This window comes from Pseudarthrobacter sp. LT1, from assembly GCF_035621795.1.
Lineage (GTDB): Bacteria > Actinomycetota > Actinomycetes > Actinomycetales > Micrococcaceae > Arthrobacter.
Genome location: NZ_CP141830.1, coordinates 1,183,244 through 1,296,452 on the forward strand (window position 1 = coordinate 1,183,244; position 113,209 = coordinate 1,296,452).

Consider the following 113,209-nt stretch of genomic DNA (forward strand, 5'->3'; position numbering starts at 1 on the left):
ACGCCCAACAACCCCACCGGCGTGCCGATCAGCCACGACCGCCTCGAGGCCTTCCTGCAGTCCGTCCGCTCCGACGTCCTGGTGGTGATCGACGAGGCCTACGTGGAGTACGCCGACGCCGGCAGCGGCCCCGATTCCCTGGCGCTCTACCGCCGGTACCCGAACGTCTGCATCCTGCGTACCTTCTCCAAGGCCTACGGGCTCGCCGGACTGCGGGTCGGGTATGCCATTGCGACGGCGGCGATCGCCGAAGGCTTGCGCCGCACCGCCCTGCCGTTTGCCGTAAGCGCGCTGGCGCAGAAGGCAGCTATCGCGTCTCTGGACGCGGGGGAGGAGATGGCAGCCCGGGTCTCCTTGGTGAAGCAGGAACGCATCCGGATGGCCGCGGAGCTGGAGGCCCAGGGCTGGAAGCTGCAGCCGACCCAGGGCAACTTCCTGTGGGTCCGTGCCGATGCCCCGCTTCTGGCCTTGCTGGTGGACGCGTTCAACGCCGCGGGCATCCTGGTCCGGGCCTACCAGGGCGACGGCGTGCGGATCACCGTTGCCGACCCCGTCTCCAACAACCGCGTGCTTCGGCTCCTCGCAGACTACGCATCCCTTACCACTTCCTGATCCTTTTCTCCTTCCGTTCGACCGACAAGTAAGAGGAATCCCCATGGAACAACAGACAAAGACGTCTGCCCGCCCACTCGGCGCAGCCCTCAAACCCCGCCAGCTCACGATGATGGGCCTGGGAAGCGCCATCGGCGCCGGCCTGTTCATCGGCTCCGGCGCCGGTATCCAGGCCGCCGGTCCGGCCGTGCTGATCTCCTACCTCGTGGCCGGCACCCTGATCATCCTGGTGATGTGGGCGCTGGGCGAGATGGCTGCCGCCAACCCGGATAGCGGCGCCTTCTCCGTCTACACAGCCAAGGCCTACGGGCCGGTGGCCGGCGCCACGGTGGGCTGGCTCTGGTGGATCCAGCTGGTGGTGGTCATCGCCGCCGAAGCGCTCGGCGCCGCAGGCCTGCTGGCCACCATCTTCCCGGCGCTGCCGGTGTGGCTGATGGCCTTGGTGTTCATCGTGGTGCTCACCGCCGTGAACCTGACCAGCGTGAAGAACTTCGGCGAGTTCGAGTTCTCGTTCGCGCTGCTCAAGGTGGCGGCGATCGTGGCGTTCCTGCTGGTGGGCTTTGCCTTGCTGTTCGGCCTAATTCCGGGCGTACAGTCGCCGGGCCTGCGTAACTTCATGGGGGAGGGCTTCGCGCCCAGTGGCTTCGGCGGGATTGCGACGGCGCTGTTCGTGGTGGCGTTCGCGTTCGGCGGCACCGAGATCGTGTCCGTGGCGGCAGCCGAGACTGCGGAGCCGGCCCGCAGCGTGAAGAAGGCAGTCCGCACGGTGCTGTGGCGCATCCTAGTGTTCTACATCGGCGCCATCTTCGTGATCGCTGCGGTGGTTCCCGTGGGTTCTGCAGGGCTGAAGAGCCCGTTCGCCGCTGTACTCGACGCTGCCGGCATGCCCGGTGCGGCGACCGCCATCACCCTAGTGGCCGTCGCGGCTCTGCTCTCCGCGTTGAACGCCAACCTCTACGGCGCCTCGCGGATGGCGTTCTCCCTCGCCGAGCGTGGTGAGGCGCCCCGGTGGCTCGCTTCGGTGTCCAAGGCCCGGGTTCCGGTTGCTGCCGTGCTGGCCAGTGTGGCCTTCGGCATTGTCACGGTGGTACTGGAGCTGGCCTTCCCCGAAATGGTCCTCGGCGTCCTGCTCAACATCGTGGGTTCGACCTGCCTGCTGGTGTGGACATCCGCACTGCTCGCCCAGTTGGCGCTGCGCCTCCGCGCCGACCGTGAAGGAACAACGCTTCCCCTCCGGATGCCCGGCTTCCCGTGGCTGACGGCCGTGGGTCTTGTCATCCTGGCGGCGATCTTTACGGTGGGCTTCATCGGTGAGGAGTCCCGCCCGCAGCTCCTGAGCACGTTTGCGCTTGTGGCGGTTCTTGCGGTTGGGTGCTGGATGAATCACCGGAAACGGGACGCTCACCCCAGTGTGGAATCGTCGGACGGTGAAAAGCAACCTGTGCGCGTCGACTGAAATCAGCGGCCTTGACTCACGGCGTTTGGCTCAAGGCACAGAAAGGGCGCGTCCGGCTTTGGCCAGGCGCGCCTTCGCCTTGCAAACCATGTTGGTCGACCACGGTTGGTAACGGGGCGTTTCCTCAATCTAGGAAACTCCACTGTGGTCGACGAGGAGCCGAGGACCGCACGCAGTAGCACGAAGGGTCTAACACTAGGATTGCAGGATGCAGAGAATCTTCTTGTCTCACCAGAGCGACGATAAGGCAATTGTCCGCCAGGTGCAGGGCGAACTGATGTTGATGGGTGCAGAACCCTTTTTCGACGAATTGAGCATACTCAATGGCGAGGTGATACCCGGACGAATCGAAGCGGCACTCGAGACAATTGACGTGTTCGTTCTTTTTTGGTCTTCAACCGCAGCTAAGTCCGACTGGGTGACAGCAGAAAGGCAAGCCGCGTGGGGTAAATTTCGGGTTGATGAGGAGTGCTTTCTCATCGTTGTCCTAGATGACACTCCATTGCCCACCACTCTCGCCTACAAGAAATACATCGATGGCCGGACTGAGCCCGCGCGAGAGATGATCGCTCGGGAAATTCTCGGGCTGGAGCACGGTGCACGGTTGATCAAAGCGGTGCAGAGTACCTTGGACACTTGGGGTATCGACATTGCTTTCATGGAAGGCTATGGTCCGTACGCGGGTTGCCCCGAATGTGGTGCTGGCATCGGTGATATGGAAAAGTTTGCAGTACCTGATCCCAGACGCGAGACCGGCTATGGTTATCTGCGCTGCACCAAGTGCGAGTGGACTGGTGGTGGAGGAGAAGTGCAGTTCTACTGAGCGATCTGGACGACTTGCCGTTTAAAGTCTGCAGCGATGCCGGCAAATTAGATGCGCGTCATCTTCCACGCCTAGTACACCTTCCACGAACTCAGCCGGCTAGGTATTCCTAAACGGAGTTAGGTCTGCTCAGGTGTCATCTTGCCGAGAGCATTTACCGCCAGTCCCATAAACATCGTGTTGCGCAGGATGTCCTCGTGCTTCCAATCAGGGGCGACGCAGCAGCGGCGCTCCTGATTCGAGCCCCACCCTATATTGGGTGCAGCAGTGTTGAAGCGCCCTCGGCGACGCTGCACCTAGTGTTCCGAGATAAGAGGATTCTCTCGCTGCGCTTCACTCGCCACTTTCGGTCCAGCCCTGAAGACTCGACATCTCCCGGACTCCAAGGTTCTAGCTTGAGGTCAGATGACTCGACGGAGAAGCCGAATCGGCTCCTCCAGCATCTGCCCATCGACGTCTCGCTCATCGACTGTGGGTCCACTGCGGTCCCACCCTGTAAACCTGATAATTCTCGTCCTGGCGCCTTCAGATCTAGGCGCCAGCTTTCGTTCAAGCAGCCCAGATAACCGCCGCTCATGAGTAGACACAATTAGCTGTCGCCGCAGCCTGAGGTGCCTACACAAGTCAGCGAAACCGAGCACATTTACGTCGTCCATCGACTGGACTGGGTCATCCAGCAGTAGGAAGGGTAGTCCGCTATCGTCCATCGACAGGCTCATCGCGATGAAATAGGACAAAGCAACGATGTTGGCCTGCGACGTCGAGAAGATCAGGAGCGGGTCGGCTGCTATGCCCGCCACCTGATCAATCACCAAGGGGCTCGTAGTCCCCCTTCGATAGTAGGTATCCAGTTCGAACTCGACAGTCTTGAAGGCGGGATGCGGGTCCAGTCGGTGGAAGATGTCGGCTACCAATGGTTGAATGGACCGCAGCCGCTTCTCAGTGACTTCAACCCGGGCCTCAAGGGTCTTGTCAGAGAGCACCCGGAGCTTCTCGGAACGGGCAGCTTGGGTTGCCAAGTGTGCCTCTGCGTCAGCGAGAGCCCCCTCGAGAGTTGTGTATTCCGCAACGTCTCGCTCTATCGCGTTTTGGTCGTTTTGCCTGTCGAAAGTCTCCAATAGGTCAAGTAGGGCCCGGCGCCCTGCGCGGAAATATTCAGAGGCTGGAACAGCAACCGAAACAAAAGAGTCGGAAGCGTATGAATCGAACTTCACGAAAGAGATGTCCGTGGCGAGAGCCTTTATGGCATCGCTGGCTGCCTGGTCTGCGTCGCTGCTTGCATGCCAGCGGTCAGCCTGTTGCTCTGCCTCGGCAAGCGCGTCTGCAGCTTCAGAGGCCGCAATTGAGGCTTCACTGAAAGCATTCGCGCGCTCAACGAACGATTTCTCCAGTTCCAGAAGGGTGCCGGTTGCCTCTGCGCGCTCGATGAGATCGCGTTCCACATGCTCACGGTCAATCGGCTGACTGCACACCGGGCAATTATCCGACAACATGGGTATTGCAAGCGCAGCCAACTTGGCCACTTCGACAGCGGTCAGCCGCGCAGCGTTCAACTCTGATTGCGCTGCTCCTCTTAATGCTCCGGCGGCGTCTTTTCGTAATTTCGCTTGTTCAGCTTCTTCACGCAGTGCCTCAATCGTGCCAGGGCTAGTTGGACCTTCCAGGCCTTCATTTAGCTGTATTGCACGGCGGACGAGCTCGCGAGAGGTGTCTACTAGGTCGGCCGCCTTGCCAAACGCTGTCGCAGCGAGTCGAGCATCTTCTGGCGAATCCAGCTTCACCTCGGACTCGTTTAGGGACATGCCGGCGGGCGTTCCCCTTAGTCTTTCGAGGACTTCATTACGGACGGCATCGATTTGGGGCCGGCTCGCCAATCGTGCTCGCGCGGTCTCAAGTCGATCCTGGGCTTGCTTCAGTGCAACTAGTATCCTGGAGTGCTCAGCTCGGGCTTGTCCCTCACGATCAGCCGCTTGCTTTGCGGCGGATTTGGTCGCGTCCTCAAAGTCCTCAAGCGCGCCCAATCCGAGAACCGTGCTTAGCTGCCGGTACCGTTCAGCTGGTTTGGCCTCCAGCACGCTCCGCAGCACGTCTTGCTGCATTAGACCAGAAGTGGTTAGTGCCGAATGGAGAGTCAGTTGAGTGTCGGGCAATAAGATGCGTCGAAGCTTTGCCTCTGCTTCCTCACCAAACGCGGTTGATACGCCGTCTCGACTAAGTTCAAGGGTACTTCCGCCTTGATCGCCAGTGCGCCGCAGCATCACCCGGCCATCCGGAAGGCTCAGATCGATCTCGACCGAAGCTTTTCCACCGATACGATACTGGTTTACGACGTGCTCAACATTTCGCCGTGATCGAAGAACTTCGAGCCGTTCGATCCTGCCTAGCAGGACCCACTGCAGCGCATCGAAAAAGCTTGTCTTACCGGTTCCATTTGGTCCCGTGACCACGACGGCAGATGCCGAAAGATCGAACTCACGCGCGTCACGGAAACCGCGAAACGCTTCAATACGGAGTCGCTCAATGGTGGGCCTAAAGGACGTCATCCAGAGATGCCCCCTGTTCGAAAGCAGTGACGGCACGTTGCGCAAAATCTTGGCCGACGCCGTGTGCGATGAGTGTTTGCAGTAGTGACTCAAGCGCGTTGTTGAGTGCTACAGGTGTCGCCGGGCTCATAGGTTCGATAAATGGTGACAGCGCCTGCCTCGCCGCATCCAGGGTTGGATCGACGCCGGTGTGAGCGATGCGACGCACCCGAGATGTATCGTGATTGATGGCGTACAGGTCGCGAGTTGAGGCGTCATCTTCGGTCGACTTCTCTTGCGTGAGTAGGACGAGGTACGTGTCCCACTTTTTCGGCCCAAGAGGGACAGTCCCGAGGCGTCGGGAGAGCGCCTCGGATACAAGTGGTTCTGCCAGTATGAGATTTTGAATAGTGTTCATAGCCGCGACTGCAACCACAAAATAATCATTCTCCGCTAGGAGCAGGTCGACCTCCTGATTCAAAGTCTCGACCTGGAAACCCTGGTCAGATAGTACCGTCCGAGTGAAGCCGAGTAGTTCGCTGTCGGATCGGTTCCACAATGAGATGGCCGTCACGCCGCAATCACCTCGTCTGCCTGTGTGATGTCGGGCGCCAACGAGAGAGGCCCATCCACGATGTCCAGTTCATCTAGATCTCCGAGGATGTTGCTGGGTAATCCTCGTAGCTTTGGGATCGGCCCCACGCCGCCCGCAACGACGAATCGCGGATAAGGCCCACCCTTGTTGGCATGGGCCTGCAAGCGGTACTCCGCCGCTTGGACGAGATGCCGCATCGGCACCGTACGCGTCGCTATCAATAGCTCGATGGGGCCTGGGCCACTGTCGAACACTTGATTCCGGCCGAGCCGAGCTGTGTCCCCGGTGAGACGTCCCAAAGCTATAAGCACTTTAGCCAGCTCCGGGCTCTTGAGGACCGCCTCTCCAGCACGTGGTTCAATGTCGACCTCACGGGCCCACTGAAGTACCGATAGCGCGTCGGACTCCAACAACCCGTCGATTGCCTTGTCTAAATCAGATTTGAGTTCTTGATCCGATGACAGGCCGGCGCTGTGCTCGTCCAGTCGGCCCATAATGTAGGCCGAAGCCATCTGCTCCATAAATTCGTCTGCCGTTGCGGCTATCTTGTAGTCGTCCTGAAGGTTCGGCGCGACGGTCTTCCACTGGGAGGTCTCCCAGTCGGACTGTATATTTGGCGCGACAACCCGAATATTGTCGACGGATTCAACTTCCTGGATTGCTTCTTTGATGCGCTTCTTTACATACCCAGCGACGTCACCGATTCCGATAAACACCACAACGGAATTGCCGAGCCGCGCGTGCGTCTGTTCCCGTACCCAAGGCGGTGGCTCTTCTAGATGGCTGCTCGTCACGAGCAACGTACTCGGCTGAGATGCACAGCCGTGAATCTTGAGAATCGAGGGTGGTGTGACATCCACTAGATCGCGGCTGCTGGTAATTGTGGGCAGGCGTTCCTCTCCGGCTCCTCGCTCTATGCAATTATCCCAATTCGTAGTGAGGACATCGATGGCTCCTTCGAGCAAGAGATGCGCCAAGATGCGGTGAGCATGGCCAGGTTTAGCCGACTTGAAGTTTGCCGCTATCGCGGATGTTTGACGCAAGGCGCTTTCGCCGCCGGGAAGCGCTGCGACTTCATCTGCAACAGCAAGAAGATCCCATGGGTCAACGGCCTGGAGGGCCGGGAACGCTATCCTGAGCCGTGTGTGTAGACGTTCGGCGAGAACAGCACCCGTCGGGAGGTTAGTTGGCCGGGACAGGCTAATGCCCGCGCCGGCATAGATTACGATCCTCCGGGCAGACATTGCTTGGGCTGCTAAGTCAACCGCATATGGCGAGACGTTAGCCCTAACCGGGGACGGGGTGTGAAGCATGTCGCAAGTATAATGGCAACTTCTGCCAGTCGATCGCCTCATGGCCTTTCAGTAAAGAGTGCAAAGACTGTCACGAGGCCCTGATTATCGCCGGTCACGTTAGGTCCCCTGTGAAATTGAAAATCTCTACTAGTGATAGTAGCTAGACCATTACGGACATCACCGCGCAAGGCCGTGCTTACCGCCGTGTCGGCTTGGCTATTCGAAGTCATCCTAGTGACTTGTGATGTCTTCTGACGAAACCTTGGCTCAGCGCCCGCCACTACCCGCCTGTCAACACCGCTTTCCACGCCTGGCTGCGCGACAGCGCGAGCTTCAGTTCGCGGCCGCCCGCCTCCTCCAGCAGCCCGGAATCACCCACAACAACCAGGAGACTCCGTGCCCGGGACAATCCGACATATAGCTGTTGCCGCGCCGGAAGCCCGTTGACGCAAAGGACAACAACGGACCGCTCCAGGCCCTTGAACCCCAGCACATCGCCGTAGAACTCACCCTCAATGGCATGGAAATTCCGCCAATACTCCTCCGTTGCGCCGCGCTCGAAGTAGTCCAGGTGGAGGGGTGGCGGTCTTTGGTAGTGAGGAGCGCGAGTTGGTTGTTCGCCCAGCCCTGGTCAATCAGCGCATTCAGGCAGTCTTCAGCGACGTCGAGCGCATCGTCGGCGGGGCAATCCACGAACCGTACCGGCAGGCCGGTGCTGCCGCGGGGCTTGAAGTAGTCGCCGGCGAAGGGTTTAAATGTTTCGGCGACTTTAAGTGTGTTGCGGAGGTTGTCATCAATATAGATGGGCACCAGCGTGGCCATCGGACCGTCGGCGAGGTCCGCCGGCGCGCTTCCCCATCGTTGGTAGACGTCCTGCCGGTCATCCATAAAGGCATAAACCTCCCCGGCGTCCGGGTGGGTGGTGCAGGCGAGCAACGCGTCCCACCAGAGAGGAGCGAAGTTCTGCGCTTCATCGACGATGACAGCGTCCAGCCGCTCGTGCGGCGCCATCCCGGCTGCCAGCTCCTTCAGCAGGCGGGGCACCTCGACGTCGAAATAGTCCTGCCCCTGCCCGTCAGGGACCCCCAGCCCGCGCACGTATTCGTGGAACTCGCCAGTGAACACCGGCTTGGCCTTTCGCCAGCTTGCGACGCGGTCCTGAAGGTACTGCCCCAAACCTTTGTTATAGCAGAAGAGGCCCACTCGCTTGCCCTCTTTGCTGAGCATGCGGGCCTTTTCGACGGCGAGCCACGTCTTTCCGCTGCCGGCGCCGCCGGTGAAGCGGATCCGGGGGAGCGAGCGGGAGGCCTGAAGCAGCGCGGACTGGCGCTCGGTGAGATGGTCCTGTGCTGCCTCGTCCTCCTGAAAGGTGGTGGAAGGTATGACTGCGGTGTCCAGGTTTCCGCCAAGCTTGCGGACGGTGCGTTCCAAGAAGGCCGGGGCCAGCGGGGAGGCGCCGCCGCCTTCGTATTCGATGGCTTGGCGGATGAGTTCCGCGGGCGACTTGCTGCCGGTCCTGTCCAAGATGAGTGACCGGGGGCAGCCGGCCATGGTCCAATCACTCGGCACATCGGTGTAGGGCAGGCTGACCATGTAGACGCAGCGGCTGCTGACACGGCAACCAAGTTGGTCCTCTAGCCAGTTCTTGAGTGCATGCAGTGAGCTTTGGGACTGCGCCACCGGACTCTGGATCTTGCGCTTCTGGCTCCGGTCCGACTGGTACCACTGCCCGTCGGCGATGCTGACTTGGCCGCCCTTGACCTCGATCGCTGCCATGCCCACATTCGGCCAGAGGACCAGCAGGTCAATCTCGAATTCGTTACGGCCATCGCGGAGGCCAGGACACAGTCATCGGGGAGGCCGTCCTTCAGTGCCGTCCAGACGGCCTTTTCCGCGTGACGTCCCTCGTTGAACTCAGGTTCCTCGGCAATGCACCTCACCGCGCCCCAGCCTTGGTGTCTCGGAAGGCGGGCAACCCAATCTGGGCGCGGATATCAGCAAGGTCCTGCGTATTCCGGTCGATCTGCTTAAATCTGTTTCTTTTCGGTGATGGAGGAAAGAATGCGATTCGCGACCGCACAGCCCACGAGCGCGAAGGAGGCCCATCTCGCAGCGATAATAAATTCCGGCATGGTGAGGAACGGGTTCTTCAGGGCAATGACATTGTTTAAGTTGCCCGTCAGGCCGTCCGGGATGTCATTCAAGGTGTCGGTGACCGGCTGGAAGAAGGGTCCTGTAGACAGTTCCGGGCTCTGAAGCGTTGCATCTCTCCCGATGGACCATCGCGGATCCATGAGGTGCGCGAGGATATAGAAAACCACCGCAAGGTTGGCCGCGGCAAAGGCCGCCGTACCTGCAGTGGCGGCGGTGACAAGCCTGGCGGTGATTGTCAGGGGCGTGGACACACGGCTTCCTATGAGAAACAGCAGGCCGACAACCACGGCGGCGGTCCCAACAAGATTCTTGAACGTGTCCACGGTGGCTCCGCTGAGCATTTCCATCACGGGGTATCAATCTTTCCGCTGCTGTACATTTGCATGCACCCGATTCGTAGGTTCTGGCCACCTCAATCTACATTTGCCGCCCGAGTTCAGAACCTGTTTCAGGTCATATCTGTATCAGCAGGCTCTGACAGTAATCGGAAGCCTGGATCGCGCCTTCGGGAATGTCCTGAATTCAGTCGTCACCTGGCCTCGAAGCATCTGCATAAACAGCGGATCTGGCCGCGCATCAGGTGGCACGCGCTGCAGTTCTGTGAGCGCGTCCAAGCAGAAATGCCCGCCACGCGCGCTCCGTACAGGGCTGCGACAGTGGCCGTCCTCGACTCCGCACGGAAATCGGAAGATGGGCGGGACCACCAGGTGACAGCCCCGCCTACCGGATGGCACTCCACCTCCTTGGAAGGTCTGAACCACCCAACCGCGCGGGTGAAATCGCTGGGCTTACACCGCTCCGCGGTCTCGATGCGCTTCAGCCACAGGGCGGCACGCGCAGCGGGCAGAAGTGACAGTTGAGTCCGTACAGCAAGCTCACCGGTCAGAACCGCGTGGCGGATCAGCAAGCACCACAGCATGCACGTCTTCTCCGCGGGGCGGATTCCTTAGACGTCACCGCGTGGCTGCCCCAGTGCAAGCATTTCGGATGTGAAGAATGTTCTGAACTGGATGGAATTTAAGTCAAGGCCGAAGAGACCATACGGGGCACGTTGATCTACGCAGAAAATGGGACGCTTCGATACCGGCACATCAACGCCTTGTCTTGGCGAGTGGCGAGCGAACTTTGCCGAAGGGATGCAGGATTTTAGATAGGCCTGACGGCCGACGGCGGTTCCGCGGCCCATGCAGACGCCCTGATGATGACAAGTGGGAGCGGGACTGACTATCAGGCACGCCGGCGGCGTTTGGGTTTCACTGCGGGTTCCGGCGGGGACTTTCCAATTTCATGGGATCGAGCTTTCAGCGTGCCGAGTGCTAGGGCTATAGCGATGGCACTCGAAGAATCCCAAGGCATTCACCGACCAGAGAAATCGCCGCCTACCTCTCCAAGGGCCCTCGGCTATCGCTTGATGGCGTCTACGCTAGAGCTGACACTGGGAGACCGTCTGGACTGGTCAACATGCGAGTACCGCGGGGGGCCGCTAGACCCTAAGTCCGTGATGACCTGTGAGCGGCTGCGAGATTGGGAAGACACAGGATGGGTCTTGAGGCGTAACGGGGAACCTGTGGCCAACTTCGACAATTTTGGGTGGCTGGAACTCGATGGAAGGCTTATAAATCTTCATTCCGGGTACCGCGAACTTGATGGACGTCTGTATCAACTAGTGCTTGAGGTCTTCGGCCCACTATTGCCATAAATAGCGTCAGCGTTGTCACTCCAAACTTGGGCAATGCCAAGATGCAGCTCCCAACAGCACCTTGAGCGGGAACACAGGTGCTCGAACCATTGTGACTGTGCTGACTATTGCCGCTAACATCTGACGAGATCTAAAAGCACATACGAAATGGGAGATTCATGGGGGCGGCGACTTACTCGGACAGCGATGTCGAAGCGATGGCTGACACACTTGCGACGCTGGTGGCTGGCGGCAAGACTCTGCAGGGGGCTCAATCGGCGTTGGCTTATGCACCGGCAGAACTTGTCCATGCAGCACGGGTCTTTTACGAGAAGCGGCTAAATCTCATCAAGGAGATCCCGGACCCTGGATTCTTGGCGAACGTTCAGCAGAAAGTCGGCTTCTGGTATTCCGGTCCTCGCCACGACGATGTGGTGTGGCCCACCCTCAAAGCGAGGTTGCTCGAGGAATTGCCCGAAGCTGCGGTTTCGGGGGTTGATGCTGCCTCCTCCAAAGTAATTGGTCTGGGCAGTCCTCCAGGTAAAGAGTCCATCAATACAAGAGGACTAGTCCTTGGCTACGTTCAAAGTGGCAAGACGACAAACTTCATGTCGGTGGTAGCTAAAGCGGCAGACGTTGGTTACAGGCTTATCATCGTGCTGACCGGAACAACCGAGAATCTTCGCACTCAGACCCAGGACAGGATCAATGACTACCTGATACAGCCCTGCAACTCCATATGGAATCCTCTGACTTCTGTCGACATGGATTTCAGCCAGACAACCTCTGCTGATGCGATTCTCAGTAATACGTCCATGCGTTCAATTGCCGTTGTGAAGAAAAACCCGGCTAGGTTGCGGCGGCTTCGCAATTGGATAAAGACTGCATCCGCCACTACACGTCAAAATTGTCCGATTCTCATCATCGACGATGAAGCGGACCAAGCTTCCATCGACGTCGGAACTAGGCGCCAATCCACGATCAATGCTCTAATTCGGGATTTGTTGGCCAACCCGAAGGCGGCATATATCGCATACACGGCTACGCCTTTTGCGAACCTGCTTATAGACCCGAGTGTCGAGCAAGATCTGTACCCGCGAGATTTCATCGTCGATCTCCCCCGTCCGGATAATTACTTCGGTGCTGAGCGCATATTTGGGCAGTTGGAAGGCGAGAGCTCCGAGGACTCAGTAGATGATGGACTGGACGTAGTGCGCCTGATTCCTGAGTTTGAAGTGGATGATGTCCGTCCTCCAACGAACAAGACAGCCTTGGGAAGCTGGGCGCCGGAAGTGCCCGATGCAATGGGAACTGCGATTCGCTGGTTTCTACTTGCTACCGCTGCTCGACGCATCCGCTCAGGCAAGGTCTCACATTCGTCGATGCTAATTCATACCTCCATGCTTGCTGCAGCGCATGAGAAAACTGCGGAAGCGGTAGTCGACTACTTGGAGGATATTAGGGGGGCTTTGGTCAATGAGGCACCCTCAGCGTTTGATGCATTCCGGGATCTCTGGGAGTCTGAAGCGGGCCGCGTGCAAGCAGGAACGTTCGGAAACCAGGCTCTGGCATTCGATGACCTGATGCCAGGTTTGTTGGAGACGGCGCGTGCGGCAAAAGTGATTGTCGATAACTACCAGTCCAATGACCGACTTGTCTACCACAAGGAAAATCCACAAACAGTGATCGTCATTGGTGGCAATACGCTATCCCGTGGCCTGACACTGGAAGGGCTAACTTCGAGCTACTTCGTGCGTGCGTCTTCCGCCTATGACACTTTGCTCCAAATGGGACGCTGGTTTGGATATCGCGTCGGCTACGAAGATCTGATCCGTATCTGGATGAGCGCGGAGCTGAAGAGCTGGTTCCTTATGCTGTCCATCGTGGAGGCGGAGATTCGTGAAGAGATTCAGGTTTATGAGGCGGAGGGAAAGACGCCGGCTGAACTGCCGGTGAAGATCCGGACGCACCCGCAAATGTCTGTTACTTCTGCCGCGAAGATGCGCTCTGCCGTCAAGGCCCAAGTTAGCTATTCGGGTCGACGCGTTCAAACAATCATGTTCAACGAATACGATGCTGAATGGCTGAATGCCAACATAGCAGCGACAAAAGACTTTTTCTCAAGGCTAATCAGCCAAGGTCATAGTGAAACCGAACTAGAAGCCGCTAGGCGGGGATTCCGCGACGTCTCGGCTGACTATGTATTAGCTTTTCTTGACAGCTACAATATCCACGATGCGGCGAAATCGATAGACAAGGATGCAATTCGCCGGTATATCGAAAGGGAGCGGGCCGAAGGTGACCTGAAGAATTGGGATGTGGTTCTTATGGAACCTCTCAGTGGCACGGGGGAACTTGACTTGGGGCTGAATGAAAAGGTCCGGCTCATGCGTCGTAAAAAGATGTATATTCCCAGTGATGATGGAACAGCAAATCTTAAGGCAATCGCCTCCACATCCGATCGGGTCGCCGATCTTGATGTGGGACTCGAATTCATCCGGAAGTCGTTAAATATCAAGTCGACGGATAAGGTTTCAGACCGACAGTTGCTGCAGTTTAGGCAGTTACGACAAACGGGCCGAAGAGGCCTCCTCTGTGTCTATCCTATTGCCAAAGAATCAGATCCTGATCTCGTCTCTGGTACCGTGCCGATCGAGAACCGGAGAGCTCCGCTCGTTGCGGCCGCGGATTTGATCGGTCTTTGCTTCATGTTTCCGGAGTCACGCAATCCACGTTCCGTAGTCGACTATGTTGCCGCGAAGGTAGACGCAGACTACCTTGAAGCCCTCGACGAGGAACTGGACGCGGCCGACAAACTGGACGAAGAAAAGGCCGCCAGCGACGAATTGGTGAAGGCATGAGAGAGCCGTCCGCCTCAGTTTTTGACTTCCTGGCTAAGGATGTTTCGGCGGCCGGGAGCTTCCACTCGCGTAAGTCAGGGACCAAGACTGCACACGGAGAGGTCCTATTTGCGGTCGACGCTGGAGCCAGGCCAACCCTACTTGTTCCAATGGGCACACTCGTGGGTGCCATGCCTGATTGGCACAGCAAATCGCTATCACTCCAGACGCTTGAGCTGGCAGTCGACAGCGGGAAGCGTCCCTTTACGATCCTACGGTGCCTCGACCCCAAGCTGCATCACCAGTTTGGTCTGTTAGCAGACGATGTTCTCGATGTCATCGAATCAAACCCCGATAAGGCTTCAAGTGCCGTAACCGCAACTCTTGACCGCTGGAGGAACCTGTTCGAGGCAGAGCGAGGGTCTCTCTTGGGAGCAGCGCAGCTGGCCGGGATCATGGCCGAACTTCTTGTCCTGGAACAGCTGGCGGAGTCGCAGGGCCCCAAAGCATTGTCCGCTTGGCAAGGTCCAAAGGGCCATCGCCATGATTTCGTACTCAGCGACTGCTCGATTGAAGTTAAGGCAACAACTAACCACAACAACATGGTGGTCACCATTCATGGTGGGCGTCAGCTGGCCCAGCCTGACCACGGAGAGCTCTATCTGCGAGCTTTCCAGTTGGAGCGCACTCCCGTCGGGACGTCCGTCCCTAGGAAAATTGCCGAGTTACTTGAGCTGGGGCTATCTCGGCTGGATCTCCTCACCGCACTTGAGGGAGCACATTATTCAGATGCGGACGCGTCGACTTATGAAGAGACTAAGTTTTCGGTTCTGTCTGAAAAATCATATTTGGTTGGTAAGGCATTTCCCCGCATAACTCCTGAGACTGTGATGCCACCAGAGATAATTGATCGCCTAAGCAGCATTGCTTATTCTCTAGATTTGGGGCAGTTGGAAGAGGCATCTCTCAGCCTCAAAGCAGTCCTACTAGCTGATGCTGGGCCAAGCTGATGTTCTCTCTCTATAGGCAGCAGTACGGTGCAGATGGAGGGGTGGATGCGCGGTCCGCAGACAACGCAATTGGGCGTACTTCCCTCGGGCTTTGGGACCTCGTGCTTCGAGAGTCTCTGCAGAACAGCTGGGACGCCAGGACGGACAGAAACGGACAAATCTCGTACTCAGTGGACGAGTATGAGATGGATGAGGACCAGACACGAATACTGGCGCGTGACGTCTTCGGTCAACTTCCGCCGAATTGTCGATCCACCGACCTTCAAAAGCACATACTTCACAGACGAATACGAGTGCTTGTTATATCAGATGAGGGAACCAGAGGATTAGGCGGCCCAATCCGCGCGGATGTCTCTGGAAAGTCTGGAGAGCGTCGTGACTTCGTTGACTTTGTACGGAACCTCGGCCGCTCAACTTCAAAAGGTCTGGAGGGCGGTACCTATGGGCTAGGCAAGGGGGTCCTTTATCGGGCGAGCCAAGTGGGCCTGTGTCTGATCTACTCGCAGGCGCAGTACAACGGAGCAATTGAGCCGCGGTTGATCGGGGTGTCCGGTGGTGACGGCGACTACGACGACGGCAAGAGCCGATACACCGGGCGTAACTGGTGGGGCGTTCCTGGCGCTGACGGGATTGTCGACCCCTTGGTGGGACAGGAAGCCCGAGACCTGGCCCAGAGGCTGGGAATGCGTATACCAAGGCCTGAGGGGACGGGCACCAGTATTATGATAATTGCACCTGACTTTTTAGGTGTGAAAAGCGGCTCAGAACGAGTATCAGCAATTGCAGACGCAGCCTTAAAATGGGCTTGGCCACACGCCCTCGACATCGACAAGGGGCCAAATATTAGGTTCAGGTTTAGCGCTGACGGTATCGGAATTGCCGGCCCGCGCCCGCTCGACCATCCAATTTACCGCGAATTCGCAACAGCCTACATCGAAGGCCGGCGCAAAATACTGAATCCAGATCACGAAGGTAACTGGCAAACCACGTTTACCCTTATCTCAAGCAAGCGGCCCAAACGCTATCTGGGCCTACTAACACATCGTCTGAGTCATGACCCCACCGCATCAGGTTCTGAACTCGAGAACTCTGTTGCCCTGTTGCGGGATCCCCGAATGGTTGTGAAGTATCTTTCTGTCGCTGCACCTCCCAATGGGGTTCCTGTTTATGGTGTTTTTATTTCAGCGCCGGATATGAATAACAAATTTGCTGAATCCGAACCAGTGACTCACGATGACTGGGTATACCGCCAAGCGGCCGTCGAAAAGAACGCACCGAATCCGGTGAGGATTGCGCTGGATAACATTCGCGAGACGTTCCGGAACCTTTCAGTAAAAGGTGCAGTGGCTGGGGATGGAGTGCATTCGAAAGGGGCCTCTAGAGTAGCCGCTGCCCTTGGTGGCCTCTTAGCAGGATTTTCCGGCTCCGGCGCGGAGGTGCAGCCCGCCGTGAGTTCGTCGGCCAACGGATCAAAGAGGGCAAGGAAAGCATCCGTACGACTCATTACGTCCGCTTCACTTGACCTCTTGGACGGAGAAGTCGTTGCCAAGTACACGTTCGCCTTGACAGGTGGCCGACCCGGCAACGCGCTGGCTGTCAGAGTTGCCGCGCGGGTCGTGACCGAGTCCGGGGGAAACGAATCAGATGGTCCGATAGGAGCGGAGCTTCCCCGCTTCATCGGGTGGTTGTCTGCCTCCGGGACTCTGTCATCCCAAGAAGTAATGACTGTTACGGCACCGCATGAAGAAGAAATCACTGCCATCTTCACTCAACCTGCCGACACTGCCATACGAGTTACTGCCGTAGTGGAGGAGCACGAGTTTGCAGGCCATTAGTTTCGGCTACCTGACTTTGCCGATCGAGGAAGTATCCACACTGGCGTGGGAAATTTCTGTCGGCGATTCGCCACTTGTTGACGGACAGCCCGCGGCCGAAGACTGGACGTACTACGACGACATCCTGATCAAGTGTTCGTTCGAGCTGGAGCTGGAGCACGCACTAGATCGATTAAGACTTCCAGCCAGTGCGGGACTAGGCGCTGTTCTTGTGGCTAGGTCCTCGGGAACCCCCTTAATTATCGCTTCAGATGTTTGCAGGCTGCGCGGCCGGCGGCAGCACATCTATCTCACCGTCCCTGGCACTCACGTTTCGGGCGCACTGTCACTGGAATTCCAGATCTCGCTGCTTAACCCTGGCGACACTCTCGAGAGCCCGTTGGCACCAAAACGGCTTGGAAACACGGTATTTCGAGTGGAACGGAAAATTCTTCTAGAAGGCATAGCTCCTCGCCTGCCGATGTTGCCGGTCAGCTTCGCCGACCACGGAATTGTTGGCTCCGATAAGGCCCTATGGTGGCTTCGATTGACAACCCGTGATCTTTCAGCCAGCGCTTCTTCAGCTATTTGGTTGTGGCTGAACGTGGACAACGCATTCATCATGCAACTGCTGGAGAACTGGGAAAACCCGGAGTCAGCTGCTTGGCTCCGTTTTCTTGAAATTGACTTCATGCGCCAGTTGCTCCGTGAGGCCCTCGGCAATGACGAGTTGAGCCTCGAGGTTCCGTACGCCGAGGAATCACTCGGGTACGTGCTGAGCAGTTTGGTCAGGCTATTGGGCAACTCCCTTGAACAGCTCAGGCTTAGATACCAAGAGGATCCGGGACGAGTGGAAGCAGAACTGCAAGCAAAGGTGGGAGGGCGCTGATGGCTGACCAAAGCGCCTTGCTCTGCTATCCCCGCATGAGCCTGTACGATGCTTCTCTGTCATGGGAGCTGCTGCGTACTCAGAGTCTTTCTGAGATGGGTTCGTCCATTGACCTAGCGAGCCTTCAGGCCCCCTATTATCCCCTTGCCCGCCAGCGTGCCGGCTCTGACGAGTTGATGAGCCTTCGGTTAAAAATTGTTGGCATTGCGGAGGAGTTTGGTTTTCCTTCTGCAGTAAGCAGCAAGTTCTTGGTCGATTTCGATCGCGCCGTCGGTCCGGAAATTCATGCCCAGATGGCAATTATGCCCTCGGATGCTTCATCCATAGATGTCTGGAACTTCATCAATACCGCGGTGGTACCGGATGTCGTCTTATGGCGCTACGGACGCTTCAACGTGCAGAACAAGAAGTGGAATATTTCCGAAGATCGCCTTTTCGATATGACTCGAACGACCATGGGCCGTCTTTGGTGGAGAGTCCACCTCCTTGGTCCCGAGCTGGCTAGCCAGCTCGGGGAAGATGAGGTCGTCAACCTGCTGGAGAAGCCGCGCATTGGCGGCTACCCGCTGCTGTCACGCGCCATGGGAGAACGCTTAATTGCATTTGCTTCGGAGTCGAATACCGGACGCAGAATGGAACTTTTCCGTGACGCTACGAAACGCTTGGTTCGAAAAATGGCAGTTCAATCCGTCTTTGTAATGACTCCAGTAGAGATCAATGAATTTGTTACTTCTCTATTTTTAGAGTCTGCTGAGGCGCTCGGAATACCACCGCTCACGACGCCCCCGAATCCACTCAAATAACAGGAAACTCCGTTTGGCCGGTCTGCTTCTGGCTGGCCCAACTACACGTGAACAGCGGACGGTCGTCATTCTCGACTCGACACTCGGATGCACTCTCCAGCAGCACGAGGCACGTGCGCTTTTACTGAACAGCAGGTCCTAGTTACCTTGAATGCTCGTCAGCAGATCAGCCACTATTTCCCCAATCTGCTTTGAGAGCAAAGGCGGTACGGCGTTTCCCACTTGATGGAATTGCTGAGTCCTGGACCCCTCAAAAAAGTAGTTATCCGGGAAGGACTGAAGCCGTGCTGCCTCTCGGACTGTGAAGCTGCGCGCCTGTTCAGCGTCCGGGTGGATGTAGTAATGTCCGTCTTTTGAAATATGGGATACGACCGTTGTAGACGGAGCATCCCAGACCTGCACTCGGAAGCGATCTGTAAAAGGAGTGCCTAGTCGACCCACGTTATTGTGCTCGGGATGGAGTGTAGTGGGGAGATCTGTGTACTTTGGACTCTTCCCCAAGCGCTCTGCCAGACGCGCCATTACGCGGTAGCGCGCTAGATCTGAGACCATGTGGGCACGAGGCTCGTGTTGTATCGGTTTGACGAGCCGCCCATCTTGTATCCAAGCCTCATATTCGTCCACAGCCAGTGTCCCGGCTTTCATCGGCTCGGCCTTTGTCCCTTGGGGCATCTTCTGAATCGCGTCCAATGCTTCTGCCTCCACCTTGCGCCAGTCCAAGTCAGCCTTTGGCCGTCGGCTCGAAAGAGCTGCCCTTACACTTGGCATCGTCTGCAAGGCCGCGCGAACAGTCACAGCCCCATCCGCCTTGATAAGCACACGCCGAGGCGTCTTGGCAGCGACGTCGGTTCTAACGCCAAGCAGGATGACGCGGTGCCGCCTCTGAGGAACTCCATAGTCTTCAGAGCGGATGATGAAGTCCGATGGATTCAAGTCGTCTGGTTCAGCATCCACCACCAATGAACGGATTTCATAGCTTGCCCCGCCGGGAAGACGCTTCAAATCGCTTAAGATCGTCTGGAACATGCTGCTGTCGCCATGTTTCGACGAGAGCAGTCCCTTTACGTTTTCCATCACGAAAATTGTGGGCTTGAACTTGCCGAGGATATGAAGATACTCGCGGTAGAGGAAATGCTTGTGGTCAAAGGCGAAGGACTCATCGCCCGTGCGTCGTGACCGGCCAGCCAAGGAATACGCTTGGCAGGGCGGCCCGCCAATGAGCGCCCAATGTCCTCGTTCATTTTCAGGTCCAAGTTGCCGCTCGATGAAGCTGTCCACCCTGGGGCGGTTGTCTTCGCCCAGTTCGACTTGGTAAACATGAGCTTTTGCAGTCATATAGGCCTCTTTGAAGTCACCTGTTAGAACTGTTTGCCACGTTTTTTTGCCTTGGATGTAGTCGAAGTACGGCTGCAACTCTCCTCCGGTACGTACAAGCTCCCGGTACGTTGCCCGCAGCCTGAGCGTCTGGCAAGCAAGACTGTCCATTTCGAACGATCCCAACGTGTTGAAGACGAAGCCGCCCTGCTCATCCCTGACGCTTGAGAAACCTTCGTTAAGGCCTCCGGGCCCGGCGAAGAGATCAATAACTGGAAACACATGCACCCCTTGATATCCGACACTCCAGGATACCAGGTGCCGCGGACATTCGATGTGGCGCGTCGGGGAGCATTGCCGGTCGGGCCAGTGTTTATAAGCACATCCATCAACTCAGGCGGTTGGCACGCGCAGCGTGTGACTGGCACACACGTCATTTCAACAATGATCCGGCCATTAGGTCCACGCGCGCGTCTTCCCGCACTTGGCCTCCGTGGCCGGTTCCAGTGAAGCCGGAGGCTACGACATCGCCCCGCTGAGCGCCCTCTATCCCGGAATCGACGCCCCGCGCCGCCAAGGTGAGCGGGGGGAGGGTCTTCAGGCATTGGGGGCCTACCCCCTCCCTGTTGTCCGCCTTACCTAAGAATGTCGGTCCTCACTGTCACGATGTCACTTGGAAAGCTGGTGAGGAGAGCCGACGTGGATAATCAAGCAAAACGTGTTGGCAAGACAACCGAGGAAAGGTTCTGGGAGAAGACACGACGTGAGCCGAGCGGTTGTTTGGTGTGGACGGCGTATAGGACGGCGGGCGGTTACGGGCAGTTCACGCTGAACGGGAGGCGCATTGGTGCTCATCGTGCGGCCTGGATCATTGCGACGGGAGAGGAACTCACCAGGGCGCAGTGCGTCTTGCACGTTTGCGACAACCCGCCCTGCGTGGAGATAACCCACCTGCGCGTCGGAACCACCGCCGAAAATACGGCGGAGAAGATTGCGCGCGGCCGTGACTTCTACATGAGAGGGGAGCGCCACGGGGCGGCAAGAATCCCCGAGGAAACCATCGTGAAAATCCGGTCGATGCTCGTTGAAGGGATAACCCATGCCCGAATCGCCGAGGTATTTGGGTGCTCCAGGACGCATGTGACCAACATCAGTAACGGAAAAGCAAGGAAAGCGCCTTCGCCTCAACCCACGGCGTTGATGGTTGCCATGGCGCTGCAGAGGGCTAGGGCCCAAAGCTACCGGGAGAGGCAACTCATCATTGTGGAGTCGATAGTGCATCCCGACGATGCAATCCCTGGGGAGGAATGGCGTCCGACTCGCTTCCACGGATACTGGGTTAGCTCTCTCGCCCGTGTCCGGGGGCCTCGGGGTACGATTTTGGCGCAGGCTCGTGGTGGCGGGGAAAAACGCTCTTACTTTTTTGTCCAGTGTGGAGCAAGGAACACGAGGCAGGTCCACTGGCTAGTTTGTGAGGCCTTCCATGGCCCACGACCAGAGGGCATGATAGCCGCCCATAATGATGGCGACTCCTTCAACAACTTACCGGAGAACCTCAGATGGGCGACTCCCGCTGAGAATCAGGCGGATAGGAAGGCACATGGCCGACTGAAGACAGGGGAAGAGCACCCTCAGTCGAGGCTGACCGATCTCCAAGTTCAAGAAATTCGTAAACAAGTTCCCGGACCCTATGGGACACTTGAGCGCGAGAATTTGGCGTGAGCGCGTCGACGATTGCCCGTATTCGCGACGGCAAGCGTTAACGGCGGCATCGGGGGAGTGGACGGCTGGGTGGGCACTCGCCTGATCCGGGTGGCGGGACCATGGCCTCTACACCTCGGGACCACGCTCCGCGAGACTGGCGGAAGGACCATGGGAAGCAGGGAGGTGGCGGGCCGTGGATCGCTGGGACTTGGGAATCGCCGGACTGGGACTGCTCGCGACCATGTCAGTGGCCTTCGGCCTGGTGACCCACGTGATCGTGGGCAAAAGGGTGTCGCGCTGGCTGTGGATCTATGCGGCGGCCGGGTACTTTGTGGCGGGCATTCTGGTCAGTGAAGTTTGGTTCGGTTGGGCGACGGAGGAGGAGCTCCAGCCGAATATCGACGGCCTGTCCTTCGACGAAGTGCAGCTGGTGACCCTCGCCGGCCTCATCGCAGCCGTAACCGCCAGGATCGTGCTGCGGAAGAGAGCACGCAAAGGCGTTCGGCAGGCCCCGCCACCGGGCGCCGCACACTGAACCAGCAGCACATTAGGCCGAAGTTTGGGCGTGCCGGGCCTAAAGGCTCTGGGACCCGGACGCCAGCCGCTGCCCCTCGGGCCGTCCCTCGGCGGAGGCCCAGTGCCGGCGCAGCGCCTCCGCCAGCCGACCCGGCTCCGTCCGGTGCGGCGGGTCGAAGTGGTGGCGCCCGGGGAAGACCTCCAGGTGGAAGTCCGGAAAGAAGACCCGCGCCAGCCGGGCCGCAACCTCGCCAAAATCATCCGGATGGCTGAGGCCGCCGAGGGCGAAGAACACGGGCTTGCTGAAGGCGGCAAGCCGGGACCTGTCCAGGTGGTAGTCCTTGAAGGTCTGCATGAAGGCCTGGATTCCGGCGGGCCGCTTGGCCATCCACGGCAGTGGGGGACCCGCCTCCGGCGGCGGCAGGACGACGTCGGGCCTGACCTGCAGCCGCATGAACGCCGGCATGTACTGCTCCGGCGGGAGGGCGTCCAGCTCCCCGAACTTTTTCCAATGCTCCGCGTAGGCGGGGCTCCAGTCCCAGTTCCCTGCCCACGCGGGCTCCAGCAGGGCTAGGCTCTGCAGCCGTTCCGGGTGCTTGGCAGCCAGCGCCAGGGCCGCCGCGCCGCCGCCGGAATAGCCCAGGAGGTGGAAGGTCTCCCAGCCCAGGGCGTCAGCTTCCCTGAGGACTCCGTCCACCTCGGTGTCCAGGCTCCACCCCGGGGGCACATCATCGCCCCTGTACAGCTCCAGCTCCTTGGCAACGGCATGCACGCCCGGGCCGAGCGCCTCAATCAGGCGCTTATAGGCAAGCTCCGCGGGGAGCACTGAACCAGGAAGCAGGATGACCCGAATCGGTTCCATGCAAGAACCATACGCCGGTCCGGGCGGGGAAGCTGCTGGGCATTTTGGGGTGCGGCTACGGCTCCACCGCACGGCGGCTCGCGGCGACACGAGGGGTCCGCGTCACCGGCATCACGCTTTCCGGCGAGCAGGCCCACTACGCCGCCGTGCATCCTGTTCCGGACGTGGATATTCAGGTCGGCGACTGGCTCACCAATGGGCTGCCCGAGGCCTCGGCCGAGGCTGCGTGGGCGATCGAGTCGAGCGAGCACATGGTGGACAAGCCGAGGTTCTTCACGGAGGCGCACCGCGTGCTGGTCCCGGGCGGCCGCTTCGTCACCTGCGCATGGCTCGCCGAGACCGACACCGGCCGGTGGAAGGTCCGTCACCTGCTCGAACCGATCTGCCGCGAAGGGCGCCTGCCCTCCATGGGCACCCGCGAGGAGTACGAGGAGATGGCAACGGCGGCAGGCTTTACGGTCACAGGCTATGAGGATGTCAGCAGCCGCGTTGCCCGGACGTGGATGATCTGCGCTGGCCGGCTTGTGAAGGCCATGCTCCTCGATCCCAAGACACGCCGCCTCGCCCTTGGCGCACGCCATCGTAACTCCATCCTCAGCATTCACCGCCTCATCGCGGCCTACCGCACCGGCGCCATGCGCTACGGAATCTTCACGCTGACGAAGGCTATGGAGACCGCGATTTAGGACAGCGGCTGACGTTCGCCCACGCTGACGGAGGACGACGGCGGCAGGTACTCCCGCCGTCGCCGTTCCATCCGGCGCTGCTGGCCGGGAGACGGGATGCTGCCGCGCTTGGCGCGGTTGCACCTGGCGCAGGCGGCAACGAAGTTCTGCAGACTGGTGGAGCCGCCCTTGGACCACGGATAAAAGTGGTCGCCATGCTCCGCCGGACGGCCACAGCGACGACCGAAGCCGGCTTCCAGCTCGCACAGGCCGTTAGCCCGTGCCATCCCTTCGCGGCGCTGCTGGCGGGTGAAGCGGCGTACCGGGTCCCGGCGTCGCACATCCTGCCTGGTAATGACGGCTGCGGCGATGCCAAGCACGACTACGACCACAAGGGGGAACGCGGCAGCAGAGACAACTCGGTCAAACATGCCGCGCATCACCTCACCGGCGGCGGATGGCCCCGCTCCGGAAACCGGAGCTGCCCTTGCCATGACAGCCCTCATCACCGAGGCGGCGAGCCATAACAGCACCGCCGAGTACGCCAAACGTAGCCCTTGCCGGGTCCAATAGATGCGGCCGAGTTCCGGCATTGATCCCCCAATTACTATTCGCGCGGCGTCCATGCTCCCGGATGCCCAGGAAAGCCTATAGTCCGAGTGCAGGCCGAAGCCCCAGGTTCAGCTCAGTTTTTGCCGAGCTTCCGCGCCGGGCCATGGATGGCCACCGGCTGTGGCCGACCGCCGTCGTCCCTGCTCCGGCTGCTGATTCACCGAATAGACGTACGTCACCACCAGGTGCAAGGGTGGTCGGATGAATGCCGACATCAACTTCTACTTTGACCCCGTCTGCCCCTTCGCCTGGATGACCAGCAAATGGGTGCGACAGGTGCAGGCGCAGCGCGACTACACCGTGGACTGGCGGTTCATCTCATTGCGCCTGATCAACGCAAACGTCGACTACGACGCGCATTTCCCGCCGGAGTACGAGGCCGGCCACACCGCCGGGCTCCGGCTTCTGCGGGTGGCGGCCCAGGCCCGTGCTGAGCACGGCGGCGAGTCGATAGCCAGGCTCTATGAGGCGTTCGGCAAACACATCTTCGACACCGCACCGGACCCGGCCGAACAGCGCACCGAGGGCGAAATCCGTGAGCAGCGCGGGACACGTGAGTTCGTGGAGCCTATCCTCGCCGACGCGGGCTTGCCCTTGGCACTGGCGGACGCTCTCGACGACGAGTCCTGGGACGGCGAGATCCGCCAGGAGACGGACGAGGCGCTGGCGCTGACGGGCAAGGATGTGGGCACGCCCATCATCCACTTTGAGCCTCCGGCCGGGGTGGCCTTCTTCGGCCCGGTGATCAGCCGGCTGCCGGACGACGATTCGGCCGCCGAGCTGTGGGACCACGTGGTGGGGCTGGCACGGTTCCCCGGTTTTGCCGAACTCAAGCGGAGCCTGCGCGAGCAGCCCCAGCTTGCTGCCTTCGGGGTCGATGCCGATACCGTCGGCCAGCAGGAGGACTGGCACGGCGGCAGCCGGCGGCAGAAGAAATGACGTCAGTAGAGGATCGATCGATGAAGACAAACACCCGCCAGCACCAGGAATCCGTCACGGTCCAGGCCTCAGCCGATGCGCTCTACGACCTGGTCTCCGACATCACCCGCACCGGTGAGTGGAGCCCGGTCTGTACGTCGTGCTGGTGGGACGACAAAGCCAGCGCGGGCCAGCCCGGCGCCTGGTTCACCGGCCACAACGAGATCCCGGGGCGGACCTGGGAGACCCGGTCGCTGGTGGTGGCTGCCGAGCGCGGCCGCGAGTTCGCCTGGGTGGTGGGCGGCCGCTTTGTCCGTTGGGGTTTCACTCTGACCCCGGCAGATAATGGGACGAGGCTGACCGAGTCGTGGGAGTTCCTGCCGGAGGGAATCGCCATGTTCGAGGAAAAATATGGCGACAATGCGTCTGTTCAGATCGCCGAGCGCACCCAGCAAGCCCTCGACGGCATCCCGAAAACGCTCGCCGCGATCAAGCGGATTGCTGAGTCCGCAGACGCCAACGGGGACGGGCGCGCCTAGGCGCGGACCCGCCGTCGTCCGTCCCAGCAGCGAAAGCCCTGGCGGCAGCCTGTGCCGCCGCCAGGGCAAGCCCGGGGGAAAGCTACTTGACGGCAAGCTCCCCAAGCTCGGACCAGCCGTCCACCTTGACGTTCACAATGTCCGGTGTCCGGGACAGGTACGCCGGCAGCTCAGCCGTCGCCTTCTTGAAGTGCTCCGTTCTCACGTGCTCGCCGCCGGCTTCGTCGTCGCGGAACGCCTCGATCAGGACGTAGGTGTTGGGGTCGGCCAGGGAACGCGCCCATTCGAAGAACAGGCAGCCCTCCTCGGCGTTGGTCTTGTCAGTGAACTCCCGTGAAATCTCCGGCCACGCGTCGGCGTGCTCCGGCTTCACGGGGAATTTGGCGGTAATGAAAATCATTGGTTCTCCTTTTGAAAGCAGCGGGAAAGATCAGGGGACCAGGATCGCCCGGCCGCGGACCTTACCGGCGTCCAGGTCACTGATGGCCTGCTGGAAATCGTCCAGCTTGTACTTCTGGGTGTGCAGGGTGACCGCCCCGCGGGCGGCCAGCGCCATCAGGTCCTGCAGGTCGTTGTAGGACCCCACCAGGTTGCCGATGATGTTGATCTCGGAGGAGATGATGTCGATGGTGGGCACGCTGATGTCCTCGCCGTAGCCCACCACAAAGTAGTCGCCGGCCTCCCGCAGCATCGCTATCCCCTCCGACGTCGCGCCGCCTTCGCCCACGAAGTCGATCAGCACCTCGGCGCCGTTTCCGCCGGTGAGGGCGCGCACCTGCTCCACCTGCGTGCCGTCCGCGATGACGCCCTCGTCGGCACCAATCGACTTCGCCAGCTCCAGCGCGGCGGGGTTGCGGTCCACCACGATGATCCGGCTCGGCGTGAGCGCCTTCAGCACCTGGATGCCGATGTGGCCCAGGCCGCCGGCGCCGATCACCACGCAGTTGTCCCGCGGCGTGAGCCGCTTGGCCGCCTTCGCCGCCGCGTGGTACGCCGTCAGGCCCGCGTCCGCCAGGGCCGCCACGTCCGCCGGTTCCAGCGAATCGTCGATCTTCACCACCGAGCGGGCGGAGGTCAGCAGGTATACGGCGTATCCGCCGTGGGTGTCAATGCCGGGGAATTTGCTGTTCTCGCAATGCACATCGTCGCCGGAGCGGCACGCACGGCACAGGCCGCAGGTGATCAGCGGGTGCAGGATCACCTTGTCGCCCTCCTTGACGTTGGTCACCGCGCTGCCCACGGCGTGCACCCAGCCCGCGTTCTCGTGGCCGATGGTGTAAGGCAGCTGCACCTGGGACTTCTCGGCCCACTGGCCCTCCAGGATGTGCAGGTCCGTCCGGCACACACCGGCTCCGCCGATCTTGACCACCACGTCCCACGCCCCGGACACCTCCGGGATGGGAGCCTCGGTCATCTTCAGGCCTTCGTGGTAGCCGACCACCTGGACGGCTCGCATGGTGTTCATGGGTGGGTCTCCTTGACTGTGAACGGAAGAAGGTGGTGATGGTCGGCGGCCTCGGCCCCTTCGGGCCGATCCGTCTGGTCGGCGCCCGAGCCCTCGTACCGGGTGCGCAGCAGGCCGCGGCAGAAGTGCGCGTTGCCGTCGATGGAAATGCGCGTGGACCGCGCCCGCCGCAGCGCCATCGGTACCTGCTCGGCAGGGTAGGGGCGCCCGTCATGGTCAACAAGTACGACGGCGGCAGGTTCCGTGGGCAGCCCCAGCGCCATCCGCCGTCGTACTAGAGCGTCCTTGGTGCGGCCCGCCGGCAGGTCACCCAGCTGCGCCGTCCCCACATTCGCCTCGGTGAGCGCTGGATCGGTGCGCAGCTGTTCGGTCAGGCAGCGTTCCATGGCGGCGGTGTGCGCCTTGCGGCGGAACATCAGCCGCAGCCCGTCCAGGCTGTCCTCGGCCTCGTGGCCAAAGGTGCCCCGGTAGCCTGCGTCCGCTGCGAGGCCGGCATTGATCAGGGCGGAATCGTGGTGGTCATCCAGTTCCACCACCACCCGTACCACCCCTGGCAGCGGCGCGATGGCGTCCTTGCTGTCCGACGCCATCAGGTAGGCGAAATTGGGAGAGCAGAACGAGGTGGGCAGGCGCAGGTGGACGGTTACCTCGGTGCCGTCCGCTGCGCGGGTGACTTCGATGGAGCGGACGAAGCCCAGGTCCGTGATGGGCTCATCCAGCTCGGGATCCAGCACGGCGGCCAGCGCCTGCCGGATGTCCTCCACCGCTACGCTACGCACCCTCGCGTCGCTGACGGCGCGTTCCGTCAGTGCCGCCGTCATGCCGCGCCCGCCAGGTCCGCCCGCTCCGGCTGGCGCGGGCCCGTGGCCGTTTCGCCGGCGTCGGGCAGCTGGAGCTCTGGCGGCACCGGGATGTTGTACATCTTCGCGGCGTTCAGCCCCAGGATCTTTTTCTTCTGCTCGGTGGTGATGGGGGCGTACTCGGTCATGTCCTCCGGAATTTGGAAGTCCACGAAGCGCTCCACCAGCCAGCGCGGGGTCCACAGGGCGTAGTCGCTTGAGAAGAAGATCCGGTCCTCGCCGATCCAGTAGATGAGCTCGCCGATGATCTGGGCGAAGTACCGCGGCCGGGTGTGCATGAACGGCATGGCCACGGCCAGGCCGCCGTAAACGTTGGGCTCCTGGGTGGCGATCCAGCAGAAATCCTCCAGCCGCGGCAGGCCCACGTGCTCCACAATAAAGTTCAGGTCGGTGAAGTCCGAGGCGACGTGGTCTACGTCGGACACGTCGAACGAATCGCGGTCCAGGGGCCGGATGGTGGGGCCCTTGTGGACGTGGATGTTCTTGATGCCGAGCTTCCGGCACTCCTCGAAGTAGCGGAAGGCCCACGGATCGGAGAGCTTGTAGCCGCGGGATTCCCCGTGCCATTCGGCGGTGTAGAGCTTGACCCCCGTGAACTTCATCTTCTCGTGGTCGGCGCGCAGCCGGTCCAGGCCGCGTTCGCCGTCGCGCGGATCGAAGCAGTGGTTGTAGGTGAGCTTGTCCGGATGTGCCGCGGCCAGTTCGTAGGCTTCCTTCGTTTGTCCGAAACCGTTCTTGTAGAACTCGCCCAGGTACGCCGGCTGGAAGATGGCGTGGTCCACGTAGCCGTCCTCGAAGAGGTCCTTCATCAAACGCTCGCCGCCCTGGTACAGGTATTCCTCGTAGGTCCACAGCTCCTCTGCGGGGGAGAGGTTGCGGTGGTAGTCGTAGAAGCAATCGATGAACTGCTTGCCGTGAACGTTGCGCTGGTTCTCCGGCCGGGCGTCCCACAGGGCGATGTGGGCGTCGACGATGAAGTAGTTCTCGCCGTCCTTGCTGTACATGGTGTTCTCCTCCCCGCGACTGCCATAGTCGCGACACCAACGAGGCTAGGGCGGTTCCGCGCCCGTCAACATGTGACCGGTGTCTCATTTTGAGACGACGGGGTCTCGCCCTCCCGGACGCCGGCACGTAGTCTCGAATGAGGCAGGACAAGGAGGACGGCAATGGTGCCGAATGGGAACGTGCCGGTGCCGCGGCCGGAGCGCGGCGGGCCGGGCGCAGAGCTCGCGGTTGCCTCGCGGCGCCTCCTCGCGTCCTGGCAGCGGAGCGAGGAATACGGCGTCTCAGCGGAGGAGGTTGACCCGGTCTGGGCCGGATCCGTGGATGGCGACTCCCTGTTCTACCAGTGCGGGCAGGAGGTCCTGACCGGGCTCTACCAGACCCTGGCCAACGAGCCGCTGAGCCTGATGCTCACGGACGCCGACGGGCTGGTGCTCAACCGGTTCAGCGGTGACACGTCCCTGCTGCGGGCGCTGGACAAGGTGCACCTGGCCCCGGGCTTCGCATTCTCCGAGCGGCAGGCGGGAACCACCGGACTGGGCCTGGCCCTGGCCGACCGCACACCGAGCCTGGTCCGCGCCGAGGAACACTACAGCGCCAGCCTGCGCACCTACACCTGCGCCGCCGTGCCGGTGCTCGACCCGCTCAGCGGACGGCTGGAGGGCAGCGTCAACATCACCACCTGGTCCAAGTCCTCCCCGGAGCTGCTCCTGGCCCTGGCGCAGTCCGCCGCGAGCACCACGTCCGCTTTGATGCTTGCCAAGTCCGGCGGCCGGCAGCCGAAAGCGGGGCCGAAAGGAGGGGTGTTCCGGGTTCAGCGCGGGCGGCTGGAACCCGGGGCCGGTACGCTCCGCGCCATGTCCCGGCCGTGGACCGAGGCCCTGGACGCCGCGGCCGTGGCGCTCGTGTCCGGCAAGGTGGCCGCCGCCGTCGGAGAACCGGGGACCGGCCGCGCCACCCTGCTGGGCCAGGCCATCCGCCAGGCGCACCCCGGCAGCCGCATCCTCTGCGCCGCGGTCCCCGCACCCCAGGACGTGGAAGCCTGGCTGTCGCTGTGGACGCCGGAACTGTCCAAGCCCCACACCGCGGTGATCGTGGAAAACATCGACCTTCTCCCGGCCTGGGCGGCGCAGGAGCTCAGCGCCGTCGCTGTCAGCTCGCGTGGGGCGGAATTCGCGGGCCATCCCACCGCCGTCACCTGGGCCGTAACCGCGGAGGAACTCACCGCTATCCCCGCTCCGCTGGCTGTGCTGGTGGAGACAGTGGTGCCGGTGCCCGCCCTGCGGGACCGTGGTGACGACGTGATGCCCCTTGCCCGATACGCAGCCCGCCAGGCCCGGATGCGGGAGGTCGACTTCACGCCTGCGGCCGAACATGCGCTGACCGCGTACAGCTGGCCCGGCAACATTGACGAACTGTTCGGAATGGTCCAGGACGCGGCCCAGCGCACGGAAACCATCGATGTGCGGCACCTTCCGGCCGCGCTGATGGGACTCTCCGGCCCCAAATTGACGCGGATCGAGGCCGTGGAGCGGGATGAGATTGCCAGGTGCCTGTCCCGGCCCGGAACCACTGTGGCGGCGGCCGCGGCGGAACTGGGGATCAGCCGCGCAACGATCTACCGGCGCATGGCCCGGCTGGGTATCACGGCTCCAAAGTAGGCGGGCGGCTGCCCGTGCAACAATGACGCCATGACCCACGAGCAGCCTCACGCCCTTGCGCCGGAACTGGACAGCGCCGACCTCTCCGCCTTCGAAGCCGCCTACCAGGCCGCGCAAAAAAGCCTGGCCGAAGGCGGCATCCCCATCGGGGCTTCGATCGCGCGGGGCGGCGTGGTGATTGCCAGCGGACACAACGAACGGGTCCAGAACGCGGATCCGATCGCGCACGGGGAAATGTCCGCACTCCGCACCGCCGGACGGCAGAAGAGCTACCGGGACACCACGCTGTACACCACCCTGGCCCCGTGTGCCATGTGCGCCGGAACCATCATTCAGTTCAAGATCCCCCGCGTGGTAGTGGGGGAGGCGAGGACGTTCGACGGCGAACTGGAGCTTTTGCGGTCACGCGGGGTTGAGGTGGTGGTGCTGGATGATCAGCGTTGCGTGGACATGATGGCTGCGTTCCAGGCGGACAAGCCGGAGCTGTGGGCGGAGGACATCGCCGAGTAGCGCCGGTCCAGTGCTGCTGTGACGCTTAGGGGCGCACCGGTGTGGCGGCCTCGTTACCCAGCACCGTGGTCCACGGGCTGGCAGTCCACGATGTCACCACGCCGTTGATGACGTAGGGGTCTGCGGCTGCGAAGGCTTTTGCAGCCTCGAGCGGGTTCTCGCCGGTGAAGATCAGCAACCCTTTGAAGGGCCCTTCGCCGATTGCACCGCCGAGCAGGAGCTCGCCGCGTTCAACTGCTTCCCACCCCGCCCTGAGGTGGTCCGCGCGGTACTGCCCGCGGCTTTCGAGGTAGTCATCCGCGTAGGTGTATTCAAGTACGGCGTGCATGCGTGTCTCCAGTCCGGTTAGTGGTTTCGTTCGCTGTAAAAGCAGCGTACCCAGCAGGAGTTGGCACGCACCACAGCCACCCCACCCTGCATCCTCGCATTCCAATGGAGTCCGCTGGAAGAACACATTAAAGCGGCAAGCCGCTTCCGTTGTCCGGAAGCGGCTTGCCCCAAAGATGAACTCTAAGGTGCGAGTAAGGCACAGACGTCGACCACTCGGCCTGGTCCCGAGAACAGTCTTCCTTCCCCTCCAGTTGGCGTGAGGGCGTAATTGACGTTTCCTGTCGTGTAGTAGAGCCCTTCAGCATGCTGCCCGTCTACTTTCGGAACGATGAGGAGGTTCTTCCCGACCGAGACGACCTCTCTGCTGCCGTCGGGCAGGATCTGTGTATGGGTCGTACCGGTGATCAGGTACGTCAGGGTCTTGCCGTTGGCGCTCAACGTAATGGTCATACCCGGCGAGATCGCTATGACCCCGCCGTTCCCTTGGGATATCTCTTTCGATTTACCAGTCAGTTGGGCCGTCACCTCGAAGCCGGGACAGTCGGTTCCGAAGAAGTCCTGGATAACGAAGGGGTCGGTGGGATTTGGTGTGGGCGGTGCGGCAGCAGCGGGGCCGGCTATTCCGGCGAGTGCGGCTGTTGCTGCGACGGTAACGGGCATGGCGATGCGAGTGAGCCAGTTCTTCATTGAAGTACTCCGTTGTAGCTTTTGAATAGTTCCCCAAACGGGACAAGTCCCTGACTGCAAGGACTTGGAGTTTATGTAGGGGTTTCAAAGCCATCACGAGTAATTGATACTCACATTTGATAGTTAGGGGTTACCCGCGTATTTTCCCTAATTCGTAGTGCGCTCTCCGAAAACTAGGGCGCAACCGCCGCCACCTCAACCTGAACCCCCGCGTCCCGGAACTTCTGCACCTGACTTGGGTCGGCGCCGTCGTCCGTCACCAACGTCCACGGCAAAGCCAGCCGTGCCCAGGCATGGAACGGCCGCAGCCCCAACTTTGACGAGTCCGCCAGGACATAGACGGCACGGCCCCGCCGGGCCATGAGCTCCTTGAGCCGGGTCTGGGCGTGGTCGGCCTCGCAGATGCCGTCCTCGGCGGTGACGGCGTCGGCGCCCAGGAACACGCGGTCAAAGCTCATCCGCTCCAGCGCCGCCTCGGCCAGCGGCCCCACGAAACTCTGCGACACACCCCGGAGCCGGCCGCCCAGGCAGTCAACCTCGATGCCCTCCGAATCGGCCAGCTCCTGCAGAGTATTAAGACCAGGCGTGGTGACGGACAACCGGTCAAACCCGCGCAGCTCGTGGGCCAGGGCACCCGCCGTGGAACCGGCGTCGAGCAGGATGCTCTCCCCGGGCTGGATCACCGACGCCGCCCACCGGGCGATCGCATGCTTCTGCTCGAACGCTTCCCCGGTGCGCTGCCGCAGCGACGCCTCCGGATGCGCGCCCATGGCCATCGCCCCGCCGTACGTCCGGGCCAGCCTGCCCTGCGAATTCAGCAGTGCCAGGTCCCGCCGGATGGTGGACGCCGTCACCTCGAACTTGGCGGAGAGCTCTTCCACGGAGGCCAGGCCGGTGGTCACGGCAAGGTGGTAGATCTCCTCGCGCCGCGCGTTTGCGCTGAGCATTCCCGGTCTCCTTCCCGTGGGCATGGCGGTGGCAGTGCTACCCATGCTAGTTCCGGACCCCAACCAAACCGGGCTACTACACGGCCACGGACGGCCGGGTGGCCATCTCCGCCGCCTGGTGCAGCGCCTCCACCATGGACCGGGAATCCGCGATCGCCTTACCGGCAATGTCGAACGCCGTGCCGTGGTCTACGGACGTGCGGATCACCGGCAGGCCCACCGTGATGTTCACGCCCGCCTCGATGCCCAGCACCTTCACCGGCCCGTGCCCCTGGTCGTGGTACATGGCCACCACCAGGTCGTAATCGCCCCGGCCGGCCAGGAAGAACAGCGTGTCCGCCGGCAGCGGGCCCACCGCGTTGATCCCGTCCGCCTGCGCCGCCTTCACGCCCGGCTCGATCTTCTCCGCTTCCTCGCCCTGCCCGAACAGCCCGTTTTCGCCCGCGTGCGGGTTGATGGCGCACACCCCGATCTTCGGGTTGGGGATGCCCGCCCGCACCAGCGCCTCATGGCCGCGGCGGATGGTCCGCTCCACCAGGTCCGGGTTGATCTTCCGGATCGCGTCCATCAGTCCGATGTGCGTGGTCACGTGGATCACCCGGATCTTGGGCGTGGAGAGCATCATGGACACTTCCTCTGTGCCCGTCAGGTGCGCCAGCAGCTCGGTGTGCCCGGGGAAGATGTGCCCGGCGGCGTGCAGCGCCTCCTTGTTCAGCGGCGCGGTGCAGATGGCCTGCACCTTCCCGGCCATCGCCAGCTCGCTGGCCACCCGGATGTACTCGTAGGCGGCGTGCCCGGCCACGGGGGAGAGCTGCCCCCACGGCAGGTCCTCCGGCAGCAGCGCCAGGTCGATCACGTTCACCCGGCCCGGCGAGAACACCGCGTCCTCCACGTCCTCGATCGCCCGGATGTCCGCGTCGATCCCCAGGATGTCCGCTGCCTGCCGCAGCCGCAGCGCATCACCGATCACCACGGGCCGGCACTCGGCGTTGCTCTGCGGATCCAGCACCGCGGCCACCACCACCTCCGGGCCCACCCCGGCGCCGTCGCCCATGGTCACGGCCACGTAGGGGAGTGGCTGGTTGGTTGCTGAGTCAGTCATTGTTGCTCCAGATTCTTCGGAAGTCGTGCGGGGAAGGGTGGGGGCGGGAGTCGGCGCGGCGTGGCCGCGGCGCTCCCGGATTTCGTCATACAGCTGCAGGAGGGCCAGATCATCGCCGAAGCTGCCGGGCTTGGTGCCCACCAGCGTCCCGTCGTCGGCCCGGCTCAGCACGGCCCCGTGCTGCACCGCTGCGAGCGGCACCAGGCTGGAGCGGCCGACGGCGTCCAGGACTTCCCGCGCCGTCTCACCGCCGGTGAGGATCAGGTCAGCCGGGGCGGCCTTCGCGGCCTGCTTGGCGAAGGTGGACAGGGCCTGCACAATGGTCAGGGCTTTCGCGGGGTCCACCTTTGCGGCGGCCAGGGTGACGGCCACGTTCCGGCCGGCCCTGAGCGCCTCCGTGGTTTCCTCGAGCTGCGTCGCATAGGCGCCGGAAGCACCTGCATACAGGGGATGGAGCCGGACCACTTCAAAGCCGCGCGCCTCAAGCTTGGCCAGCTGCGCCTGCGCAGTCCTGGAAGCGGAGCCGACGACGGCGAGCACCGGCCGTGCGGCATCCAGCGGTTCCGCGGTGGTTCCGCCAGCCGTTGCCACAACTTGCGCATTCCGCGCAAGTTGAGCTCCGAGGCGCCGTGCCAGGACATCAGCCGCCCCGCCGGTTCCCACCAGCACGATGCGGCGGCCGCCGGCCTGGAAGTCCAGCTCCAGGAGCGCGTCGACCACGTGCTCCAGGTCCGCGGTGGTCTCACCGTCGGCCACCACCAGCGCGGGCCGGCCGTCCAGCAGTGCGGACAGGCGGGACAGCACTCTGCTTGACCGCACCGCCACCAGGTCCAGGGACTGCACGGTCTCCGGGTCCTCCGGGCGGAGCAGCGACGGTATGTCCGCCGGCGGGGCCGAGGCCTCCGCCTGCCACAGGTCCGTTTCCGCCAGGGGAGAGCCGGCAACGCAAGGACGGCCGGCGCGCACTGTGCGCTGCAGCTGGGGGAGTGCCCCCGCAACCACCACGTGGAAGCCGAGGCCCGCCAGTGCGGCGGTCTCGGCGCTGATGTTGCCGCGCCACAGGGAGTCCATCTTCTTGAACATCACGTGAGCGCCCACGGCGTCGGTACTGGAGAAGGCATCCTCGACCAGTGCCCCGGCCGAGGCCGCCGACAGTCCCCGGGTGTGGGTATCCGCGACCACTACGTCGGTGGCCTGCGCCGCACAGGAGGCGCCGCCGTCGTGCGTTCCCGCAGCAGTACCCGTGCCCAAGAGGAGCTGCGCGGACAGTCCGTGCTCCACAAAGCAATAGCCAACCTCGGCGGCGCCGGAGAAATCGTCGGCCTGCACAAATACGGAAGCCACGTTGCTCCTCTCGCTCGGTAGTCGGCTCGAATCCCGCGCCAAGTGCGGGAAGCTTTCCAACATCATGACACGATTGCGCGAATCACGCTAGAGGGGTTGCGCGAATTGCGCAGGAGTGGCAAAGTGATGGACACAACATTCGGCGCAGCCACTCCGGCCGCCCGCCACCCCAACCTACCGAGAGGTCAACGATGACCGTTCTTCCTCAAGGAAGTGAGATTTCCCGCCGCCGCCTGCTGCAGTTCGGCGCGGCCGCTGGGTTCTTGCTGGGCACCGGAAGCCTCGCCGGCTGCGCCGGACCCACCGGCCTCCCGGGCCCCAGCACCCTGACCCTGGCCCTCAACCGCTCACTGGTCAGCCTGGACAACAAGCTCAACCAGTTCGACGCCGCCGTCACCGTGCAGCGCTCCGTCCGCCAGGGACTCACCGCCATCGGACCCGAAACCAAGCCCATCCTGGTCCTGGCCGAACGCTTCGAAATGACCGGTCCCACCGAATGGACCGTCCGCCTCCGCGAGGGCATCCGCTACTCGGACAACAGCCCCGTGAAGATCGAGGACGTGGCCACCGCGCTGAAGATGTACAAGCAGGTGCAGGGCTCGTTCGTGGCCGGCTTCTTCCCCGAATTCCCGGAAGTTGTTCCCGTGGATGACCGCACCTTCAGGATGGTCACCAAGAAGCCCGTCCCCATCCTGGACTCGCTCATGAGCATGATCCTGATAACCCCGGCCGCGCAGAACAAGCCGGAGGAACTGCAGGAAGGCCTGGGCACCGGCCCCTACGTGGTCACCAAGTACAACCGCGGCGCCGGCACCTACAGCCTGGAACGCAACAAGAACTACTGGGGCCCCGCACCGCACATCGACAACGTGGAAGTCCGGTTCCTCCCCGAGGAATCCAGCCGCGTCATCGCCCTGCGCAGCGGCGAGGTGGACGTCATTGACTCCATCACCCCGGACTCCCGCTCGCAGCTCGCGGGACTTCCCGGCGTCACGCTCCAGGAAGCGTCCAGCCTCCGCCTGAACCAGATCTTCTTCAACTTCCGCAAGCCCGCCGGCCACCCGCTGGCCGATCCGCGCGTGCGCCAGGCCCTCAGCATGGCCATCGACGGCAAGTCCCTGGTCAAGGACGTGCTGGTGGACTCGGTCACCCAGGCCGAAGGTGTCACCCCGTCCAGCCTCACCGGATACCACAAGACCGGCGAGTACGTTTACGATCCCGAAAAGGCCAAATCCACCCTCGCCGAACTCGGCGTCAAGGACCTGACCATCAAGATCATCTGGGAAACCGGGGAGTTCGCCTCCGACACCTCCGTGATGGAAGCCCTGGTGGAAATGTTCGGCAAGATCGGCGTCAAGGCCGAGCTGCAGCAGTTCGAACCCGGCGGCAACATCATGGCCTGGCGCCAGGGCAAACAGGGCGACTGGGACCTGCTGGCCAACGGCTACCCCAGCCCCACCGGCCTGGCCATCACCATGCTGCAGGGCATGTACGCGGGCACCCCCGAAAAGGAAGCCACCCGCGACACCTACCAGGGCTACGTGATCCCCGAGGTGGCCGCCAAGATCCAGGCAGCTTCCGCCGAAGCGGACCCGGCCCGCAGGACGCAACTGCTGAACGACGCCCAACAGGCGGTCTGGGACACCTGGCCCTGCGCCTGGGCGTTTGTCCCCAAGTCTGTCCTGGCCCATCGGAACCGGGTGTCCGGGATCAAGCTGGCACCCACCAACTCCTACCCCCTCGTTGATGTCCGGCTGGAGGCCTAAGCCATGACGAACTACATCCTCAAACGCGTGGGACAGGGCCTGCTGACCGTGTTCCTCACGGTGTCCACCGTGTTCATCCTGATCCGCATGGCTCCGGGCGACCCCGCCGTCTCCTACGCCGGGCCCCTGGCCACCACCGAACAGCTCGCCAAGGTGCGCGAACAGTTCGGCCTGGACAAGCCCCTGCTGGAGCAGTACTGGATCTTCCTCCAGCAGCTGCTGACCGGCAACCTGGGCCAGTCCTACTCCTTCCAGGCCCCCGCCATGCAGGTGGTCTTCGAACGGCTGCCCTACACCCTGACACTGGCAACCTCGGCAATCCTGCTGACCGCCGTCGTCGCCATCCCGCTGGGTGTGTGGATGGCCCGCCGCCCGGACACCGGCCGCGAATTCGGCGTCAACGTGCTCACCATCGCCGGGCAGTCCATGCCCGACTTCTGGACCGGCATCATGCTCCTCACCGGCTTCGCCGTGCTGATCCCCATCTTCCCGGCCTCCGGCTTCGCCACCTGGGGCGGCCTGGTCCTGCCCACGGTCACCATCGCCATCCTGCAGATCGCCCTGATCTCCCGCATGGTCCGCCGCGAAATGACCGCCAACTTCGCCGCCCCGTACCTCACGGTGGCCCGCTCCCGCGGCGTCCGCAACTCCGTCCTCACCTGGCGCTACGCCATGGGCAACTCCGCCATCCCCGTCTTCACCGCCCTGGGCACCCGGTTCGCCGCGATGCTCAACGGCGTGGTGGTGGTGGAAGTGGTGTTCGCCTGGCCCGGCGTCGGCTCCCTGATCGTGCGGGCCCTCGAAACCCGCGACTACCCCCTCATCCAGGCAACCGTCCTCATCACCGCGCTGCTGGCCGTGGCAGTCCAGCTGCTCATCGACCTCGCCTACCCGCTCCTTGATCCCCGCGTTCGTCTTGGAAAGGCGGCCACAGCATGAGCCTCGACACCGCAACCCCCGCAGCGTCTTCCGGCGCGCAAGCAAAGCAGCCCAGCCCCTCCGCCGTCACCAAGGCGGACATCGCCAAGGCAGGCGCCACCCGCCGCCGCAAAGCAGCCCAGTGGAAGCTGATCGTCGGCACCATCTGCACCCTGCTGGTGATCATCCCGATCATCCTGGCCAACGTGCTCCCGCTGCCGGACGCCAACTTCCAGGACCTCGCCGCCCGGCGCCTGCCGCCGCTGACCGACGGGCACCTGTTCGGCACCGACCAGCTGGGCCGCGACCTGCTCTCCCGCGTGCTGCACGGCGGCCAGGTCTCGCTGACCATCGGCCTGCTGGCCGTCCTGGTCTCCGGCGCTATCGGCGTCATCCTCGGCTCCGCCGCCGGCTACTTCGGCGGCTGGGTGGACACCATCATCTCCCGCCTCCTTGAAGCCCAGATGTCCCTGCCGCTGCTGATGATGCTGCTGCTGGTGGTGGCCCTTTTCGGCCCGTCCATCCCCGTCATCACCTTCGTGATCGCCATCGCCCAATGGCCCGAGGTTGCCCGCCTCACCCGCTCCATGGTGCTGGTGGAACGCGAAAAGCCGTACGTTTCCGCCGCCCGGATCCTGGGCCTGCACCGCATCCAGATCCTGATCCAGCACATCATCCCCAACGTCATCAAGCAGGCGACCCTGGTGGTGCTGCTCCTGCTGGCCCAGGCCGTGCTGCTCGAATCCGCGCTGTCCTTCCTGGGCGCCGGCCCGCAGCGGCCCTTCGCCACCTGGGGCCGCATCATCTCCGACGGCCAGGCCTACATCACTACCTCCTGGTGGATGGTCACCCTGCCCGGCCTGGTGATCGTGCTCATGGTGGTGGGCGTCAACCTGCTGGGCGACGGCCTCCGCGACCGTCCCCGCCGCAAGAAGAAGGGTGCCTGACATGTCTGCTTCCCCCACATTCACTGAGCAGCCGCTGCTGGAGGTCCGCGACTTCCAGGTGGAGCTGATCACCGACGCCGGCATCATCCGGGCCGTTAACTCCGTCAGCTTCAGCATCCACCGGGGCGAAACGGTCACCATCATCGGCGAGTCAGGTTCAGGAAAGTCGACGACGGCGATGGGCATCCTCCGCCTGCTGCCAGAGGACCTGGCGGTGCTGTCCGGCACCGTGTTGATTGACGGCGTCGACATCTCCGCTGACCCCAAAGCCATCGACAAGGTGCGCGGCAAGACCCTGGCGCTGATCCCGCAGGACCCGATGACGGCGCTGAGCCCGGTCCACTCGATCGGCAGCCAGCTGTTCGAGGCAATCCGGATCGCCGGTGCCGCGTCCGCCAAGGACAAGGGCGCGCTGCAGGCCCGGGCCGTGCGGCTGCTGGAACAGGTGCACATCCCCACGCCGGAGAAGCAGCTGAAGAAGTACCCGCACCAGCTCTCCGGCGGCATGCTCCAGCGCGTGCTGATCGCCATCGCACTGGCGTCCGAGCCGCAGCTGCTCGTGGCGGACGAGCCGACCTCGGCCCTGGACGTCACCGTGCAGGGCGGCATCCTGGACCTGCTGCTGGAACTGCAGGAACAGCGAGGCATCGGCATCCTGATGATCACGCACGACCTCGGCGTGGCCCGGCTCATCTCGGACCGCATCCACGTGATGAAGGACGGCTCCTTCGTGGAATCCGGCGAGGTCCAGCAGATCGTGGACCACCCCGCCACCGAATACACGCAGACCCTGCTGGCCGCCGTACCGGTGCTGGGGCCGTGGGACGAGACGCCCGCAGCCACCGGCCGCCGCGCCGCGGGCAATTCCCCAGCCACCCCTGACCCAGCCCTCACCCAGACCGGAGCAAAGCCATGACCGAGCCGTTCCTCGCCGTCGACCACCTGGTGGTGGACTACCACGTCCCCGGCGGCACGTTCCGGGCCGTGGACGACGTCTCTTTCTCTGTGGACAAAGGCAAGACGATCGCCGTCGTGGGTGAATCCGGCTGCGGCAAATCCACCATCGCCAAGGCGCTCATGCGGCTGGTGACCCCCACCAGCGGCTCCATCAACCTGGACGGCACGGACATCGCGTCCATGAGCGAGGCCAAGCTCCGGCCCCTGCGCTCCAAATTCCAGATGGTGTTCCAGGACCCGTACGGCTCGCTGGACCCGCACATGACCGCACAGGAAATCGTGGCCGAACCCCTCAAGCTGCAGGGCATCCGCTCCAAGGCCGAACGGCACAAGGCGGCCGCCACGCTGATCGACCAGGTGGGCCTGCCCGTCCGGTCCCTGGACAAGCACCCGGGGGAGTTCTCCGGCGGCCAGCGCCAGCGCATCGGGATTGCCCGGGCGCTCGCCTCCAAGCCCGAACTGCTGGTCTGCGACGAAGCCACCAGCGCCCTGGACGTCTCCGTGCAGGCGCAGGTGCTGCGGCTGCTGAAGTCCATCCAGGATGACACCGGCATCACCTACGTGTTCATCTCGCACAACCTTGGCGTGGTGCAGGAGATCAGCGATACCGTCATGGTGATGCAGCGCGGCAAGCTGGTGGAACACGGCACCACCGCGTCCGTCCTGACCGCCCCCAAGGAGGACTACACCCGCAAGCTCCGCCGCGCGGCCCTGGACCCCTCCACCATGACCGGCCTGAAGCCGCGGCACATCGTCCGCTCGCTGGCCCTGTCCAACTCCTGACTCTTCCTGACTCAATGACGAACGCAACCATGAGGAACCAACGCATGAGCACGCAGCCCCAAGGCACCCAGGTGGACGGCCTGAAACTCCCCATCTCCCGGCTGGTCCTGGGAACCATGACCTTCGGCGACACCGCGGACGAGGCCACCGCCGGGCGGATGGTCGAGGAAGCGCTCGCCGCAGGCATCACCACCATCGACACCGCCAACGCCTACGTCGGGGGAGTCACCGAGGAGATGCTCTCCCGGCTTTTGAAGGGAAAGCGCGACGACGTCATCCTGGCTTCCAAGGCCGGCATGCCGCACGCAGACCACGGCTCCAATGCGCCGTTGTCAGCGGCTGGCCTGCGGGCCAGCGTGGAGGGCAGCCTGCGCAGGCTGGGCGTGGACAGCATCGACCTGTTCTACCTGCACCAGCCGGACCGGGCCACCCCGCTTGCCGAAACGCTGTCCACCGTTGCCTCGCTGGTTGAAGAAGGGAAGATCGGCGCGCTGGGCGTGTCCAACTTCGCTGCCTGGCAGATCGCCGACGTCATCCACACGGCGCGCGAAGTCGGGGCGCCGCAGCCCGTCGTCGCACAGCAGCTCTATAACCTGGTGGCCCGCCGGCTCGAGGAGGAATACCTCGAGTTCGCCGCCACCCACAACGTGCACACCATGGTCTACAACCCGCTGGGCGGCGGCCTGCTCACCGGCAAGCACAGCTTCGACGCCAAGCCCACCGAGGGCCGCTACGGCGACTCCAAGCTGGCCGCCATGTACACGCAGCGGTACTGGGACAAGCAGCTGTTCGACGCGATCGGCGAGCTCTCCCGCATCGCCTCTGACGCTGGGTTTTCCCTGGCGGAACTGTCCCTGCGCTGGCTCGCCTACCGGGACGGCGTCGGCTCCATGCTGCTGGGCGGGTCCAAGGTGGAACAGCTGCGTGCCAACATCGCCGCCGTGGCCAATGGACCGCTGCCGGCCGACGTCGTGGAAGCCTGCGCCGCCGTGGGCACCTCGCTGCGCGGCCCGATGCCTGCCTACAACCGCTGATCCTGTTCACTGCCCACTTGAACCGACTGACTGAACCGACACCTGAAGGACCCTGATGACTTCCCAACTGGCCCTCGAATTCGCCCGCAAGATCCGCGCCCGTGAGCAGGCGGTGGGCTACTGGGCAGTGCTGGACGCGCCCGTGGCCACCGAACGCATCGGCCGCCTTGGCTACGACTACGTTGCCCTGGACGCGCAGCACGGCCTGCTCGGCTACTCGGGCGTCCTCAACGGGTTGATGGCTATCGACGCCGGGCACACCGCCGTCGGCATGGTCCGGGTGGAAGCCAACGACTTCACCGCCGTCGGCAAGGCTTTGGACGCCGGGGCGGTGGGTGTCATCGTCCCGCTCATCAACAACGCTGAGGACGCCGCCGCCGCCGTGGCCGCCGCAAAGTATCCGCCGCTGGGCGGCCGCTCCTACGGCCCGATGCGCTCTGCCTTGCGGATCGGCCCCGTCCCCGCCGAGGCCAACGCCGCCACCCTGGTGTTCGCCATGATCGAGACGCCCGAGGGGCTGGCCAACGTCAAGGAAATCTGCGCCACGCCCGGCCTGGACGGCATCTACGTCGGCCCCTCCGACCTCTGCATCGCGGTGGGCGGAGCGTTCCCCGGGGATCCCGCCGTCGACGCCGAATTCAACGCCGCGCTGGAAACGGTCGCCGAGGCCGCCGCTTCCGCTGGCATCGCCGCCGGCATCCACACACCCGCCGGGACAGTGGCGGCGCAGCGCCTGAAGCAGGGCTACACGTTCACCACGGTCGCCTCGGACCTGACGCACCTGGAACAGATCGCCAAGTCCCACCTCGACGCCGCCCGCTCCGCTGCCGGCACCAAGGAAGGCCAGTAACCATGACCACCACCACGGACAGCTACAGCACCATCACCCCGGACGGGGCGGTCAAGACGGCCGACGGCGCCGACTTCGCCTACCTGCCCGCGCCCACCGTGCAGAGCCACGCCGCCAACCTGCTCACCCTCCCGGACGGCCGGCTGGGCTGCGTCTGGTTCGGCGGCACCCAGGAAGGCGTGCCGGACATCTCCATTTGGTTCTCCACCTTGGAACCTGGCAGCACGCAGTGGTCGGACGCCGTCCAGCTTTCGGACGACTCCACGCGCTCCGAGCAGAATCCCATCCTCTTCACCAACACCGATGGGGCCCTCTGGCTGCTGTATACCGCGCAGAAGGCGGGCAACCAGGACACCGCCGAGGTCCGCCGTCGTATTTCCCTGGACAGCGGCGGCAGCTGGGGCGACGTCGAAACGCTGTTTCCCGCCAACGAGACCGGCGGCGTGTTCGTCCGCCAGCTGCCCGTGGTGCTCCCGTCCGGCCGGCTGATCATCCCCATCTTCCGCTGCATCACCACGCCGGGGGAGAAGTGGGTGGGCAACAGCGACGACAGCGCCGTGATGATCTCTGACGACGCCGGCGCCACCTGGACCGAGCACGTCCTGCCCGGCAGCCTGGGCTGCGTCCACATGAACATCCAGCCCGTGGCCGACGGCTCGCTGCTGGCCCTGTTCCGCAGCCGCTGGGCCGATTCCATCTACGAGTCCCGCTCCACCGACGACGGCTCCACCTGGAGCGAGCCCGTCCCCACCGAGCTGCCTAACAACAACTCGTCCATCCAGTTTGTTGCTTTGACGGACGGCCGCCTGGCCCTTGTCTACAACCACAGCCGGGCGGGGGAGGGTACCGAGCGGCGCCTCTCGCTGTACGACGAGATCGACGACGACGGCCTGGCCGAGGAGCAGGGGCAGGTGGCCGAACCGAACGCTTCAGCTTTCCCGGAGGACGACGGCGTCAAGCGCGCCTTCTGGGGGACACCTCGCTCGCCGATGACCCTGGCTATTTCCGAGGACTCCGGCCGTTCGTGGCCCATCCGCCGGAACCTGGACGTGGGGGACGGGTACTGCCTGTCCAACAACTCCCGCGACGGGCTGAACCGCGAATACTCCTACCCTTCCATCCACCAGGGCCCGGACGGGGCGCTGAACATCGCGTACACGTACTTCCGGCAGGCCATCAAGTACGTCCGGGTGGACCCGCAGTGGGCGTACGAGGGCAGCACCACCCCGGGCGGGGACGCATGACCAAGCACGCGGTGGTCACCGGCACGAGTTCGGGGATCGGCAAAGCCATCGCCTCGAAGCTGCTGGCTGACGGATGGCGCGTGACAGGGCTGAGCCGCACCGAGTCTGTCCTGGAGGGCAAGTTCGAGTGGCTGCAGGCTGACCTGTCCGAGCCGGAATCCCTGGCTGATGCCGTGTCCGGACTCGCTCCGGCCGACGCCCTGGTCCACGCCGCCGGATTCCAGCGGACCGCGCACCTGGGCTCCCTTGACCCGGCGGCACTGCAGGGCATGTTCACCGTCCATGTCGCGGCGGCCTCCATGCTGGCCAACGCGCTGGTGCCCACCATGCCCGACGGCGGCCGGATCGTCCTGCTGGGCAGCCGCACCTCCACGGGCATGCCGGGCAAGAGCCACTACGCGGCGACCAAGGCTGCGCTGATGGGCCTGGGCCGGACATGGGCGCAGGAACTGGCACCGCGGGGGATCACGGTCAACGTCCTCTCCCCGGGACCCACCGACACCCCGATGCTGAGCGACCCCGGCCGCGCCGCCACGCCGGTGAAGCTGCCGGCCCTCGGTGCGTTGGTGGACCCGGAGGACGTAGCCGCCCTGGCCGCGTTCCTGCTGGGCCCGCACGGCAAGTCCATCACGGGCCAGAACTACGTGATCTGCGGCGGCGCCTCCCTCTGAAGCTCCCTCGTGACCCCGGGAGCCCCCGAGTTCGCCGGAACGGTGCCGGGACGCCGGAACGGAGCGGCGATCCGGCACCGTTCCGGCGTCTTCGGCGTCGCCGGCGAAACTGCACGTTCGTGCAAACACCCGTGATCGCTTGTCCCGCCGCCGGGAGGCCCAGAATTTGCTACTCACCAGTAACAACGGGTGTGCTGTGGGTCACATTTGCCGCGGGGCTGGCGGTCGTGAACGCGGGTTTTGGCCGCACGTTCGTGCACTTCCGCTGCGCAGGAGCAGCAGCACTGCCAGCATGGAAACCTCGGCCGGGGCTGATGGTCACCCCCAAGACCATCAGCCCCGGCTTCCCCATAGACAGACGAACAAAGAGGTTTCCATGTCATTCCTTAGCCGGGCCCTGTCCATATCCGCTGCCGCAGTCCTCGCCTCCTCATTGATGGCCGCTCCCGCCCAGGCCGTCGACGTGTCCCCACCCGGAGCCAACGACTGGTCCTGCAAGCCGTCGGCCGAGCACCCGTATCCGGTGGTCCTGGTTCCGGGGACTTTCGAGAGCATGGAGAAGAACTGGTCCACGCTGTCGCCGTACCTCAAGAGCCAGGGGTACTGCGTCTTCGCCCTCAACTACGGCGAAACGAACGGGGTGTACGCCACGGCGCCGGTCAAGGATTCCGCAAAGGAACTGGCCCCGTTCGTTGATGCTGTCCGTGGCGCCACCGGCGCCAAGCAGGTGAACCTGGTGGGCCACAGCCAGGGCGGCATGATGCCCCGCTACTACATGGGCTTCCTGGGCGGCGCCAAGTACGTCCACCAGCTTGTCGGCATCGCACCGTCCAACCACGGCACCGAAGGCGTGATCCTTCCGCCGCCGGACCTGCTTCCCACGCCCGACTACACCGCGGCAGGCTGTGCGGCCTGCGCGGACCAGCAGGCCGGCTCGCCCTTCATGCAGGAGCTCAACTCCATCGGCGATACTGTCGCCGGCCCGGCCTACACGGTCATCTCCACCATCCACGATGAGGTGGTGATCCCGTACAACAGCCAGTTCCTGAACGGATCCGCGCGGCAGGTCACCAACATCACCATCCAGGACAAGTGCCCGGCCGACGTCTTCGAGCACGACCAGACGCCGAACGATCCCGTGGTGCACCAGCTCGTGGGCAATGCGCTGGCCCAGGCGTCGGGTCCGGCGGATCCCGCCTACCAGCCCGCCTGCATTTAGGACGTCAAAGCAGTACGACGGCGGGAGGCCGGCTTCCAGAGCCGGCCTCCCGCCGTCGTCATTGTCTGAGGCGCCGGGCAGGTGGCGTCAGTTGCTGCGCTCCTCCACCGGCTGAGTGGCGGCAATGGAGTGCGGTACCGTCACGAGCGCCACGACGGCCAGGGCGCCGGCGGCGGCGAACGCGTAGAAGCCCCACGGGTAGGCGATGCCGGCGGCAACCAGGCCGCCGGTCACGGCAGGTCCGGCGATGGCTCCCACGCGGCCCACGCCGGCGGCGAAACCGAGGGCGGTGGCGCGCAGGCGGGCCGGGAACAGCTGGCTGACCCAGGCGTACACGAGCACCTGGGAGCTGAAGACGAACACTCCCGTGACGAAGACCAGGGCGTTGAGCAGGATGGCGTTATCAACCTTGACGCTGAGGAGGGCAAGGCAGGCGGCGGACAGGCCGAACCAGAGCAGCACGATCCGCTTGGTGCCGTGCTTGTCCGCCAGGATGCCGGCGATGATGAGGCCGGCAACGGCGCCAAGGTTCAGCACCAGGAGCAGTGAGATGCCTGCGCTGACGGGATAGCCGGCGGAAGCCATGAGCTGCGGCAGCCAGGTGTTCAGGCCGTAGACCAGCAGGAGCCCCATGAACGAGGCGGCAGCGATGGCCAGGGCCACCAGGGGATACGGCTTCTTCGCGAGGTCGCGGACACTGCCCTGCTCCTGCTTCTTGGCCTCCCGTTCTGCCGGCAGGGTCTCGGGGAGCTTGAACCAGAGGAGGGGCACCAGGGCCAGGCCCGCGATGCCGCCCACCACGAACATGGTGCGCCAGTCCGGGATGACCATCAGCGCCAGGAAGGCCGTGGCCACTGCGCCTGCGTGGTAGCCGGTCATGGTCCGGGTGGTCGACTTGCCGGCGGAACCGGCGGGTGCGTAATCGTTCATGTAGGCCAGGGCGACCGGAAGGCAGGCGCCCAGCCCCAGGCCGGCCAGCAGCCGGAAAGTGCTGAACACTGCCACGTTGGGGGCCCAAATCACCGCGATGGTGAAGATGGAGAACCAGAGGACGCAGGCAACCAGCAGCTTGCGGTGCCCGAACCGGTCCGACAGCGGGGCAATGAACAGTGCGCCGAGCCCGACGCCGACGAGGGAGATGGTGGCAGCCAGTGTGGCGCCGACCGCGTCGAAGCCGAGTTCGCCGGTTTTGATGAGTGTGGGAATGACGGTGCCAAGCACCACCAGGTCGAAGCCGTCCAGGACCATGGCCAGCCAGCAAAGCCAGACCGGCCAGCGTGACGCGCGGGTGGAAGGAGACGTAGTCATGTAATCCTCTTTGATCAGGGAAGCGGGAGCAGCACGCCGCGATGCGAGCCCGGTCACCAGGGGGAGTGATCCACGGCATGCTTTCTGAAGGGAGACTACCGTTAAGTTCATTAGACGTACAAATGTTCGACCAGCGAACACCGGGTGGCGAAACTCCTCTTACCAGAGTTGCTTATGGCAAGGCCTGTTCAGGTGGGGCCCGTGGGGCGCAAGATAAGCCATGAAAAAGATGCTTACCGCAGCCCTGGCTGCGATGGTCCTGGTCCTCAGCGCCGTAACGGCGGCTGCCGCCGCGCCGTCCTCGCCAGTACCGGGACAAATCCTGGTCAAATTCCGGGACAACAGCGCCGCTGCAGGGGTCCTTGGCCAGCATGGGCTCACGGACGGCCCGGCGGTAGGCAGCACCGGCGCCCACCTCATCACAGTGCCGGCGGGCAGGGAACTGCAGCTCGTGGCTGCGCTCGGCCGCAGTTCCGCCGTTGAGTACGCCGAACCGGACGAATTGGTTACCGCCGCCACGGCCGACCCGTACTTCGACCGCCAGTACGCCCTGCAGAACACGGGCCAATCCTTCACGAACACCGACGGAACGGTAACCGTCGCCGCGGGCACCAACGACGCCGATGTGGACGCCGTCGAGGCGTGGGCTGTCACCAACGGAACCGGCGTCCGGGTGGCCATCATCGATTCCGGGGTTGCCATCAACCACGAGGACATCTCATCCAAGGTGGTGGACCGGGCAAACTTCAGCGACACCCAGATCCTCGCCCCGGAGGATTACGACCAGTACGGCCACGGCACCCACGTGGCCGGCATCGTGGCGGCCACGGCGGACAACTCCCTGGGCGTGGCAGGTGTATGCCCGGGCTGCTCCATCCTGGACGCCAAAGTCCTCAACAGCAGCGGGTCCGGCTCTTCCTCGGGCATTGCCAAGGGCATCGACTGGGCCGTCGGCAAGGGTGCCAAGGTCATCAACATGAGCCTGGGCCAGCGGGTGTCGTCACGGACCCTCGAAGCTGCCGTGAACAACGCCTGGAACCAGGGAGTGGTAATCGTAGCCGCGGCCGGCAACGCCGGTACCCAGGCCCAGGTCTACCCAGGCGCCTATCCGAACGTCATCGCAGTAGCAGCAACCGACAACAATGACGCCAAGGCATCCTTCTCCACGTACGGCAAGTGGGTGGACGTCGCTGCCCCGGGGGTCCGGGTCTACTCGACCCTCCCGAATTACACGTCCGTCCTTGGTACGCAGAACAAGCTTTCGCCGGGCTACGACATCCTCAGCGGCACGTCAATGGCCGCGCCCATTGCCGCTGCCACTGCCGCACTTGTGTGGAGCACCCCATCGGGCACCTCAAACGCATCCGTCCGCGCCAAAGTGGAATCTTCGGCTGACCCCATTCCCGGCACGGGTTCCTACTGGGCCCATGGGCGGGTGAACGCCTGCAAGGCAGTCGGCGCCCCGGGTTGTTGAGCGTGGCAGGCGGGGGGGACAGGCCCCGCCGTCGTCCTCCCGCCGTCCGGTCCTGATTCTCGAAGGAGGTAACGGGATGCAGCCAGCGCTCCCTCGTTCCAGACGCTTTCGGCTCGCAGCAGCAACGGCCGTGGGCCTGCTGGTGCTCTTTGCCACGGGCTGCACCGGCACCCCGTCTCCACCGGGCAGCGCGTCACCGGCGCCGGATATCCATATCGCTGCTGTGGGTGACATGAACCCCCCTGCGAATACTGACCCCGACAGCCCCTCCGGACGGAACGGTGCGGCAATCGCCAAGCTGGTCAGGAACAACGATATTGACGCGTTCCTGGGACTCGGGGACTTCCAGTACAGCACCGGATACTGCGAGGACTACGTGAACTTCTGGAAACCGCTGTGGGGCGGCACCCTGCCCAGGATGTACTGGGTATCCGGCCCGAACCACGACTGGCAACCCGGCCGCAACGAAGACCTGGACAACTTCATGAACGGCGAATGCCCTGGATCCGCGGACAAGGCAGCGATCAACGAAGAGCGCGGGTTCACCCCGAACGGCCAGCCGTACTCCAGGGATTTCGGGAAGTGGCACTTCGCGTTCCTGCCATCCGCGCTGTGGCGGTACGACACAGCGGACGCCAAGGCCGCGACCGGGTGGCTGGACAAGGATCTTTCTGCTGCGGAGGCGGCGGGCCAGCACCTGGCAGTCGTCTACCACGAGCCGTACTTCACGTCGGAGACGAGCGAGCACCGGCGGACGGCCGCCCAGAAGCCGTGGATAGACGTGATGTGGAAGCACCGCGTCCGGCTGACCCTCTCAGGTTCGCAGCACAACTACGAGCGGTCCTGCCCCGTCAACAAGGCAGACCAGTGCGTCGATGAGGGCATGACCGCGTTCCAGGTTTCCACGGGAGGCATAGACCTGCGTCCTTTCACCAGCAGTCCGCAGTACATCGCGAAGCGGTTCAGCGACACTCACGGGTTCCTCCGGCTGACGCTTCATGCCGATGGTTCATTCGACTGGAACTTCGTGGCCACCACGGGGTCAGGGGAGGATTCGGGAACCCGCTCCGCGCCGTGACCACACCTGGTGATTCTGCCCGCGAGGCGCGGCGGAGACCATCTTTGGGGCTTTTACCCCTAGCCGGACTGCGCGGCGCAGGGCAAAAATAGCCGGCATGAGAAAACTCTTCGCCGCCGGTCTCACGGCAGCCGTCATGGTGCTTGGCCCTGTCCCGTTGGCCCTTCCCGCCACCGCCGCGCAAGGTGCGCCTGCCGCGCTCGGGCACATCATTGTCAAGTTCCGCGACGCCGGTGCTGCCGCCAACGTCCTCCACCGGCACGGCCTCGCTGGTGGGTCCAGCATCGGCGGCACGGGCGCCCAGTTGGTCAGCGTTGCCCCGGGAGGCGAAACGCAGCTCATCGACGCACTAAGCCGGGATCCCGCCGTCGAATACGCCGAACCGGACCAGCCGGTGGGTGCCGCCACCTCTGACCAGTATTTCCCCCGCCAGTACGCCCTGCAGAATGACGGCCAGTCGTTCACCAACACCGCCGGCGACATCACGGTCCCCGCCGGCACCAAGGACGCTGACGTGGACGCCGTCGAGGCGTGGAACACCACCACCGGCAACGGCATCAAAGTCGCCGTCCTGGATTCCGGCGTCGCCAGCGACAACCCGGACATCGCCTCCAAGGTGGTGGCCCGCGCCAACTTCAGCAGCTCAGCCACCAAGGCCGGCGACCCCGTCGCGGAGGACTACTACGGCCACGGCACCCATGTGGCCGGCAACGTCGCCGCGACCGTGGACAACACCATCGGGGTGGCCGGCGTCTGCCCGGGCTGCACCATCCTGGCCGGCAAGGTCCTCAACGACAGTGGCGTCGGGTCCAGCTCCAGCCTGGCAAGCGGCATCGACTGGGCGGTCAGCAACGGAGCCAGGGTGATCAACATGAGCCTGGGAGTGCGGGCGTCGCGCACCCTGGAAGCCGCCGTCAACAACGCCTGGAACAAGGGGGTGGTGCTGGTGGCTGCGGCGGGCAACGGCGGCAACCAGACCAAGATCTATCCGGGCGCCTACCCCAACGTCATCGCCGTCGGCGCCACCGACAACAACGACGCCAAGGCCTCCTTCTCCACTTATGGCGCCAGCTGGGTGGACATCGCCGCGCCCGGCGTGAACGTCTACTCCACGTTCCCCAACCACCCGTTCGTCCTGGCAACACAGAACAACCGCTCGCAGGGCTACGACGTGGGCAATGGCAGTTCGATGTCCTCAGCCATCGTGGCCGCTGCCGCCGCCCTCGCCTGGAGCGCACACCCCGGCGCGACGAACGCGTCCATCCGCGCGGATGTGGAATCCACTGCCGACGAGGTTGCCGGCACGGGCACCGACTGGGCATACGGCCGGGTCAACGCGGCCGCCGCCGTGAAGTAGCCCGGTGAAGTAGCCCGCGGCCGGAGCCTAGCCCGCGGGCTTCAGGGCCGCCTGCCAGGCGGCAACCGCACGCGCCCCGCCCAGGGTCCAGGTGGCCGTGCCGGCTGCACCTGCTGTGCCCTGGACCCTGTCCGCGAGCTCGGCGATCTGGCCACCGGCGGCCTGCCTGCGCTGGGTCCAGCCGCTGGGTGCTGAGGATACGACCGGGGATGCGCAGTCGCACCCCACGCCGCCGATCAGCATGGCGCCGTTGGTGGAGGTTGTGATGCTCGGGGCGGTGATACTGGTGGCGGTGTACGTGGCGTCCACGGCCGTAGCGACCGGGCTGTCAAGCGGCGCGGCGGTGTTCGCGCCCCGGTAGCCGGTGATGCCGCCGCCCCACTTCACGGCGGTGCCGAGGGTCCACGAGTAGCTGGCAGGATCCGAGGCGCCCACCACGTGGTAATAGACGAAGACCCTGGCGCCGGAGGTGGACGAACTGTTGATGCCCAGGCCGTTGACCAGCGGAGCCCACCCCGCCGGGACGGATGCCATGGACGGGTTCAGGTCTGCCGTGATGGCGGCGACCAGGACGTCGCCGGCCGCAGTGCCGGCGGGAGCGCTGATGGAGACGGCGGAAGCGGCTGTTCCTGCGTAGGTGGTCACTGAGCCGACGGCGGTGATGCCGGCGGACGCCGTGGCTGCACTGACGGTGACGGTGGTGCTCGCCGGGCTGGAACCGGCGCTGTTGGTGGCGGTGAGCTTCGCGGTGTAGGTACCGGCTGCCGCGTAGCTGTGGGCGGGATTCTGCGCCGTGGACGTGCCGCCGTCGCCGAAGTCCCAGGCCCAGGACGTGGGCGTGCCGGTGGACGTGTCGGTGAAGGCGACGTTCAGCGGCGCGGTCCCGGAGGTGGGGGAGGCCGAGAAGGACGCCACCGGTGCCGTGGTGGCCGGGCCCAGCGGGCGGTCCGAATACCAGTAGCGTTTGGCTACGTCGTCGCTGGCCATGACCACGATGCCCGTGGAGCTGTCCACCCCCTGCTTGCTGGTGGTCACATTGTTCATGGTGGACGACGAGGCGCTCTGGATGATGGGAGTCCCGCGGCCGGTGCCGAAGACCGGGTTGTCCAAGGACGCCGTCTTCTCGTAGATGCTGCCGGCAACCCCGGAGTACGCGCAGCCGCTGACCGAGGTGGGCGGTGCGGTCTGGAAAGCATGGACCAGGTTGTTCTGGGTGTCCAGGACAATCTGCGGCCTGCTGACGCAATCGCCCGTGGTGGAGATGGTCGATTGCGTGAAGGATCCCGTGCCCGGTTTGAAGACGAGCAGCAAAAGCTGCGGCAGCGTGGGATCACTGGAGACGTCGTTCAGGCTGGTCTTCACCGCAGCGAAGACCCTGCCGCTGGTATCGGACTGCAGGGACTTGATGTTCAGGTGGTCATCGGCCTGCCCCTGGCCCCGGATGGCCGGCTGGAAGTTCCAGGACGACGACGCGGTGGGGGAGGTCCCGTCCGTGCGCGAGGCCCACCACACCGAGCCGGTGAGCTGGTCGCTCCACATCACGCCGATCTTGTTCTTGTTGTAGGACACCACGGCGGAGATGTCGTCCGGTGCCGGGTGCGGGTTGGAGGCCGGGAGGACGAACGGCGCAGCCCAGCTGGAACCGCCGGGCGCCGAGTTGTTGACGTAGACCGTGTTGGTGAATCCGCTGGTGCTGTTGCCGGCCACCTGCGTCCACGTGGCCCAGATGGCGCCGGTGCTGTCCTCATCGATGGTCATCGACTCGCTGCTGTTGTTGGTGATGACCGTGGGGAACCCGGTGTCCAGCGTGTACTTCCCGCCGGAGTAGCTGTACCGGTAAAGGTAGGCGGCCTGTCCGGCCGCAGAGGGGACGGGGTTGGCGTCGGTGGAGACCGTGACCACGTGCGAGGCGATATAGAGGTGGCTGCCGTCCCACATGGTGTCCGCCAGGGTGCTGCCGCGGGTGTCATTGACCACGCCCGTGTTCACCCAGGTGGCGCTGGGTCGGTCCAGCCGGTAGATGCTCCAGCCGCTGCCGCTGGTCCACATGTCGGCCCACCAGGAGCCGTCATTCCACCAGAGTTTGCTCTGCGGTTTGTCAGAGGTGGGCGGATTGGCGACGCCGGAATAGGTGATGCTGGGGGTGCCGTAGACGGAGTCGGCCGATGCCGGGGGAGACGCGACGAGGGCAAAGCCGGCTACCAGGGCCAGGACCACCGCGTGCCGTAACCACCTGGGGAAAACTGCGATCTTCATGGCCGGCTCCTGGGTGCTGATGCCGCAATGGCGGATGCTCTTGTTCCTGAGGTACCAACCGCCGGCCCAGTCTCGACGGAAACCCCATAAGGCTCCAAGAATAGGCCTGCGTAACTCAGGGAACAAGAGCATCTGCCGTCACGGCTGACGCACAATGCCGCTGAGGTCAGGCGCGCGGCTGCAGCCCCGGGACGCCGTCGCGGATCTCGAAGGAGGCCTTGGTGGACACCGGCGCACCTGGTGTCGTGACATGGTCCAGCACCCTGAAGTCCGCGGTCATGGCGTCCCTGGTGATGCGCGTGTTCACGTAGCCGCGGTTGTCGTTATAGAACTTCAGGTGCGGGTTCCAGGCCATGGTGGCGTCCGTGGTGGAGCCGGTGCCGTCGCCGGTGGACGTGATGGAGGTGCAGACGAGCTCCGAGCCCACCACAGGGGAGGCAGGATCCTTGTAGTCCACCTTGACGTCGTTGGCCCAGTTGCGGTGCACATCGCCGGTGAGCACGACGGCGTTCCGGACGTTTGCGTTCACCCAACCTTGGGTGATGCGGCGGCGGGAGGCCGCGTACCCGTCCCAGCCGTCCATGGACACGTCGTCGATCTCCGGTGCCTTATTGCGGTCGCGCTCGGCGAAGAAGACCTGCTGGCCCAGGATGTCCCACCGCTGGGTGGAATTCCTGAATCCGTCCAGCAGCCACTTCTCCTGCTCGGCGCCGGTGATGGTCCGGTCCTCCGCCAGCCGCTCGGTGACGTTCTTCTTCCAGCCGTCGCCAGCCAGCTGGTCGTCACGGTACTGCCGGGTATCCATCATGTGGAAGTTGGCCAGCTGGCCCCACTGGATCCTGCGGTAGATCTTCATGTCCGGGCCTGACGGGAGCGACGACGGGCGGAGCGGCATGTTCTCGTAGTAGGCCTGGAACGCGGCGGCGCGTCGCTGCCGGAAGTGCTCGGTGCTGTCGTTGAGCTGGCCGGCGTCGTTGTTCTCCGGCACGTCGTCCGCCCAGTTGTTGTCCACCTCGTGGTCATCCCAGACCACTGCCCAGGGTGCGATGGCGTGCGCGGCCTGCAGGTCGGCGTCGGCCTTGTACTGGGCGTGCCGCTGCCGGTAGGTCTGCAGCGTGACGGTCTCGGGGCCCTCGTGGTCCCGCGGGTTGCCGCCGCCGATCACGTAGCTGCCCTTTTTGTATTCGTAGAGGTAGTCGCCAAGGTGCAGCACCAGGTCCGGGTGGTCCTCGGCCAGGCGGCGGTAGGCGGTGAAGTAGCCGTGCTCGTACTGGGCGCAGCTGGCGAATGCCATGGCCAGAGCGGCGGGTGTCTCGTGCAGCGCAGGGCTTGTAAGCGTCCGGCCCACGGGGCTCACGTGCCGGCCGGCGCGGAACCGGTAGAAGTACTCGCGGCCCGCCTTCAGGCCCCGGAGTTCCACGTGCACTGAGTGCGCGGCCTCAGGACGCGCCTGCTCCACGCCGCGGGCCACCACGTTGCGCATGCCGTGGTCTTCGGCCACTTCCCACTGCACCGCCACCGGCCGCGACGGCATGCCGCCCAGTCCGTCCTCCGCCACGGGGTTCAGCGCCAGGCGTGTCCACAGCACGAAGCCATCCGGCCACGGCTCGCCGGAGGCGATGCCGAGCATGAAGGGATCGGTGCGGAGGCCGGCGTCGTCCGCGGTGGAAACGGCGACGGCGGCACTTGGCAGGGCGGCGACGAGGCCGGCTCCGAGGCCGGCGGAGATGAGGGTTCTGCGGGAGATGTTGTCCATGGCTCCCACGCTATTTCCAGCCGTTGTACAGGCTTTGAGGACGATATGAATGAGCGGTTAACTGCGTGACAAGGATTGTTATCTATCGCTTTGGGTCCCGCGGTGGACGGGCCTTTGGACTCTGGCTTCCGCAGGGCCTGCCGGGCAGAGTTGGGGCCGACCCATCCGGCCAGGGAAAGAAGACGCCATGCCCCGCACGTCCGTTATCACCGGCGCCGCCTCCGGCATCGGCAAGGCAACCAAGGAACTGCTCGAGCAGCGGGGCGAACGCGTGATCGGAGTGGATCTCCACGATGCCGAGGTGGTGGCTGACCTCTCCACCGCGGAGGGCCGCGCCGGCCTGGTGGACGCGGTACGAAAAGTCAGCGGCGGCAGGATCGATGCCATTTATGCAGTGGCCGGGCTTGCCATCGCGGCTCCCGTCACGGTGGCCGTGAACTTCTTCGGCACAGTCGCCTCGGTCGATGGGCTCCGGCCGTTGCTGGCCGGATCGGAGGCGCCCCGCGCCGTGGTGGTGTCCTCCATGGCCGCCCTCATGGCCACCGACGATGAGCTGGTGGCGATGCTCACCGCCGGGGACGAGCCCGGTTCCTTGGCCCGGGCCGGGGTCCTGGCCAAGGAACCGGCCACCACCGGCGGCCTCATTTACTGCTCCACGAAGCTGGCACTGTCGCGGTGGGTCCGCCGGCAGGCTTCCACTGCAGCGTGGGCAGGGGCCGGGATCCCGCTGAACGCCGTGGCGCCCGGTGTCATCGCCACCCCCATGACCGCCGAGCTGATCGATACCGAACAGGAGCGCGAGGCGCTGCTGAAACAGGTCCCGATGCCGCTGAACGGCATCGCGGAACCCATCGTGGTCGCCCGCCTGCTGGCCTGGCTCAACAGCGCCGAAAACACGCACCTGTGCGGTCAGATTGTCTACGTAGACGGCGGCAGCGACGCTGTCCTGCGAGGTGACTCCGTCTGGTGACGGAGGGGACCGGCCCCTAGCTGATGGCAGTCATGACGTTCCAGCCCGGGCCCACGTTGATGCGCCAGCCGAACAGGCCGTTGCCGAGGCCGGGGTAGGTCCAGAGGGTTCCGTTGGTGTCGCGGGCGACGAGGTCCGGTTTGCCGTCTCCGGTGAGGTCGCCTGCTGCGCTGATGGCGGTCATGACGTTCCAGCCGGGGCCCACGTTGATGCGCCAGCCGAACAGGCCGTTGCCCTGGCCCGGGTAGGTCCAGAGGGTGCCATCGGTGTCGCGGGCGACGAGGTCTGGTTTACCGTCCCCGGTGAGGTCGCCTGCTGCGCTGATGGACGTCATGACGTTCCAGCCGTCGCCGACCTTGATGCGCCAGCCGAACAGGCCGTTGCCGAGGCCGGGGTAGGTCCAGAGGGTCCCGTTGGTGTCGGGGGCAACCAGGTCCGGTTTCCCGTCCCCGGTGAGGTCGCCTGCTGCGCTGATGGACGTCATGACGTTCCAGCCGTCGCCGACCTTGATCCGCCAGCCGAAGAGCCCGTTGCCGAGGCCGGGGTAGGTCCAGAGGGTCCCGTTGGTGTCGCGGGCGATGAGGTCAGGCTGACCGTCTCCCGTGAGGTCGCCTGCTGCACTGACCGCGGTCATGACGTTCCAGCCGTCGCCGACCTTGATGCGCCAGCCGAACAGGCCATTGCCCTGGCCCGGGTAGGTCCACAGGCTCCCGTTGCCGTCCTGTGCCAGGAGGTCTGCCTTGCCGTCGCTGGTGAAGTCCCTGGCCACCGGAGCCGCAGCCGGACCGGTAAAGAGCAGGCGGTTCGGGGTGCCCGTTGACACGTTGGTGACAGTGCCCTGGGTGGCGGCTGACGTGAGCTCCGCTGCCACCGCAGCAGGCGTCTGCTGCGGGTTCCGCGACAGGGAAAGCGCCGCAGCACCGGCAACGTGCGGAGACGCCATGGACGTACCGCTCAAGGTGGCTACCGACGTGGTGGAGGTGTCCCAGTCGGACTGGATGCCCACGCCCGGTGCGTACAGGTCAACGCAGCTCCCGTAGTTCGAGAAGCCTGCCTGCCGGTCCGAGGAATCGGTGGCGGCGACGGTCAGGGCCTCGGCCACCCGTGCCGGGGAGGTGGTGCAGGCGTCCACCGCGGCGTTTCCGGCAGCCACCACGGCTGTGACGCCGTCATTGATGATTCCCCTGATGGCGTCATCCAGGGTGGTGCTGGTGGGGCCGCCAATGCTGAGGTTGGCCACCGCGGGCGTGCCGGCGGCATGCTGGGACGCGATCCAGTCGAGCCCCGCGATGACGTCCGAGTCATATCCGGAACCGTCGCAGCCGAGCACCCGCACCGGAACCACGCTGGCTGATTTGGCCACCCCGAAGGTCTTCCCGGCGATGATGCCGGCGACATGCGTGCCGTGGCCGTTGCAGTCGCTGGTGCCCTTGCCGTCGGCGATGGCCGTCCAGCCCGCGGCCACCCGGCCGCCAAAGTCCGTGTTTTCCGCCAGGACGCCGGTGTCGATGACGTAGGCACTGACGCCCGCGCCACTGGAGGTGGGCGTGAAGGTGTTCGAGAGCGGAAGCGCCCGCTGGTCGATCCTGTCCAGGCCCCAGGGCGGTGACTGCTGGGTGTCGGAAACCGAAACGGGCGAATCGGGCTCAATCAGGGAGATCCGGGGCGAATGTGCCAGGGCAGCCGCCTGCCCTTTGGTGGCGGTGATGGCCGCTCCCCGGACCGCTGCGGAGAACGTCCTGCCGACCCGCACACCCTGGGACCGAAGGGACTGCGCCTCCGCTGCCACGTCCGAGCCCTTTGTGAAACTGACCAGGTAGCGGCCCTCGTCACCGGCCAGGGGGACGGCCGCCTGCGCGCCACCGCTGACTGCGGGCGAGGGCAAAGGAGCGACGGTCACCGCAGGGGTGGATGCCGTGGCCGGGGGAGCCGTCAGCATGACGGCAGCCGCGGCTGCCAGCACCGCGCCGGCAGAGCCCCGGAATCGCTTGGAAAATGACATGGGTGGCCTCCTGTGACCGATCCATCCTGCGGTGAACAAACCTCGAGCGGTTCCGCAAGCCGTTCCGGGCACGGCAAAGGAGGCAGGTGTTGCCGGCCGGCAACGGGTACAACGGCCGGCAGTAAATTCGGTAGCCCCAGACATCCCTTGTGCTCCCCAGCTTTCGGCGGAAACGGAAACCATTTCCTGGTCCACACTGCCCGTCCTGTCCAGGATCCCCGGCTGAGCCCGGGGTCTGTTCTCCAGCGCAGGCGTAGCGCCTGGGCAGCCGGACGGTGTGGTCCCGGCCATTTTACAACTCCCCGGTTACGGAAGCGGCGGCCCCACCTTGCACGCTCAACCAGCGGGGCAGGACGCCCGGAAGGCCAGGTACCGCGGATCGCCGCGGCCCACCAGCCGGCCCAGTGCGTCGACAGCCAGCGGGTCAACAGCTCCCATGTCGGTGGAAAGCCACTGAACCAACAGCGAAGCGTCCCCGCAGGCCCGCACGGCCGATCCAACGGCCATGTCCAGTTGGTCCCGCAGCAGTTGCACCGCAAGGGCAACCGACCGGCGCAGCAGGGGTGCCCGGTACGCTTCCAGCGCTTCCGCCACAAGCCCGTCGCGCAGCAACCGGAGCACCCGCCCTGAGTCGGAATGTCCGGCCAGGCCAGGGGCCAGGCGGTAGGGGTTGGACTCCACGGTGCCGCCCAGCATGGACCGCACCCGGAACATCTCGGTCCGGATGGCCTGCGGGGTTCCGGCATCCCCGTGCAGCTCGTAGGCCAGTTCCTCCGCGGACCAGCCCTGCGACCGCGAATCCAGCAGCGCCAGGATTTCCGCCCGGCGCAGGGTCAGCGGCGTGCGGCTCCCGTCAGCGAACACCGCCGTGGGCTTGTCGCCGAGCAGTTCCAGCGACTCCACCGCCACGGTCCGGGCTGCAGTGGGCGCAAGCCGCCGCGGCGCACGCACGGAATGCCGGGCACCCGGGGAGGTGCCGCCGTCGGACGTTCCCAGCAAGGCTTCGGCCACCCGGACGGCGCACCGGACCATCCGCAGGGTGTCCGCGCTGATGGTGTCCAGCGGTCCGGACACGTCCAGCACGCCCAGCACCCGTCCCGTGGCCGGGTCCGTAATGGGCGCCGCCGTGCAGGCCCACTCGTGGTGCGTGCGCACCAGGTGCTCGGCAGAGAAGAGCTGCACAGCGCTGCCGGTAACCAGGGCCTCGCTGATGGCGTTGGTGCCGATGCCCGCCTCGGACCAGTCCGCGCCTTCGGAGAACTCCAGCGTGTCGGCCCGTCGGAGCACGGACGGGCTGCCCACCCGCCACAGGATCTCGCCGCTGGCATCGGTGAGGACCAGCAGGTGGCGGCCGGACCGGGAATCATCGGCCAGGAGGTCGTGGAGCGCCGGCATCACCTGCTGCAGCCGGTGTTCCCGCCGCATTTCAAGGACCTCGGATACCTCGTGCAGGTGCCGCGGGCTGTGCTGGTCCGGGCTGATGCCCAGGGCCATGGAGCGCCGCCACGACTCCACCAGCGGCGTGGGGATCTCGGGCCGCGGGACACCGGCGATGACCAGCTCGTGCGCGCGCCGCAGCGTCCGTGCGTACCGCGCCGGGTCCGAAAACCTCTGGCCGTAGTCCACCGTTTCCTCCTCGCAGCCGGCTCCCTTGCCGGATCCGTGTAACGCCGCTGTTACCCCCGCCGGGTTCAACTAGTGATGCAGCTCACGCCCGCCCCAGCATATCGGGCAGGCGGGGCCCATGAAACAGCACAAAGGAGTGGAGATGACCCAAACACCCACGGCTGCCGCCCAGGCCTGGCTTGCCGGGCTGAATGAGGCGCTGCAGCGGCGCGACGTGGACGCCGCGCTGGAGCTCTTCGAGGACGACTGCTACTGGCGGGACTTCGTGGCGTTCACCTGGAACCTCAAGACGCTGGAAGGAAAGGCAGACATCCGCCGCATGCTGGAGGCCACCCTGGACCGTGTGCAGCCTTCCAACTGGGCGCCCGCCGAGGACGCCACCGGGGACGCCGGGAACGTGGAAGCCTGGATCACGTTCGAGACCGGCGCGGCCCGCGGCTACGGCCACCTCCGGCTCCGGGACGGCAAATGCTGGACGCTGCTGACCACCATGCAGGAGCTCAAGGGCTTCGAGGAAAAGAAGGGTCCGCGGCGCGAGCAGGGCGTGGCCCACGAGATTGTCCGGGGGCGCCGGTCCTGGAAGGAGCTCAAGGAGGAGCAGGAGGCGCGGCTGGGCTATGAGGAGCAGCCCTACTGCGTGATCATCGGCGGCGGCCAGGGCGGGATTGGCCTCGCCGCCCGGCTGAAGCGGCTCGGCGTGCCCACCATCATCGTCGAGAAGAACCAGAACCCTGGCGACTCCTGGCGCAACCGCTACAAGTCCCTGCACCTGCACGACCCCGTCTGGTACGACCACCTGCCCTACCTGAAGTTTCCGGACGACTGGCCCGTCTTCGCCGCCAAGGACAAGATCGGTGACTGGCTGGAGCACTACACCCGCATCATGGAGCTGAACTACTGGTCCGGCACCGAGTGCGTGGGGGCTGCGTACGACGACGGCACGCAGGAATGGGCGGTCAACGTCCTTCGCAACGGCGAACCAGTGACACTCCGGCCCAAGCAGCTGGTCTTCGCCCTGGGCGTCTCCGGCTACCCGAACATCCCCGCGTTTGACGGCGCCGGGTCCTTCCTGGGCGAGCAGCGGCACTCCTCCCAGCACCCGGGCGGCGGGGACTGGACGGGCAAGAAGGCCGTGGTGATCGGCTCCAACAACTCGGCGCACGATATCTGCGCCGACCTCTGGGAGCACGGCGCGGACGTCACCATGGTCCAGCGGTCCTCCACCCACATTGCCCGCAGCGAGTCCCTGATGGACCTGGCGCTGGGGGACCTGTACTCGGAGCGGGCGCTCGCGGCCGGGGTGACCACGGAAAAGGCCGATTTGCTGTTCGCCTCCCTGCCCATGCGCGTTCTGCCCGGGGCCCAGGTGCCGGTGTACCAGGAGATGGCTTCCCGGGATGCTGGGTTCTACTCCCAGCTGGAGGCCGCCGGGTTCGACCTGGACTTCGGCGTGGACGGGTCCGGCCTGTTCGTGAAGTACCTGCGGCGCGGCTCCGGCTACTACATCGACGTCGGCGCTTCCCAGCTGATCATCGACGGCAGGGTGAAGCTGAAGAACGGGCAGGTCACCAAGATCACCGGCAACGCGGTGGTGATGGATGACGGCACCGAACTGGAGGCGGACCTGATTGTCTATGCCACCGGCTACGGCTCCATGAACGGCTGGCTGGCGGACCTGGTCTCGCCCGAAATCGCGGAAAAGGTGGGCAAGTGCTGGGGATACGGTTCGGACACGCCAAAAGACCCTGGTCCCTGGGAGGGGGAGCTGCGCAATATGTGGAAACCAACCAACGTGCCGCAGCTCTGGATCCACGGCGGCAACCTGCACCAGAGCCGGCACTACTCGGCGTACCTGGCGCTGCAGCTGAAGGCCCGGATGGAAGGACTCGACACACCCGTCTACGAACTGCAGCCCAGCCACCACACCCGCTAGTCGCGTTTCACAGCATGGAGGAATCATGAAGGCAGCACGTTTCCACGCCCGCAAGGACATCCGGATCGAGGACATCCCGGAGCCGGAGCTGCGGGCGGGGGCGGTGAAGATCGACGTCGCGTGGTGCGGCATCTGCGGCACGGACCTGCACGAGTATCTGGAAGGGCCCATCTTCTGCCCGGCGCCGGGCCATCCGCACCCGCTGTCCCACGAGGAATCCCCGGTGACCCTGGGGCACGAATTCTCCGGGACTGTCGCTGAAGTGGGCGAAGGCGTGGAGGGGCTGGCAGTGGGTGACAACGTCGTCGTCGAACCCTACTTTGTGGACGGTGACTGCGACATGTGCCAGGCGGGCAGCTACCACCTGTGCCGGCAGATGGGCTTCATCGGGCTCTCCGGCGGCGGGGGAGGGCTGAGCGAGAAGATCGTGGTGGACGCCCGCTGGGTGCACCCCATCGGCGACATCCCGCTGGATGAGGCGGCGCTGATCGAGCCGCTGTCCGTGGCGCACCACGCGGTGTCCCGCAGCGGCGTAAAGTCCGGCGATACGGCTCTGGTGGGCGGGTCCGGACCGATCGGGCTGCTCACCGCGGCCGTCCTGAAGGGCATGGGCGTGACCACGATCATCAGCGAGCTCACCCAGGCGCGCAAGGAGAAGGCCACCTCCAGCGGCGTCGCCGACCACGTCCTGGACCCCAGCAAGGAGGATGTCCCGGCGCGGGTTCGCGAGCTCACCGGCGGCACCGGGGCCGACGTCGCCTTCGAATGCGCAGGCGTGAACGCCGTCCTGGACACCATGCTCGACGCCGTCCGGCCCGGGGCCGTGGTGGTCAACGTGTCCATCTGGGGCGCGCCCGCCACCGTGGACATGCAGAAGATCGTGCTCAAGGAGATCGACCTGCGTGGCACCATCGCCTACGTCCGCGACCACCCCGCCGTGATCAAGATGGTGCAGGAGGGCAAGGTGGACCTCAAGCCGTTCATTACGGGCAGGATCGCGCTGGAGGACCTGGTGGAGCAGGGCTTCGATACCCTCATCAACCACAAGGACACTGCCGTAAAGGTGCTGGTGCATCCGTAAAGCCGGCGAGGCTGCGGGGTGGGACGGCGTTCACAGCCCGCAGCCTTACTGCTGCCGCAGCCGGCCGGCCCTCCTGCTTCCGCGTCAGGGTTCGGGAAGCTCCGCCGGATCGCACGTGGCTGAATCCACGGGCGCCCCGATGTACAGGTAGGCCGGGCTTTTCGACTCGATACTGACCGTTGCTCCGGCCGCATTCGCGCTGCGCGCCACCGTCCAGCCGCCGGGTGTTGGGTCCGTCCCTCCGAACGCAGGAAAGCCGTACTTTGCCAGGACCGGGTCGCCGGCCGAGAAAATATCCATGAACCGGTGTGAGGGCTCCACTACGTCGGCGCTGCTGACCATCGTCATCGTGGCGAAGGCGCACCTGCCGTCGGCCAGTTTGTGCACGCTGGCCGGCCGATGCACGGTCCAGCTGATGCCGGGGAGCTGTTGTTCCAGGGCGGCGATCAGCTCCGCACGCAGTCCGTCGTATCTGGCGAAACTTTGCGCCACAGGGGCTGGTGATTCCGTGACCGGCGGTTCACTGCTCTTTTCGGGCACAGGATGTTTGGGACCGGCACACGCCCCCGAAACCAGCGACCCCAGTACGGCCACTAGTGCCAGCCGGTACTGCCGTGGTGTTGCCCTGCACGCCATCTTTCCCCCAAGTCACCTACAGGCCCAAGCAGGCCCCACTGCATGCTTCCACACGTGGCGGGAGCCTGCGATGGGCAGACCTGCCCAAGGGGCCAAAGGTGTGGCTTGGACTTTAGTCCCTGTTGTGGAGTAACCCCCCAGGCGTACCTTGAGGGTGGGTTCCACAGCCGCGGAACCTGCATCCAAGGGGGCATCATGACCAAGCCCAGGCTTTCGGCACTCAGCGTTCTCGGGCTCAGCGGCCTGATGGTCCTCACCGCCTGCTTCGGCCCGCCGTCGCCGGGCCCCACCACCAGTTCCGCGGCCCCCAGCCCCACCGCGAGCAGCGCCGGCCCCACCACGACCGCGAGCCCCACCACGACGCCGGCCCCCACCATGACGGCGACCCCGACGACGCCGGGCAGCACCTCAGCCGCGCCCACCACCCCAGCGGCCGCGCCGCCGTCGTCCGCCCCGGCAAGCCCGCCGCCCACACAGGAACCCACCCCAACGGGTCTGCCTGAACAAACCGGCCCGTTAACCATCTACTACGTGGCGGTGGGCGACAACGGCGTCTCGGGACCGAAGATCGGGTGCGGTGACAGCTTGGTGGCCACCACCACGGCACCCGTCCGCTTCACGGACCAGGTGGGCCCCAGCGTCGGGACCCTGCTGGCCAATAAGAGCCGGGATGTGGGCCTGTCCGGGCTGATCAACGTCCTGTACCAGTCGAACCTGACCTACCTCGGCGGCGAGCTGAACGGCAGCACCATCACTATCTGGCTCTCCGGGCAGTTCATGCTGGCCGGCGTCTGCGACATCCCGCGGGCCAAGGCGCAGCTTGAGTACACGGCCATGGCCGCCTCCGGGGCCACGAGCGCGCAGGTGTTCGTCAACGGCCGGCCAATCGACGAAGTACTGAGCCTTAAGTAGTGGGTCCGGTGAGCCGTCCTTCCGCCCTGCGCCAGCTGGCGGCCGCAGTCCTGCCGGTGGCGGTGCCCGCCGTGATGCTGCCGGTCTTCCGCCAGGCGGTCCGCCGGTTCGGGGACCGGCGCGGCTACCAGGCGGGGTTTGCCGCTTACTGGACGCTGTGCTGGGGAATGGCCCTTGCAGTGGCCGGCCCGCCCCGGCTGGTGGAGCTCTGGCGGACGCCGGACGGTCCGGCAACGCAACGGCGCGGGCTATTCCGGGGCATTTTGCTCCTTCCGCCCGCGGGTGCCATCACCACCGAATTGATCCCCAACGCCCGGAAAGCAGGCACGACGGCGGTGTTCGCCGCCATCGGCATTGGCGTCACCAACGCGCTGGCTGAGGAAGCGCTCTGGCGGGGCGTGCCAATGGTTGTCTTTCCTCAACGGAAAATCCTTGGCTGGCTCTGGCCGGCCCTCGGTTTTACGGCATGGCACCTGGTTCCGCTGTCCATTCAGCCCCATCCGCGGGGCCGCTGGCCGGTGCTGCTGGGTGCCGGGCTGATCGGCCTGGGGTACGGATGGGCCGCCCAAAGGAGCGGGTCACTCCTGGCCGTGTCCATTGCGCACGCCGCCACCGACTCCTGCGGCGTCCGGGCCGCGCGAAACATCTGGTTGCCTGTGAGCGGGGAGGTATCCGGTTGAACAGCCTGCAGCACCCGATCTTCGCCCGTGCTTTTGCCCGCGCCGTGGGCAGAATGGACCGTGGCGGGGCCCTTGAACACCGCCGACGCATCCTGGCCGGGCTGCAAGGATCAGTGATTGAAATTGGTGCGGGAACCGGATCCTCTTTTCCGCTCTACCCACCGGCCGTCACCCGCGTCCTGGCCCTTGAGCCCGATGACTATCTGAGGAGCGTGGCGCAGCAGGCAGCAGCATCGGCCAGTGTTCCGGTGACTGTTGTTGATGCGGCCGCCGAGCACATCCCCGCGGAAACCGGCAGCGCTGACGCCGTGGTGGCCAGCCTGGTCCTCTGCAGCGTCAAGGACCAGGCCGCCGTCCTTGCGGAGATCCGCCGTGTCCTGCGCCGTGGAGGAACCCTGGCCTATTACGAGCACGTCCGGTCCGGACACCCTTTGCTGGCCAAGGCAGAAGACGTGCTGACCCCGGTGTGGGGACGGTTCATGGGCGGCTGCCACCTCAACCGGGACACCCTTGCCGCCATCACCGCAGCAGGATTCAGTGTGCAGGACAACGAACGGTTCGGCTTCCCGGTGCAGCGGCTGAACCCTTCCCTCGCCCACATCCTGGGCACGGCCACCAGTCCCAGCGTGCAACATTGATCCGGAACGACGGCGGCAGGCGGCGTCCCGCGGTCGTACCCTTGTGCTCTAAAGGGAACATCCCAGCCTCGCCTTTCCGAACGGATCCGGCATGACAGACGTGAACGTCCGGGAGCGCAGCTCCCTCCAGTTGGCCATCACCGACGCCGCGAGCCTGACGGCGGACCAGGCGCTGGCGCACCTGGGTTCCGGCCCGGGCGGCCTCAGCGGGGAGGAAGCGGCCGCCCGCCTCCAGCAGTTGGGCCCCAACGCCGTCCGCACGCACCGCGCCAACGCCTGGGCCGTACTGGGGCGGCAGTTCGCCAGCCCCATCCTCATCCTCCTGATTGTCACCGCCGGGTTGTCCCTCTTCCTGGGCGACGCCACCAACTCCATCGTCATCGGCGTGATCCTGCTGGCCAGCGTGGGCCTCGGCTTCACCAACGAGTACCGTGCGGAGCGGGCCTCGGAAGCCCTGCACGACCGCGTAACGCACCGGGCCGTGGTGCTCCGCGACGGAACCACCAGGGATGTGGACGTTACCGCCCTGGTGCCGGGCGACGTCGTCCATCTCTCCCTGGGCGCCATCATCCCGGCGGACATCCGGCTCCTGACCACCAACAACCTTCTCTGCGATGAAAGCATCCTCACCGGGGAGTCCCAGCCTGCGGCCAAGGAAGCTGCTCCCGTTGCCGCCGGTTCAGCATTGGGAGACCTCGCCTCCTGCGTGTTCATGGGCACGGTGGTCCAGTCCGGCGGCTGCACCGGGGTGGTGGTGGCCACCGGCGGCCGGGCCGAATTCGGGCGCATAGCACTCGGGCTGGGCGAGAGGCAGCCGCAGACCGAGTTCCAGCTGGGACTCAAGCGGTTCTCCTTCCTGCTGCTGCAGGTAGCCATGGTGCTCACCTCGCTGATCTTCGTGGCCAACCTGCTGCTGCAACGTCCGCTCATCGAATCCCTGCTGTTCTCGCTGGCAATTGCCGTCGGCATCACCCCTCAGTTGCTCCCCGCCGTGGTCAGCACATCCCTGGCCACCGGCACCCGGCAGCTGGCCAAGCGGAAGGTGCTGGTCAAACGCCTGGTATGCATCGAGGACCTGGGGGACATGGACATCCTGGTCACGGACAAAACCGGCACCCTCACTGAGGGCAGGATCAGTTTCACCCGGGCGTTGCCGGTAATGCCGGAAACATCCGATGACAGGCTGTTCAGACTGGGGCTGCTGGCCACGGAGACCGACTACACGGAAGGCAGAACCTCCCGGGCCGGTCAAAATCCGCTGGATGCCGCCCTCTGGGACAGCCCCGGTGCCTCCGCATTCGAACCGGCCCGCTATGAACGGCTGGATCTCATCGGCTTCGACCACCAGCGTCGCCGCACCACCGTGCTGGTCCGTGAAGCCGGCGGTCCCGCGCAGCTGGTCACCAAGGGCGCCCCGGAGGACGTCCTGGCCCTGTGCGGGCCCACGCCACCCGCCGTCCAGGCGTTGCTGGACGAGCAGTTCGACGCCGGCTCCCGGGTGGTTGCCGTGGCCACCCGTCCGGCTGCAGACCTGGTGGAGCTGGCCCCGGCTGATGAGCATGGGCTGACGCTGGCCGGGTTCCTCGTTTTCCTGGACCGGCCCAAAGCCAACGCCCGGCAGTCCCTGGACCTGCTGGAGGCGTTGGGAATTTCAGTAAAGATCGCCACCGGGGACAACGCCAAAGTGGCTGAAAGAGTCTGCGCGGATCTGGACGTGATCTCCGGCGGCACCCTCACCGGCGCCCAGGTTGAGGCCATGTCCGACGCCGACCTCGCCCCCGCCGCCCGAACGGCAACGATCTTCGCGCGCGTGTCGCCCGAACAAAAGGCACGCATCATCGCCCTGCTGCGCCTCAGCGGCGGATCGGTGGGCTTCATGGGTGACGGCGTCAACGACGCCCTGGCACTCCACAAGGCGGACATCGGCATCTCCGTCGATACCGCCACTGACGTTGCCAAGGACGCAGCCGACGTCGTCCTCCTGGACAAGGACCTGGGCGTGCTGGCGGACGGCGTGATGGAGGGGCGGCGGATCTTCGCCAACACCATCAAGTACGTGCTGATGGGCACGTCCAGCAACTTCGGCAACATGTTCAGCGCGGCAGCAGCCTCCGTGGTGCTGAGCTTCCTGCCCATGCTGCCGGGCCAGATCCTGCTGAACAACCTGCTGTATGACTCCGGGCAGCTGGCTATTCCGGGGGACCGGGTGGACAAGGAGCAGCTGCGGGCGCCGTCCCACTGGGACATCGCCTTCATCCGCCGGTTCATGCTTCTCTTCGGGCCCATCAGTTCGCTGTTCGACTTCGCCACCTTCGCCCTGATGCTGTTCGTGTTCACCGCTGCGCCGGGGGAGTTCCGGGCCGGCTGGTTCATCGAATCCATCGCCACCCAGACGCTGATTATCTTCGCCATCCGCACACGGCGTGTTCCCTTCCTGCGCAGCCGGCCGTCAGCCGGCCTGATCGCCGCGTCGCTCGGCGTGGTGGCGCTGGGAATCTTCCTGCCGCTCTCGCCCCTGGCCGGCGTGCTGGGCTTCGACCCCCTGCCGGTACCGTTCTTCCTGGCGCTGCTGGGCATGGTGGTGGTGTATCTGGTGCTGGTGGAGCTCGCCAAGCAATGGTTCTTCGCCCGCGACGCCCAGCAGCTGCCGGCGCCGCCGCCGCCCGTCCAGCGCCGGCACGCCACCCACCACATCTCCCGGCGGGCGTTCCGGTTCAGCATCCCCGTCAAGGTAGTCCCGTCGGGGGCCGGCACGGGCAGAAGACGCCGGATACGGCGGGACAGGCCTGTCCGTAATCATTAGTCCAATCGCCAATGATGCTTGTTAGCATGGTCGCAGAGACACTGGGGGCTCTTAAATAACGGATCCGGGGTGATGCAGCCCGCCGTGGATGCGCTGATTTTTGGAGCGTAATTTTCATGTGGCGTGAACCTATTAGGCGGCGGACCCGGGAACTCCTGCGGGAGTTTGTAGAGCGGGCGGATGATCTTGTCCGGGCACAGGAACATGTCGAGGGGCTGCTCGGCGCAGTGGTCTCCATGACAGAGGACCTGAGCCTGGAAGCGGTACTGGACCGGTTGGTGCAGTCGGCGTGCGAACTGGTGGGGGCGCGCTACGGGGCCCTGGGCGTCATCGGCGACGACCAACAGCTCAGCCACTTCATCACCGTGGGCATCGATGAAGAAGGTGCCCGGGTCATCGGCGACCTGCCCACAGGCCATGGCGTGCTTGGGGAGCTGATCCGCGAACCCAAGCCCTTGCGGCTCCATGACTTGGGCGAGCATCCCATTGCGGTGGGGTTTCCCGCCAACCACCCGCCCATGAGCACCTTCCTGGGTGTACCGGTCCGGGTCCGCAACGAAGTCTTCGGGAACCTCTACCTGACCGAAAAAATCGGTGAGCAGGACTTCACAGGTGAGGACGAGGACCTCGCTGTTGCCCTGGCGGCTGCGGCCGGCGTGGCCATCCAGAACGCAAAGTTGTTCGATGACAGCAGGCGCCGCCAGCGGTGGCTGGAGGCGGGAATGGAAGTCAGCGACCGCTTGAAGGACCAGCCGCGTTCCGATATCGAGAACCTGGACATGATCGCCGAGCACGCCCTCAACGCCTCGGCCTCCGTCCTGTCGCTGATTGCGTCGGTGGGTGCGGACGGAACCATCAGGTGCCGGACCTCGGTGGGCGCCCAGGCGATGCCCGGGGGCCAGGAACTGCCCGCCGCCGCACTCCTGTCTGAAGTGCTGGAGACAGGGGAGTCCCGGGTCCTGGCCGACCCGCTCCTGGTGTTCGATCCGACATCCGCCGAGAAGCTTGGGCCGGTCCTGGTGGCCGCCCTGGGCAGCAACAGTGACGGCCATCGCGACAGCGTCCTCATCCTGGCCAGGGCTGTTGGCGGAACGCGGTATACGGACGTGGATGTTGAGCAAAGCGCCGTATTTGCATCCCGGATAGGCCTGACGCTGGACCTGCTCAAGGCGAACCAGTTGCGCGAAGAGCACGCCCTGTTCATCGACCGGGAACGGATCGCGGCGGACCTGCACGACCTGGTGATCCAGCGTCTCTTCGCTGCCGGGTTGAGCATCCAGGGCCTGCGCCGCTACACCGCGGACCCGCCTGCCCATGAGCGGCGCATCGCCGGGATCACCGCCGAACTGGACGACTGCATCCACCAGCTCCGCGACACCATCTACTCGCTCCAGGCCCGCGAGCCCGGCAAAGAACTTCTCAGCGGCCGCTTGCTGCGCGCTGTGCAGGAAGCCGCGAACGCCGCCGGGTTCCTCCCCAGAATTCAGATTTCAGGCCCCGTGGACGATGTGGTGGACGATGAGGTTGCCGAACAACTGCTGCGGGTGCTGTATGAGGGCGTCAGCAACGCGGTGCGGCATTCCGGATCGGAGGACATCTCCATCCAGCTCGCCGCGCAGGACGGTGAGGTGGTCCTGACCGTCCGCGACACCGGTCGCGGGTTCAAGGACCCTGAGCGGGTCAGCGGGTTGGCCAACATGAAGAACCGGGCCACCCGCCTGGGCGGGGACTGCATTATCGACAGCATCCCCGGCAAAGGCACCAGTGTGACGTGGAGGGCACCCGCTGGCGGCTGAGCGGGCTAACGGGATGGGTCGCCAGCTCAGGGTGGTTCCGGCTTAACATGTGCCGGGGTGACGGTCAGGGGGGGTCAGTGCAGCAGTTCCCACGCCCGGGGGATGGGCGCGGGAATCAGGTGACCCCGCCGGCGGAAGCCCAATTTATGGAGCACGGAAGATACGTGGGCGGCCACGGCGTCGTCAGGCAGCACCATCTCCTGCCCGATCTGGGGGTTGGTGAGTCCGCGGGCCATGAGGGCAAGGACGTTCCGTTCGGTCCGCGTCATGGCCTTCAGCCAGGGGGCCGAAGCGCTGGCGTACAGGCCGTCGGCCACCCGCTCCCTGACGCTGGGGCCGATGGGTGGGATACCGGCGGCGGTGCTGCGGATGCAGTTGATCAAGGCGTCGTTGTCTCCGATCCGCTTGAGCACGTAGCCTGAAGCGCCTGCCAGGACCACTGCCCGTACGGCGTGCTGTTCGTCCCAGCCGGTAAGGATCAGGCACCGCACGTCAGGAGAGGTGGAGCGCAGGTCGCGGCACACCTCGATGCCCGTCCCGTCCGGCAGCCTGTCATCCAGCACCACGATGTCCGGCTGCAGGACGTGGATCAGGCGCCGGGCTTCTGAAGCGGAACCGCTTTCGCCCACCACATCGAAACCAACATGTTCGAGCAGGTCGCCGAGACCCTTCCGGACCATCTCGTGGTCATTGAGGATGAAGACCCGGATGGGCAGGATGGCGGACCAAGACTCATTGGGGGGTGCTGCAGGTGTATTCATGAAGACGCTCTCATCAACTCGACGCCCTCCCCGGCTGCCCTTTCCCTGCAGCCGCCCCTCCGGAAGGAACCTCACTAATCATCGGGCACTTAGGGCCAGTCAATTCCCAGCGCCGTCCCGGAATAAGCCGGAACCTCCCGGTGGGCGCTGCAGACGGCGCAGATGGTGCTGTGTTCCGGCCCCGGCACCCATTGATGGGACTCCTCGAGCCGGTATTCATACCGGCCTCCGAGCCTCTGGAGCCGGTTCAGGGCCACGCTGGCAGTTTCCCACGAACCCCAGCGGCCCACCACCCCTCCACTGTCCTTGGAAATGACATTGCACCCGCCGTGCCCGAGCTCGGTGCCGTGCTCCAGGCCGCCTGGCGGTTCCTTGCCGGCGTGTACTGCCTTGTACTCGTCCATGGTTGCCATGTTCCGTACCCTTCTGCCCCGGCTCAGGCGGCCTGCTGCTGTGGGCGGGCGAGGAAGACCTCCAGCGACTGGAGCGTGGCGACTGCGTCCTGGAAGGCCGGGTTGCGGTGCGGATGCAGCCGGTGCAGCAGTCCTCCGTTGTATTGGAGCCGGCGGCGTGCGGTGCTTACGGCGCGGACAGCGTGCTTGAGATCTTCAGGACGGCGCGGCAGGACGCTGTTCAGGCACTGGATCGATGCAAGGGCGACGGCCAGGACGTTGGCATCCATTTGCTGGCCCGCTGCCCGGTGCTGCCGCAGCTGGGCGGTGAGATCGTCCCAGATGTCCCGAGCGGCCGCCCGGGCCACCTCTGTCCGGGCCCCGTTTGCGGAGAGTCCCCGGTCCAGGAGCGCCTTGTACAGGGGGTCGAACCGGCCGGCCAGCGCTTCTGCCTTCTCCATGTCGTCACCGTCCGGAGCTGATGCCGGGACGAAATTGGACGGGTGGAGAAGCATCGCCCGCCGGCGTGCGGCGTCCGCCTGCGACAGGGGCGCGGGACGGAAGGTGAGGATGTCAGCGGACATGTCGGCCCTTTCAAAATCCAGCAAGCTGGGTGCGGCTGCATGCCGGCGGGCATCCTTGACGGTGCCTCCGGCGGAAAGTCACTGGGGGTTTCACTGTGGAAAGCCGCTCCGGCCTCGCAATGTGAGGACCCGGACGGTGCCTTTACAAGAATGCCAAGCCTCCCGCGCCCGCTATAGGGCTGAAGGTCCCGTCCTCGAAGCGGGCCACCGGCGATCACCGGGGGCTTTGTGCCCTGTTTCAGGGTCCGGGGCCGCCCTAGCCTGAAACAAGCAGGGCGGTGTAAGGCCGCCTGCGGATCCGGGAGGCACACGGTGAAATCGGCAAACGCAAGCATCATCGCAGGCGTGATCCTCATTGCCTTGGGCGGCCTGTTGCTCCTGGACCGGCTGGGCGTCATGGACACGGCTGCCTTCGTGGCGCCGGTGATTTTCGCGGCCGTGGGGGTGTTGTTCCTGTCCCTGTTCATCCGGCGCCGGGAGAACTGGTGGGCGGCCATTCCCGGGTCCGTGTTCCTGGGCCTGGCAGCTGTCGTCATCGCCACCGAGCTCACCGGAGGTGCCTGGGGCGCGGCCTTCCTGTTCCTCTTCATGGGTGCCGGGTTCGGGGCCGTGTTCGTGCGGGAACGGGGCAATTGGTGGGCGCTGATACCTTCCGGCGTCATGTTCACGCTGGCAGTCATCGTGGCACTCCCGCAGGAACTGCAGGGTACGCCCACTGCAGCCGTCCTCTTCCTTGGCCTGGCGGCCACCTTTGGCGTGCTGTCCCTGGTGCCGGTCCGCGTTGATGAGGGCGGGCACCGTACGGAACGGATGAAATGGCCGTTGATTCCGGCGGGCATCCTTGCCGTCATGGGCCTGATCTTCGTGCTGCAGGCCATGGCCGTGCTGATCCCGGTGGATTTTGCCTTCCCTGCGGTGATGATCGTGGCCGGCATCGCCCTCATGGTCTACGCCTACGTTGCCCACCGCGATGGCCGCCAGAGGGCCCAGGGCCCCGGCCCGCGGGCAGGCTGACGCGGAACGCTGTGCGGGACTGCCGTCAGGTGCCGGTCCGCGGCAGGGATGGTGCGAGCAGCGTGGCCCACAGGTGCCAGAGCATGGCCCCGAAGGTGGCGAGGAACGCTGCAACCGCCAGCCACAGTTCGGCCCGGCCGATGGCTGCCACCAGGGGCAACTGGTCGGCGCGGCCCAGGTAGATCCCGGCCACGGCGTACATGCCGAGGGGAAAGATGACGCTCCACAGGCCCGGCTCGTAGGACAACGGCACGCGGTGGAGCACGTGGCGCCACCAGCCGGCGGCAAGGAGCACCGGGAAGAGCCATGAGGCGAAGGACCAGAACACCACGGAAGCGCCGGCCACCAGCCCGCGCGTTGCATCCACCATGGGCGCGCCTGCCATCTCCACGATCCGGGCTCCCGCCAGGACGCTGATGGCCATGGCGCCCATGGCCACGAAGTACTGGGGGCGGAGGTCCTGCGGCAGGATGGGGTAGGTCATGAGCCGCAGCGAGACGAAGATCCCCACGGCGGCATAGAGGATAAGCCCCACCGACCAGGCGACGACGGCGACGAGCGCCAGGGCCGCGCGCCAGTCCGGGCCGGCGAGTGGCTCGATCGATGCGGCCGCAACCGCCACGGACTGGCTGGCCACGCACCAGATGAACCAGGAGCCGTTGGCATCCTTGACCACGGGCCGCTCGGACCTTCCCAGCACTGCCGTCCACGGCACGACGTAGCCCAGCACCACCCAGGCGAGCACCGCAACCGCAAGCAGCACCGCCGTCGCGCCCTGCCATCCCGCCATGCCAAGGCGCGTCCCCAGCACGTTTGTTCCGGCGATGAACGTGAAGAAGCCAAACGCCCGCCCGGGATCCATGAAGTCGCTGCGCACGTCGGCGGCGAACCTGGCCAGGCGGAACAGGCTAAGCACAAGAATCAGGAGGTAGGAGAGGGCGCACACCACCAGCAGCGCCATGGACAACGCGTGGAAGCCCTCAAGCTCGAGCCCCACGGAGATGATGCCGCTGGCCATGGTGAGCGCGAAGTAGCCGGGGGTGAGCGTCCGGACCGCCTGGCTGGCGCGGGAGCCGAAGGAGTTCCGGGCGTCGGTGGCGGTGTCCATGGCACCAAGCTTAGGGTGGCTCAGAGGGCACCGGTGCGGCGCTCCGCCTTCGCCTTGATTCCGGCCAGCTGTTGGGCCTGGCCACGCTCGGACATCTTGATGATGAGCGCGTCAACGGCGGCCTCCGCCATGTTCCGGGGGACGGTATCGGACCGGATGCTGAGCCGGGTACCGCCGTCCCCGGGCGCCACCTCCACCCGGAAGACCGGGCCTAAGGCCGCCTTGGACGTGAAGTGGCTCTTTGGGACGTACTCGGTGTATTCGTGCGTGGTCTTGAGCGGAATGCCAAGGACTTTCCACGACGCCTGGAACGTGGTCCCCACACCCTCGGGGGTGGTCACCAGGTCCGAGATCTGGACGTCCGGCCCCAGCCAGACCCGCGGATCCTTCACCAGCTCGAAGACGTCCTCCACCGCGGCGGCGATGGTCACGCTGTCAGACCAGGTCAGTGTCTGGCTGAACTTCGCCTCGCTGGCGTGCGGGACCGTCTTCTTCCCGGTCTCCAGCAGGCTCTTGACGTTGGCCACCATGCCCTGGATGTCGTCTTCGGTCAATCTGGCAAACAATGCCTGGGCGGGAACCCGGACCAGGGGTGCATCGATTTCCAGGGCTGACTCGACGGCCAGTTCGGTGCCGCTTCCGTTGAGCGGTTCCAGCGAAAACGTGATGACAGGCCCCACGGACGCCTTGGATACGATGCGCTTGTTGGGCATCACCTCCCGGTACTCGTGGGTCACGTGCATGGGAATGCCCCACGCCTTGGCGGACCAGCGCGCGGACGTGCCCACGCCGTCGGGTCTGATGTCCAGGTTGGTGACGTCGCTGTCTCCGGGGAAGGCCGTCATCCAGTTTGTCGGGTCGCTCAGGAAGGTGAAGACCGTCTCCACGGGGGCCTTGATCACGGTGCTCCGGAGAATAGTCCTGGTCATGTCCTGTCTCCTTTCCGGCAGGGCGGGATTCCTGCATTGTCCCTTCCAGTGCAGTCCCCGGGGCGCCGCATAAACAGAGGAAAAGGTCCCAGCCGGCAGCTACGACGCTGCCTGTGCCCGTGCCCAGTGCGCACCCAGCAGCGCGGCCACCCGCTCCGGCTCCGCACGGTGCGGCGGGTCGAAATGGTGCCGGCCGGGAAACACCTCCAGCCGGAAATCAGGGAAGACGCGGGCCAGGCGCCCAGCGTTGTCCCCCTGCTCATCCGGGCTGCTCATGCCGCCCAGCACAAAGAGCACCGGTTTATCGAAGGCAGCCAGCCGGCCGCGGTCCAGGGCATAGGTATTGAACGCATGCAGGAAGGCGCTGATCCCGGCCGGGCGCTTGGCCATCCACGGCGGCGGCGGGCCCGGCGGCGGAGGCGGCAGGACGGCGTCGGGCTTCACCTGCAGCCTTATGAAGGCGGCCATGAATTCCTCCTGCGGCAGGTCGCCCAGTTCGCCAAAGCGGTGCCACAGCCGCGTGTGCTCCGGGCTCCAGTCCCAGGTGCCCGCCCAGGCCGGCTCGAGCAGGGCCAGGCTCAGCAGCCGTTCCGGGTGCCGGGCCGTGAGTGCCAGGGCCGCTGCGCCACCACCGGAATACCCCAGCAGATGGAAGGTATCCCAGCCGCGGGCGTCCGCCTCGCGGAGCACGCCGTCCGCTTCGGTATCCAGGCTCCAGCCTGGCGGGGGAGTTTCACCCGCGTAGAGCTCAAGGTCCTTGGCCACGGCCTCAACGGTGCCTCCCAGTGCCGCCAGCAGCGCGCCGTATGCGGGGCCGGCGGGGAGGACGCTGCCGGGCAGGAGGATGACCCGGAACGGTTCCATGGCAAGGGCTCCTTCAGGCGGCACGGCAACGGTGCGCGGCCGATGTGCTGGTTTCCTTCGGGTGTGCTGCAGGGGCGGACACGGTTACTTCGCCGCCGCTCCGCGGGCCCCGGGTTTGGTGGCCCGGGCCTTGGGCTCCCTGGCCTCCTTGGGCGGCAGGGTGGCGACGTAAGCCAGCGCCTTTTCGGCCCAGGCCCGCGCCCGGGTGTCATCGCCGTCGCCCTCTTCATTCCACACCTCCGGCAGTCCGGTGTAGCCACCCATGGGCCTGTCCGCCGGCCCGAACGTCACGGTCCGTTCGGAGGACTCCAGCAGTTCCTTGTCCTCGCGGGAGAGCTTCACACCAATGGTGGACCCGAACAGCCCGGCGAACATGTTGCCGTTGACGAACGCTCCCAGGTTGCCGAACATCGGCTTCACCACAACTCCGGGATGGCTGGGGACCACTCGGCGGAACCGCTCTTTTTCTTCCTCGGTTGCCTTGGGCATTTCCATGGCGTCACCTTCCGGTGGCAGGGTTTTTCCGCAGATCTGGATGCAGGATATGCCTGTTCGGTGCCGCCGTCGAGGGCTGGCCGCCACCCCGGTGCAGCAGGCAAGAATTCCGGCCCTGAGCAGGTCAAACTTCATGGCTGGGTGCTATACCTAACCGTAGGCAACTAAAATATGGCTGCCTGGCGAAGGGCGAATTCCGAGGATCCGGGGGCTTCCCCGGAGGGTTGGAGGCGATGGTGCTGACAACTCCAGGGCCGGCCCCGGCTGGACGCAGCACGCGGCCGGGCCGGAAGCACCTGGGCGGGCTGGCCCTTGCTGCGCTCACTTTGCTCACCGGCTGCAGCGGCGGCACCAGCCAGTCGGTGTCCACGGCACTCAAGGACAGTTCCTCCGCCGTCGCCACCGCCCGCATCGCGCTCCGCCAGGACATGGACGGCAAACTGACCCGTGCCGCCACCTCCACCACGCTTGACGATGAGCTCAAGGAGATCCAGACCAGCCGGGGCACGGTCCTGAAGCTCTCCCCGGCCACCCAGGAGGACCGCGAGACCCAGAAGCAGGCGCTGGACGTGCTGGACCAGTGCGCCGCCGGCTTTGCCACGGCACGCGCCGCGTTGGCAGCGAACGACGGCGGCACCCGCTCCGTGTCCGACGGGGACAAGGCGCTCGCCGGCGCGCAGGACGCCCTCAAGCAGCTCGAAGGCAAGGTGGGGTCCCAATGAAGGCTGAACCGTGAAGCGGCTCCTGGGCGTCGCGCTTGGGATCCTCACCGCCATCGGCGGGTTTGTGGACATCGGGGACCTGGTGACCAACGCCGTCGTCGGATCCCGCTTCGGCCTGTCCCTGGTGTGGGTGGTGGCTGTGGGCGTGGTGGGGATCTGCCTGTTCGCCAACATGTCCGGCCGGGTGGCGGCGGTGTCCGGCCGGGCTACGTTCGAGGTGATCCGCGAACGGCTGGGACCGCGGGCCGGGCTGGCCAACCTTTCGGCGTCGTTCCTGATCAACCTGATGACCGTGACGGCTGAGATCGGCGGCGTTGCCCTGGCCCTGCAGCTGGCCAGCAGCGTGTACTACCTGCTGTGGATTCCCGTGGCAGCGCTGGCAGTGTGGCTGGTGGTCTGGCGGGTCCGGTTCACCATCATGGAAAACGTCACCGGCCTGCTGGGGCTGACCCTGATCATCTTTGCGGTGGCACTGTTCCTGCTCAAGCCGGACTGGGCGGCGCTGGCCGGACAGCTGGCACCTGCCGTCCCGGAACAGGAAACGGTGTGGACGTACAGCTATTACGCCATAGCCCTGTTCGGCGCGGCCATGACCCCGTATGAGGTGTTCTTCTTCTCCTCCGGTGCCGTGGAGGAGGGGTGGAAGGTGAAGGACCTGCTCCAGGAGCGGATCAACGTCCTGGTGGGATTCCCGCTGGGCGGCCTGTTGTCCGTCGCCATCGCCGCGTGCGCCGCCGTCGTCCTGCTGCCGGCCGGAATCTCGGTGACGTCGCTGTCCCAGGTGGTCCTGCCCGTTGCGGAGGGCGCCGGGAAGATCGGGCTGGCGCTGGTCCTGGTGGGGATCGTGGCGGCGACGTTCGGTGCGGCGCTGGAAACCACGCTCTCCAGCGGCTACACCCTGGCCCAGTTCTTTGGCTGGTCCTGGGGCAAGTTCCGCCGGCCCGCGGAGGCCGCCCGCTTCCACCTGGCCATGATCGTGTGCCTGTTGGTGGGCATCGCGGTCCTGGCTACAGGCGTGGATCCCGTGCTGGTCACCGAATATTCGGTGGTGTTCTCGGCCATCGCCCTGCCCCTGACCTACCTGCCCATCCTCATCGTGGCCAACGATCCCGAGTACATGCGCGAGCATGTCAACGGGCGGGTTGTCAATGTCCTGGGCATGGTCTACCTGGTGATCATCCTGGTGGCCTCCATCGCCGCCATCCCCCTCATGATCGTGACAGGAGCCGGCTCATGACATCCTCACCCGACCCGCTGCTTCCGGCCCCGCAGGTGGCCGGGCGCGTCCTGGACGCCCAGTTGCACCTGCTGGACCGGCAGGTTTTGGACCACGACGGCGTCCCGGTCACCACCGTCGACGACCTCGAGCTGAGCGGGCCCGCCGTGGACGTGGAGATTGAAGCGGGGACCGCGGCGCCGGTCGTCACTGCATTGCTGACGGGGTCGGTGCTGGGGACGCGCATCTTTGGCGGCAGGCCGCCGTCGTCCCGGCTGATCCGGATCCCGTGGAAGGACGTGGCGGAGGTGGGCGTGGTGCTGCGGCTTGGCATCAGCGGGGAGCCGCTGGACGCGAGCTGGGTGGAGCGGTGGGTCCGGGACAAGATCATTGCGCGCATTCCGGGAGGCCGCCATGATCCTCGGTGACCTGCTGGGCACCCCCGTTCATGATGCCGACGGCGGGAGGCTGGGCCGGGTGGCAGATGTCCGGTTCGTCCTGGACGGCACCCCGCATCAGCTGATGGCTGAGCCGCGCCTGCTGGGGCTGGTCGTCGGCCCGCACAGCACGGCCTCCTTCATGGGCTACGACCGGAACGGCCTCACGCGGCCCCGGCTGGTGGCCCGGATCCTCCGCTGGCGGCACCGCGGATCCTTCCTGGTGCTGTGGGAGGACATCGCCCTGGTGGGCTCACACTCGGTCCGGCTACGGCCCGGGTTCACCCGCTACAGCCCGGCGCTGCAGGACACTGCGAAGGGATAGGACGGAGTTGAACAGGCCTGCAATTAGGCGTGCGGCGGATCTCCTGTAGAGTTGACCCTGTTGTTGTGTTTATGCAGTTGGTAGTTCAGGCAGTACGCACGGTCGAAAGTCCGTGTTCTTCTGAAGTAGCGGTTTTTGAACACCCCACGCCGGAGGGCCCGAAAGTCGGGACGTTCCCTCCACCTTCACGAAGGACAAAAATAATGGCTACTGGTACCGTCAAATGGTTTAACGCTGAAAAGGGCTTCGGCTTCATCTCCCCGGACGACTCCTCGCAGGACGTTTTCGCGCACTACTCCGCGATCAACTCCTCCGGCTTCCGCTCCCTCGAAGAGAACCAGAAGGTTTCCTTCGACACCGAGCAGGGCCCCAAGGGTCCCCAGGCCACCAACATCCAGGCTCTCTAATTTCCTAGGGATCCGGGACCGTTAGGTTTCAAAAGCAGGGCTTGCCGTTTCGCGGCAAGCCCTGCTTTTTTGTTAACCCGGGCCTTTTGTGGTCCGCTCCCAGGCCCTCGATTTTGCCTCCTCGACAAAGTTCAGTTGAAGGAGCAATCTGTTTAGTGCGTACGTACGCAGCGTGCCAACCCCACGCCCACGGCGGCGTTTGGAAAACTCCAACCAGCGCGGCACCAGTTGGGGTGGTGCATGTCCGGCACGATGCTCGGCCGGCCCGGCTGCCTGCGCTCCCCGGCATCGGCAGCCGGCACTTTCACTCCGATAATCAGTGGCCGGTTCGGCCCCATGAGCAGTGACTTGAATCGGCCATAGCTGTATACCGGCTGATGGCCGGTTGCCGTTCAAGGAAGCATTGCTATGAAGAGTAGTCGGGGAAGCAATTCCAGATTCAAGACACTGGCGTTTATCGTTGCCTTCGCTTTTTCGCTGCTGGCCTCAATGGCTGCAGCAGGCCCCGCCTCGGCGGGCCAATCGGGCCACCGGACGTGGCAGGTCCAGGTGGGCTCTGAGTCCCGCAACCAGGCAATCCAGGGCATGCAGTTCCTCCCCTCGGAGATTTTCATCAACGAGCAGGACACCATTACGTGGGAGGCCAACTCCGCGGAGATCCACACAGTGACGTTCCTGGCGTCGGGACAGCCGTTGCAGCCATTCGATCCGTTCAACAACGATGAGTTGTTGAAGCGCGGAGGGGACAGCTACGACGGGCATTCGTACTACAACTCGGGCCTCCTGGCCAACGTTGACGTGCCCGGCTTCCCGGACGCCAGGAGTTACAGCCTGGCGTTCCCGCGCGAAGGCGACTTCACCTACTACTGCCTGGTCCACGGCATGGTGATGAAGGGGACGGTACACGTCCGTGAGCAGGGGACTGACTATCCGTACAGCCAGTCAGACTACGACAAGTCATCGCGGGCCGAGGAGCGGTCCATCCTGCGGGACGGACGCGAGCTCACCGCGGACCTGGCGGACCAGGCCAACAGCCACAGGGTGATCGCAGGCGGTGACGACGGCGTTGCGATGGTCATGCGCTTCGTGCGGCCCGCCGTGACGGTGCATGTGGGCGATACCGTCGTGTTCGCCAATACCGGCATGGACGCTCCCCACACCGTTACGTTTGGTACCGAACCGGCGAACATTTTCGCCCCGTCCGGCGATCCGTCGCATTTCACCGGGGGCAACCTCAACTCGGGCATCATGTGGCCCGGCGCTGAGTTCGCGGTGACGTTCCAGACAAAGGGCACCTTTGATTACATCTGTGCACTCCATGACTACATGGGCATGGTGGGCAAGGTGAAGGTCGTCGACTGACGCCTGGTTTCCACGCGGTCCGGTTGGGGCGGTTGCCCCGGCCGGACCGCTTTGCGTGTCCCCAGTCAGTGCAGCCCCATCGCCTCGCGCACTTCGTCGAGGATGTGGTGCATGGCGCGTTCTGCCACGGCAGTGTCTCCGCCGGCCACGGCGGCTGCCACATCCTCGTGTGCCTGCAGCGCCTCGGCCCGCGGCTTGAACGGCATGAGCCCCTGCCGGGTGCGGCTGGTCAGGACCTCCGCCACCATTCCCTCCAGCGCCCGGAACATTTCGTTGCCGCAGCTGCGCAGCAGCAGTTGGTGGAACGCGATGTCGGCGGCAAGGAAAGCCTGCAGGTCCCCGGCTTCCCCCAGCCGGCGGAGGTCCCCGGCCAGGGAGACCAGCTGTGCGCGTTCGGCGGCGCTGGCCCGGCGTGCGGCGCCGGCGGCAGCGATGGGCTCGACGGCGATGCGCAGCTCGGTGAGGCTGCTGTACTGCAGCTCCCGCCGGTCCGAGGCCAGCCGCCACCGCACCAGCTTCGGGTCAAAGACATTCCATAACGACGGGTCCTGTATCACGATGCCCACCCGCCGCCGGGAGTAGACCAGGTTCATTGACTCCAGGACTTTCATGGTGTCCCGGGCAACGGTGCGCGAAATTCCGTAGTCGTGCTGCAGGCCCTCAAGGGTAAGCCTGCTTCCCGGCGCGAGGCGCCCGGAGGCGACAGCGACCCCCACCGCCTCCAGCACCCGTTCGTGCATGGCCGGGGAGGACCCGCCGTCGTGCATTTCATCGCCATCCTGGACTGTCGCCGTCGACATTCTTTCCCCGTTCGCTCATGCGCCGCTGCGCCCTCCCAGAATACCGGGGATTGGACCAAAGGTATGACTTGTGACACGAATAGATAGCATCTTTTGGACAGAAAGGTGATACCTTATCGCTTGGCCCGTTTCAGACGGGTCCACCGCGAGCTTCTTCGAAAGCCAAAGACGTCTTCTCCGGAGGTATGACATGCAGTATCCAGCCACGCACCTCGTGGTCATGGGCGTTGCCGGTTCCGGCAAATCCACCCTGGCCGCGGCCCTTTCCCGCCAATTGGGCTGGGCATGCGCCGAAGCGGACGAATTCCACCCCGCCGCAAACATCGCCAAGATGAGCCAGGGCATCCCCCTCCAGGACGAAGACCGCTGGCCGTGGCTGGAGGAGATCCGTGACTGGATGACCGCCCAGGCTGCCGCCGGCAAGAGCACGGTCCTTACCTGTTCCGCGCTCAAGCGTGGCTACCGCGAGCTGTTGTCCGGCGCCCAGGGCCGGGTCATCTTCCTCCACCTGGACGGCGGGGCGGACCTGATCAGCGAGCGCATGCAGGGCCGGGAAGGGCATTTCATGCCGCCTACGCTGCTGCCCAGCCAGCTGGCTACCCTGGAGCCGCTGACCCAGGAAGAGATCGCCGCCGGCAGTCTCCGCCTCGACATCTCGCGCTCACCCGAAGAGCTGGTCGCCGCCGTCGTACAGGCCCTCAACCTCCCCACCGGCCAGGCGCCCGGCGCGTCCTGACCCCCCAAATCCCCAACCCTGTTTCAAAGGAGAACCATGACCATCGAAGGATGGACCCAGACGATGGGCGCAGGTCCGTTGCTGCTCATCGCCGCGGCGGCAATTCTCGTGCTGCTGTTCCTGATCATCCGGCTGCGGATCCACGCCCTGATCGCCCTGATCCTCATCAGCCTCGCCACGGCCTTCGCCACGGGAATCCCCGCCAACAAGGTGGTACCCGTCCTGGTTGACGGCTTTGGCACCACCCTGGGGACCGTGGCCCTGCTGGTGGGCCTGGGCGCGATGCTCGGCCGAATCGTGGAAACCAGCGGCGGCGCCAAGGTCCTGGCCGACTACCTGATCGGCATCTTCGGTGAAAAACGCGCCCCGTTCGCCCTGGGCCTGGCATCACTGATCTTCGGCTTCCCCATCTTCTTCGACGCCGGCCTGGTGGTCATGCTGCCCGTGGTCTTCGCCGTCGCCCACCGCCTGGGCGGGGGAGTACTCCGCTACGGCCTGCCCGCCGCCGGCGCCTTCTCGGTGATGCACATCTTCCTGCCGCCGCACCCGGGCCCCGTCTCCGCTGCCGCCTTCTTCGACGCGAACATCGGCCTGGTGCTCATTGCCGGCCTCATCACCGCCATCCCCACGTGGTACGTCACCGCCTACCTCTACGGCCTGTACACGGGCAAGAAGCTGGTCCTCCCCGTCCCCGAAATCCTGGGCCACGCCAGCGCCGAGGCCGAGGCGCACCCTCCCCGGTTCCGCACCATCATCGGCCTGCTGCTCCTGCCGCTGGTGCTGATCTTCCTCAACACCGGCCTGAACACCCTGGCTTCCTCCGGTGCGCTGGATGAGTCCATCAAGAAGGAACAGTGGTTCCAGGTCCTGCGCACCATCGGTGAAACCCCGGTAGCCCTGCTCATCGCAGTGCTCGCGGCGCTGTTCGTGCTGGGAACCCGACGGGGCCGCGACGCCGGTGCCCTGGAGAAGCTGCTCGAGTCCTCCCTGGGGCCGGTCTGCTCCGTCATCCTGATCACCGGTGCCGGCGGCATGTTCGGCGGCGTCCTGCGCACCTCCGGCATCGGCAAGGCGCTGGCGGACGTGCTGGGCAACGTGGGCATCCCGCTGATCCTGGCCGGGTTCCTGATTTCCGCCATCCTGCGCATTGCCCAGGGCTCAGCCACCGTCGCGCTGACCACCACCGCCGGCCTGATTGCTCACGCCGTGGCGGGTGGCGGCCTGAACGGCATGCAGATCGCCGCCATGGTCATCGCCGTGGCCGCCGGATCCGTGGTGGTGTCCCACGTCAACGACTCAGGCTTCTGGCTGGTGGGCCGCTTCTTCGGGATGGACGTCAAGACCACCCTGAAGACGTGGACCGTCATGGAAACCCTCATCGGCGTGATGGGCTTCGCCGTCGCCGCCGTCATCTTCCTGGTGGCCGGCGCGGTGGGCTGACCCCTCCTGTCCGGGAGCACGGCGGGGCGGCTGGTGGGAACACCGGCCGCCCCGCCGTCGTTATGCCCCTTGGTGTGCCATGCCGGTGCGCCACCCGCCGACCAAAGGACACCCCTTGACGACTCCCCGCACCATCGTGATCACCGGCGCCAGCGACGGCATTGGAGCGGCAGCCGCAAGGACGCTGGCCCAGGCAGGGGACCAGGTGGTCGTCGTCGGCCGTTCCGCGGGCAAGACCCGCGCCCTGGCCGGGGACATCGGCGCCGACCACTACCTGGCCGACTTCGCCGACCTTGCACAGGTCCGTGACCTCGCGGAGAAACTGAAGGCAAACTACCCGCGCATCGATGTCCTGGCCAACAACGCCGGCGGGATCATGGGCAAGCGGACGCTCACCGTGGACGGCAACGAGACGACCTTCCAGGTCAACCACCTGGCGCCGTTCCTGCTCACCACCCTGCTGATGGACACGCTCACCGCCAGCGACGCCAAGGTGATCAACACCTCCAGCGCCGCCAACAACTTCGGCAAGCTGGACCTCTTCGACCTCAACGCCGAGCACGGGTACAGCACCAACCGCGCCTACGGCACGGGCAAGCTCGCCAACATCCTGTTCACCTCCGAGCTGCACCGCCGCTTCCATGACCAGGGGATCACGACGGCGGCATTCCACCCGGGCGTGGTCCGCACCAACTTCGCTGCGGAGTCCGGCAGCCCGTGGCGGCACGCCTACACCACCCTGCTGAACCGCTTCATGCTCAGCCCGGACCAGGGTGCCGACACGATGCTTTGGCTCATCAACGGCACCGCCGGCACGGACTGGATTTCCGGCGCTTACTACGCCAAGCGCGCCCTGGCCAAGGCCAACGCCCAGGCCTACGACGCCGGACTGGCGCGCGGGCTGTGGGAGAAGAGCGAAGAGCTGGTCAAGGCCTTTGCCTGACCGCTGTTTCACTCACAGCCGACGCCGTCGTGGTCTGCATCCAGTCCGTAGATATCGCGGCCGATGACCTCGACCGGGCCACGGACGTAGGCCGGTCCGTTGCCGCTTCCACCTGCGCAGTCAACGTCGGAGGCGATGGGAACGCAGCCTGAGTAGTTCGGGTCGCAGCCGGGGTTCGTTCCCGGCACGGGCTGGGGTGCAGGCAGGGGCGCAGGAGCGGGAGGTGCGGCGGCCTTGGCGGCGGCCTCTGCAGCGGCCTTGGCTGCAGCCGCGTCCTGGGCCGCCTTCGCCTCAGCCGCTTGCCGGGCAGCAGCCTCTGCCGCGGCCTTATCGGCGGCGTCCTTGTCCGCTGCGTCCTTGTCCGCGGCCGCCTTGTTCGCCGCCGCTTTGTCTGCCGCAGCCTTATCTGCCGCGGCTTTCTCTGCCGCCGCCTTTGCGGCGCCCGCGGCCAGTTTGTCGGTGACCTGCCTGGACACTGAGGCCTCGAGCCACACCAGCCTGCCCGACTCGTCCTTGGTGCATATGTACGTGGTTCCGCCAGAGACCTGACGGGCATTGATGCTTGTGCAGGGTGTGTCCGCGATGGGCTTTGCAGAGGGAGTTGCCGTGGCGGATTCGGTGGCGGGGCCGGCCGCCGCGGTCAGCGAAGCCTGCGTTGTGCAGCCGGTCAGGAGCAGCAGCGCGACGGCGGCGGTCCCGGCGCCCAGGGCCTTGTTCGCGCCCTTCCGCCGGAGGCCGGCGGCCGTGGGTTCCTGTTCCCGGCGGCGGGCAGGAAGAGGAGTGGAAAAGTTACGACTGGCAGGCATGGGTCCCCCAATGGCGTGCGCTGGATGCGGATGGCACGGCCAGCGTAGCTTCGTCCATCAGGGGGAGCCGCGGTTAAGCGCAAATCTTGAGTGTTAAGCGGCAGGAGCGCTGCCCGGTTGATGCCGGACAGCGCTCCCGCCGTTCCTGCTCTGCAGCAGCGGGGTTATGTCATTGCCCTGCAGGGTGCCCGTTGTGGGTGATCGAGGCAACGGCGCCCGTCTGTTCGTTCAGCAGGACCTTGTCGTTGCGCTCATGATGGAAGTTGAACATTGCATCCACTGACCCGGCCTTCGCATCGGCCGAGGAGTCGCCGATCTGGCCGGTGTGCCAGTTGTCCTCGATGAACCTAAGGATGGAGGCCTGGTCGGTTTCGGTGTGGTCCACAAAGTTCTTCTTCGCATACGGGGAGATGACCACCAGGGGCTGGCGGGGACCCGGTCCGCAGCGGTCGGCGTAGCCGCCGGCCACGGGGACGCCGTTGGCAGCGGCGTTCAGGCACCATGCGGCGTCGTCGGTGCCGGTGGAGGCGTTCTTCGGCTGCGCGGCGGCGTGGTCGTACCAGCCGTCGGAATCGTCATAGGCGAGTACCACGGCGGTGTTGTCCCAGTTCCTGGACTGCTGGATCTGGTTGACGGTTTTGGCGATGAAGTTCTGTTCGTCGACCGGATCCGAGTAGGCGGCATGGCCGTCCTGGAACTCCGAGGCCTTGAGGAAGGACACGGCAGGCATGTTGTCGCTGTCCACCACCTTGCTGAAATCGGTCAGGTCGTACTGGTGGTTTGCCTGGCCGTCGTGCCCGATTTCCGCGTCCGATGCCGGCGCCAGGTGGTGCGGGTTGGCAGTGGAGGCGTAGTACTGGAAGGGCTGGTGGTGCGGGGAGTAGTCCACCACGGAGGCACCCGCGGCGTTGGTGTGGCTGGCAAGGCATGATGCCGGGGTGCCATCGGCAGCGGCGGCGGTGGGCGCGAAGCCGCCCTGGAACCAGCCCCAGGACGTACCCTGGGCGTTGAGCAGGTCGCCGATGTTCCGGCCGGTCATGCCGGCAAGGTTGTTGGTCTTGGCGTGGCTGTTGTTGGAGCAGTCATCGTAGACCGGGTCGGGGTCGTTGATCACTGTTCCGACGCCGTTCGCGTCGGGCTGCCGGACCGCGCTGCTTCCGGTGGCCGGCGTGGCGACGGGCTGGCCGGCGGCGGTGTATTCCTTGGCGCCGTGGGTCTGGCCCGAAATCAGGTTCAGCGCGCCGGGGGTGGAAGGACCGAAGACGGTGCTGAAGTGGTTGTCGCTCATGGCGTAGTTCTGGGCGTAGTTCCAGATGCCGGTGACGGTGTTGCCGTCGTAGTAGTCCATGGTCAGGCCGGGGCGGCCGTACTGGTTGGTGCCGCAGGCGTCGCGGCTGGTGAACTGGACGAACTTGTCCATGAGCCCGCCGTTGTAGGCGTTCTGCTCGGCCTTGTAGCCGTGGTCCTGGTCGCACGTGACGGCCTGCATCGGGGAGAGCCGTGCGGGCTGGACGGAGTTGGGGTTGTTTGGTGCCAGCAGGCCGGCGTTGGCCAGGGCATTGATGTCCCTGGGTGTGTCGTCCGCCGCCGTGAAGGAGCCGGCAGGGGAGCCTGAGCCCTGCAGCGCCTCACCCGGAGTGTTTGCCGCTTTGGGATAGGTGGCGAAGTAGTGGTCGAATGACACGTTTTCCTGGAAGAGGACCACGACGTGCTTGATGGGCGTCGCCGTGCCGTTTGGGGTGCCGGCGGCGGTGGCCGGCACAGCACTGACGCCGACCAGTCCGGCCGTCACTGCCGAAGCAGCCAGGACGGCCGCGCCGGTGGCCGCAGCAACTCTATTTCTGGTGAATCTCGGTGCGGTAAAAGGCATGGGGTATCCAATCGTTCCTGCTCGAATGCATTGCCGCCGAAAGCGGCAGGTGCCGGGGGTGCTACTTGGAGGTGGCGTCGGCCTCGTAGGTGAGGATCTCGGTGCCATTGCCTTCGTCGCCGTTGTCGGGGGCCACCGTCATGCTCAGGTGGTTGCCGTCGGCGGTCATTTTGAACGGGTTGCGGGTGGCCACGTGCCCGGCAGTGGACCACTGCTGGAACGGGACCTCACGTGTCACCTGATGGGATTTCAGGTCGATCATTGCCATGCCGCCCTGTTCATAGGTGGCTGCTGTCCCGCCGGCGGACGGAGTCTGCGGAAGGTTGGTCACTCCGGCGCAGAGCATCCTGGCATTGGGGACGTACTGGCAGTCCTGGTAGTCGATGAAGTAGTTCGGGTTCTCCCAGGTGGACAGCTCCTTGCCCTGGAGGTCCCATTCGGCGAACCGACGGGAACCCCAGGTGTTGCCCACGAGGTGTCCGGTCTGCTTGTCCAGGACGATGCCGCCGAAGTGGTCTTTGACCTCAAACTGCTTGTGCACGTCCAGGGTCTGTGCGTCCACCTTGTAGATGATGGCGCTGCTGTCCGGCCGGTACTGGGCTACCGGAACCCACACGTTGGTGCCGTCGAAGTCGATGCCGCCCGGGTGGTACATGTCGCCCTCGCCCAGGATGATGTCCTTTTGAAGGTTGCCGGCCTTGTCCATGACAAACAGGTGGCCGATGCCTTTGCCGGGCGTGCGGTCGTACCCGCCCTGGGGAGTGGGGTACTTGACGGTGGGTTCGAGGATCTGCACGGCCGAGAGGAAGATGTGGTCCTGGCTGTAGGCGATTCCCTCGGTGTGGTAAGTGGGGAAGTTCAGCTTCAGCCTGGACGTTTGCTGCCAGGCGGTGTTGCGGGTGACGGAGTCGAACGCGGTGGCCAGGTCAGTGTCCGTGTCATGGTGGGTTCCGGCTGCGGGACTGGTGCCCTGCGCCGGGACGGTGGCCTGTGCTGCGGCGGTTCCGCCGGCCGCGCAGGCGGCAACGATGAGGGAGGCGGCCAGTGCCAGGGCACGCCGGTTGGGTTTGGGGCTCATGGTGGGGGGCCTCTTAAGGTTGGGGTCTCAACAGGAGCTCTCAAGTTACTAATGGGTAATGAACCGGGAATGGCGGAACGGTGAACTGCCGCTGTCGCAGGACTGACCGGTTGGCGCCGGCGGCTGCCCCGGCACCCTAACGGCTGTTGCGCGCGAGCGCCTCTCCGATGATGCGGGCACCTTCCGGGTAGGCGCCGGGGTTCGGTCCTGAGTAGTTGAGGCGGATGAACGCGCCGGCGGGCTCGGCGGGAAACCACTCGGTGCCGGCGGCGATGATCACGCCGGCGTCCCCGCAGTCACGCACCAGCCGTGGAAGGTCCGTGGTGTCCGGCAGCCGCAGCCACAGGTTCAGTCCGCCCCTTGGCAGGTTGTCGAGGTGTGCCTGCGGAACGTGCTCCCGGATGCTGGCGGCCAGCAGGTCCCGGCGGGACTGCAGTTGCTGGCGGAGGCTGCGCAGGTGGGTCTGCCATCCGGGTTGCGTCACCACGTCCAACGCCGCTGCCTGCAGGAGTCCGCTGACATACATTGACTCAGCGGCGCGGTGGCCCAGGATGCGTTCCCGCGCCGGCCCGCGCACGATCACGGCGGCAATGCGGATGGCCGTGGACACGCTCTTGGTCAACGACCTGATGTAGACCACATGGCCGGAATCATCCTGCGTGGCCAACGGGACGGGGTTCGAGGTGATGCCGAAATCGTGGGCCCAGTCATCCTCCACCAGGAAAGCGCCACGCCGGCGGGCAATGTCGAGGATCTCGTCGCCCCGGCCCGCCGCCCACTGCGCCCCGGTGGGATTCGCATAGTTAGGCTGCACGTAGAACGCCCGGGCCCCGGTCTCGGCAAAGGCACGGTCCACGTCGGCGGGGTCCGGGCCATCGGGCCCCGTGGGCACCGGGACCACCCGCACCCCGGTCTGGGCGGCGGCCAGGATGGCACCCCAATACGACGGCGACTCCATGAGCAGAGGCTGTCCCGCGCCCACCAGTGCGCGGAAGATGGAGCTGAGTCCGCTTTGGCTGCCCGGCAGGACGATGACGTCGTTTGGCGTTGGGGGCGTAATTCCCACCGGGGTTGCCGAGCCCAGCTCCTGGGCGAACCACTGCTGCAGTTCGGGCATGCCGGCGGCGGGCGGCCGGGACAGGGCGGCGTCGCCGCGGGCGGCGCGGGCCAGCGCGGACCGGACCAGCCGTTCCGGCAACAGCTCGCGGTCCGGGTAGCCGGAGTGGAACCAGATGGCCTCGCCGGGGACACTGCGCATGGTGCCCGACGACGGCGGCAGCGGAGATGACGGCGAGCGCAGCGCTGCGGTCTGCCAGCCATAGTCCGACGGGCGTGCGGTGCGGACGGCACGGACAAACGTCCCGACGCCGGGCCGGCTTTCGATCAGGCCCTGCGAGGCCAGCGCCTGCAGGGCCTTCTGGACCGTCACCGGGCTCGCCTGGTACTCGGCCACCAGCGAGCGGGTCGACGGCAGTTTGGCGCCGGGCGCCGCTCCCGCAAGCCATTGCCGGAGTGCCGTCGCGATCCGTGAACTGCTATCGTTGTTCATGAAAGAACATAGTAGCGCTACTGTCCTTGATGGCCCACTGATACTGCCCCGGCCGTCCACCGGGATCTGGTGGGGCCTGCTGGGCGTCGCGGCCTTCTCCTTCACCGTTCCCTTCACCCGCGTGGCCGTGGCCGCGATCCCGCCGCTGTTCATCGGTTCCGGCCGGGCCGTGGTGGCCGCTGCCCTTGCCGCCGCAGCGCTCGCCATCACCCGCCAGCGGCTGCCCCATCCAGGGACCTGGCTGCGCCTGGCGCTCGTAGCCGGCGGCGTCGTCGCCGGCTTTCCGCTGCTTACTTCCTACGCCCTCACCGCCGTGCCCGCCGGGCACGGCGCCGTGGTCATCGCACTCCTGCCCGCCGCCACGGCCACCGTGGCCGTGCTGCGCACAGGCGAGCGGCCACCGGCCCTCTTCTGGGCCGTGACGGTGCTTGGCTCCCTGGCAGCCATAACCTTTGCCGTCCTGCAGTCCGGGGGAGCGGGACAGTTGCACTGGGCGGACCTCCTGCTGCTGGGCGCCGTTGCCTGCGCTGCGGTGGGGTACGCGGAGGGTGGCCTGCTGGCCCGCGAACTGGGCTCCTGGCAAACCATCACCTGGGCGCTGGTCCTCGCCGCGCCGGCAATGCTGGTCCTGGCCGTTGTCTCCGTCCAGGGCCAGCCGCCGTCGGCCACTCCCGCCCAATGGGCCGCGTTCGGCTATCTGGCAGTGGTCAGCATGTTCCTTGGCTTCTTCGCCTGGTACCGCGGGCTGGCCACCGGCCCCATGGCACAGGTGAGCCAGATCCAGCTGCTGCAGCCGGTAATGAGCATCTGCTGGGCCGCGCTCCTTTTGGGCGAGGCACTGACCTGGACCACGGTGGCGGGCGCCCTCGCCGTCATCCTCTGCGCCGCCGCGGCCGTCCGCATCCGGCTCAAACCAACCTCCTAGCCGCACGAAAGGCCACTCCCATGTACATTCCCGCCCACTTCGCCGCCCGGCCCGGCGCCATCCGGAACCTCCTGGCACACGCCGGTGCCGCCAATCTCGTCACCATGACCGACGGCGGCCTGCTGGCAACGCTGCTGCCCGTCGCGTTCAACCCTGCGGTGGGGGAGCATGGCGCACTGCAGGCGCACATGGCGCGGAACAACCCGCAGTGGTCCAGCGCTCCCACCGCGGAGGCGCTCGCCATCATCCAGGGCCCGGATGACTACATCTCGCCGTCGTGGTATCCCGCCAAAGCAGAGCATGGCCGCGTTGTCCCCACCTGGAACTACAGCACCGCCCACGTCTACGGCGAGCTGGTGGTCCATGACGACGCCGGCTGGCTGGCACGGCATGTGCGGCACCTGACCGGCCTGCACGAGGGCGGCCGGCAGGATCCGTGGACTGTGGACGACGCCCCGGAGAAGTTCATCGCCGGGCAGCTGCGCGCGATCGTGGGCGTGGAACTGGTGATCACCAGGATCGAAGCGAAGGAGAAACTGAGCCAGAACCGCTCCGATGCCGACGCCGCGGGGGTGGCGGCGGGCCTCCGGGCCGACGGGCGGGAAGCCGGAGCGGCCGCCGTCGAACGCGTCCGCCCCTGAGTCCCGGGAATCAGGCGGGCGCTAGGCTGTCCGTTCCAGGAGCACCATCACCTCGTAGTGCGTGGTCTGCGGGAACATGTCCAGGACCCGTGCCCGCCGTGCAGTGAAGGACGGGAGCGCGGCCAGGTCGCGGGCCAGCGACTGGGCGTTGCAGCTGGAGTACACCACGTGCTGCACGTCCGAGGACTCCAGCCAGCCGCACAGCTCCTTGCCGATGCCGCGCCGCGGCGGGTTCACGATCACCAGTTCCGGCGACTGCTCCGCGGCGAGGGCGAACGCGGTGGCGTCCCCGGCGTGGAACTCCATGCCCGCCAGGCCTGCCTCGTCACTGCTGAGCCGCGCCGAGACGATGGCCTCGCTGCTGGCTTCAATGCCGGTAACCGTCCGGGACGGGGCAGCGCTGTGCAGGGCGAAGCCGCCCACGCCGCAGTACAGGTCCCACACCGAGCCCGGCGCCAGTTCGTTGACCCACTCGCGCCCCTGCCGGTACAGGGCCGCGGCCATGCCGGTGTTGGTCTGGAAGAAGCTCTGGGGCCTCAGGTGCAGGTTGATGTCATTGACCCGCATCTCCAGGGTGGACTGCTCCGTCAGCAGGATCTCGCGGTCGCCTTCGAGTACGGCCTTGTGCTCCGGAAGCAGGTTGACGGAGACCACCTTGACCTGCGGCAGGTCGGCCAGGAGCTCCGGAAGGTGCTTCCGGATCCGCGGCAGCACCTGTTCCGATCGAAGCACCAGGCGGAGCATCACGTCACCTGCCGGGGATTCGGTGATGATGACGTGTTTGAGTTCACCGGTCCGGCGTGGAACGTCGTAGGGGGTCAGGCGGAGGCGGCGGATGTAGGTGGCCAGCACCGGGAAGACGGCCCGCAGGCCGGGGGAGCAGACGCCGCACTTGCGCAGGTCCACGCCGTGGCCGTCGGCGTCGAGGATTCCGATGGTGGGGTTCTGCGCCGTCCCGCCGATCACCATCTTGGCCTTGTTGCGGAAGCCGGACTCCTGGCTGGCCACGGGCTCCAGCCACTCCAGCGAGGCGTGGTCGGACAGGAGGCCCTGGCAGTGCAGCTGCTTGCCGGCGAGCTGTTCGCCGTACGGCCTGCCCATCTGGGTGCAGGAGCGGCAGGTGCCGGCATCAAAGTAGGAACAGCGCATGACTGCACAAGTTTACCCGGTCGCCTTCCCGGCCAGGACGGGAAGGCGCGACGGCGGCACCCGGCCATGTGCCGCCGTCGTACCTTCCATCGGGGCTCCAAACGTAACTCCGTGCAATATGAGCATGCTTCCATGCTTTTGATGCTGCTAAATTCGGCAGCCGTGCTACTTTCGGCACTGACACCGTGCATTTCTTCGTTTGGAGACCCGTGGAACCCACACCCCCGCTCACCCTCGATCCACGGCCTGCGGCGCCGCAGCCCGTGGAGTCCGCCCTCCGCCGTTCCATGGGGCCGCGCCATCTGGTCATGATCGCCATGGGTGGGGTGATCGGCTCCGGCCTCTTCGTCAGCTCGGGCTACACCATCTCCCAGGCCGGCCCGCTTGGCGCCGTCATCGCGTACCTGGTGGGCGCCTTCGTGGTGTACCTGGTCATGGCATGCCTGGGCGAACTCGCCATCGCCTATCCCGTGTCCGGCGCCTTCCATATCTACGCAGCCCGCTCCATCGGACCGGCCACGGGGTTCGCCACGGCCTGGCTGTACTGGCTGTGCTGGGCCGTGGCCATCGGCTCAGAGTTCACCGCGTCCGGGCTCCTCATGCAGCGCTGGTTCCCCGACGTCGACGTGTGGGTATGGTGCCTGGTCTTTGCCGCCATCCTCTTTGGCTTCAACGCCGTCTCCTCCCGGTTCTTCGGCGAGGCCGAGTTCTGGTTCGCCATCGTTAAGGTGGCCGCCATCATCGGCCTGATCGTCCTGGGCGGGGCGGCGCTGTTCGGCTTCCATCCGCTCAGCAGCGGCGGCAACCACCCGCTCCTGCTCCAGAACTTCGCCACGGAATCGGGGCTCTTCCCCAACGGATTCACCGGCATCCTGGTCACGGTCCTGGCCGTCTTCTATGCCTTCTCCGGGTCGGAACTCATCGGCGTCGCCGCCGGTGAAACCAAGGACCCCGCAACCGCCATTCCCAAGGCCATGCGCACCACCGTGATCCGGCTGCTGATCTTCTTCGTGGGCGCCATTACCGTTATCGCCGCCACCATCCCCTACACGGAAGTGGGGCTGGACGAGAGCCCGTTCGTCACTGTCTTTTCCGCCATCGGCGTGCCGTTCGCCGCGGACATCATGAACTTCGTCATCATCACGGCCCTGCTGTCCGCCGGAAACAGCGGCCTCTACTCCTGCGCCCGGATGCTGTATTCACTGGCCGACGAAGGGCAGGCACCACAGGCCCTGAAGAAGCTGAGCCGCCGGGGCATCCCCCTGGTTGCGCTCTCCGTGAGCATGGTGGGCGGCCTCGCTTCCCTGCTCAGCAGCGTGGTGGCCCCGGAAACGGTGTACCTGGTCCTCGTCTCCGTGGCAGGCTTCGCCGTGGTGGGGGTGTGGATGTCCATCACCGCCTCGCACTACTTCCACCGCCGTGCCTTCATCCGCGACGGGGGCGACCTCTCCACCCTCGCCTACCGGGCGCCCCTGTTCCCGCTGGTCCCCATCCTCGCGTTCTCCCTCTGCGTCATCTCCCTGGTCGGCATCGCGCTTGACCCGGCCCAGGCGGCGGCGCTCTACTTCGGCATCCCCTTCGTCGGCGCCTGCTACGCCTACTTCCACTTCCGGCACGGACGCAGCGCCGCGCGGGCAGGCCGGTAGGCAGGGCACGGACGACGACGGCAGCGCCGCGGGTGGAACGAGCAGCGCCCGTGGAACAATGGGGCCGTTGTCAGCAGCCGGGAGGGCAGGAAAGCGTGGAATCAACCGCCGAGGCGTCCTCGATGGCGCAGGGACTGCGGATCCTGCGGCACGTGGTGGAACGGGAAAAGCGGGGGCAGGCGCCGCTGGGCGTTTCCCAGCTCGCCGCGGAGCTCGGCATGGAACAAAGCCGGGTGTCGCGCCTGGCCCAGGAGCTGTGCGGCCTGGAACTGCTGGAACGCTTTGACCGCGGACCATTCCGGACAGGCCCCCGCTTCTTCAGCCTGGCCTCCGCCTTGAACACGGGCTGGGTCCGGGAGGCGAAGCCGCTGCTCGAGGAGCTGGTTGCCGGGCTTGGAGTGCGGGCACGGCTTTCGATCCGCGACGGGTACCGGGTCATCCTGCTCCGCGCCTCGAGCAATGAAGCCGTGCCCGGCAGTTTCGTGGTGCCCGGCATGGTCACGCCCGTCTGGTGCACCGGCGCCGGGAGGGCCCTGCTGTGGGACTTCGACCGGTCCGCCCTGGCGGACCTGCTCGCGGACGTGAATTACATCGGCATCGGCGGACCGGGCGCTGCCCACACCACCGACGGCATCTGGGACCTGCTGGTGCGGGACCGCACTGCCGGCTTCATCGCCGCCGAGGAGGAGTTGGAGCACGGCGTGGTGGAGCTGGCCGTGCCCGTGCGGGACGCCGGCGGTTCCATCATGGGGGCGCTCAGCGTGCTGGGCAGCCGGGGAGAGTTCGGGGCTGATTTCGCCACGGCGGCAGCTGTGCTTTCGTCCGCCGCCACGCGCCTCGGTGCAGCCGAAACCTGACACTCAGCTCCGGTAGCCGAGCGTCGACTCGAGCCAGGATCCCTGGGCCACCAGGGCAGCTGCGCATGATTCCCGCCGCGGTTCCAGCCGGTCCTTGATGCCCACGATCTGCAGGGCCGCCACCACGTCGCCTTTGAAGTCGCGGACCGGTACGGCCAGGGAGTACAGCCCGGGCTCGGCTTCTTCATCCACGATCGAGTATCCGCGGGCGCGCGCGGTTTCCCGCCGCACCAGGAACTCATCCACGCCTGCAGGCGTGTTGGGGCCGTGGCGCGTGAATGCGACCTTTGAAAACACGCTCCGGACATCCTCTTCCGGTGCTTCCCACAGGACCGCCTGGCCGGCGTCACTGCAGTAGGCAGGATAAGGGCGGCCCAGCCATGAACCCACCAGGTTGCTGCCGGCCGGGACGCTCTCACCGATGGTCACCGTGCTGTCGCCGCGCAGCACTCCAAGGAAGCACGCCTCATTGGTCCCGGCGGCCAGGGCGTCCAGGGCGGCGGCGCCGTCGGCCTGGAGTCGGCGTTCGGTCAGGAGCTGCGCGTCGGTGTAGACCGACCAGTCCAGGACGTAGGTGCGCGCCGCAGTGCGGGCCAGGAAGCCTTCCTGTCCGCCGGTCCGCAGGCTGCGGGACACCTGGCTCCGGTCCCGGTCCAGATCGGCGGCGACCTCGGCAGCGCTGCCGCCGGGAAACCCCCGTGCGTGGCGTTCCCCAACGGCAAGCAGGGCCTGGATTCCGCGGCCCATGCTGGAGGTCTTCGACATAAAAGTGAGTCTAGCGATCCGAAAGGGGCCCTCCGGTGTGGCCGGTTGCTGGTGCCGGTAACACTCAGTAAAAGCATGAGCCCATGCCTATAGTGAACTTATGCCTCCCATTTCTTCCCTCTCCGCCGCACTGGAATCCGGTCGCACCCTGATTGCCGACGGCGCCCTGGCCACCGAGCTGGAGGCGCGCGGCTGCAACCTGGACGACCCTCTGTGGTCGGCCAAGGTCCTGCTCGAGCAGCCCGGGCTTATCCGGGACGTGCACCGCGACTACTTCGCGGCGGGGGCGAACATCGCCACCACGGCCAGCTACCAGGCAACGCCCCGGGGGTTTGCGGCACGGGGCATGGCTGAGGAGGAAGCCCTTGACCTGGTTGCACTGTCCGTACGGCTGGCGGATGAAGCCCGGCGGGAGCACCTGATGGAGCATCCGGACGCCGGGCCGCTGCTGGTGGGGGGCTCCGTGGGCCCGTACGGCGCCTACCTCGCGGACGGCTCGGAATACCGGGGGGACTACAGCCTCGCCCCCGGCGAGTTCGAGGAGTTCCATGCTCCCCGCGTAGCGGCACTGGTCAAGGCCGGCGTGGACTTCCTCGCCTTCGAGACGCTGCCCTCCTTCGCCGAGGCGGAGGCCCTGCTGGCACTCAGCCGGGAACACGGCGTCGACACCTGGTTTTCCTTTTCCCTCCGCGACGGCGGCCACATCAGCGACGGCACGCCGCTGGCCGATGTGGCGCAACGCGTGAACGGGCACCCGCACGTTGCGGCGGTCGGAGTGAACTGCGTGCCCCTTGACCTGGTAGGCCCGGCGCTCGCCGCCCTGCGCCTGCACACGGAGATACCCCTGGTGGCCTACCCGAATTCGGGGGAGACCTACGATTCCGCAACCAAGACGTGGAGCCAGGCAAGCGGAGGGTACGGCGGCTCGGCCGGGGGAGGGGCGCCTGCAGGCCTTGCCGCCGGTGCCGGTGAATGGCAGCAGGCGGGCGCACGCATCCTGGGCGGCTGCTGCCGGACCACTCCCCGGGACATCGCCGCATTGGCCGCGCAGGCGTAGCGTTCCGGGAACACTGCCGCCTCCACGGGTGTTAAACCCAGTGGAGAAGCGAACAATGGACACCAGAACTTACACAGCACTTGTCATACCGGCCGGCAATGCCGAGCCCATCCGCCTGGAGCAGGTGGACGCGGACCTGAAGGCCCTTGAAGCCCTGGTGGGCGGCCCGCTGGAATCGGTGATCCGCGGCGACTGGCATGTCTACCTCAACGCGGAAAGCGTCACGAGGCTCCTGCCGGTCAACTTCCGCGCGGGGCAGCTGATGCACGAATGCGGCCTGGACCTTGACGGGATCCGCGGCACCGCAGTGTTCCTGGGCCGTGGCGAACACGGCACCGAGGCAGACCTCCCCGAGCACCTGGAGCGGCTCGTGGAGGAGCTTTTCGGAGCATTAGCCGCCTAATCCCTGGCGCGTACCCCGTAGGTGCTTAGCACGTTGCCCTTGCTGGTTGCCGACTGGTCCTGCAGCACCAGGCGGGTCAGTGGGTCGCCGTCCTCGAACAGCCGGCGGCCGCTGCCGGCGATCACCGGGTGGGTCATCAGCTGCAGCGAGTCCAGCAGACCGGCGAACAGCAGCTGCCGCACCACGGAGATGCTTCCGCACACGGCGATTTCCCCGCCGTCGCGTTCCCTTAACGCGCCCACGAACTCCGTCAGCGGCGCGTCCATCACCCGCGAGTTCTGCCATTCCAGCGGTCCCGTCAGCGTGTGCGATGCAACGAACTTCTCCACGGGGTTGATGAACGCGGCAAAGTCCTGGTCCTGCGGGGCGGTGGGCCAGTAATCCGCCCACTCCTGGTAGCTCACGCGGCCCAGGATGACGGTGTCCACGGTGTTGATCATCCTGGCCAGGCCCGTACCGAGCTCCTCGTCGAAGCTGTCGAACTGGAACTTGAAAGGTTCGGACACCACCCCATCCACGGAGTGGAACAGGCCGGCAGTGACTTTGCGCATGGGAGCCTCCAGATAATATGCGGACAGGCCTTACGGTATTCGGCCAAGTCCTGTGCGGGAAGGGTTTTGGGCCGGTCGTTTCGGCCCCCGGATCCGGACGACGCCGGCAGTCACGTTAGCTTCATCACTCGCCGTGTTGTCTTGCGCAGTTTCGAACCTGCCGGGCCCCATACTGGTGAGTGAACGGCTTTCGCCGTCCCCCGGCCAGGCAGGAGGAAGTGCATGGAAACCCTGAAAAAAGTCGTGACCAACCAGTATTTCCCTGCCGGCGCCGTGCTGTCTGCCGTCCTGCTGTTCTGGGTTGTCGCCATGCTGGGCGGGCTGTCGCTGCTCAACAACAACCAGCCGCCGTTGACCACCCTGACCTGGATGCTGTTCGTCTACGCCGCAGCTGTGCTGACGCCCCTCGCGGGACTGCTGGCCGCCGCCGACCTGGTGCGGCGCTGGCGCCGCAACCGTGCTGCCGTCCCGGCCCCCTCCGCGGCCGCCGGCACGGTCAACGTTCCTGCCGGTGCCGGGGAATCGGGCCAGCCCGCCCAGCCCCAGGCTTCCCAGTCCCAGAACTCCCAGCCCGCGCCGGCCAAGCCGCAGCGCCCGGGCCGCCAGGAAGCAGCCTGACCCCGGAGTCTTCCGGCTACCTGCCTTTCAGCGCGTTGAGGGCCTCTTCCGCGTGGTGCAAAGCCTGGTGCAGCCTGTCGCCGGGTTCCGGCAGCGAGAACATGTACCCCTGCAGTGAATCGCACTCCAGCGCCGTCAGGTAGTCCGCCTGCGCCGCCGTCTCGATGCCCTCCGCCGTCACGGTCAGGCCCAGGCTGTGCGCCATGTTGATCATGGAGCTGAGGATGGGCAGGCGCTCATTGCCGGTCCGCACCATGGACACGAAGGTCTTGTCGATCTTGACGGTGTCCACGGGCAGGTCCTGCAGCCGGCCCAGCGAGGAGTAGCCGGTGCCAAAGTCATCCAGTGCCACCCGGGCACCCGCGTCCCGCAGTGCGCTGAGCTGCTGGATCAGGCTGCAGTCGGCGTCGAAGAATACGCTCTCGGTAACTTCCACGACCAGCTGGTAAGGCGCTACACCGCTGGCTTCCGCCAGTCGCAGGACGTTCCCGGCGAAATCGGGTTCCTGCAGTTGCACGCCGGAGACGTTCACGGCCAGGGACCGTGACGGATCCCCGCTGAGCCACTGTGCCAGCTGCACCATTCCGGTGGCCATCACCTCGGCCCCGATCTCGCCGATCAGCCCGGTGCGCTCGGCGAGTGGGATAAAGATCGACGGCGGTATCCGCTCGCCGCCCCGGTCCCACCTGGCCAGCGCCTCCATTTGGACCACCTGCCCCATGCGGTGCGAGACGATCGGCTGGAAGTCCACGGTGATTTCACCGCGGGGCACGGCCAGCTGGAGCCCGCTTTCCATGTGCGTCCGCTGCACCAGCGCCTGCATCATGTCCGGGTGGAACCGCAGGAACCGGTTCTTGCCGGCGGCCTTGGCGGCGTACATCGCGATGTCCGCATGCCGCAGCAGTTCGGAAGGGCCCACGCTGTCCTGGCCCAGGGAGGCGAGCCCCAGGCTCAGGCTGGGGCGGAGGACGGTGCCGCCGATAGTCACCGGGACGTGCAGGCAGCGCACAATGCACGCCGCGATTGCGTCGGCGTCGGGGCAGGCAGTCAGGAGCACCACAAACTCGTCGCCGCCCAGCCGGGCCACGACGTCGGCCGTGGGAACGCAGCCGCGGAGCCGGCGTGCCACCTCGATGAGCATGTCGTCGCCCGCCTGGTGGCCAAGGATATCGTTGACTTCCTTGAAGTCGTCGAGGTCCAGGAGCAGGACATCCACCGTCTTCAGCCGCGGTTCCTGCAGGGATTCGGCCAGGGCATCGTTGAAGACGGCCCGGTTGGCGAGCCCGGTCAGCGGGTCCTGGAAGGCCATGGCGCGCAGCTTCTCAGCCTGCACGGCGAGGTCCATCATGGCCTGCTGTGCCTGCTCCTGAGCTCTCCGCCGCGGCGTCACGTCGCGGAAGCTCCATACGCGGCCCACAATTTTCTCGCCCACGCGTTGCGGGCGGGAATAGCGCTCCAGGGTGCGGCCGTCGCGGAGTTCCACCACGTCGTGGCTTTCGCCTGCCGGGTCCTCCTGGACTTCGCCCAGGCGCGCGACGAAGGGCACTGGATCTGCGATCTGCGCCATGACCAGCCGGAGCGCCGGCTCCTCGCTGTCGGCCTCCATCATCTCGGGAGGGATGCCCCACATGGTGAGGAACTGGTCGTTGAATCCGGCCACGCTGCCGTCGGTGGCGATGACCAGGATGCCGTCTGCGGTTGATTCAAGGGTGGCCGTCAGCAGGGACATGGCCTCGCGGAGGTTGGCGTCGGCCGTCTTGCGGTGCGCAGTGCCGCGGGCCGAAAGCAGCAGCCGTGCGCCGGCCGGGTCCTGCCCGGGGAGGACGGCCACGGCCAGTTCAACGGGGACCTCGGTTCCGTCCCCGCGCAGGGCGCTGATTTCCAGCGGCGGTGGATGCTCTTCCGGGTGGGTGAGGAGCTGGTGCAGCAGGTGGGCCACGTCGTCGCGGAAGCCCTCGCCGATCAGAAGCCGGTGGTCCAGGCCTGCGAAGGCGTCCCGGGGCAGGCCAAACAGCCGTGCCGCTGCCGCGTTTACCGCCAGGACGGTGCCGTCCGCAGCCAGGGCCATAAGCGCATCCGGACTTGCGTCCATGACACCGCCAAAAGTTTGTAATGCCACATTGTTGTCACGGCCCGAAAAACCGGTCATCACACCACCCCTTCGCAATCATAAAGGCCGCAGGGGGAAATTGGGCCGGTCACCCTAACTTCATGTTGGTCCAGCAAAAACCTGGCCCCGGACGTAAAAAGCGCCGGACCCCACAATGGGGTCCGGCGCCTCTTACTGATGAATATGGGAAAGCGGCTACACCCGGCGGCCGCTGCGGTTGGTGACGGCGCCGTAGATCAGCAGCACGATGATCGAGCCGAGGATGGCCAGCAGCCACGTCCTGATGTCGAAGAATTCGGCCAGTCCGCCGCCGAAGATCAGTGATCCGATCCAGCCGCCCAGGATGGCCCCAACGACGCCGAGGACCATCGTGATCACCCAGCCGCCGCCTTGGCGTCCCGGCAGGATGGCCTTTGCAATGGCTCCAGCAATCAGGCCCAAAATGAGAAATCCAATAATGCCCATGTTGCCACTCCTTGTCAGTAAGTTGTACCGGGCCCCCATTTCCGGTTCCCTCATTCAATCAGCAGGCTTACTACTCTGCAAGGCTTTCAATATCACAGGATGACTGTCAGTTTGACCCGAATTCGGGAAATTTTTCTCCGCCGGTAAAGCGGCTGCAGCTAGGATTGGATGTCCCTGCATCTGGTGAAGGAGCTCCGGCATGTCCAGCCACACCCAGCGGCCGCGAGCCATATTCCTTGACATCGACGGCACCTACGCCGATCACGGGCTTGCTCCGGAGGTCCATGTGGACGCCGTCCGGACCGCCCGGAAGCGGGGCCACCTGGTGTTCGTCTGCACCGGACGTCCCCTGTCCATGGTGCCCGGGCACATCCTCGAGGCAGGATTCGACGGCACCATTACCGGAGCCGGTGCCAGGGTGGAGGTCAGCGGTGAAGTCCTCAAGGACACCCGCTTTGAGCCGGAGTTGGCGGCACGCATCGTCGAAACGCTCGACGCGCACGGTGCCGCCTACATCCTGGAAGCGCCGGAGGCCCTGCATGGCCGCACGGGCGTGGACCGGCGGCTGCGGGAGGTCCTTGGGCCCATCTTTGCCGGCCGGCCGCAGCATGACGGCGTCCTCAGCACGGATGTTGATCCGCTCGAGGACATCCTGGGGCCCATGCAGTACAGCGACGACCTCCGCGCCACGTCCTACGCCAAAATCTCCTGCTTCGATTCACCGGTGCCGCTGAGCCGCCTGATGGAAACCTTCGGCCCCGGGGTGGGGCTGATTCCCAGTTCGCTGTCGGCGCTGGGCGAGCGTGCCGGGGAGATCTACATGGCGGGCACCCATAAGGCCGTGGGTATCCAGGTGGTGGAGGCCCGGCTCGGCCTGGACCGGGCAGACATCGTGGCCATCGGCGACAGTGCCAATGACGTCGAGATGCTTGAGTACGCGGGCGTGGGTATCGCCGTGGAAGGAGGCCATCCCTCCGTTCTTGCCGTAGCGGACAGGGTTACTGCCGCGCCGGCCGGTGGCGGCGTTGCGCTGGCCTTCGCCGAGCTGGGGCTCCTGGGCTAAGCCTCAGTATGCGGCCGCCGCCAGGGCACCCGCGGTGGTCCCGAGCCCGCGCACCACCCAGCCCTGTTCCTGCCAGGCCGCAGCATCCAGCACATTGCGCGCGTCCAGGACCACCCGGCGTCGTACCTGCTGCCCGGCCGAGGAGGGGCACAGCCGCCGGTACTCGTCCCATTCGGTGAGGAGCAGCACCAGCTCGGCGTCCTGGAGCGCCCGCGCCGCGGAGGCCTCGAAGCGCAGGCGTGGGTAGCGGCGCCACGCAAGGTTCACTGCTTTGGGGTCCGTGACGGTCACATGGGCACCGGCGGCGGCCAGCCGGTCCGCAACATCCAGTGCAGGGGAGTCGCGGATGTCGTCGGTATCCGGTTTGAAGGAGGCACCCAGCACGGTGATGGAACGCCCGGCGAGCATCCCGCCACACAGTTCCGCCGCCAGGCGCACCGTACGTTCCCGCTGGCCCAGGTTCACCGCATCCACCAGCCGCATCCAGTCCTCCACCGCGGGCACGCCGAGGGCGGCGGCCTGGGTGCGGAAGCTGCGGATGTCCTTGGGCAGGCAACCGCCGCCGAAACCAAGCCCCGCGTGCAGGTACCGGCCACCGATCCGCGGATCCAGCCCCATCGCCTCGCTGAGTTCGGTGACATCAGCACCCGCGGCATCGCACAGTCCAGCGACGGCGTTGATGAAGCTGACCTTGGTTGCCAGGTACGCGTTCGCGGCCGACTTGATGAGTTCTGCCGTGGCGAAGTTGCAGACCAGGCGCGGGATCCCGGCAGCCAGCAGCGGCTCATAGACAGCGTCCAGGGCCGCCGCCACCCCCAGGGGCGCGCCGGTGGCGGGGTGGAAGGCGGCGGCCCGGCCGCCGTCCACGCCGTAGACCAGCCGGTCCGGGACCAAGGAGTCTTTGACGGCGGTGCCCTGCCGGAGGAACTCCGGATTCCAGCCGAGCAGCACATCAGGCCGTGCGGCCAGGACGTCCTGGAGCATGTCCACGGTGCCAACGGGCACCGTGGATTTACCGACGACGACGGCGCCCGCGGCCAGGTGCGGCAGCAAGGCCGCCGCGGCGGAGACCAGGAAGGTGAGGTCGGCGGCGTCGGACGTCCTGTCCTGCGGCGTCCCCACGCACAAAAAGTGCACCTGTGCGTCCCCTGCCCCGGCGGGATCGGTGGAGAAGCGCAGCCGTCCGGTGGCGCGGCCGTGCTCCAGCAGTTCATCCAGTCCAGGTTCGTGGAACGGTGCGGCACCCTGTGCCAGCTGCGCCACCTTTCCGGGGTCGACGTCGATGCCCACCACGGTGTGGCCCATGGAGGCCAGGGTTGCTGCGTGGACCGCGCCCAGGTAGCCGCAGCCGATCACGGATATCTTCATGATGATGCTCCTGCCTTTGAAACCTTCTGTGCGGGTGCGGCCGCCCCCGCGATGACGTCCGCGTAGTGCTGCACCAGTTCCGTGCAGAGCGCGGGCCAGGTTCTGTCCTGGACCGAGGCGTGTGCTGCGGCCGCAAATGCCCGCCGTTTGGCGTCGTCGCCCACGAGGTCCTGCACCCGGGCCCGCAAGGCGGACAAGTCGCCCGGTTCGTAGAGCCATCCGGTGCGCGAGTTCTCCACCAGATCCAACGGGCCGCCCCGGCCCGTGGCCACCACGGGTACGCCCGATGCCATGGCCTCCTGGATGGTCTGGCAGAAGGTTTCGAACTCGCCGGGATGGACGAACAGGTCGAACGATGCCACCGCCCGTGCCAGGTCATCACCGCCCAGGAAGCCGGTAAACGCCGCCCCGGGTAAGGCCGCCTCAAGGGCTGCCCGCTGCGGGCCGTCGCCCACAACCACCAGCCTGGTGTTGGGAATGCCGGCGAGGGCGGCAAGGTCTTCCACCTGCTTTTCGACCGCCAGCCTGCCCACGTAGCCGATGATCCGTTCCCCGCCCGGGGCCACTGAAGCCCGCCACCCGTCGTCGCGCTTTTCCGGCGAAAACCGGGCGGTGTCCACACCGCGCCGCCACATCCGTACCCGAGGGATGCCCCGGCCGCGCAACTGGTTCAGCGCGAACGTGGAGGGCGCCAGGGTGCGTGTTGCCAGTAAGTGGATGTTCTCCACCCGGTTCCAGGCCCAGTTCTCCAGGAAGGGCACGCCGTACCGGGCGGCGTAGCTCGGAACTTCGGTCTGATAGATGGCCACGATGGGGATGCCCAGCTGGTGCGCAGCCTGCGCGGCACGCCAGCCCAGCACGAACGGCGAGGCAAGGTGGACCACATCGGGCGCGTACTCGGCAAGGATTCGCTTGACCCGGTACACCCCTCCCAGCGCCACCCGCACGTTCGCATAGCCCGCCAGCGGGACCGCGGGCAGCCTGTGCACCTCCGCCCCCTTGACGCGGTCCCCGGCCTCCCCGTCATGTCCGGAGGGCGCGAGGACCAGAACCTCATCGCCGCGCTCCTGAAGGTGGTCCAGGACCCGCAGGATGGAGTGGGTGACACCGTTCATCAACGGCAAAAAAGATTCGGCAACAATTGCGATCCGCACCCTTCAACCGTGGGCGCCTTCCTTGAAATGGCGGGGGAGAAAGCGTTACCCGAAGGAAAAGGCCGGATGAACAACTGCCCCTGAGTTTCAAATTATTTAGTAAGTAGGCTTGGCATCTGATGCTAAGCATGCTTACGGTAGTGGGGCGGTCAGCGCAAAGCCTCAAGCAGCCGGGGCGGAAGCCAGACGTCGGGGACAACCCGCGCCAGGACATCCATTGCTGGCAGACCCAGTGCAAAGACACATCCAAGGAGAGTCATGCTCAACAGGGAAAATCTTGAAAACCTGCTCACCAAGGGCGGCAACGTCGTCGGTTCCGATGGCACCAAGATCGGTTCGATCGGACAGTTGTACGCAGACGACGACACGGGTGAGCCCACATGGGTCACGGTCAAGACCGGCCTTTTCGGAACTTCGGAGTCGTTCATTCCGGTCGAGGGCGCCCACCACCAGGGCGACGACCTGGTGGTGCCTTACACCAAGGAACACGTCAAGGATGCTCCCCGCGTGGACGCAGACGGTCACCTCACCCCAGAGGAAGAGGACCGGCTGTACACGTACTACGACCGTGGCGCACGGACCTACACCGAGGCCCGGACCGGCACCGACAGGGATGTTGACCTGCAGGGCGACGCCGACCTGAACGCCGGCACCCCCACGGCAGGCATCACATCCGACCGCGACACCTACGACCGCGACACGGATGCCCGGGGAGCCGTTGGCCACGACACCTCCGGTCCCACCACGGACGACGCCATGACGCGGTCCGAGGAGAGGCTGCACGTGGGCAAGGAGCGTGAGGCCACCGGCCGGGTACGGTTGCGCAAGTACGTCACCACCGAAAACGTCACCAAGACCATCCCGGTGGAGCGCGAAGAAGTCCGGATTGAGCGTGAGCCCATCACCGACGCAAACCGCGGTGCCGCCCTCGGCGGACCTGACATCAGCGAGGAAGAACACGAAGTGATCCTCCACGAGGAGCGCCCCGTCGTTGAGAAGGAAGCTGTTCCGGTGGAGCGGGTCCGGCTGGACAAGGACGTTGTCCGCGACGACGTCACGGTCAACGAGGAAGTCCGCAAGGAGAACATCGAAACAGACGGCGATCACCGCCGCTGACCGGCGCGGGGGCTTCGGCCCCCGTCCCGCGGGCGGGCTGATTGAATCAGCAGCCCTGACACGGTGAACGGCGCCGGGAGCTACCTTGGGGGCTCCCGGCGCCGCTGCCGTTTAAAACGCTGGTGCAGCCGCGCCGGAAGCGGTGGCTGCACCAGCCAGTAGGACGAATATCTTCAGAACTTACGGTTCATCTCTCATTCGCGGCTCCTGTTTTCCCGGTTGACGGTATCCGGGTACACGGCTGGCAGCGTCCACGTCCGGCAGCCAGCAGAAATCGCACCATGCCCTCAGCGGGGCGGCGGGTTTTGGTTTCTACCAATTTTACGGCGGGGCAGGGCAAAAAGCGCCGCACGCCGGGGCACTTGATTGGTGATCAGTGCCGCCCTGGAGCCTGTCGTTCGCGGGTCCGGCACGCCCGGCGTGACACCATGGAACACGATGAAACTGCGCGCTGATCAGACCGGAGACCGTGGCCTACCCATGCCGTTATGGCTGCAGGGTGCCCTTGAAGCGGCGCAGGCGGCCATCATTTCGGCCCTGGTGGTCGTGGCGCCCATCGTCGCTGTCTGGGCCACTGCGGGATTCCAAAACGGGCAGTTCGAAGTCCTGGCCCGCCTGGCCGGGCAGTCCTGGCTCCTGGTCCACGGGGTGCCGCTGGAACTTGCCGGCACAGGACCCGGGACTGCCACCCACGGCGGGTCCGGCATCCTGAGCCTGATTCCCCTGGGCCTGACCCTCATCCCGTTCCTCCTGGCCTGGCGCGCCGGCCGGCGGCTGGCCCGCGCCTCCTATACGGACCAGCTGTGGCAAGCGCTGCTGGGCTCGTGGGCAGTGTATGCAGCGTTCGGCGCTGCCACCGGGTTCGTCTGCCGCAGCACCGACGTCGGCATCAACCTCTGGTTCGCCATGCTGGTTCCCCTGGTCCCGTTCGGGCTGGGAATGGTGATTGGCGCACGGAGGGAGGCCGGGTCCTGGAGCCGGCTGATCGGCGTTGACGCCGTGGACTGGATCTCGCGCACCAGCCAGCACTCACGCTGGGCCGGATCGTACTTCGCATCCGCGGCCAAAGCAGGGTCCGTCGCCGTGCTGTCCGCCCTCACCCTGGCCGCAGTGCTGCTGGCGGCAGACCTGTTCATCCACTGGAACCTGGTGGTTTCCGTTTATGAAGCGCTCGACGCCGGCCCGGTGGGAGGTGCCGCCCTCACCATCGCGCAGCTCGGCTTCCTGCCCAACCTTGTGGTGTTCGCCCTCGCCTGGACGTCCGGCGCCGGATTTGCCATGGGGGCAGGCTCCCAGGCCGGGGCGCTGGGCACCGCCGTCGGGCCGCTTCCGTCCATACCGGTCCTGGCTGGCATCCCGTCGGGGTCCCTGGACTACGCCTTCGTGGCCCTGGTTGTTCCGGTGCTGGCAGGTGTCATGGCGGGATGGTGGTTCCTGCGGGAGGGCGAAAACCACTTCGACGAATGGCTCGCCATCAAGGTCCACGCCCGCTGGTTCACCGCCGCCGTCTCCACGCTGGTGCTCGGCGTGCTCGTGGGGGTGGCGGCGGGCCTGCTGACTGCCTCCCTGGCCTGGATCGCCAGGGGGTCAGCCGGCCTTGGCCGCTTGACGGCCATTGGGCCCGACCCCCTGTGGACCGGCCTGTGGGTCGCTGCCGAGGTAGGCATCGGCGTCGTTGTCGGTTACGCTGCCGGACCGTGGCTGGAGCGGGAGAAGACCGGGGCAGCGGAACACGATGCGGAGCTGGTCCACTAGGACCAGGCCGCGGCTAGCGGACCTTGGCGGGCAGGACGTCCTGGAACTGCGCCATGCACGCATGGGTCGCCCGGTCCGTCAGCGCCCGGCCCAGGCACGCCTGGTACTCGCGCACTTGGTCAAACAGGACCATGGTGGTGACGATCAGCAGCACCATGACGGCGGCCACCACCAGCCCTGAAATGGTGCCCAGGAGAACCAGCCTTGATTCCTTAAGGCGGATTGACCGGACCAGCAGGACTATCCCCAGGACCAGGCCCGCGGCGGTCAGCACGGTTGCCAGCCACAGGTAGCCGACGTCCAACTGGTACACGAAGAACGATCCGAAGACCGAGACCACGAACATCCGGAACAGGGTGCGGGTCTTGGCAAGGGAAGCTTTCGCCGCCTCGCTGAGCGGGGGCCTGACCTGCTGCTGCCCGCTCCGGCCCGGTTCGCTGTTCATGTTTTCCAGCGTACGCGAGCCTGCACCTAAGCTGGACCAATGCGTATCGTCGTCCTCGTTTCCGGAACCGGGTCCAATCTCCAGGCAGTTATCGACGCCGTCAAGGCGGGGGACCTCGACGTGGACATCGCAGCGGTGGGCGCGGACCGCGAGGGAACCTACGGCGTCGAGCGCTCCGCTGCCGCCGGGATCCCCACCTTCGTAGTGGACTTCAAGGCTTACCCGGACCGCGCAGACTGGAACGCAGCGCTGACCCGGGCTGTGGCCGCCTACAAGCCGGACGTGGTGGTGTCATCCGGGTTCATGCGGATCGTCAGCCCGGAGTTCATCGACGCTTTCCAGGGCAAATACCTCAACACGCACCCGGCCCTTCTCCCGGCCTTCCCCGGTGCGCACGGCGTGCGCGATGCCATGGCATACGGCGTGAAGGTCACCGGCTGCACCGTGCACTGGGCAGACGCCGGCGTGGACACTGGCCCCATCATTGCCCAGGAAGCCGTGGCCATCGAGGACACCGACACCGAGGAAACCCTGCACGAGCGCATCAAGGTGGTTGAGCGCCGGCTGCTGGTCTCCACCCTGGCCGCCTTGGCCGCCGACCCCGCGTACTCCGCCGCCTAGGGCGGGTTTACTGCAGGCGCGCCTGCCGGGTTTCCGGGGAGAAGAACGCCATCCACAGCACGGAGGCCAGCACCAGGGCACCGGCCAGGGCGAAGGATGTGGCCAGCCCGAATTCCGGCCAGAAGTAGTTGGCAAAGATCAACGGCCCAAAACCCGCACCGAGACGCGAGAATGTGGACGCCCAGCCGAACCCGGTGCCGCGCAGTTCGGTGGGATAAAGCTCAGAGACATACGCATAGAGCACCGGAATGGCCACCTGCACCACGAACCCGAACACCAGCAGCCAGAACACCGCGGCCGTGGGGATGTCCACCACGAACGCCACGATCACCAGGGTCAGTGCGGACAGCGGACCGGTGATGGCAAGGATCCATTTACGCCCCACCCGCTCCACCAGGAGCGCCGCCACCACCACGCCCAGGAAGCCGACGGCGGCCATGGACGCCGTGGTGACGAACGCCTTGTATTCGGCGAACCCGGCGCCGATAAGGATCCTCGGCATCCACGTCAGGGACAGGTAGTAGACCAGCAGGATGCTGAAGAACAGGGCCCAGGCGGCAGCCGTGATCTTCCAGTTGAACTGCCACACCGAGCGCAGCTGAGTCCAGGCGCTGCCGGCGGAAAGCCGTGGAACGTCCCGGGCATCGGGAAGGCTGTAGGCGCGGGGTTCCGCCCCGGTGGCTTCCACCAGCCCGTCGATGATTGTAGCGGCCTCCTCCCGCCGGCCCTTCCTGATCAGGAACAGCGGCGACTCCGGCACGCTCCGCCGGATCCAGAAGACCAGCAGGGCGGGAAGCACCATCACCAGCATGGTCAGGCGCCAGTCGCCGTAGAGGGCCACCAGTCCGGCGGAGACGAACCCTGCCAGGGCTGCGCCGATGGGCCACCAGCCGTCCATGGCTGTCAGCACCTTGCCGCGCTGCTTCCGGGGGGTGAACTCACCCACCAGGGCGTAATCCACGGGAATGCAGCCACCCAGGCCAAACCCGGCCATGAACCGGAAGACGCAGAACCAGATGAAGTCGGGGGCGAACGCGCCCAGGACGGTAAACACCGAGAACAGCAGCAGGGTGGCGGTGAAGGCCTTCTTGCGGCCCACGGTGTCCGCAATCGTTCCCCAGATGAAGGCACCCAGGGCCATGCCGATCAGGTTCGCAGTACCCACCCAGGCGGCCTCTCCGGCGGAGAGCGACCAGTGCTTGGAGAGCAATGGAATCAGGATGCCGTTCAGGGTCACATCCCAGGCGTCGAACATGAAGCCGAGGCCCCCGATCAGGAAGATCCTGCCCTGGACTTTCCATCGCCAGGGAAGTTCCTGGACCACCTGTTCGCCGCTGGGCACAGTGGTGTAAGTGTTCATCGCCGCCTCCTGTTCAAAACTCTAGCCCGCGCCCACGGCGTTCACACTCCGGCCGACACACCGGCCAACCGCGCCTTCGCGATAAACTGGCCCTATCCCCACCAACCGCGGCCCTGTTCCGCGAGATAAGACGGAGACATTTGTGAGCTTCACGCAGCATGAGCGCGTATCCATTGACCGTGTACCCATCCGCCGGGCCCTGATCTCGGTTTACGACAAAACCGGTCTGGAGGAGCTCGCAACGGGCCTGCACGCCGCGGGCGTAAAGCTCGTCTCCACCGGTTCCACGGCCAAGAAGATCGCCGCCGCGGGCATTCCCGTGCAGGAGGTTGAGGAAGTCACCGGTTCGCCCGAGATGCTGGACGGCCGCGTCAAGACGCTGCACCCGCGCGTCCACGGCGGAATCCTGGCGGACCGCCGCGTCCCGGCCCACATGGAAACCCTCGCCAGCATGGACATCGAAGCCTTCGACCTGGTGGTGGTGAACCTCTACCCGTTCGTGGATACGGTCAAGTCCGGTGCCGCGCAGGATGACGTCGTGGAGCAGATCGACATCGGAGGCCCCGCCATGGTGCGCTCGGCCGCGAAGAACCACGCCGCCGTCGCCATCGTGGTGGATCCGTCCTTCTACGGCCAGGTGGTGGAGGCTGCCGCCGCCGGCGGCTTCGACCTGAAGACGCGCCGCCGCCTCGCCGCCAAGGCATTCGCCCACACCGCCGCCTACGACAACGCGGTGGCCACCTGGACCGCCAGCCAGTTCCTGGACGAGGACGGCGACGGCGTCATCGACTGGCCCGCCTACGCCGGCCTGTCCCTGGAGCGTTCCGAGGTCCTGCGCTACGGCGAGAACCCGCACCAGCAGGCTGCCCTGTACGTGGACAAGGCTGCGCCGATGGGCATCGCCCAGGCGGACCAGCTGCACGGCAAGGCCATGAGCTACAACAACTTCGTTGACGCCGACGCCGCCCTGCGCGCCGCCTACGACTTCGCTGAGCCCGCCGTCGCCATTATCAAGCACGCCAACCCGTGCGGTGTGGCCGTCGGGTCCGCCGACGCCGCGGACCCCATTGCCGATGCCCACGCCAAGGCCCACGCCTGCGATCCGGTCTCCGCGTACGGTGGCGTCATCGCCGCGAACCGCACCGTTACCGCCGGCATGGCGAACACCGTCAAGGACATCTTCACCGAGGTGGTCATCGCCCCCGGCTTCGAGCCCGAGGCAGTGGAGATCCTCTCCAAGAAGAAGAACATCCGCCTGCTCGCCCTGCCCGAGGGCTACGGCCGCTACCCCACGGAGTTCCGCCAGGTCTCCGGCGGCATGCTGGTCCAGGTCAGCGACAAGGTGGACGCCGACGGCGACAACCCCGCCAACTGGACCCTCGCCGCCGGTGAAGCCGCGGACGGGAAGACCCTCGCGGACCTTGCCTTCGCCTGGACCGCCTGCCGGGCCGCGAAGTCCAACGCCATCCTCCTCGCAGAGAACGGCGCCGCTGTGGGCATCGGCATGGGCCAGGTCAACCGCCTGGACTCCTGCCGCCTGGCCGTGGAACGGGCCAACACCCTGGGCGTCACGGTGGAGTCCGACGTCGAAGGTGCCGGCGGCGCTTCCAACGCGGACGCGAGCGGCGCACCAGAGCGTGCCCGCGGTGCCGTGGCCGCCTCTGACGCGTTCTTCCCGTTCGCCGACGGGCTGCAGATCCTGATCGACGCCGGCGTCCGCGCCGTGGTGCAGCCGGGCGGTTCCGTCCGGGATGAGGAAGTCATAGCGGCAGCGAACGCCGCCGGCATCACGATGTACTTCACCGGAGCCCGCCACTTCTTCCACTGATCCCCACCGCCGCCCTCACCTCGCTGCGCTCGGCCTGGGAACCCGGGCGGCGTGGGCCCGGATAAACGAAACGGCGCCCGTCCCCTTCGCAGGGGACGGGCGCCGTCGTCGTTGTGCTGGTTCAGTCCTGGTCGCCGGGGCCGGGTCCGGGCTCCGGGAGCTGAATCTCCCGGGGCTTCGCCGCCGCCATCCGCTCCTCTGTCCAGTACTCGAGGACTTCCTCGGGGGACTGGTTCAGGTCCACGTGGCTGACGGGATCCTCCTTCGGATCAGGTGCCTTAGGACTTTGCTGCACTGTTGAAGGTTGCCTGGATGACTTTGCCCCAGTACGGGCCGTACATCACAGCTGAGCCGTTGTAGCCATAGCTGTTGATGGAGTTCTGTACGCCGTCTGAGCCGATGCCGATGAACCACGGTCCGCCCGATGAACCGCCCGTCATGTCGCACGGGATGCCCTGGGTACCGAACTGGGGGTTGTTGGGGTCATCCGTGGCCGTACCGGTGCAGCTGAACAGGGACGTGCCGTTGAACGGCGAGGCCTGCGGGTAGCCGTACGACGTGTAGGTCAGGCCCCGTGCCTGGTTGAAGGCAGTGCCAGAGCCGCCGACAACGTCGGTGAGCCGGTCACCGTTGCTGTCCTTATTCACGACGGCGAAGCCGGTGTCATAGGTCATGTCGCCGTTGGAGGCCCACTGGGTGGGGGCGTACAGGGCCCTGGCGGTCCACTTGCCGTAGGGTGCCGCGCCGTTGTCGTAGGCGGGCACGAAGACGAAGTTGGTGGCGTACGCGCCCGGGCCCTCGTTCACGCAGTGACCGGCGGTAGCCACGGTGCTGCCGTTGGTCGAGGCGACGGCGTTGCCCGAGCACACATAGTTGGTGCCGCCCATGGTGAAGAAGACTTTGCCGATGTGGGAGACAGGATCCTCGCTCTGGGCAATGGTGGGCTTGCCCTTGGTCCCCTTGGTGGAGGAAGGCTTGCCCTTCTCGACAAGGGCGGCGCTGGAGCGGTTGCCGCGGCCCAGCGCCTTGCCGGCCAGGGCGTCACCTGAAACGGCGCTCTGCATACGCTCCGGGGTCCAGTAGTCCGCTGCGCCGTCGGCATTGAGCGTGACGCCGGCCACGGACGGTGCCTCATGTCCATCCGACGGTGCCGGCGCGGCTGAGGCCCCGCCCGCCGAGGTGAGTGCCAGCACGGCGGCAGCCGAGAAAGTCAGGAGGCCGGAAGCCAGAGACCTGGTGCGTGTCATTGT

The 113,209-nt window shown here is 65.5% G+C and carries 104 protein-coding genes (1 of these 104 only partly in view); 59 read left to right on the forward strand and 45 right to left on the reverse strand.

Annotation, left to right across the window (positions count from 1 at the left end; all coding sequences use genetic code 11):
* The 3 genes from hisC to VIK36_RS05705 all read left to right on the forward strand — a co-directional run.
* Positions 1-612 carry the 3' portion of a histidinol-phosphate transaminase gene (gene hisC, locus VIK36_RS05695; protein ID WP_324644427.1) on the forward strand. The gene continues 498 nt to the left of window position 1, outside the view, so only the last 612 of its 1,110 coding nucleotides appear in the window; its start codon lies off the left edge, out of view; the stop codon is at positions 610-612.
* A gap of 43 nt (positions 613-655) precedes the next feature.
* Positions 656-2,068, forward strand: a complete 1,413-nt coding sequence (locus VIK36_RS05700; protein WP_324644428.1) for an amino acid permease — start codon at positions 656-658, stop codon at positions 2,066-2,068.
* Between the two features lie 208 nt (positions 2,069-2,276).
* Positions 2,277-2,891 (forward strand): toll/interleukin-1 receptor domain-containing protein, encoded by a 615-nt coding sequence (locus VIK36_RS05705; protein ID WP_324644429.1) that lies wholly within the window; start codon positions 2,277-2,279, stop codon positions 2,889-2,891.
* A 401-nt stretch (positions 2,892-3,292) separates the two neighbouring features.
* Here VIK36_RS05705 and VIK36_RS05710 read toward each other — a convergent pair whose 3' ends face one another.
* From VIK36_RS05710 to VIK36_RS05735, 5 genes are all read right to left on the reverse strand, one after another.
* A complete protein-coding gene (locus tag VIK36_RS05710; protein WP_324644430.1) occupies positions 3,293-5,434 on the reverse strand; it encodes an AAA family ATPase in 2,142 nt (713 codons plus the stop codon).
* The gene (locus VIK36_RS05715; RefSeq protein ID WP_324644431.1) at positions 5,421-5,987 is read right to left on the reverse strand and encodes a hypothetical protein; all 567 of its coding nucleotides are present in this window, start codon (positions 5,985-5,987) and stop codon (positions 5,421-5,423) included. The genes VIK36_RS05710 and VIK36_RS05715 overlap by 14 nt, the downstream gene beginning before the upstream one ends.
* Entirely contained in the window at positions 5,984-7,321 is a 1,338-nt protein-coding gene (locus VIK36_RS05720; protein ID WP_324644432.1) for an SIR2 family protein, read from the reverse strand. Before VIK36_RS05720 ends, VIK36_RS05715 begins: the two co-directional genes overlap by 4 nt.
* Positions 7,322-7,636: 315 nt before the next feature.
* Positions 7,637-9,079 carry a hypothetical protein gene (locus VIK36_RS22055; RefSeq protein ID WP_420716249.1) on the reverse strand — a complete coding sequence of 481 codons (1,443 nt, stop codon included), beginning with the start codon at positions 9,077-9,079 and terminating at the stop codon, positions 7,637-7,639.
* Between the two features lie 251 nt (positions 9,080-9,330).
* A complete protein-coding gene (locus tag VIK36_RS05735) occupies positions 9,331-9,807 on the reverse strand; it encodes a hypothetical protein (RefSeq protein ID WP_324644435.1) in 477 nt (158 codons plus the stop codon).
* Positions 9,808-10,613: 806 nt separating this feature from the next.
* Here VIK36_RS05735 and VIK36_RS22060 point away from each other — a divergent pair.
* The 6 genes from VIK36_RS22060 to VIK36_RS05760 all read left to right on the forward strand — a co-directional run bounded on the left by VIK36_RS22060 (position 10,614) and on the right by VIK36_RS05760 (position 18,491).
* Positions 10,614-11,156 (forward strand): hypothetical protein, encoded by a 543-nt coding sequence (locus VIK36_RS22060; protein ID WP_420716268.1) that lies wholly within the window; start codon positions 10,614-10,616, stop codon positions 11,154-11,156.
* Positions 11,157-11,314: 158 nt separating this feature from the next.
* Entirely contained in the window at positions 11,315-13,996 is a 2,682-nt protein-coding gene (locus VIK36_RS05740; protein WP_324644436.1) for a Z1 domain-containing protein, read from the forward strand.
* Complete coding sequence (locus tag VIK36_RS05745; protein ID WP_324644437.1) at positions 13,993-14,985, forward strand: PD-(D/E)XK motif protein; 993 nt, start codon at positions 13,993-13,995, stop codon at positions 14,983-14,985. The genes VIK36_RS05740 and VIK36_RS05745 overlap by 4 nt, the downstream gene beginning before the upstream one ends.
* Positions 14,985-16,820 carry a hypothetical protein gene (locus VIK36_RS05750; RefSeq protein WP_324644438.1) on the forward strand — a complete coding sequence of 612 codons (1,836 nt, stop codon included), beginning with the start codon at positions 14,985-14,987 and terminating at the stop codon, positions 16,818-16,820. The genes VIK36_RS05745 and VIK36_RS05750 overlap by 1 nt, the downstream gene beginning before the upstream one ends.
* Positions 16,807-17,688 carry a hypothetical protein gene (locus VIK36_RS05755; RefSeq protein ID WP_324644439.1) on the forward strand — a complete coding sequence of 294 codons (882 nt, stop codon included), beginning with the start codon at positions 16,807-16,809 and terminating at the stop codon, positions 17,686-17,688. Before VIK36_RS05750 ends, VIK36_RS05755 begins: the two co-directional genes overlap by 14 nt.
* Positions 17,688-18,491, forward strand: coding sequence for a hypothetical protein (locus VIK36_RS05760; protein ID WP_324644440.1), 804 nt, complete (start codon positions 17,688-17,690; stop codon positions 18,489-18,491). The genes VIK36_RS05755 and VIK36_RS05760 overlap by 1 nt, the downstream gene beginning before the upstream one ends.
* Before the next feature lie 138 nt (positions 18,492-18,629).
* Here the strand turns inward: VIK36_RS05760 and VIK36_RS05765 are convergent, their stop codons facing one another.
* Positions 18,630-20,087, reverse strand: a complete 1,458-nt coding sequence (locus VIK36_RS05765; protein ID WP_324644441.1) for a DNA cytosine methyltransferase — start codon at positions 20,085-20,087, stop codon at positions 18,630-18,632.
* A 384-nt stretch (positions 20,088-20,471) separates the two neighbouring features.
* Here VIK36_RS05765 and VIK36_RS05770 point away from each other — a divergent pair, with 384 nt between their 5' ends.
* Positions 20,472-21,527 carry an HNH endonuclease gene (locus VIK36_RS05770; RefSeq protein ID WP_324644442.1) on the forward strand — a complete coding sequence of 352 codons (1,056 nt, stop codon included), beginning with the start codon at positions 20,472-20,474 and terminating at the stop codon, positions 21,525-21,527.
* A 175-nt stretch (positions 21,528-21,702) separates the two neighbouring features.
* The gene (locus VIK36_RS05775) at positions 21,703-22,044 is read left to right on the forward strand and encodes a hypothetical protein (RefSeq protein WP_324644443.1); all 342 of its coding nucleotides are present in this window, start codon (positions 21,703-21,705) and stop codon (positions 22,042-22,044) included.
* 39 nt (positions 22,045-22,083) lie between these two features.
* On the opposite strand, the gene VIK36_RS05780 is transcribed toward VIK36_RS05775, so the two are convergent.
* On the reverse strand, positions 22,084-22,887 hold the full coding sequence (locus tag VIK36_RS05780; RefSeq protein ID WP_324644445.1) for an alpha/beta hydrolase: 804 nt from the start codon (positions 22,885-22,887) through the stop codon (positions 22,084-22,086).
* 44 nt (positions 22,888-22,931) lie between these two features.
* Between VIK36_RS05780 and VIK36_RS05785 the strand changes: the two genes are divergently transcribed.
* Positions 22,932-23,573 (forward strand): methyltransferase domain-containing protein, encoded by a 642-nt coding sequence (locus VIK36_RS05785; protein ID WP_324644446.1) that lies wholly within the window; start codon positions 22,932-22,934, stop codon positions 23,571-23,573.
* Here the strand turns inward: VIK36_RS05785 and VIK36_RS05790 are convergent.
* Positions 23,570-23,983, reverse strand: a complete 414-nt coding sequence (locus tag VIK36_RS05790) for an HNH endonuclease signature motif containing protein (RefSeq protein ID WP_324644447.1) — start codon at positions 23,981-23,983, stop codon at positions 23,570-23,572. The genes VIK36_RS05785 and VIK36_RS05790 overlap by 4 nt on opposite strands.
* Positions 23,984-24,365: 382 nt before the next feature.
* On the opposite strand from VIK36_RS05790, the gene VIK36_RS05795 reads away from it, so the two are divergent.
* Together VIK36_RS05795 and VIK36_RS05800 are read left to right on the forward strand one after the other, a co-directional pair.
* Positions 24,366-25,103, forward strand: a complete 738-nt coding sequence (locus tag VIK36_RS05795) for a hypothetical protein (protein WP_324644448.1) — start codon at positions 24,366-24,368, stop codon at positions 25,101-25,103.
* A 20-nt stretch (positions 25,104-25,123) separates the two neighbouring features.
* A complete protein-coding gene (locus tag VIK36_RS05800) occupies positions 25,124-25,621 on the forward strand; it encodes an SRPBCC family protein (protein ID WP_324644449.1) in 498 nt (165 codons plus the stop codon).
* Between the two features lie 82 nt (positions 25,622-25,703).
* Here the strand turns inward: VIK36_RS05800 and VIK36_RS05805 are convergent, their stop codons facing one another.
* From VIK36_RS05805 to VIK36_RS05820, 4 genes are read right to left on the reverse strand one after another with little or no spacing between them, the layout of a single operon-like run.
* Positions 25,704-26,021, reverse strand: a complete 318-nt coding sequence (locus VIK36_RS05805; protein ID WP_324644450.1) for a putative quinol monooxygenase — start codon at positions 26,019-26,021, stop codon at positions 25,704-25,706.
* Positions 26,022-26,051: 30 nt separating this feature from the next.
* Positions 26,052-27,086, reverse strand: coding sequence for an NAD(P)-dependent alcohol dehydrogenase (locus tag VIK36_RS05810; RefSeq protein ID WP_324644451.1), 1,035 nt, complete (start codon positions 27,084-27,086; stop codon positions 26,052-26,054).
* Positions 27,083-27,907: an iron-sulfur cluster assembly protein gene (locus VIK36_RS05815; protein ID WP_324644452.1), complete on the reverse strand. Its 825-nt coding sequence runs from the start codon at positions 27,905-27,907 to the stop codon at positions 27,083-27,085. Before VIK36_RS05815 ends, VIK36_RS05810 begins: the two co-directional genes overlap by 4 nt.
* Entirely contained in the window at positions 27,904-28,950 is a 1,047-nt protein-coding gene (locus VIK36_RS05820; protein ID WP_324644453.1) for an amidohydrolase family protein, read from the reverse strand. The genes VIK36_RS05815 and VIK36_RS05820 overlap by 4 nt, the downstream gene beginning before the upstream one ends.
* Positions 28,951-29,112: 162 nt before the next feature.
* Here VIK36_RS05820 and VIK36_RS05825 point away from each other — a divergent pair, with 162 nt between their 5' ends.
* Positions 29,113-30,609 carry a helix-turn-helix domain-containing protein gene (locus tag VIK36_RS05825; RefSeq protein ID WP_324644454.1) on the forward strand — a complete coding sequence of 499 codons (1,497 nt, stop codon included), beginning with the start codon at positions 29,113-29,115 and terminating at the stop codon, positions 30,607-30,609.
* A 30-nt stretch (positions 30,610-30,639) separates the two neighbouring features.
* Entirely contained in the window at positions 30,640-31,119 is a 480-nt protein-coding gene (locus tag VIK36_RS05830) for a nucleoside deaminase (RefSeq protein WP_324644455.1), read from the forward strand.
* 25 nt (positions 31,120-31,144) lie between these two features.
* On the opposite strand, the gene VIK36_RS05835 is transcribed toward VIK36_RS05830, so the two are convergent.
* The 4 genes from VIK36_RS05835 to pdxA form a co-directional block, all read right to left on the reverse strand.
* A complete protein-coding gene (locus tag VIK36_RS05835) occupies positions 31,145-31,447 on the reverse strand; it encodes a YciI-like protein (RefSeq protein WP_324644456.1) in 303 nt (100 codons plus the stop codon).
* Positions 31,448-31,629: 182 nt separating this feature from the next.
* Positions 31,630-32,136, reverse strand: a complete 507-nt coding sequence (locus VIK36_RS05840) for a hypothetical protein (protein WP_324644457.1) — start codon at positions 32,134-32,136, stop codon at positions 31,630-31,632.
* Positions 32,137-32,309: 173 nt separating this feature from the next.
* Positions 32,310-33,083, reverse strand: a complete 774-nt coding sequence (locus VIK36_RS05845; protein WP_324644458.1) for a DeoR/GlpR family DNA-binding transcription regulator — start codon at positions 33,081-33,083, stop codon at positions 32,310-32,312.
* A gap of 76 nt (positions 33,084-33,159) precedes the next feature.
* A complete protein-coding gene (gene pdxA, locus VIK36_RS05850) occupies positions 33,160-35,529 on the reverse strand; it encodes a 4-hydroxythreonine-4-phosphate dehydrogenase PdxA (RefSeq protein ID WP_324644459.1) in 2,370 nt (789 codons plus the stop codon).
* 191 nt (positions 35,530-35,720) lie between these two features.
* Between pdxA and VIK36_RS05855 the strand changes: the two genes are divergently transcribed.
* The 10 genes from VIK36_RS05855 to VIK36_RS05900 all read left to right on the forward strand — a co-directional run bounded on the left by VIK36_RS05855 (position 35,721) and on the right by VIK36_RS05900 (position 45,918).
* Positions 35,721-37,295: an ABC transporter substrate-binding protein gene (locus VIK36_RS05855; RefSeq protein ID WP_324644460.1), complete on the forward strand. Its 1,575-nt coding sequence runs from the start codon at positions 35,721-35,723 to the stop codon at positions 37,293-37,295.
* Between the two features lie 3 nt (positions 37,296-37,298).
* The gene (locus VIK36_RS05860) at positions 37,299-38,234 is read left to right on the forward strand and encodes an ABC transporter permease (RefSeq protein ID WP_324644461.1); all 936 of its coding nucleotides are present in this window, start codon (positions 37,299-37,301) and stop codon (positions 38,232-38,234) included.
* On the forward strand, positions 38,231-39,160 hold the full coding sequence (locus VIK36_RS05865; RefSeq protein ID WP_324644462.1) for an ABC transporter permease: 930 nt from the start codon (positions 38,231-38,233) through the stop codon (positions 39,158-39,160). The genes VIK36_RS05860 and VIK36_RS05865 overlap by 4 nt, the downstream gene beginning before the upstream one ends.
* Before the next feature lies 1 nt (position 39,161).
* Complete coding sequence (locus tag VIK36_RS05870) at positions 39,162-40,076, forward strand: ABC transporter ATP-binding protein (RefSeq protein WP_324644463.1); 915 nt, start codon at positions 39,162-39,164, stop codon at positions 40,074-40,076.
* A complete protein-coding gene (locus tag VIK36_RS05875) occupies positions 40,073-40,900 on the forward strand; it encodes an ATP-binding cassette domain-containing protein (protein ID WP_324644464.1) in 828 nt (275 codons plus the stop codon). The genes VIK36_RS05870 and VIK36_RS05875 overlap by 4 nt, the downstream gene beginning before the upstream one ends.
* Before the next feature lie 44 nt (positions 40,901-40,944).
* Positions 40,945-41,934: an aldo/keto reductase gene (locus VIK36_RS05880; RefSeq protein ID WP_324644465.1), complete on the forward strand. Its 990-nt coding sequence runs from the start codon at positions 40,945-40,947 to the stop codon at positions 41,932-41,934.
* A gap of 55 nt (positions 41,935-41,989) precedes the next feature.
* Positions 41,990-42,784 carry an HpcH/HpaI aldolase family protein gene (locus tag VIK36_RS05885; protein WP_324644466.1) on the forward strand — a complete coding sequence of 265 codons (795 nt, stop codon included), beginning with the start codon at positions 41,990-41,992 and terminating at the stop codon, positions 42,782-42,784.
* A gap of 2 nt (positions 42,785-42,786) precedes the next feature.
* Positions 42,787-44,028 (forward strand): sialidase family protein, encoded by a 1,242-nt coding sequence (locus tag VIK36_RS05890; protein WP_324644467.1) that lies wholly within the window; start codon positions 42,787-42,789, stop codon positions 44,026-44,028.
* Complete coding sequence (locus VIK36_RS05895) at positions 44,025-44,699, forward strand: SDR family oxidoreductase (protein ID WP_324644468.1); 675 nt, start codon at positions 44,025-44,027, stop codon at positions 44,697-44,699. The genes VIK36_RS05890 and VIK36_RS05895 overlap by 4 nt, the downstream gene beginning before the upstream one ends.
* A gap of 376 nt (positions 44,700-45,075) precedes the next feature.
* Entirely contained in the window at positions 45,076-45,918 is an 843-nt protein-coding gene (locus tag VIK36_RS05900) for an esterase/lipase family protein (RefSeq protein ID WP_324644469.1), read from the forward strand.
* An 87-nt stretch (positions 45,919-46,005) separates the two neighbouring features.
* Here the strand turns inward: VIK36_RS05900 and VIK36_RS05905 are convergent, their stop codons facing one another.
* Complete coding sequence (locus VIK36_RS05905) at positions 46,006-47,226, reverse strand: aromatic acid/H+ symport family MFS transporter (RefSeq protein WP_324644471.1); 1,221 nt, start codon at positions 47,224-47,226, stop codon at positions 46,006-46,008.
* 220 nt (positions 47,227-47,446) lie between these two features.
* Between VIK36_RS05905 and VIK36_RS05910 the strand changes: the two genes are divergently transcribed.
* The 3 genes from VIK36_RS05910 to VIK36_RS05920 all read left to right on the forward strand — a co-directional run bounded on the left by VIK36_RS05910 (position 47,447) and on the right by VIK36_RS05920 (position 51,135).
* Positions 47,447-48,700 (forward strand): S8 family serine peptidase, encoded by a 1,254-nt coding sequence (locus VIK36_RS05910; RefSeq protein WP_324644472.1) that lies wholly within the window; start codon positions 47,447-47,449, stop codon positions 48,698-48,700.
* Positions 48,701-48,932: 232 nt separating this feature from the next.
* Positions 48,933-49,778, forward strand: a complete 846-nt coding sequence (locus tag VIK36_RS05915; RefSeq protein ID WP_324644473.1) for a hypothetical protein — start codon at positions 48,933-48,935, stop codon at positions 49,776-49,778.
* Between the two features lie 97 nt (positions 49,779-49,875).
* Positions 49,876-51,135, forward strand: a complete 1,260-nt coding sequence (locus VIK36_RS05920; protein ID WP_324644474.1) for a S8 family serine peptidase — start codon at positions 49,876-49,878, stop codon at positions 51,133-51,135.
* A 27-nt stretch (positions 51,136-51,162) separates the two neighbouring features.
* Here the strand turns inward: VIK36_RS05920 and VIK36_RS05925 are convergent, their stop codons facing one another.
* Positions 51,163-53,391 (reverse strand): PKD domain-containing protein, encoded by a 2,229-nt coding sequence (locus VIK36_RS05925; protein ID WP_324644475.1) that lies wholly within the window; start codon positions 53,389-53,391, stop codon positions 51,163-51,165.
* Between the two features lie 166 nt (positions 53,392-53,557).
* Entirely contained in the window at positions 53,558-55,147 is a 1,590-nt protein-coding gene (locus VIK36_RS05930) for an alkaline phosphatase D family protein (RefSeq protein ID WP_324644476.1), read from the reverse strand.
* A gap of 187 nt (positions 55,148-55,334) precedes the next feature.
* Here VIK36_RS05930 and VIK36_RS05935 point away from each other — a divergent pair, with 187 nt between their 5' ends.
* On the forward strand, positions 55,335-56,117 hold the full coding sequence (locus VIK36_RS05935) for an SDR family oxidoreductase (protein ID WP_324644477.1): 783 nt from the start codon (positions 55,335-55,337) through the stop codon (positions 56,115-56,117).
* Positions 56,118-56,133: 16 nt separating this feature from the next.
* Here the strand turns inward: VIK36_RS05935 and VIK36_RS05940 are convergent, their stop codons facing one another.
* Both VIK36_RS05940 and VIK36_RS05945 read right to left on the reverse strand, forming a co-directional pair.
* Positions 56,134-58,119: a S8 family serine peptidase gene (locus tag VIK36_RS05940; protein ID WP_324644478.1), complete on the reverse strand. Its 1,986-nt coding sequence runs from the start codon at positions 58,117-58,119 to the stop codon at positions 56,134-56,136.
* A gap of 336 nt (positions 58,120-58,455) precedes the next feature.
* Positions 58,456-59,745 carry a GAF domain-containing protein gene (locus tag VIK36_RS05945; protein ID WP_324644479.1) on the reverse strand — a complete coding sequence of 430 codons (1,290 nt, stop codon included), beginning with the start codon at positions 59,743-59,745 and terminating at the stop codon, positions 58,456-58,458.
* Positions 59,746-59,887: 142 nt separating this feature from the next.
* Here VIK36_RS05945 and VIK36_RS05950 point away from each other — a divergent pair, with 142 nt between their 5' ends.
* Together VIK36_RS05950 and VIK36_RS05955 are read left to right on the forward strand one after the other, a co-directional pair.
* The gene (locus tag VIK36_RS05950; protein ID WP_324644480.1) at positions 59,888-61,678 is read left to right on the forward strand and encodes an NAD(P)/FAD-dependent oxidoreductase; all 1,791 of its coding nucleotides are present in this window, start codon (positions 59,888-59,890) and stop codon (positions 61,676-61,678) included.
* A gap of 25 nt (positions 61,679-61,703) precedes the next feature.
* Positions 61,704-62,759 carry a 2,3-butanediol dehydrogenase gene (locus tag VIK36_RS05955; protein WP_324644481.1) on the forward strand — a complete coding sequence of 352 codons (1,056 nt, stop codon included), beginning with the start codon at positions 61,704-61,706 and terminating at the stop codon, positions 62,757-62,759.
* Between the two features lie 84 nt (positions 62,760-62,843).
* On the opposite strand, the gene VIK36_RS05960 is transcribed toward VIK36_RS05955, so the two are convergent.
* Complete coding sequence (locus tag VIK36_RS05960) at positions 62,844-63,299, reverse strand: hypothetical protein (protein WP_324644482.1); 456 nt, start codon at positions 63,297-63,299, stop codon at positions 62,844-62,846.
* 291 nt (positions 63,300-63,590) lie between these two features.
* Between VIK36_RS05960 and VIK36_RS05965 the strand changes: the two genes are divergently transcribed.
* From VIK36_RS05965 to VIK36_RS05985, 5 genes are all read left to right on the forward strand, one after another.
* A complete protein-coding gene (locus VIK36_RS05965; protein ID WP_324644483.1) occupies positions 63,591-64,307 on the forward strand; it encodes a hypothetical protein in 717 nt (238 codons plus the stop codon).
* An 8-nt stretch (positions 64,308-64,315) separates the two neighbouring features.
* Positions 64,316-64,987 (forward strand): CPBP family intramembrane glutamic endopeptidase, encoded by a 672-nt coding sequence (locus VIK36_RS05970; RefSeq protein WP_324644485.1) that lies wholly within the window; start codon positions 64,316-64,318, stop codon positions 64,985-64,987.
* On the forward strand, positions 64,984-65,625 hold the full coding sequence (locus tag VIK36_RS05975) for a class I SAM-dependent methyltransferase (protein WP_255174772.1): 642 nt from the start codon (positions 64,984-64,986) through the stop codon (positions 65,623-65,625). The genes VIK36_RS05970 and VIK36_RS05975 overlap by 4 nt, the downstream gene beginning before the upstream one ends.
* Before the next feature lie 91 nt (positions 65,626-65,716).
* Positions 65,717-68,428 (forward strand): magnesium-translocating P-type ATPase, encoded by a 2,712-nt coding sequence (gene mgtA, locus VIK36_RS05980; protein WP_324644486.1) that lies wholly within the window; start codon positions 65,717-65,719, stop codon positions 68,426-68,428.
* 116 nt (positions 68,429-68,544) lie between these two features.
* Positions 68,545-70,224: a GAF domain-containing sensor histidine kinase gene (locus tag VIK36_RS05985; protein ID WP_255174775.1), complete on the forward strand. Its 1,680-nt coding sequence runs from the start codon at positions 68,545-68,547 to the stop codon at positions 70,222-70,224.
* A 74-nt stretch (positions 70,225-70,298) separates the two neighbouring features.
* Here VIK36_RS05985 and VIK36_RS05990 read toward each other — a convergent pair whose 3' ends face one another.
* From VIK36_RS05990 to VIK36_RS06000, 3 genes are all read right to left on the reverse strand, one after another.
* Positions 70,299-70,985 (reverse strand): response regulator transcription factor, encoded by a 687-nt coding sequence (locus VIK36_RS05990; RefSeq protein ID WP_324644487.1) that lies wholly within the window; start codon positions 70,983-70,985, stop codon positions 70,299-70,301.
* Between the two features lie 89 nt (positions 70,986-71,074).
* On the reverse strand, positions 71,075-71,398 hold the full coding sequence (locus VIK36_RS05995) for a hypothetical protein (protein ID WP_324644488.1): 324 nt from the start codon (positions 71,396-71,398) through the stop codon (positions 71,075-71,077).
* Positions 71,399-71,421: 23 nt separating this feature from the next.
* A complete protein-coding gene (locus VIK36_RS06000; RefSeq protein ID WP_324644489.1) occupies positions 71,422-71,961 on the reverse strand; it encodes a hypothetical protein in 540 nt (179 codons plus the stop codon).
* A gap of 312 nt (positions 71,962-72,273) precedes the next feature.
* On the opposite strand from VIK36_RS06000, the gene VIK36_RS06005 reads away from it, so the two are divergent.
* The gene (locus VIK36_RS06005; protein ID WP_324644491.1) at positions 72,274-72,975 is read left to right on the forward strand and encodes a hypothetical protein; all 702 of its coding nucleotides are present in this window, start codon (positions 72,274-72,276) and stop codon (positions 72,973-72,975) included.
* A 25-nt stretch (positions 72,976-73,000) separates the two neighbouring features.
* Here the strand turns inward: VIK36_RS06005 and VIK36_RS06010 are convergent, their stop codons facing one another.
* From VIK36_RS06010 to VIK36_RS06025, 4 genes are all read right to left on the reverse strand, one after another.
* Entirely contained in the window at positions 73,001-74,083 is a 1,083-nt protein-coding gene (locus VIK36_RS06010; RefSeq protein WP_324644492.1) for a tellurite resistance/C4-dicarboxylate transporter family protein, read from the reverse strand.
* Between the two features lie 20 nt (positions 74,084-74,103).
* Positions 74,104-75,012, reverse strand: coding sequence for an SRPBCC family protein (locus tag VIK36_RS06015; RefSeq protein ID WP_324644493.1), 909 nt, complete (start codon positions 75,010-75,012; stop codon positions 74,104-74,106).
* 99 nt (positions 75,013-75,111) lie between these two features.
* Positions 75,112-75,876, reverse strand: a complete 765-nt coding sequence (locus tag VIK36_RS06020; protein ID WP_324644495.1) for an alpha/beta hydrolase — start codon at positions 75,874-75,876, stop codon at positions 75,112-75,114.
* A gap of 84 nt (positions 75,877-75,960) precedes the next feature.
* The gene (locus tag VIK36_RS06025; RefSeq protein ID WP_324644496.1) at positions 75,961-76,371 is read right to left on the reverse strand and encodes a TfoX/Sxy family protein; all 411 of its coding nucleotides are present in this window, start codon (positions 76,369-76,371) and stop codon (positions 75,961-75,963) included.
* A gap of 233 nt (positions 76,372-76,604) precedes the next feature.
* Between VIK36_RS06025 and VIK36_RS06030 the strand changes: the two genes are divergently transcribed.
* From VIK36_RS06030 to VIK36_RS06055, 6 genes are all read left to right on the forward strand, one after another.
* A complete protein-coding gene (locus VIK36_RS06030; protein ID WP_324644497.1) occupies positions 76,605-77,093 on the forward strand; it encodes a hypothetical protein in 489 nt (162 codons plus the stop codon).
* A gap of 10 nt (positions 77,094-77,103) precedes the next feature.
* The gene (locus tag VIK36_RS06035) at positions 77,104-78,330 is read left to right on the forward strand and encodes an Nramp family divalent metal transporter (RefSeq protein WP_324644498.1); all 1,227 of its coding nucleotides are present in this window, start codon (positions 77,104-77,106) and stop codon (positions 78,328-78,330) included.
* Positions 78,327-78,737 (forward strand): hypothetical protein, encoded by a 411-nt coding sequence (locus VIK36_RS06040; protein WP_255174784.1) that lies wholly within the window; start codon positions 78,327-78,329, stop codon positions 78,735-78,737. Before VIK36_RS06035 ends, VIK36_RS06040 begins: the two co-directional genes overlap by 4 nt.
* Positions 78,724-79,071, forward strand: coding sequence for a PRC-barrel domain containing protein (locus tag VIK36_RS06045; RefSeq protein ID WP_324644499.1), 348 nt, complete (start codon positions 78,724-78,726; stop codon positions 79,069-79,071). Before VIK36_RS06040 ends, VIK36_RS06045 begins: the two co-directional genes overlap by 14 nt.
* Positions 79,072-79,274: 203 nt before the next feature.
* On the forward strand, positions 79,275-79,478 hold the full coding sequence (locus VIK36_RS06050) for a cold-shock protein (protein WP_015936345.1): 204 nt from the start codon (positions 79,275-79,277) through the stop codon (positions 79,476-79,478).
* A gap of 408 nt (positions 79,479-79,886) precedes the next feature.
* A complete protein-coding gene (locus VIK36_RS06055) occupies positions 79,887-80,840 on the forward strand; it encodes a plastocyanin/azurin family copper-binding protein (protein ID WP_324644501.1) in 954 nt (317 codons plus the stop codon).
* A 65-nt stretch (positions 80,841-80,905) separates the two neighbouring features.
* Here the strand turns inward: VIK36_RS06055 and VIK36_RS06060 are convergent, their stop codons facing one another.
* Positions 80,906-81,640, reverse strand: coding sequence for a FadR/GntR family transcriptional regulator (locus VIK36_RS06060; protein WP_324644502.1), 735 nt, complete (start codon positions 81,638-81,640; stop codon positions 80,906-80,908).
* A gap of 190 nt (positions 81,641-81,830) precedes the next feature.
* Here VIK36_RS06060 and VIK36_RS06065 point away from each other — a divergent pair, with 190 nt between their 5' ends.
* The 3 genes from VIK36_RS06065 (at position 81,831) to VIK36_RS06075 (ending at position 84,759) form a co-directional block, all read left to right on the forward strand.
* Entirely contained in the window at positions 81,831-82,376 is a 546-nt protein-coding gene (locus tag VIK36_RS06065; protein ID WP_255174788.1) for a gluconokinase, read from the forward strand.
* Positions 82,377-82,412: 36 nt separating this feature from the next.
* The gene (locus tag VIK36_RS06070) at positions 82,413-83,816 is read left to right on the forward strand and encodes a GntP family permease (RefSeq protein ID WP_324644503.1); all 1,404 of its coding nucleotides are present in this window, start codon (positions 82,413-82,415) and stop codon (positions 83,814-83,816) included.
* Positions 83,817-83,895: 79 nt separating this feature from the next.
* Positions 83,896-84,759 (forward strand): SDR family NAD(P)-dependent oxidoreductase, encoded by an 864-nt coding sequence (locus VIK36_RS06075; RefSeq protein ID WP_420716250.1) that lies wholly within the window; start codon positions 83,896-83,898, stop codon positions 84,757-84,759.
* 8 nt (positions 84,760-84,767) lie between these two features.
* Here the strand turns inward: VIK36_RS06075 and VIK36_RS06080 are convergent, their stop codons facing one another.
* The 4 genes from VIK36_RS06080 to VIK36_RS06095 form a co-directional block, all read right to left on the reverse strand.
* On the reverse strand, positions 84,768-85,565 hold the full coding sequence (locus VIK36_RS06080; protein WP_324644505.1) for a hypothetical protein: 798 nt from the start codon (positions 85,563-85,565) through the stop codon (positions 84,768-84,770).
* A gap of 169 nt (positions 85,566-85,734) precedes the next feature.
* The gene (locus VIK36_RS06085; protein ID WP_324644506.1) at positions 85,735-87,435 is read right to left on the reverse strand and encodes an alkaline phosphatase family protein; all 1,701 of its coding nucleotides are present in this window, start codon (positions 87,433-87,435) and stop codon (positions 85,735-85,737) included.
* 61 nt (positions 87,436-87,496) lie between these two features.
* Positions 87,497-88,513, reverse strand: a complete 1,017-nt coding sequence (locus VIK36_RS06090) for a DUF6454 family protein (protein WP_324644507.1) — start codon at positions 88,511-88,513, stop codon at positions 87,497-87,499.
* A 136-nt stretch (positions 88,514-88,649) separates the two neighbouring features.
* The gene (locus tag VIK36_RS06095) at positions 88,650-90,062 is read right to left on the reverse strand and encodes a PLP-dependent aminotransferase family protein (RefSeq protein ID WP_324644508.1); all 1,413 of its coding nucleotides are present in this window, start codon (positions 90,060-90,062) and stop codon (positions 88,650-88,652) included.
* On the opposite strand from VIK36_RS06095, the gene VIK36_RS06100 reads away from it, so the two are divergent.
* Both VIK36_RS06100 and VIK36_RS06105 read left to right on the forward strand, forming a co-directional pair.
* Positions 90,061-90,987 carry a DMT family transporter gene (locus tag VIK36_RS06100; protein ID WP_324644509.1) on the forward strand — a complete coding sequence of 309 codons (927 nt, stop codon included), beginning with the start codon at positions 90,061-90,063 and terminating at the stop codon, positions 90,985-90,987. The genes VIK36_RS06095 and VIK36_RS06100 overlap by 2 nt on opposite strands.
* Positions 90,988-91,007: 20 nt before the next feature.
* On the forward strand, positions 91,008-91,628 hold the full coding sequence (locus VIK36_RS06105; RefSeq protein WP_324644510.1) for an FMN-binding negative transcriptional regulator: 621 nt from the start codon (positions 91,008-91,010) through the stop codon (positions 91,626-91,628).
* A gap of 21 nt (positions 91,629-91,649) precedes the next feature.
* Here VIK36_RS06105 and rlmC read toward each other — a convergent pair whose 3' ends face one another.
* Positions 91,650-92,777 (reverse strand): 23S rRNA (uracil(747)-C(5))-methyltransferase RlmC, encoded by a 1,128-nt coding sequence (rlmC, locus tag VIK36_RS06110; protein ID WP_324644511.1) that lies wholly within the window; start codon positions 92,775-92,777, stop codon positions 91,650-91,652.
* Between the two features lie 209 nt (positions 92,778-92,986).
* On the opposite strand from rlmC, the gene VIK36_RS06115 reads away from it, so the two are divergent.
* Together VIK36_RS06115 and VIK36_RS06120 are read left to right on the forward strand one after the other, a co-directional pair.
* Positions 92,987-94,423: an amino acid permease gene (locus tag VIK36_RS06115; protein ID WP_324644512.1), complete on the forward strand. Its 1,437-nt coding sequence runs from the start codon at positions 92,987-92,989 to the stop codon at positions 94,421-94,423.
* A 95-nt stretch (positions 94,424-94,518) separates the two neighbouring features.
* A complete protein-coding gene (locus tag VIK36_RS06120) occupies positions 94,519-95,280 on the forward strand; it encodes an IclR family transcriptional regulator (protein WP_324644514.1) in 762 nt (253 codons plus the stop codon).
* Between the two features lie 3 nt (positions 95,281-95,283).
* Here the strand turns inward: VIK36_RS06120 and VIK36_RS06125 are convergent, their stop codons facing one another.
* Complete coding sequence (locus VIK36_RS06125; RefSeq protein WP_324644515.1) at positions 95,284-96,045, reverse strand: IclR family transcriptional regulator; 762 nt, start codon at positions 96,043-96,045, stop codon at positions 95,284-95,286.
* 100 nt (positions 96,046-96,145) lie between these two features.
* On the opposite strand from VIK36_RS06125, the gene mmuM reads away from it, so the two are divergent.
* Positions 96,146-97,102 (forward strand): homocysteine S-methyltransferase, encoded by a 957-nt coding sequence (mmuM, locus tag VIK36_RS06130; RefSeq protein WP_255174801.1) that lies wholly within the window; start codon positions 96,146-96,148, stop codon positions 97,100-97,102.
* Positions 97,103-97,157: 55 nt separating this feature from the next.
* Complete coding sequence (locus VIK36_RS06135) at positions 97,158-97,505, forward strand: DUF3846 domain-containing protein (RefSeq protein ID WP_324644517.1); 348 nt, start codon at positions 97,158-97,160, stop codon at positions 97,503-97,505.
* Here the strand turns inward: VIK36_RS06135 and VIK36_RS06140 are convergent.
* A complete protein-coding gene (locus VIK36_RS06140) occupies positions 97,502-98,056 on the reverse strand; it encodes a dihydrofolate reductase family protein (protein WP_255174803.1) in 555 nt (184 codons plus the stop codon). The genes VIK36_RS06135 and VIK36_RS06140 overlap by 4 nt on opposite strands.
* Before the next feature lie 222 nt (positions 98,057-98,278).
* Here VIK36_RS06140 and VIK36_RS06145 point away from each other — a divergent pair, with 222 nt between their 5' ends.
* Positions 98,279-98,674 (forward strand): hypothetical protein, encoded by a 396-nt coding sequence (locus VIK36_RS06145; protein WP_255174804.1) that lies wholly within the window; start codon positions 98,279-98,281, stop codon positions 98,672-98,674.
* Positions 98,675-98,690: 16 nt separating this feature from the next.
* Here the strand turns inward: VIK36_RS06145 and VIK36_RS06150 are convergent, their stop codons facing one another.
* Together VIK36_RS06150 and VIK36_RS06155 are read right to left on the reverse strand one after the other, a co-directional pair.
* Positions 98,691-100,766, reverse strand: a complete 2,076-nt coding sequence (locus VIK36_RS06150; protein ID WP_255174805.1) for a putative bifunctional diguanylate cyclase/phosphodiesterase — start codon at positions 100,764-100,766, stop codon at positions 98,691-98,693.
* A 213-nt stretch (positions 100,767-100,979) separates the two neighbouring features.
* Complete coding sequence (locus VIK36_RS06155; RefSeq protein WP_043452229.1) at positions 100,980-101,249, reverse strand: GlsB/YeaQ/YmgE family stress response membrane protein; 270 nt, start codon at positions 101,247-101,249, stop codon at positions 100,980-100,982.
* A 199-nt stretch (positions 101,250-101,448) separates the two neighbouring features.
* Between VIK36_RS06155 and VIK36_RS06160 the strand changes: the two genes are divergently transcribed.
* Complete coding sequence (locus tag VIK36_RS06160; RefSeq protein ID WP_324644518.1) at positions 101,449-102,312, forward strand: HAD family hydrolase; 864 nt, start codon at positions 101,449-101,451, stop codon at positions 102,310-102,312.
* A 3-nt stretch (positions 102,313-102,315) separates the two neighbouring features.
* On the opposite strand, the gene VIK36_RS06165 is transcribed toward VIK36_RS06160, so the two are convergent.
* Positions 102,316-103,680: a UDP-glucose dehydrogenase family protein gene (locus tag VIK36_RS06165; RefSeq protein WP_255174807.1), complete on the reverse strand. Its 1,365-nt coding sequence runs from the start codon at positions 103,678-103,680 to the stop codon at positions 102,316-102,318.
* Positions 103,677-104,834, reverse strand: coding sequence for a glycosyltransferase family 4 protein (locus tag VIK36_RS06170; protein WP_255174808.1), 1,158 nt, complete (start codon positions 104,832-104,834; stop codon positions 103,677-103,679). Before VIK36_RS06170 ends, VIK36_RS06165 begins: the two co-directional genes overlap by 4 nt.
* A 258-nt stretch (positions 104,835-105,092) precedes the next feature.
* On the opposite strand from VIK36_RS06170, the gene VIK36_RS06175 reads away from it, so the two are divergent.
* Positions 105,093-105,950 carry a DUF2382 domain-containing protein gene (locus VIK36_RS06175; RefSeq protein WP_255174809.1) on the forward strand — a complete coding sequence of 286 codons (858 nt, stop codon included), beginning with the start codon at positions 105,093-105,095 and terminating at the stop codon, positions 105,948-105,950.
* Between the two features lie 438 nt (positions 105,951-106,388).
* Positions 106,389-107,705 carry a DUF6350 family protein gene (locus tag VIK36_RS06180; protein ID WP_255174810.1) on the forward strand — a complete coding sequence of 439 codons (1,317 nt, stop codon included), beginning with the start codon at positions 106,389-106,391 and terminating at the stop codon, positions 107,703-107,705.
* Between the two features lie 13 nt (positions 107,706-107,718).
* Here VIK36_RS06180 and VIK36_RS06185 read toward each other — a convergent pair whose 3' ends face one another.
* Positions 107,719-108,150, reverse strand: coding sequence for a hypothetical protein (locus tag VIK36_RS06185; RefSeq protein WP_255174811.1), 432 nt, complete (start codon positions 108,148-108,150; stop codon positions 107,719-107,721).
* A gap of 39 nt (positions 108,151-108,189) precedes the next feature.
* Here VIK36_RS06185 and purN point away from each other — a divergent pair, with 39 nt between their 5' ends.
* Positions 108,190-108,771: a phosphoribosylglycinamide formyltransferase gene (gene purN / locus VIK36_RS06190; protein ID WP_255174812.1), complete on the forward strand. Its 582-nt coding sequence runs from the start codon at positions 108,190-108,192 to the stop codon at positions 108,769-108,771.
* A gap of 7 nt (positions 108,772-108,778) precedes the next feature.
* Here the strand turns inward: purN and VIK36_RS06195 are convergent, their stop codons facing one another.
* The gene (locus VIK36_RS06195; RefSeq protein WP_255174813.1) at positions 108,779-110,131 is read right to left on the reverse strand and encodes an MFS transporter; all 1,353 of its coding nucleotides are present in this window, start codon (positions 110,129-110,131) and stop codon (positions 108,779-108,781) included.
* Between the two features lie 142 nt (positions 110,132-110,273).
* Here VIK36_RS06195 and purH point away from each other — a divergent pair, with 142 nt between their 5' ends.
* Positions 110,274-111,959, forward strand: coding sequence for a bifunctional phosphoribosylaminoimidazolecarboxamide formyltransferase/IMP cyclohydrolase (gene purH / locus VIK36_RS06200; protein ID WP_255174814.1), 1,686 nt, complete (start codon positions 110,274-110,276; stop codon positions 111,957-111,959).
* Between the two features lie 121 nt (positions 111,960-112,080).
* Here purH and VIK36_RS06205 read toward each other — a convergent pair whose 3' ends face one another.
* Entirely contained in the window at positions 112,081-112,254 is a 174-nt protein-coding gene (locus VIK36_RS06205) for a hypothetical protein (protein WP_324644519.1), read from the reverse strand.
* Entirely contained in the window at positions 112,238-113,206 is a 969-nt protein-coding gene (locus VIK36_RS06210) for a hypothetical protein (protein ID WP_324644520.1), read from the reverse strand. The genes VIK36_RS06205 and VIK36_RS06210 overlap by 17 nt, the downstream gene beginning before the upstream one ends.
* Positions 113,207-113,209 lie beyond the last annotated feature (3 nt).

Excerpts from the sequence above, each read along its gene's own strand:
- VIK36_RS05700 (WP_324644428.1), top strand. The coding sequence starts at position 656 with ATGGAACAACAGACAAAGACGTCTGCCCGCCCACTCGGCGCAGCCCTC.
- VIK36_RS05705 (WP_324644429.1), top strand. The coding sequence starts at position 2,277 with ATGCAGAGAATCTTCTTGTCTCACCAGAGCGACGATAAGGCAATTGTC.
- VIK36_RS05710 (WP_324644430.1), bottom strand. The coding sequence starts at position 5,434 with ATGACGTCCTTTAGGCCCACCATTGAGCGACTCCGTATTGAAGCGTTT.
- VIK36_RS05720 (WP_324644432.1), bottom strand. The coding sequence starts at position 7,321 with ATGCTTCACACCCCGTCCCCGGTTAGGGCTAACGTCTCGCCATATGCG.
- VIK36_RS22055 (WP_420716249.1), bottom strand. The coding sequence starts at position 9,079 with ATGGCAGCGATCGAGGTCAAGGGCGGCCAAGTCAGCATCGCCGACGGG.
- VIK36_RS05740 (WP_324644436.1), top strand. The coding sequence starts at position 11,315 with ATGGGGGCGGCGACTTACTCGGACAGCGATGTCGAAGCGATGGCTGAC.
- VIK36_RS05745 (WP_324644437.1), top strand. The coding sequence starts at position 13,993 with ATGAGAGAGCCGTCCGCCTCAGTTTTTGACTTCCTGGCTAAGGATGTT.
- VIK36_RS05750 (WP_324644438.1), top strand. The coding sequence starts at position 14,985 with ATGTTCTCTCTCTATAGGCAGCAGTACGGTGCAGATGGAGGGGTGGAT.
- VIK36_RS05760 (WP_324644440.1), top strand. The coding sequence starts at position 17,688 with ATGGCTGACCAAAGCGCCTTGCTCTGCTATCCCCGCATGAGCCTGTAC.
- VIK36_RS05770 (WP_324644442.1), top strand. The coding sequence starts at position 20,472 with ATGTCACTTGGAAAGCTGGTGAGGAGAGCCGACGTGGATAATCAAGCA.
- VIK36_RS05780 (WP_324644445.1), bottom strand. The coding sequence starts at position 22,887 with ATGGAACCGATTCGGGTCATCCTGCTTCCTGGTTCAGTGCTCCCCGCG.
- VIK36_RS05790 (WP_324644447.1), bottom strand. The coding sequence starts at position 23,983 with ATGTTTGACCGAGTTGTCTCTGCTGCCGCGTTCCCCCTTGTGGTCGTA.
- VIK36_RS05795 (WP_324644448.1), top strand. The coding sequence starts at position 24,366 with ATGAATGCCGACATCAACTTCTACTTTGACCCCGTCTGCCCCTTCGCC.
- VIK36_RS05800 (WP_324644449.1), top strand. The coding sequence starts at position 25,124 with ATGAAGACAAACACCCGCCAGCACCAGGAATCCGTCACGGTCCAGGCC.
- VIK36_RS05805 (WP_324644450.1), bottom strand. The coding sequence starts at position 26,021 with ATGATTTTCATTACCGCCAAATTCCCCGTGAAGCCGGAGCACGCCGAC.
- VIK36_RS05810 (WP_324644451.1), bottom strand. The coding sequence starts at position 27,086 with ATGAACACCATGCGAGCCGTCCAGGTGGTCGGCTACCACGAAGGCCTG.
- VIK36_RS05815 (WP_324644452.1), bottom strand. The coding sequence starts at position 27,907 with ATGACGGCGGCACTGACGGAACGCGCCGTCAGCGACGCGAGGGTGCGT.
- VIK36_RS05820 (WP_324644453.1), bottom strand. The coding sequence starts at position 28,950 with ATGTACAGCAAGGACGGCGAGAACTACTTCATCGTCGACGCCCACATC.
- VIK36_RS05825 (WP_324644454.1), top strand. The coding sequence starts at position 29,113 with ATGGTGCCGAATGGGAACGTGCCGGTGCCGCGGCCGGAGCGCGGCGGG.
- VIK36_RS05830 (WP_324644455.1), top strand. The coding sequence starts at position 30,640 with ATGACCCACGAGCAGCCTCACGCCCTTGCGCCGGAACTGGACAGCGCC.
- VIK36_RS05835 (WP_324644456.1), bottom strand. The coding sequence starts at position 31,447 with ATGCACGCCGTACTTGAATACACCTACGCGGATGACTACCTCGAAAGC.
- VIK36_RS05840 (WP_324644457.1), bottom strand. The coding sequence starts at position 32,136 with ATGAAGAACTGGCTCACTCGCATCGCCATGCCCGTTACCGTCGCAGCA.
- VIK36_RS05845 (WP_324644458.1), bottom strand. The coding sequence starts at position 33,083 with ATGCTCAGCGCAAACGCGCGGCGCGAGGAGATCTACCACCTTGCCGTG.
- VIK36_RS05855 (WP_324644460.1), top strand. The coding sequence starts at position 35,721 with ATGACCGTTCTTCCTCAAGGAAGTGAGATTTCCCGCCGCCGCCTGCTG.
- VIK36_RS05860 (WP_324644461.1), top strand. The coding sequence starts at position 37,299 with ATGACGAACTACATCCTCAAACGCGTGGGACAGGGCCTGCTGACCGTG.
- VIK36_RS05865 (WP_324644462.1), top strand. The coding sequence starts at position 38,231 with ATGAGCCTCGACACCGCAACCCCCGCAGCGTCTTCCGGCGCGCAAGCA.
- VIK36_RS05870 (WP_324644463.1), top strand. The coding sequence starts at position 39,162 with ATGTCTGCTTCCCCCACATTCACTGAGCAGCCGCTGCTGGAGGTCCGC.
- VIK36_RS05875 (WP_324644464.1), top strand. The coding sequence starts at position 40,073 with ATGACCGAGCCGTTCCTCGCCGTCGACCACCTGGTGGTGGACTACCAC.
- VIK36_RS05880 (WP_324644465.1), top strand. The coding sequence starts at position 40,945 with ATGAGCACGCAGCCCCAAGGCACCCAGGTGGACGGCCTGAAACTCCCC.
- VIK36_RS05885 (WP_324644466.1), top strand. The coding sequence starts at position 41,990 with ATGACTTCCCAACTGGCCCTCGAATTCGCCCGCAAGATCCGCGCCCGT.
- VIK36_RS05890 (WP_324644467.1), top strand. The coding sequence starts at position 42,787 with ATGACCACCACCACGGACAGCTACAGCACCATCACCCCGGACGGGGCG.
- VIK36_RS05895 (WP_324644468.1), top strand. The coding sequence starts at position 44,025 with ATGACCAAGCACGCGGTGGTCACCGGCACGAGTTCGGGGATCGGCAAA.
- VIK36_RS05900 (WP_324644469.1), top strand. The coding sequence starts at position 45,076 with ATGTCATTCCTTAGCCGGGCCCTGTCCATATCCGCTGCCGCAGTCCTC.
- VIK36_RS05905 (WP_324644471.1), bottom strand. The coding sequence starts at position 47,226 with ATGACTACGTCTCCTTCCACCCGCGCGTCACGCTGGCCGGTCTGGCTT.
- VIK36_RS05910 (WP_324644472.1), top strand. The coding sequence starts at position 47,447 with ATGAAAAAGATGCTTACCGCAGCCCTGGCTGCGATGGTCCTGGTCCTC.
- VIK36_RS05915 (WP_324644473.1), top strand. The coding sequence starts at position 48,933 with ATGAACCCCCCTGCGAATACTGACCCCGACAGCCCCTCCGGACGGAAC.
- VIK36_RS05920 (WP_324644474.1), top strand. The coding sequence starts at position 49,876 with ATGAGAAAACTCTTCGCCGCCGGTCTCACGGCAGCCGTCATGGTGCTT.
- VIK36_RS05925 (WP_324644475.1), bottom strand. The coding sequence starts at position 53,391 with ATGAAGATCGCAGTTTTCCCCAGGTGGTTACGGCACGCGGTGGTCCTG.
- VIK36_RS05930 (WP_324644476.1), bottom strand. The coding sequence starts at position 55,147 with ATGGACAACATCTCCCGCAGAACCCTCATCTCCGCCGGCCTCGGAGCC.
- VIK36_RS05935 (WP_324644477.1), top strand. The coding sequence starts at position 55,335 with ATGCCCCGCACGTCCGTTATCACCGGCGCCGCCTCCGGCATCGGCAAG.
- VIK36_RS05940 (WP_324644478.1), bottom strand. The coding sequence starts at position 58,119 with ATGTCATTTTCCAAGCGATTCCGGGGCTCTGCCGGCGCGGTGCTGGCA.
- VIK36_RS05950 (WP_324644480.1), top strand. The coding sequence starts at position 59,888 with ATGACCCAAACACCCACGGCTGCCGCCCAGGCCTGGCTTGCCGGGCTG.
- VIK36_RS05955 (WP_324644481.1), top strand. The coding sequence starts at position 61,704 with ATGAAGGCAGCACGTTTCCACGCCCGCAAGGACATCCGGATCGAGGAC.
- VIK36_RS05965 (WP_324644483.1), top strand. The coding sequence starts at position 63,591 with ATGACCAAGCCCAGGCTTTCGGCACTCAGCGTTCTCGGGCTCAGCGGC.
- mgtA (WP_324644486.1), top strand. The coding sequence starts at position 65,717 with ATGACAGACGTGAACGTCCGGGAGCGCAGCTCCCTCCAGTTGGCCATC.
- VIK36_RS05985 (WP_255174775.1), top strand. The coding sequence starts at position 68,545 with ATGTGGCGTGAACCTATTAGGCGGCGGACCCGGGAACTCCTGCGGGAG.
- VIK36_RS05990 (WP_324644487.1), bottom strand. The coding sequence starts at position 70,985 with ATGAATACACCTGCAGCACCCCCCAATGAGTCTTGGTCCGCCATCCTG.
- VIK36_RS05995 (WP_324644488.1), bottom strand. The coding sequence starts at position 71,398 with ATGGCAACCATGGACGAGTACAAGGCAGTACACGCCGGCAAGGAACCG.
- VIK36_RS06000 (WP_324644489.1), bottom strand. The coding sequence starts at position 71,961 with ATGTCCGCTGACATCCTCACCTTCCGTCCCGCGCCCCTGTCGCAGGCG.
- VIK36_RS06010 (WP_324644492.1), bottom strand. The coding sequence starts at position 74,083 with ATGGACACCGCCACCGACGCCCGGAACTCCTTCGGCTCCCGCGCCAGC.
- VIK36_RS06015 (WP_324644493.1), bottom strand. The coding sequence starts at position 75,012 with ATGACCAGGACTATTCTCCGGAGCACCGTGATCAAGGCCCCCGTGGAG.
- VIK36_RS06020 (WP_324644495.1), bottom strand. The coding sequence starts at position 75,876 with ATGGAACCGTTCCGGGTCATCCTCCTGCCCGGCAGCGTCCTCCCCGCC.
- VIK36_RS06025 (WP_324644496.1), bottom strand. The coding sequence starts at position 76,371 with ATGGAAATGCCCAAGGCAACCGAGGAAGAAAAAGAGCGGTTCCGCCGA.
- VIK36_RS06030 (WP_324644497.1), top strand. The coding sequence starts at position 76,605 with ATGGTGCTGACAACTCCAGGGCCGGCCCCGGCTGGACGCAGCACGCGG.
- VIK36_RS06040 (WP_255174784.1), top strand. The coding sequence starts at position 78,327 with ATGACATCCTCACCCGACCCGCTGCTTCCGGCCCCGCAGGTGGCCGGG.
- VIK36_RS06045 (WP_324644499.1), top strand. The coding sequence starts at position 78,724 with ATGATCCTCGGTGACCTGCTGGGCACCCCCGTTCATGATGCCGACGGC.
- VIK36_RS06050 (WP_015936345.1), top strand. The coding sequence starts at position 79,275 with ATGGCTACTGGTACCGTCAAATGGTTTAACGCTGAAAAGGGCTTCGGC.
- VIK36_RS06055 (WP_324644501.1), top strand. The coding sequence starts at position 79,887 with ATGAAGAGTAGTCGGGGAAGCAATTCCAGATTCAAGACACTGGCGTTT.
- VIK36_RS06060 (WP_324644502.1), bottom strand. The coding sequence starts at position 81,640 with ATGTCGACGGCGACAGTCCAGGATGGCGATGAAATGCACGACGGCGGG.
- VIK36_RS06065 (WP_255174788.1), top strand. The coding sequence starts at position 81,831 with ATGCAGTATCCAGCCACGCACCTCGTGGTCATGGGCGTTGCCGGTTCC.
- VIK36_RS06070 (WP_324644503.1), top strand. The coding sequence starts at position 82,413 with ATGACCATCGAAGGATGGACCCAGACGATGGGCGCAGGTCCGTTGCTG.
- VIK36_RS06075 (WP_420716250.1), top strand. The coding sequence starts at position 83,896 with ATGCCGGTGCGCCACCCGCCGACCAAAGGACACCCCTTGACGACTCCC.
- VIK36_RS06080 (WP_324644505.1), bottom strand. The coding sequence starts at position 85,565 with ATGCCTGCCAGTCGTAACTTTTCCACTCCTCTTCCTGCCCGCCGCCGG.
- VIK36_RS06085 (WP_324644506.1), bottom strand. The coding sequence starts at position 87,435 with ATGCCTTTTACCGCACCGAGATTCACCAGAAATAGAGTTGCTGCGGCC.
- VIK36_RS06090 (WP_324644507.1), bottom strand. The coding sequence starts at position 88,513 with ATGAGCCCCAAACCCAACCGGCGTGCCCTGGCACTGGCCGCCTCCCTC.
- VIK36_RS06100 (WP_324644509.1), top strand. The coding sequence starts at position 90,061 with ATGAAAGAACATAGTAGCGCTACTGTCCTTGATGGCCCACTGATACTG.
- VIK36_RS06095 (WP_324644508.1), bottom strand. The coding sequence starts at position 90,062 with ATGAACAACGATAGCAGTTCACGGATCGCGACGGCACTCCGGCAATGG.
- VIK36_RS06105 (WP_324644510.1), top strand. The coding sequence starts at position 91,008 with ATGTACATTCCCGCCCACTTCGCCGCCCGGCCCGGCGCCATCCGGAAC.
- rlmC (WP_324644511.1), bottom strand. The coding sequence starts at position 92,777 with ATGCGCTGTTCCTACTTTGATGCCGGCACCTGCCGCTCCTGCACCCAG.
- VIK36_RS06125 (WP_324644515.1), bottom strand. The coding sequence starts at position 96,045 with ATGTCGAAGACCTCCAGCATGGGCCGCGGAATCCAGGCCCTGCTTGCC.
- mmuM (WP_255174801.1), top strand. The coding sequence starts at position 96,146 with ATGCCTCCCATTTCTTCCCTCTCCGCCGCACTGGAATCCGGTCGCACC.
- VIK36_RS06135 (WP_324644517.1), top strand. The coding sequence starts at position 97,158 with ATGGACACCAGAACTTACACAGCACTTGTCATACCGGCCGGCAATGCC.
- VIK36_RS06140 (WP_255174803.1), bottom strand. The coding sequence starts at position 98,056 with ATGCGCAAAGTCACTGCCGGCCTGTTCCACTCCGTGGATGGGGTGGTG.
- VIK36_RS06145 (WP_255174804.1), top strand. The coding sequence starts at position 98,279 with ATGGAAACCCTGAAAAAAGTCGTGACCAACCAGTATTTCCCTGCCGGC.
- VIK36_RS06150 (WP_255174805.1), bottom strand. The coding sequence starts at position 100,766 with ATGGACGCAAGTCCGGATGCGCTTATGGCCCTGGCTGCGGACGGCACC.
- VIK36_RS06155 (WP_043452229.1), bottom strand. The coding sequence starts at position 101,249 with ATGGGCATTATTGGATTTCTCATTTTGGGCCTGATTGCTGGAGCCATT.
- VIK36_RS06160 (WP_324644518.1), top strand. The coding sequence starts at position 101,449 with ATGTCCAGCCACACCCAGCGGCCGCGAGCCATATTCCTTGACATCGAC.
- VIK36_RS06165 (WP_255174807.1), bottom strand. The coding sequence starts at position 103,680 with ATGAAGATATCCGTGATCGGCTGCGGCTACCTGGGCGCGGTCCACGCA.
- VIK36_RS06175 (WP_255174809.1), top strand. The coding sequence starts at position 105,093 with ATGCTCAACAGGGAAAATCTTGAAAACCTGCTCACCAAGGGCGGCAAC.
- VIK36_RS06180 (WP_255174810.1), top strand. The coding sequence starts at position 106,389 with ATGAAACTGCGCGCTGATCAGACCGGAGACCGTGGCCTACCCATGCCG.
- VIK36_RS06185 (WP_255174811.1), bottom strand. The coding sequence starts at position 108,150 with ATGAACAGCGAACCGGGCCGGAGCGGGCAGCAGCAGGTCAGGCCCCCG.
- purN (WP_255174812.1), top strand. The coding sequence starts at position 108,190 with ATGCGTATCGTCGTCCTCGTTTCCGGAACCGGGTCCAATCTCCAGGCA.
- VIK36_RS06195 (WP_255174813.1), bottom strand. The coding sequence starts at position 110,131 with ATGAACACTTACACCACTGTGCCCAGCGGCGAACAGGTGGTCCAGGAA.
- VIK36_RS06210 (WP_324644520.1), bottom strand. The coding sequence starts at position 113,206 with ATGACACGCACCAGGTCTCTGGCTTCCGGCCTCCTGACTTTCTCGGCT.